The sequence below is a fragment of the Acidovorax sp. Root219 genome, from assembly GCF_001428665.1.
Taxonomy (GTDB): Bacteria; Pseudomonadota; Gammaproteobacteria; order Burkholderiales; family Burkholderiaceae_C; genus Acidovorax.
Genome location: NZ_LMIJ01000023.1, coordinates 166563 through 281905 on the forward strand (window position 1 = coordinate 166563; position 115343 = coordinate 281905).

Genomic DNA, 115343 nt, shown 5'->3' on the forward strand with positions numbered 1-115343 from the left:
CGCCCGCAGGGGGAACGCAGTGAGTTCTGCGGCACCACCCCAGGACCGAGCATCGCAGGTTGCCCGCAGCGAAGCGAAGGGACGCAGACTGCGGGGCGCTGTTTCTTTGCCTACTTTCTTTTTGCGCAAAAAGAAAGTAGGTGCGCCGCCGGGCGCACATCCCNGTTGGCACGCAGCAGAAGCAACCAAGAAGCCGAAACTTCAATACCGCGTATGGCTCAACTCAGCAAACAGATCCCCATAGATCCGGTACCGGTTCTCGCTGATCCCATCATCCGCAGGCCCGCGCTTGACCGCATCGATCACCCCACAGCCCGGCTCGTGCAGATGCGTGCAGTTGTAGAACTTGCAGTCCGTGGCGTGCGCCGCTATGTCGGGCATGCAGGCTGCCAGCTGCATGGGTGCGATGTGGTGCAGGCCGAACTCCTGGAAGCCCGGCGAGTCGATCAGCGCTGTGGTGCGCTCCTTGTCCATCCAGTACCAGTGCGTGCTGGTGGTGGTGTGCTTGCCGGAGTTCAGTGCCTGGGAGATCTCATTCGTGAGTACCGTGGCGCCGGGCACCAGGAGGTTGATCAGGGTGCTCTTGCCCGAGCCTGACGGGCCTAGCACCAGTGTGATCTTGCCCTTGAGGTGCTCCATCAGCAGGGCCCGGTCCACGTCGCTCGACAGGCGCAGCGACAGCGGCAGCACGCCGTAGTGCTTGCCTGAACCCATGTGGCGGTAGGGCAGCAGCCGCTCCCAGGCCCGTGCGAAGGGTTCGACCAGATCGCTCTTGTTGAGCGCGATGATGGGTTGGATGCGCGCCGCCTCAGCCGCGATCAGTGCGCGCGAGAGCTGGCTTTCGGAGAACACCGGTTCCGCTGCAATCAGGATCAGCACCTGGTCCAGATTGGCGGCAAACGACTTGGTGCGGATCTCGTCCTGGCGGTAGAACAGGTTGCGCCGCTCCTTGACCTTCTCGATGGTGCCTTCCTCGCCCTGGCCGGGTGGGGGCGCCTGCCAGAGCACATGGTCGCCCACCACGGCCTGGCTCTTCTTGCCGCGAGGATGGCAGATGCGGCGCTCGCCATCGGGGGTTTCGACCATGCAGTGGCGCCCGTGGCTGGCGACCACCGTGCCTTCCATGAGGGCGCTGCGCTCAGCCATGGTGTTGCGGCCTCATGAGGAAGTGACCAGTGCGTCGAAGCGCGTGGCGCATTCGAAGTCGGTGCTGGAGATGCCTTTCACGTCGTGCGTGTTCAGGCGCACCACGCAGCGGTTGTAGTGCACGGACAGGTCGGGGTGGTGGTCCTGTGCGTTGGCGATGAAGGCCACGGCATTCACGAACGAGATGGTCTCGTGGTAGTTGGCGAAGTGGTAGGTCTTCTCGATGGCCACGTTGGCGCCATCGCCGGTCAGGCTCCAGCCCTCCAGCTTGGCGAGCTGGGTGACCACTTCGGTCGCCGTCAGCGCGCGGCGCGTGATGGCCGACCAGTCTTTTTTCTTGAGCATCGAGGAGGGGGCTGTCATGGGGTCAGAGTCGGTGTGTGCATGCGTGCCAGCCGTTCGGTGGCAGGCGGGTGTGAATAGTAGAAACTCACGTAGAGCGGGTCGGGCGTCAGCGTGGAGGCGTTGTCCTCGTACAGCTTGAGCAGGGCCGAGGACAGATCCGCACCACTGGCCTGGGCGACGGCATAGGCGTCGGCCTGGAATTCATGGCGGCGCGATTGCCGTGCGAAGAGCGGGGAGATGAAGAAGGTGAACACCGGCACGGCCAGCATGAACAGCAGCAGTGCCAGGGCATCGTTCGGGGCGGACGCCACACCCGCGTCGAGCGAGATGCTGGGCCGCACGCCCAGGCCCGTGTAGAACCACACCTGGTTGGAGAGCCAGCCCAGCAGCGCGAAGCCCGCCAGGCTCATGGCGAACAGGCCCACAATGCGCTGGATGATGTGGCGGTGCTTGAAGTGCCCCAGTTCATGGGCCAGCACGGCTTCCACCTCGCCGGGCGCGAGCTGGCGCAGCAGCGTGTCGTAGAACACCACCCGCTTGGCCGCGCCAAAGCCCGTGAAGTACGCGTTGGCGTGCGCGCTGCGGCGGCTGCCGTCCATCACGAACAGGCCCTTGGCCGAGAAGCCGCAGCGCTGCATGAGGGCGGTGACGCGTGCCTTGAGCGACTCGTCTTCGAGCGGCTGGAATTTATTGAACAGCGGGGCGATGAAGGTCGGGTAGACCACCATCAGCAGCAGGTTGAAGCCCATCCAGAAGCCCCAGGCCCACAGCCACCACATCGGGCCGGCAGCCCCCATGAGCCACAGGATCAGCGCCGCGATGGGCAGCCCGATGAGGGCGCCCACCAGCAAACCCTTGAGCGCGTCGGCCAGCCACAGGCGCAGCGTCATCTTGTTGAAGCCAAAGCGCTCCTCCACCACGAAGGTCTGGTACAGCGAGAGCGGCAGGTCGATGAGCCCGCTGATGGCCGCGAACGCCGCCAGCAGGGCGAGCTGCTGCCACATGCCGCCGCCCAGCACGGCGAGCAGGGCCTGGTTCAGGGCATCCAGGCCGCCAAGCAAGGTCCAGCCCAGCAGCACGGCGGCACCGAGTGCCATTTCCAGCAGCCCCAAGCGTGCCTTGGTGATGGTGTAGTCGGCCGCCTTCTGGTGCGCGGCCAGGGGGATGCGTTCGGCAAACGCCGCAGGCACGCTGGCACGGTGGCCTGCCACGTGGCGGATCTGCCGGCTGGCCAGCCAGAACTTGAGCGCCAGGCCGATGACCAGGGCCGCGGCAAAGGCCAGCGTGAGCAGCATCGAGGGGGAGAAGTCTTCTGTGTTCGGCATGTACCGGGGAGTTTAGGGGATAGGAGACAATGCGCGCCATGTCAGAAACCAACAACCCCACCCCCGTAAAGCTCGCCAAATCGGACCAGAACCTGGTCTGGCTCGATTGCGAAATGACCGGCCTGGAGCCCGACACCGACCGCCTGCTGGAGATCGCCGTGGTCGTGACCGGCCCCACCCTGGAGCCCCGCGTCGAAGGCCCCGTGTTTGCGATCCACCAGTCGGACGAACTGCTCAATGGCATGGATGCCTGGAACAAGGGCACCCACGGCCGCAGCGGCCTGATCGACAAGGTCAAGGCGTCCACCGTGACCGAGGCCGAGGCCGAGCAGCAGATCATCGCCTTCCTGGCCCAGTACGTGCCCAAGGGCAAGGCGCCCATGTGCGGCAACAGCATCGGGCAGGACCGGCGCTTTCTGGTGCGCTACATGCCCAAGCTGGAACAGTTCTTCCACTACCGCAACGTCGATGTGAGCACCCTCAAGGAACTGGCCAAGCGCTGGAAGCCCGAGGCCTACACCAGCTTCAAGAAGGCGCAAAAGCACACGGCCCTGGCCGATGTGCACGAATCCATCGACGAGCTCGCGCACTACCGCCAGCACCTGCTGTCGGTGGAGGTGAAGTAGATCTCCTAGGCGCTCGGGTTCCCTTCCCGGTCATGGGAGGGGCCGTGCGGCTTGCAAGTTTTCGAAGTTGAGGGGTATTGCGGGGAAACCCTTAATCGTGCCATAATCGCTGGCTGCGCAGGAATACCTCGCAGATTGTGCATCTCCCCTCACACACCGGGCTTGCCAGCCGACTGTCCAAGACAGTGCAGGACTGGCGAATAACGCCCACCCGCCTTGACCTTCTGAGTCAGCGCAGGTTTCGTTTGATGGTTGATGTTTTTTAACCATTTAACGAAGCCAACCGTGGGCTCCGCCTGCGGCCGTCTTCGTGAGAGAAAAATCATGACCGACACCTCCTTGGTGCAGGGCGAATTCGCGCCTGCCGACACTTCCTTTGCTGCCGACATTTCCGTGCAGTCCTCCCCCCTCGACGCCGTGGTGGAATCCGCCGCTGAAGCCGATGCCGCCGTGACCGCCGAACCCAATGGTTTCGTGGAACTGGGCCTGGCCCCTGAACTCGTGCAGGCCGTGGCCGACCTGGGCTACACCCAGCCCACCAGCGTGCAGCTCAAGGCCATTCCCCTGGCCATGGGCAGCGATGCCTCGAAGTTCATCGACCTGATGGTCTCCAGCCAGACCGGCTCGGGCAAGACCGCCGCCTTCCTGCTGCCCGTGCTGCACACGCTGATCAACCAGCAAGCCGCTGCCGAAGCCGAAGAACGCGCTGCCTTTGATCGTTCCGTGGCCGAAGCCGCCGAGCGTGGCGAACCTGCTCCCAAGCGCGCCAAGCGCAAGGACCCCACCAGCTCGCGCAACTTCAAGGCCGCCACTCCTGGCGCCCTGATCCTGTGCCCCACGCGTGAACTGGCGCAACAGGTGGCACACGACGCCATCGACCTGGTCAAGCATTGCCGTGGCCTGCGCGTTGCCAACGTGGTGGGCGGCATGCCTTACCAGTTGCAGATCGCCAAGCTGCAGAACGCCGACCTCGTGGTCGCCACCCCCGGCCGCCTGCTGGACCTGCAGCGCTCGATGCAGATCAAGCTCGACAAGGTGCAATTCCTGGTCGTCGACGAAGCCGACCGCATGCTCGATCTGGGCTTCTCGGACGACCTGGCCGAACTGAACCAGCTGACCAGCCAGCGCAAGCAGACCATGATGTTCAGCGCCACGTTCGCGCCGCGCATCCAGCAACTGGCCATGCGCGTGATGCACGACGGCGGTTCGTCGGTGCAGAAGGTGACCATTGATTCTCCACAAGAGAAGCACGCCAACATCAAGCAGATGCTGTACTGGGCCGACAACGCCCAGCACAAGCGCAAGCTGCTGGACCACTGGCTGCGTGACACCACGATCAACCAGGCCATCGTTTTCGCCAGTACCCAGGTGGAGTGCGACGGCCTGGCCAACGACCTGCAACAAGAAGGCTTCTCGGCCGTGGCACTGCACGGTGCCCTGAGCCAGGGCCTGCGCAACCGCCGCCTGATGGCGCTGCGCGCCGGCCAGGTGCAGATCCTGGTGGCGACCGATGTGGCTGCCCGCGGCATCGACGTGCCCACGATCACCCACGTGTTCAACTTCGGCCTGCCCATGAAGGCAGAGGACTACACCCACCGCATCGGCCGTACCGGCCGTGCTGGCCGCGACGGCCTGGCTGTGACCTTCGCCGAGTTCCGCGATCGCCGCAAGATTTTCGACATCGAAAGCTACAGCCGCCAGCAGTTCAAATCGGAAGTGATCGCCGGCATGGAACCCACGCAGCGCTCGCCCCAGGCACCGCGCGGTGGCGACTTCGGCGGTGGCCGTGGTGCCCCAGGCCGTTCGTACGACAACCGTGAAAACCCATCGCGCGGCCGCTTCAATGGCCCCGCACGTGGTAATGACCGCGGTGGCAACGACCGTGGCGGTTTCGGTGGTGGCTTTGGCGGCGGCTTTGCCGGCCGTGGCAGCGACAACCGCGGCGCCCCCCAGGGTGGCGGCCGTGAAGGTGGCTACCAGGGTGGCAACGGTGGCGGCGGCTACGGCGCTCCCCGTGAAGACCGTGGCTTTGGTGGTGGCGCTCCCCGCCGCGATGCCGATGGCTATGGCCGCAAGCCAGGCTTTGGTGACGCGGGCCAGGGCCGCTTTGCCCCCCGTGCCGACGCCGGTGCACCGCGTGGTGACTTTGCTCCCCGCAAGCCCGCATTCTCCAAGCCAGCCGGCGCTGGCGGCGCCAAGCCGTTCGTGGCCCACGACGCACGCAAGCGTCCTGCCCGTCCTGCACGCTGATCACACAGACACCCTGGTCTGAAGGTCATGAAGGGCTGGCACCGCAAGGTGCCAGCCCTTTTTTGCGTCGGCAGATTGCACAGGCCCGGTTTTCCCTGGCCATGTCGTCAATAATTGCCCACGGAGGAAATTGTCGTGGTGTCATCTCTATCCTCGGGGGCCGACTACGAGCACATGTTCGAGTTGACGCCCGTGTCGTTGTGGCTTGAGGACTTCAGCGAACTCAAGCAGCTGTTCGACGGCTGGCGCGCGCAAGGGGTGACCGATATCCGCGCGCACCTGTCCGAGGACCGGGCCCGCCTGCGCCAGTGCAGCGCATCGCTGCGCGTCCTGCAGGTCAACCGCCGCACACTCGAGCTGTTCTCTGCCAACAGCCTGGAGCACCTGGTCGCCAACCTGGACAAGGTCTTTCGCGACGACCGGCACGACACCGCCGCGCACGAGCTGGCGCAGCTGTGGGACGGGCAGCTGGAGTTCTCCAACCAGACCGTGAACTACGCGCTCGATGGCCGGCGCCTGGACGTGCAGGTGCGTGCGCGCATCTTGCCCGGCCACGAGCACGACTGGAGCCGCGTGCTCGTTTCGCTCGAAGACAACACCGTGCAGTTCAACGATGCGCGCCGCATCCAGCGCAGCGAGCAGTACGCGCGCGACCTGTTCGAGCATTCGCCCGTGTCGCTGTGGGTCGAGGACTTCAGCGCGGTCAAGAACCTGCTCGATGGCGTGCGTGCCCAGGGCATCGGCGATTTCAAGACCTTCCTCAAGGTGCACCCGGACTTCGTGGCCCGCTGCATGCAGGAGATCCGCGTCATCGACGTGAACCAGCAGACCTTGCGCATGTTCGGTGCCTCCAGCAAGGAGATGCTGCTCAACAGCATCGGCCGCGTGTTCCGTGGCGAGATGCACGAATCCTTTGGCGAACAACTGCAGGACCTGTGGGAGGGCAAGACCTTCCAGCAGCGCGAGGTGGTGAACTATTCGCTCTCGGGCGATGCGGTGAACATCCACATGCAGTTCTCGGTGCCCGACAGCCACCGGCACGACTGGGGCCTGGTGCTGCTGTCGCTGGTGGACATCACCGCCCGCAAGAAGGCCGAAGCCTACCTCGAGTACCTGGGCAAGCACGACGTGCTGACCCAGTTGCGCAACCGCGCCTTCTATGCCGAAGAGCTCAACCGGCTCACGCGCAAGGGGCCCTGGCCGCTGTCCGTCATCGCCATCGACCTCAACGGCCTCAAGGTCGTCAACGATGAGCAGGGCCATGCGGCCGGTGACTCCATGCTGCGCCGCGTGGGCGAGGTGCTGGCCAAGGCCGTGGATGCCCCGGCCTGTGCGGCACGCATCGGTGGCGACGAGTTCACCGTGCTGCTGCCGGGCACCGACGAGCGCGGTGCCCTGGCATTGCAGGAGCGCATCATCTCCATGCTGGACCTGAACAACCAGTTCTACCCCGGCCAGCACCTGAGCCTGGCCATGGGTATTGCCAGCTGCCAGTCGGGCGATGCGGTGGAGGCGACCATCAACCGTGCCGACCAGGCCATGTACGCGGAAAAGAACCGCTACTACCAGCAAAAGAACATCGACCGCCGGCAACCGGGGTCGTGATGCCGGAGCCGGTGCCGGGGCGGGTCAGAGATTGACGGGCATGCGGCCGATGTCGGGCCAGCGGTGGTGCAGGTAGATCCAGGCCAGCATGCCGATGCCCATCATCAGCAAGGATGACAGGGCCAGCCAAATGGTCGAATGCATCACCAGCGGGGCGATCACGCCCGCCACCAGCCCGTTGGCCGTGGAACCCACGAAGGCCTGCATCGATGAGGCCATGCCCCGCCGCTCGGGGTACAGGTCCAGCACCAGCAGGGTCACCACCGGCACCATGAGGGCCCAGCCAAAGGCAAACACCGCAATCGGCAGCAGTGCCCACCAGGCATGCGGTGGGAACAGCAGGTTGGCCGCCAGGTTCAGCAGCGCCACCGTGAACATGATCAGAAAGCCGTGGCGGATCTGCCGCTTGGGTGGAATGCGCCCGGCCAGGCGCCCGCTGAGCCACGCTCCGCCCATGATGCCCGAGATGGTAAGGATGAAGAACCAGAAGAACTGCGTGGGTGCCAGCGACAGGTGATCCCCCAGGAAGGCGGGCGCCGACAGCACGTACAGGAACATGCCATTGAAGGGCACACCGCTGGCCAGCGCCAGCAGCACAAAACGCGCGCTCGAACCCAGCTGCACGTAGCCCTGCATCAGGTGGCGCACGTTGAAGGGCTGGCGCTGCTCGATGTGCAGCGTCTCGGGCAGCAGCCGGTAGTTGGCCGTCCACAGCACCACGCCCACCAGGGTCAGGAACCAGAAGATGCTGTGCCAGCCGGTGTGCACGAACAGCCAGCCACCGACGATGGGCGCGATGGCCGGGGCCACGCCGAAATAGATCGTGACCTGGCTCATCACCTTCTGCGCCTGGGCGGGCGGGAACATGTCGCGGATCACCGCCCGCGAGACCACGATGCCCGCGCCCGTGGACAGGCCTTGCAGCGCACGGAACACCACCAATTGCCCGATGGTCTGCGACAGCGCGCAGCCCGCCGATGCCAGCGTGAACACCGCAATGCCCCAGAGGATCACCGGCCGGCGGCCGAAGCTGTCGGCCAGCGCACCATGGAACAGGCTCATGAAGGCAAAGCCGAACAGGTAGGCCGACAGCGTCTGCTGCATCTCCACCGGCGTGGCACCCAGCGCCGCCGCGATACCCGAAAACGCCGGGATGTAGGTGTCGATGGAGAACGGCCCCAGCATGCCCAGAACCGCCAGCAGCACCGCCAGGGCCCAACGGGGTGCTTTCCAGAGCAGATGGGCTTGTGGATTCATGCGGGAGGAGCCGGGAGTTCGTGAGGGGTGCGCCGCAGGCGGGCAGGAAAGAGGCCCGACGCTTGGCGGGCTCTCCGACCGATTATGCGGGAAGCGGCGGCCTGCGGCACAGTGCCAGCGCAATCCCTGCACCAGATTGGGGCTGTCCGGCCGGCACCCAGGCGCAAAGCGCCCCAGGGCACCGATGTATCAGTAGGTATACGGAATCCACTCCCCGTTGCCCGACTTCATCATGTACTTGCCGGCGGCGTTGCGCATCACGATCACGTCCGCGTTCTCCGAGACGAAAGGCGTCGTCTCGGGCGCCTGCACGCGCTCGGCCAGGGGGCGGGCCGATGCGGCATAGGGGCTGTCGCTGAGCAGATCACCCAACAGCGTGAACAGGCCCAGGTAGCTCATGGGCTGGTTCACCACCACCGGCGCGGCGGGCGGCGCGTCCGCAGCCTTCTTCATGCCGACCAGCTTCACGGCGGCCGGCACGAGGGTGATGCGCGGGCCCGGGATCTCGCGCATGCCCGAGATCTGGATCTTGTCGCCGCGCAGCGAGGCGCCGTGCTCGGGCACCAGCACCACCACCACCGGGCGGCCAGCGGTCTCCAGCTCCGTGATGAACTTGTCGAAGTCGGCCATCAGCTGCACCAGGCGCGGCTTGTAGGTATCGAGGCTGCTGCGCGAGCTCATGCCCGGCACGCGGTTGCCATCGTGCAGCGAGATGGTGTTGTAGTACATCGCCACCGGCGCGCCGCCGCTCTGGGCGCTGCGCTTCTTCCACCACTGCGACAACAGGGCGTAGTCGTTGTAGATCGGCGAGCCATCGAAATTCTGCATGTGCACCGGCGCATCCTGGTTGCGCTGCAGCTTGCCGGCCAGGCCCCCGCGCTGCTCCAGGGTGTGGGCGAACTCTTCGTAGAGGCCATCATGGTTCAGCAGGCCCGCCGTCTGGTAGCCCAGTTTTTCCAGGTTGGGGAACACGTAGCACTGCGGATCGATGCCCTCGTAGAGCTTCTTGTGCGGCGTCTGCCCACAGGAGCCGTGCAGCACCCGCAGGGAGGCCGGGCCGCTGTAGCTGGCCGCGCTGTTGAAGTTGGTGAACAGCACATCGAAGCGCTGCAGCAGCGGGTGGTTGCGCTGGCCCACGAACTCCATGTCGTCCCAGGACAGCGAGCACACGTGCAGCAGGATGATGTCGAAGGGGGGCGTGCTGCCCGCGGCCGAGGTGAACTGCAGGCGTTTCTGGCCCTCGCTGGCGTAGAACTTCTGCAACAGGGCATCGGGGTCCGAGGCATCGGCCGGCTGCGTGCCATCGCCCTGGCTGGCCAGGGTGCCGCCGGCTTCATTTTCCTGGGCCTTGTGCTCCTGGATGGCCGCCACCAGCGGTACGCTGAGGATGCCGGCCAGGGCGAAGGTGGCAAAGCGCACGCGGCGCGCCAGCGCTGCGTACAGGCACAGTCCGGCAATGGCCAGCACCAGCGCCGCAGGATTCACCAGCCGTGTGGCCAGCTCCAGCCAGTAGTCTGCGCTGAAGCCGGCCAGCGCCTTGAGCTGCGAGAGCACGCGTGCCGGCGTGGGCAGGTAGGAGTCGTGGTAGAGCAGCGCCAGCGCCGCCGGCCAGGCCAGCACCGCGCGGGTGCGCCGCAGCAGCCGGTGGCCAATGGGTGGCAGCAGCGCCAGCCACAGCAGCAGGTTCAGCCACCAGTTGAAGCCGATGTAGCCGGTGAAGGTCAGGCCGACCTTGGCCAGGAAATACAGGTTCCAGTAGCTCATGCACGCAGCCTTTGTTGCCCGCGCTGGCCACCCAGCGGCCAGCGGGCCTTGGCGGCATCCACCAGCGATCCCCAGAACTTGCGGTAGCCCAGCACCCCCAGCTGCGCGATCTCCTGCAGGCCGTGCAGGGGGCGGTCGGTGTCATGGCTGTCGTTCCACTCGCGCCAGGTGTCGGGGCGCGCGAAGGTGCACTGCACCAGGTCAATCTGTTGTTCGCGGGTCATGGGGTCGAATTGCAGGCCCGTGGCGCTCTGGCCCCGGTGCAGCATGATGGTGGCAGGGAAAGTGCATTCGGTATCGCCGCGCCACAGGCCCACCTGGACCTGCTCGCCCACGGTGAGCTGCGTGCCTTGCGGCAGCTGCAGGCCCACGCCGGTCATCGAGAAATCGGTGCACACGGCCGTCAGCACGCTGCCGTCGTCCTGGTACAGGGTGGCCTGCAGCTGCGTGGACACGCGGTGCATGCGGCGCACCTGGCGTGCCTCGGAGGCCACGCCCAGCGCCGCGCCCAGCATCAGGATGCTGTAGGTGGTCCACAGCAGGTTCAGCAGCACCGTGGCGGTCTCCTCGGTGTTCCAGAAGAACAGGCGCATGAGCCCCATGCCGAAGGCGGCGAAGTTCAGCAGCACCAGCACCGTGTAGGGGCGCGAGATCACCCAGTCGAAATAAGGCTGGTCCACCAGCCCGCCCTTGGCGGTGACGTTGAACTTGCCCAGGCGCGGGTTGATCAGCGCCACCGTGGTCGGCAGGGCCACGTACCAGGCCAGCACCGTCTCGTAGACCTCGGCCCAGAAGGTGTGCCGGTGTTCGCCCTGCACGTGGGCGTTGGCGATATTCGATTGCAGGATGTAGGGCAGTACGTACAGCGCGATCATGATGGCGCCAGCGTTGATGATGTGCCACTCGAAGAACAGGAAGGCCATGGGCGCGGTGAGGAACACCAGCCGCGGCAGCCCGAAGAAGAAGTGCACCATGGCATTGGCATAGCAGATGCGCTGCCACAGCGTGAGCCCCTTGCCCGTGAAGGGGTTGTCCACGCGGAAGATCTGAGCCATGCCGCGCGCCCAGCGGATGCGCTGGCCCACGTGGGCCGACAGGCTCTCGGTGGCCAGGCCGGCGGCCTGCGTCTCGTTGATGTAGGCCGTGGTGTAGCCGCGCCGGTGCAGCTTCAAGGCCGTATGCGCGTCCTCGGTCACCGTCTCCACGGCGATGCCGCCCACTTCCATCAGCGGGCCGCGGCGTATCACCGCGCAGGAGCCGCAGAAGAACGTGGCGTTCCAGAAATCGTTGCCGTCCTGGATCAGGCCGTAGAACAGCGCGCCCTCGTTGGGCACGCGGCGGAAGGTGCCCAGGTTGCGCTCGAACGGGTCGGGCGAGAAGAAATGGTGCGGCGTCTGCAGCATGGCGCACTTGGGGTCGCGCTGGAACCAGCCCACGGCGGTGGTCAAGAAGGAGCGCGTGGGGATGTGGTCGCAGTCGAAGATGGCGACCAGCTCGCCGTCCGTCTTGGCCAGCGCGTGGTTCAGGTTGCCGGCCTTGGCATGGTTGTTGTCGGGGCGCACGATGTAGCCCACGCCCATGGACTCGGCGAACTCGCGGAATTCCTCGCGCCGGCCGTCGTCCAGGATGAAGACCTTGACCTTGTCCTTGGGCCAGTCCAGCGCCATGGAGGCCAGCACCGTGGTGCGCACCACGCTCAGCGGCTCGTTGTAGGTGGGGATGTACACATCCACCGTGGGCCACGATGCCGGCATGCCCTGCAGTTCGGCCGGGCGGCGGTGCAGCGGCCACGCGGTCTGGATGAAGCCAAGCACCACCACCAGCCAGGTGTAGGCCTCGGCGGCCAGCAGGCCATAGCCGAGGAAGGACTCGATGACCGAGTCGAACTCGATGGACGAGGTGATGCGCCACCAGGCATAGCGGCCCATGGCCAGCAGGCTGATGGCGGCAAGGGCCAGCGACGGGTAGCGCCCGGGCAGGCGGCGCAGCACCAGCGACAGGCTCCAGCACAGCAGCATGAACAGGGTTTGCCCGAACCAGTTGAAGGGCGTGGTCATCACGACCAGGCCGGCCACCATGCCCACGGCCAGCACGGCCCAGCGCAGTCCGGGGATCTCCAGGGCGGGGGACAGCACCTGGTCAGCCAGGCGCATGCCTTTTCCCACATTGACGTGGGCGGCCAGGCGGTCCATGGCGCGCAGGAACAGCCGGATCGGCCAGAACACGGCGGTCAGCAGCAGCGCCAGGCTCTTCCAGCCCCAGCGCAGCACGAAGCCGAGGCCGGCAAACAGCCAGTGCAGCGGCTGCAGCAGCCAGGGCAGCAGGGCGCGCTCCGGGGTGGCGGGCAGCACCACGCAGCGCCACAGCCACATCCACCAGGGGGCGCCGGGCGCCACTTCGAGCTGGCGCGCCAACCAGGCCCACGCCAGGCGCAGCCGTGCGCGGGCGTGCTGCACTCGCGGGGTTTCAGCGGGCAGGGCCGCGCTGGTATCGGGTTGCGCCATCATGGCCGGCTGGCTCCCGCCACCAGCATCGACGGGGGCGCCTGGCGCTGGCCGGTGAGCCAGTTGCACACGCCCTGCAGGTCATGGGCAGACTGGGCCTGGGGCGCGAAACTGTGGACGCACATCGCGCGTGCCAGCGCGCGCGGGATGTTCTCGTCTTCGTGCAGCGTGTAGGGAATCAGCTGTTCGCCCCATTGCTGGCGCAGCGTCTGCAGGGCTTCGCGGTGCGAAATGCGGCGCGGGTCGAAGCGCGTCACCAGCACGCCCTGGTCGGCCGGTGCCGCTGCTGCCTCGTGCAGCATGGCCTGCACCCCGGCGGGGTCGGCGCAGGCGCGGGCAGAGGCCTCCAGCGTCACCAGCACCACATCGGCACAGCGCAGCGCTGCCCGCGCCAGGGGCGATGGCCACGCGGGCGTGTCCAGCACCACCGTGCAATCGTCGGGCACGTCGAGCAGTTCCAGCTGGTCCAGCAGCCAGCGCGGTTGCGCCTGCAGTTGCCGGTGCAGGGCTTCGATGGCATCGGGCGGCGCCTTGCCGAAGGGCAGCACGCTGACGCCGTCCGTGTTGTCGAAGCCGCCATCGGCCCACCACTGGCCCGCCGCTGCCAGGGGCGCCCAGCCCAGGGCACTGGGCTCTTGCATGCCCAGGTGCCTGGCGAGCAGGTTCTGGGCACACAGTTCCACCGCCAGGCAGGGCTGGCCCTGGCGCGCCAGGAGCGTGGCCAGGTGGGCGGCCAGGGTGGTTCGCCCCGATCCACCGAGCGGCGATACGATGGCAATCACGCGCATGCAGGGTCTCTCTTCATTCGTTCGGTCATTCCGCGCGGGGCGGGGTCACTGCCCCGGGGGGCGGCAGCTCAGGGCGGTAGGGCTGCACGCAGCGCAGCGGCCGGCGCGCGTGCCGCAGGCGGCGCAGCACCAGCCAGCAGGGCCAGGCCAGCAGCGCGCCCAGCACGGTGTAGAGCAGCAGCTCCATCAGGATCTTCATGCCATGGACCTCGGTGAGGGGCGCGGCACGGCACGCCGCCCAATGGGCCGGTGCTGCACGCCAGGCCCGGCGGCCATGGGCAGCAGCGGGCGGGATTCGGTGCCGGGCGCATCGGGCGCCGGGATGGGCGCGGTCGGCAGCGCTGCAGAGACCGGTGCCACCGCCTGCGCCACCAGCGCTGGGGCCGGTGAAGCGCTGGGCCGGGGGCTGTCCGCCAGGGCGGCGCTGTAGTCGGGCAGGCCCTTGCGCAGCGATTCCTGCAAGGGCGTCACCATGGCGCGGATGCCGGTGTCCGAGCTGTCGGTGGCTTCGCTGGAGAACAGCTGGGTCAATGGCAGCGTGAACAGGCGGTTGAGGGCCAGCTCGACGTCGGGTTCGCGGCAGGCGAACAGAAAGACGTAGACGCTTTCGTGGTCGGCCGTGAACAGGTCACCGTCGCGCGAGGTGTGGCAGGCGCGCAGGGCGTCGAGGTGGGGGATCTGCGCCAGCACGTTCAGCCGCACCAGACTGTGCGACAGGCCGATGCCGTGCGTGCGGTCCAGCATGCCGCGCACCAGGGTGCAGAACTGCGCGGGCGGCTGGTAGCCGCGCTCGCGCGCGGGCATGAAGCTGCCGAGCGCCTCTTCGTAGTCGGGGTGCACCTTGCGCGTGTGGCTCTGGGCGTTGATGTCCTGCAGCAGCTGCAGCAGCCGGGAGAAGCCCACTTCCTTGTAGACCACGGCGCTCGCACCCAGTTGCAGCAGGGCCTGCTCGCTGTGCGTGCGCAGCTTGCCCAGGTTTTCACGCACCACGATCTTGAGCGTGAGCGGGCGTGACAGGCGCAGCTGGTGCACCAGGCGCGCGCGCGCCTCGAAGTCCGACGCCTGGCCGGCGTCGATCAGCACCGTGGCGGCCACGCTTGCGGCGGCGGCCACTTCCATGTCGGCCAGGCTGTCGACGATGCGCCAGTGGCCGGGCACGCCGCGCTGGCCATCGACCGAGGCGCGTGTGGCGATCACCTCCGACTGGTCCACGGCCTCGACCAGCTCGCGCACGGCGCCGCGGGTGCGCGTGCCATCGGCGGCCAGGCGGCCCGATGCGCCGTCGTGCAGCAGGCCGAAGGCGGTCTGGAAGAGGGCGCCGGCATCGGTATTCCAGCGCTCCAGGCCCAGGCTCCAGCGGTCGGCCTCGGTGTGCAGCGTGGCGATGTGCATGGACATCTGGCACAGGTTGCGCAGCGCAGGCAGCAGCACCTCGGGTTCCAGCGGGGGAAAGAAGCCCAGCACCACGGGGCGCAGCCGCTCGCGGCACAGCGCACTGAGCTGGCGGCTCACGCGCGCCAGCTCGGTCACGCTCAGGCCCGTCAGCAGGCCCTGCGCATCGCAGGTGTACAGGGCGTGTTCGTCCTTGAGTCCCGTGCGCCTGAGCTCTTCCAGCAAGGGTGGCAGGCCGTGGCGCCGCACCTCGGCCTGCAGGCCGGGCGAGAGCACCCACAGCATGAGCCGGCCCGTGCGGTAGGCTTCGCGCACAGGAGGGCGCAGCAGCAGTTCATCCGCCCATGCGGTGCCCGATGCCACCAGGGCCACCGGGCCTGCAGCGACGGCATCCTCGATGAGGGCCGGGAACCACAGCGCCGCGCTGCTGTCGTCGGCTGCCACCAGCGACACCGGCACATGCGGCGGCAACTGCCCCACGCCGTCGGGCAGGCCTTCAATGCCGATGCGCGTGGGTACGGCGGCGCCGACCATGTCCTGGCGCGATGGGGGCCGCACGAGCCGGGCAACGGAGCGCAGCCAACCCGCAGGCGGGGCGGCTTTTCGCTGGGAGGAAGAGGCGGAGGGCATCTCAGAAACTCGAGTAGGGCTGAACGGGGCGCGGCCGGTTCTCCAGCGGCGCGAGCACCGGATCGAAGCGGTAGCGGCCATAGACCATGAGGTTGGTGGGCGCGTAGTAGGCCGAGCGGTCCAGCTCCAGCTGGGCACCCAGCGCGAGGTTTTTGCTGACCTGGTACTCCAGCACGCCGCGGAACGATCGGCCGAAGCCCGAGCCGGAGCTGCCCGTGTACACCGGCACGCTGCCGCTTTCGGCCAGGCGCGCGCGCGCCAGCGACTGCAGCAGCGCGTTCTGCGGAAAGTAATCGGTGTCGGCGCTGCTGCTGCGCGAGACCGAGATCGCACCCCGCGCCAGCCAGGTGAACGCCCCCTTGCGGCCGCTCCACTCGATGGGCAGGGCCACGGAGGCATAGCTGCGCGGGCTGTAGTAGCCGCCATGGCCGAAGCTGTACTCCGACAGGTCTTTGCCGTAGTGCCAGGCCGAGAAGGTCACGCCCATGTTCACCACGCTGTGGCTGTTCTTCCAGACATCGCGGTCCACCGCCAAGCGCAACTGGGCGCGGGTGTTGCTCTCCACGTTCTTGCCCGTGAGGGCCGCCAGGCTCAGGCTCACCGAACTGCTGTAGGGGCCGAAGTCGGTCGACAGGCGCCCGGAAGCGCCCGTGGCCACCACGCCGCCCCACACCTGGCCGGTGATGGGGTCGCGCGCGCCGGCATACGACAGCAGGCTGCCCGTGATGGGGCGGCGAAACCCTTCGAGCTTGTAGCCGTAGCGGCCCAGGTCGCCGGTCCGGGCGATGCCGCCCACCAGGTTGGTCACCGGAAAGCCCACGCCCGTGGTGCCGATGTCCCACTGGAAATCGTCGCCCACAAAGCCGAAGCCCAGGTTGGTGCCCGAGCCGCGCTGGCGCCGGTAGGCCAATGGCGAATTGGGGGGCAGCGCCGCGATCTGGCCGAAGTCCGTGAAATCCGAGCCATCGGCGGGCAGTTCCCCGGCGTCGAGCTTGACCCGGTCCACGTGCAGGAAGTAGTGCCCGTCGTAGCCGCGCGGCATGAAGGCCACCAGGGGCCGCTCCCAGCCGCGCAGGCTGGAGATGCCGTCGGTGGAGTTCTTGCGCAGCCCTGTGTGGGCGGCCTCGATCCACACCTGGCGGCGCGCCTCGATGGAGTCGATCTCGCCCTGGATCTTGGCCACCACGGCTTGGTCGACCGGCAGTGAGAGGGCGTAGCTTTGCTGCAGCACCAGCGGGGGCTCGGCCACTGCGGATTCGCCTGGAGCGGGCTCCGTGGGCGCGCTGGCAGCGCCGCGCGTCTCCAGCGTGAGCGCGCTGCGGAAAAACACCAGCGCCTGCGCATAGTTGCGGTTGGCGCGCTCCAGCCGCGCGGCATGCAGCAGCACGTCGCTGTCCTGCGGGAAGGCCTGCAGCAGCCTGGCGGACAGGGCACGCGCCTCGTCCATGCGGCCTGCGCGCTGCCAGATGCGCAGCAGCGCCAGTTGCTGGCCGGCGTCGGTGGGCGGCAGGTGGTCCTGCAGCCACAGCGCCTGCTCGGTGGCACCCCGTGCATCGCCCAGGCGCGACAGGGCGTCCGCCAGGTTCATGCGGATTTCCAGGCTGTCGGGCTGGGCCTTGGCCAGCGGTGCCAGCAACCGGGCCACATCGGCGTACTCGCCGGCCGCCATGAGCAGGCGCGCCTGCGTCTGCGTGCGCTGCTGCGCCGTGGTCGGCGTGTCGGGCAGCTGCAGCGGCTGGCGCGCCAGGCGCAAGGCCTCGCCCAGGTTGCCGGCCTGGCGCTGCTGCTCGATGAGCCGCTCGCGGTGCGCGGTGTACAGGGCGATGAGCCGTGCCTCCTGCTCCTCGCTCCAGCCCGGCGACTGCAGCAGGGCGGGCAGGCGGGCGGCCAGGCCCGCGTCGTCCAGCGCGCGGTTGAGCAACTGGGCATGGTCGAGCTGCACCTCCGGTGGCAAACCGGGGCTGCGTGCGGCCAGGCGGTCGAACACGGCCACGCCACGGGCCGGTTGCGTGCGGCGGAACCAGGTGTTGGCCACGGCATACAGCAGTTCGGCATCGTTGCCGGCCGCTTGCTCGGCCTGGTCCAGCAAGGCCTGTGCTTCGGCGGTGTCGCGGCTGGCGCCGGCCCGGGCGACCAGCGATTTGACCGTGGAGCGCTGCACCAGCGCCCGCATGGCATCGGTCTGTTCTGCAGCGGGGATTTGTGCCAGGTCGGCAAGGGCACCCAAGTCGTTGTCCACTGCCGAGCGGATCAGGGCGCGCGCATAGTGCATGGCGCTGCGGTCCGCGGCGGCGGTGCTGGTCCGCGCGATGCCTTCGTCCATCACGCTCAGCGCCTCGCGCGGCAGGCTCAGCCGCAGGTACAGGCGGGCCAGGCGGTGGCGCAGCCAGGCATCGCCCGGCGTCAGCACGATGGCCGACTCCAGCGTGCGCATGGCGGCGCTCAGGCGCTGGGCCTGCATGTGCTCGTCGGCCTGTGCCACCAGGATGTCGGCCTGCGTGCCCACGAGCTTCTCGCCCAGGGCCGCGTCGCTGGCCGAGGCCTTTTCCAGCAGCACCAGGGCCTCGCCCGAGCGGCCCGTGCGCGCGTAGAGACCGGCCAGGCCCTTCAAGGCCGAGCTGCTGTTGGCTTCGGCCTTGAGCGCGCTCTGGTACAGGGCTTCGGCCTGGGTGCGGTCGCCCTGCAGGTCGCGGATGCTGGCCAGTGTGGTCAGTGCCTCGGCATTGTTCGGCTGCATGGCCAGGGCCCGGCCCGCGAGGTCGGCTGCCGTGGCCAGTTCGCTCTTCTCCAGCGCCACATCGGCCTGGCGCAGAAAGCCCCAGAACCGGGAGGTGGCCTGCAGGTCCTTCCACTTGCCCTGGCGCGTGAGTGCGAAGGCCTGGCCGAACAGGTCCTGCGCCTCTCCATGCTGGCCCTGGCGCAAGCGGATCATGCCCAGGTTGCCCAGGCTCTCGCCATCGCCGGGGCGCAGCGCGAGCACGGTTTGCAACTGCTCTTCGGCGCGTTCGGTGTTGCCCTGGTCCAGTGCCACGCGCGCGGCATTGCGCGCGATGTTGGCCGGGTCGCGGGCAGCGCGCTCCGCACGTTCCACCGCCTGCTGCATGGCGGCCAAGCGGTCGACCATGGCCTGGTCGGCCGGGTAGCGCTGCAGGAAGGCGCGCACGCGCGGCATGTTGGCGGCGGTGTTGGGCAGCCGGTCCACGGCACGGCGCCACAGGTCCTGCAGCTGCTGGGCATTCACGTCGGGTTGTTTGGCAAGCGCTTCGATCTCCTGCACCACGGTGCTGGGGTTCTCGCCCCCGTACATGCGCATTTCGAGCTGCGCCAGGCGGTAGCGCGACTCACCGGTTTCCTGGTAGAGCTTGCCCAACTGGCGCACGGATTCGCCGCCGCCCTTGGTGCCCGAGCCGCCCACGATCTGCAGGTACTCCAGCGCCAGGCCGCCGAGTTCGGGCGGGCCGCTGGGAAACAGTTCGCGCGCCACATCGGCGGCCTCGGCCTTGCGGCCGGCGCGCGCCATCAACCGCATCTGCGAGAGTTTTTCGCGGTCGGGGCCGTACACGCGCACCAGGGTTTCGAGCTCCTGCGTCACCTTGTGCCCTGGGTGGCGGGTGCGCAGCGTCTCCAGGATGCGCTTGGCCTCGTCGGTCTTCTTCTCGCGCAGCGCCAGGTCACCGAGGGCACCCAGGCCCTGGGGGGAGTAGGGGTCCACGGCCAGCAGCTTGTCGATCAGCTGGCGCGCCATGTCGGGGCGGTTCTTGGAGGCCCACAGGCGCGCACCGCTGAGCAGCTCGGCCTCGATGGCCGGCGGCGCACTGGCCAGCACGCCGTGGCTGGCGGGAAGGCAGGCGGCTGCCAGCAGGGTGAGCGAGGGCAGCCAGTGGCGGGGTCGGCGCGGCCGGCTGGGCATGGGGGTCACGGCTTCCACCGCGCGATGAGCTGGCCCGCCGCCGTGAAGCGGTACTGGCCATCGAATGCGCCCTGGCCGAAGAGGGCCAGCACCTGCTCGTAGTAGGCCGTAGGCCGCAGGGGCCGGGCCTCCAGGCGCATGCGCTGCGATTGCAGGGCCTTGTCGTCCCCTGCGGCGCGCAGAAAGGGCAGCATCGCGGCCGAGAAGCCCGAGGGCGCGGGGCCCGAGGCCTGCGCGCTCAGGATGTCGATGGATTCGGGCGGATAACCCTGGTCGCGCACGTAGCGGGCCATGGGCGCCAGGGTGTCGAGCAGCGCCCGGCGGCCCGGTGCGTCGGCATGCATCATGCCGGCCCACAGGTAGACGCGGATGGCGTTGTAGGTGCCCTGGCCCTTCTCCTTGCCCTCGGTGTCAACGAGGAAGCCCTGCTTGGCGTCGTACACCGTCCAGTCGGGCGTGAAACCCTTGGGCGAGGAGCCGCGAATGACCTTGAGCGAGCTGTCCACCATCAGCTTCCACTGCGGGTCGGCGTCACCCGCCGCCAGCCAGTGCATCAGGTGCATGGGCATGTAGCTCGGGTTCAGGCGCCAGCGGCCGTTGGGCTGCACGAAGCCTTTGGGTGCGGGCAGCAGGGTGGGGCCCAGGCCCGGGATGTCGGCGGTTTCTTCGCGCAGCACGCGCGCCGCCAGCAGGGCCGACAGGGCCCGGTAGCTGCGCTCGTTCCACAGGCGCCCGGCTTCGCCCAGGGCGTAGGCGATCCACAGGTCGGCGTCGGAGGCGGCGTTGGCGTCGATCACGCCCCAGGTGCCGTCGGGCCGCTTGCCCCACAGCCATGCAGGCAGGCGCGCCGTCATGTCGCCGGCGCACAGGTTGTTCTCGGTCCAGCGCAGCAGCTTGTCGAACATGGGGCGGTCGTTGGCCACCAGCGCGAAGAACAGTGCATAGCCCTGGCCTTCGGAGTAGGTCTGGCCGCCACCGTCATCGTCGGAGACCACGCGGCCGCCTTCGTTGATGAACTGGGCCTTGAAGGCATCCCAGGCGGGCCAGGTCGGGCGGCCGGCGCCCGCCTGCTGGGCCCGGGCTGCCGGTAGGCAGGACAGAAGCGCGGCACCGGCACCGGCCTGCAGCGCTGTGCGGCGTCGAAGGAAATCAGTCATTGCGTGCCGCCAGTCGGCGCCGAGCCATGCTGCGCAGCGCGGCGTAGACGATGAAGGTCAGGAGCAGGCCGGAGCCGATACCCACCAGGGCCAGCAGCAGCGGGTGGCTGTGCATGTGGAACCACAGTCGCTGCCACCACGGCAGGTCGCCCACGTAGTACACGGGCTTGATGCGGAAGCTCTCGATGGCATCGCCGCGCATCAGGCCCAGGTCACCGCGCAGGCTCTTGATCTTGCCTGCGTCGTTCAGGCCCAGGCTCAGGAGTGCCATGGCCTCCTTGTCGGTGGCCGTGAGGGCCACCACGCTGCGCCCGGCCGATAGAGGCGACTCGAAGCCAGTCACGGCCGCCAGCGGCCCATTGCCCTGCAGGATGGCCTGGCCGCCCGAGGCCGACAAGCGCTGGTTGGATTCGAGGTTGAACAGATCGATGAAGGAGCCCATGGCGCGCTCCAGCGGCTGCACGGAGCGCGCGCCTGCGGCCAGCAGAGCCGGCAGGTGGTTCTTCCACTTCTGCAGCAGGCCGTCGCTGTCGGCCTGGGAGATCACGAGGATGTCGGTGTCGGCAGCCTTGTCGGCCTCGTCCGCGCGCAGCAGCTTGAAACGCGTGCCGGGGTAGCCGGTGGAGGCGCTCATGCGGCCCACGGCGGTGAGAAACACTTCCACATCCGATGTCGTGGGTTGGTTGGGCAGGATGATGGAAGTCTGCGCCAGGTCCGGCACCCGCGTGAAGGGGAAGCCGCTGTTGGCATAGGCCGCCAGGTTGGGCATGGCCAGGTAATGGCGAAACGCCGTGAGGTCGATGGTCGACTGCGGGTCGATGGCGGCGAACAGCTCTGTGGGCGGAGCCGAGCGGCAGCGGCCCAGGTCGTTGGGGGGGATCTGGAATGCGAACTGCAGCTGGTTGTCGCCGCCGATCATGAAGGCCGGGATCTTCAGATCCGAACGCGTCTGCGCATTGCCGTCGTCGAACAGCGGCAGCATCACCGTGCTCTTGCTGCTGGTGCGGTCTTCGCGCGACTGCAGCGGGTAGGACTGGATGAACTGGTTGTTGATCGAGATGTTCAGCGCGCCGTGGTCCGACACGCTGTTGGGCGTGTAGCGGTAGGTCAGGTCCAGCGGCACGCCCTTGGCGTTCCAGGTGAACAGGTCGGGCGCCATGCGCGTGTAGACGTTCACCGTGTCGTTGAGCACCGAGCCGCGCAACTGCAGGTCGGCCGCGCTCTGCACCAGCTCGGCCAGGCGCACGGGGCGCTTGGTGGTGATCCAGCGGGGCGCATCGTAGGGCTTGGCCAGGTCGGGGTATTCAAGCGACTTGACGGCGATGCTCTGCCCCGAGAGCACGGCCTTGCCCAGGGCCAGCGCGTCAGCGGCCATCTGCACCTGCGCATCGTCCTTGCCCAGCACCAGCAGCAGCTTGGCGCCCGGGACGTCGGGGTGGGGCACCACGGAGAGGGTGGGCTCGGTGACCGGTGCCATCGCCTGCAGGAAGGCGGGGCGGTTGTCGTTGGTGGCCAGCACCACGGCGTGCTGGCGTGGCAGTTGGTTCTCGAACACCGGGAACTGGTTGCCCCGGTAGCCGGCGAGCATGCCGATCCAGCTGGCAATCGAGCCCGAGGCCTTGAGCGTGCCAGTGCTGGGCTTGGCGCCGTACACGAAAGGCAGGTTCACCGGCCGGTTGTCACGCGGGTCAAAGAACGGCGCGGGCAGCAGGGCCAGGTCGTCGCGCAGCGGGATCTGGCGCAGCGACAGATCCAGCTGGCTTTCATTGCTGATGGTGGCCCACAGGCTCGAATGGTTGGGCGCCTCGCATTCCATCGTGTAGTGGCCGATGAACTGGAAGCGAAAGCGGTTGTAGTCGGTGAAGTAGCGCGGGTCGATGTTCAGCTCGACCGTCTGCGGCGTTCCCAGGCGCTCCTTGTCGAGCACGATGGTCTGCAGCGTCTCGTCGTTCAGGATCACCTTGAGGTGCGACAGGTTCGGGATCAGCGCCGGCGAAAGCGTGAAGGTCAGGCGCAGCCGGGCGGCCTCCACGATTTCGTCGCGCCGCACACCCACGCCCACGCTGGCTTCGCTCTCCACGCCGCGCAGCGTGACCGGGCGCGCCAGGCCCAGGTCCTTGAGGCTGGTTTTCCACTGGCGCAGCGGCAGGGCGGGCGCTGCCGCCATGGCTGCAGAAGCCGCAGGCGCCGGGGCGGCGCTTTCGGATGCTGCCGTGGCGGCCGCTGCCGCGCGCGCCGCGCGTGCCTTGGCCCGCTCCTTGGCGCTCGATTCCTTGGCGGGCGCGGTCTGGGCATGGGCCGTGGGAAGAGGCGCAGAGACCAGCCCCAGGGCCATCAACGCAGCCAGCAGGGGAGCTGTTCGGGTGGTGTGTCGAGAATTCACGGTGCTTTAGGGGTGTTCTGGCGTGGTGGTGCAAAAGACGCCCGTGGCATATCTGCCGACGATGTCATTTGTATGACAAAGTGTATCGATACATTTTGACTATGGGATGATGGAAGACACTAGTTTGCAATTAAGCGCACATGCCTTTGCGGGCGTACGCAAGCTGTACGCCGGGAGATGCCAACTGGATTCAGATTTGTAAAAAGAGAATCCTGTCGCGCAAAATTCACTGGCAGTCTGGTCGGGTATGGGGGCAATTGCCCCCGGCCCTCAGCGCTGCGGTAGGGTGATGCGCACGTGGTGCTCACCCATGCGCAGAGGCAGGCGCAAAGGGCCTGCATCGCAGGGCAGAGCCGCCCCGTCCAGCTCGGCAGATGCAACACTGCTGCCCTGTCCCATGGCCGCAGTGACTTCCACCGTGTAGCGGGCGTCACCCAGCACGATCTGCACCTGGAACCCCGGCCACTCGGCAGGAATGCACGGGTCGATCACCAGCATCTGTCCTTCGCGCCGTATGCCCAGGATGCTCTCCACCCCGGCACGGTACATCCAGCCCGCAGCGCCGGTGTACCAGGTCCAGCCGCCGCGCCCGGTGTGCGGCGCCACGGAATAGACGTCGGCGGCCACTACGTAAGGCTCCACGCGGTAGCGCGCCACCTCATCGGGCGTGCGCGCGTGGTGGATCGGGTTGACCAGCGCGAACAGCGCGTGCGCCCGGGCGCCGGCCTGGGGGTCGTTGCGCAACTGGGCCCGGGCCATGATGGCCCACATGGCCGCATGGCTGTACTGCCCGCCGTTTTCGCGCAGGCCGGGCGGGTAGCCCTTGATGTAACCGGGGTCGTGCGGCGTGGTGTTGAACGGCGGGGTGAACAGCAGGGCCAGGCCCTCCTGCGGCAGCACCAGCTTGTCGCCCAGCGAGGCCATGGCGATCAGCGCGCGCGCTGGGTCGGCGGTGCCCGAGAGCACCGCCCACGATTGGGCGATGGAGTCGATGCGGCATTCCTGCGCATCGTGCGTGCCCAGCCAGGTGCCGTCGTCGAAGGTCGCACGCCGGTACCAAGCGCCGTCCCAGGCCTCGCGCTCCAGCGCCGCGCGCACCGCCTCGGCATGCGCGCGCCAGCGCGCTGCCCTTGCGGGGTCGCGGGCATCCGCCAGTGGCGCCATCAGCGCCACCGTGCGCACCAGCAGCCAGCCCAGCCACACGCTCTGGCCCCGGCCTTCCTGGCCCACGCGGTTCATGCCGTCGTTCCAGTCGCCCGTGCCCATGAGCGGCAGGCCCAGGTCACCGGTCAAGGCCATGGTCTGGTCCAGCGCCAGCGCGCAGTGCTCGAACAGGGTGGCCGATGCATCCGCCAGCATGGGCTGGAAGAACGCGTCGTGCTCGCCCGGCTGCAGTGCAGGCCCTTCCAGGAAGGCAATGGATTCGTCCAGCACCGCTGCGTCGCCCGACACCTGCACGTAGCTGGCGGTGGCAAATGCCAGCCACACCCGGTCGTCCGAGATGCGCGTGCGCACGCCCTGGCCCGAGTGCGGCAGCCACCAGTGCTGCACGTCGCCTTCGGCAAATTGCCGGCCCGCCGCACGCAGCAGGTGGGCGCGCGTCTCATCGGGGCGTGCAAAGGCCAGCGCCATGCCGTCCTGCAATTGGTCGCGAAAGCCGTAGGCCCCGCTGGCCTGGTAGAAGGCCGAGCGGGCCCAGATGCGGCAGGCCTGCGTCTGGTACAGCAGCCAGCCGTTGAGCATGATGTCCATGGCCCGATCGGGCGTGCGCACCTGCACGGCGCCCAGCAGGCTGCGCCAATGGCGCACCACCTCCTGCAGCAGCGCATCCACGCCGAGCATGCGGTAGCGGGCCACCAGGGCCAAGCTCTCCGCCGCCGATGCGCACTGCCCGATGAAGCCGGTCACCTCCCGGGTTTCCCCGGGCTGCAGCGTGAGCGTGCACTGCAGCGCCGCGCAGGGGTCGCGCCCCGCACCGCCGCCGCCAGACAGCGCTGCATGGCCGCGCAGCGCCGCAGGCGCCGCCAGGCTGCCATGCCGCCCCAGAAACTCCGTGCGGTCGGTGGTCCACGCGGTCTGCTGGCCGCCCAGGTCGGCAAAGGCCACGCGGCCCGCAAACGCCGTGCTCCAGGGGTTGCGTGCCAGCAGCACGCCGCTGTCCGCATCGCGCTCGGTCAGCACGAACGGGGCCGATGCCCCGCGCGAAGTGCCCAGCACCCACTCCGCATACAGCGTCACGGTGATCTGTCGCACCTGCGCCGTGCGGTTGTGCAAGGTCAGGTGCGAGACCTTGATCGGGTCGGCGATGGGTACGAACTGCAGCAGCTCCAGCGCGATGCCATGGGCCTCGTGCAGAAAGCGGCTGTAGCCGTGCCCATGGCGCGCCGTGTAGGTACCCTGGCCGCGCATAGGCTGCGCGGTGGGGCTCCACAGCTGGTCGCTGGCATCGTCGCGCACGAAGAAGGCCTCGCCCGCCGGGTCGCTCACCGGGTCGTTGGACCAGGGCGTGAGCTGGTTCTCGCGGCTGTTGCCGGCCCAGGTGTAGCCGCTGCCATCGGCCGACACGTGAAAGCCGAAGCCCGGGTTGGCGATGACGTTGATCCACGGCGCGGGCGTGGTGGCCCCGTCGCGCAGGATCGTCACGTACTCCGTGCCGTCCTTGTCGAAGCCGCCCAGGCCGTTGAAGAACTCGAGCCCGGCGGTGTCAGGCGCAGGGGCCGGTTCGTGCTGTGGCTGCGGTGCCGATGGCGCAGGCCTGCCCACCGCCTCGGGGGCCTCCGCGGGCATCAGTGCCAATTGCTGGGCGATGGGGCCGCGCCGCGCCACCAGGGCTACCCGGGCGATGGACTGCAGCAGTGCGCGCGAAGCCGCATCCATGAGGTCGGCACGCAGCGTGTGGACCACCCCCTGCGCCAGCGACTCACCCAGGCGCGGGCGCGACTGGCTGCTGCGCACGGCGGTCTCGATGGCGATCTGCAAGTCCTGCACGTAGGACGACGCACGCTCGTTGATGACCACCAGGTCCACGCCCAGGCGCTTCATGCGCCAGTACTCGTGCGCCTGCAGCAACTGGTGCAGCTGGGCGATGTCCTCGATGTCGTCGATGCGCAGCAGCACGATGGGCACATCGCCCGAAATGCCGTGCTGCCACAGGCCCGACTGCGGGCCCGCGCCGCGCGCAATGGCATCGGCTGGTGCGCGAAAGCGCGCGTCCGCATACAAAATGGGCGCGGCCAGGCGCTGAAAGTCCGCCGCCGCCTCGGCGCCGATGCCGATGTGGCGCAGCTGCACCTGGGCCTGGGTCCAGGCCAGGGTGCGCGCGCGCTCGAAGGCGCTGCGGTCGTGGTGCTGGTCCACCAGGTCGAGCAGCGCCTCGCGCGTGGGCGCCAGCAGGGTCCAGAAGGCCACGCGGGCCATCTGGCCGGGGGCGATGCGCACGCGCTGGCGCAGCGCGAACACCGGGTCCAGCACCGTGCCCACGGTGTTGGAGAGCGCACCGCCGCCGTGCACCGCCAGCGCATTGCGCGCCGTGCGACCCCGGCCGAGGAACAGGCCCCGGTCGGTCTCGTACTGCGCCGGTGCTGTCACCGTGCCCTCCACCACCGCGAAATGCGCGGCCCACACCCCCGGCTCGCCCGGGCTGCGCGCACGCCGCGTGGCCAGCAGCGCGCCAAACTCGGGCAGGTACTCGGTCTGCACGAACATTTTGGAAAACGCCGGGTGGGCGTTGTCGGCCGCAGGCGGGGCCAGCACCAGCTCGGCGTACGAGGTCAGGTCGATCTCGCGCGCCCGCGGGCCGGTGTTGACCAGGGTGACCTGGCGCACCTCGCCATCGGCCTCGGCCGATACGATCACCTCGGTGGTGGTGGTCATGCTGCCGTCGTGGCGGGTGAAGGCCGCATGGTCCTCGGCAAACGCCACCTCGTAGCGGTCAGCAGCGCGGCCCGAGGGCTCTGCCGCACCGGACCAGGTGCGGCCACTGTGCGCGTCGCGCAGGTAGACATGCGAGCCCCAGTCCTCGCTGGTCGCGTCCTCGCGCCAGCGGGTCACCGCCACGTCGCGCCAGCGGCTGTAGCCGGTGCCGGCCGCCGTCAGCATGACGGCATAGCGCCCGTTGGACAGCAGGTGTGTGGCCGGTGCCCCCGCGCCTGGCGCGCCCATGCGCCGCACGGCATGCAGGTCGTCGCGCACGTCGGCGGGGCCGGTCTGCGTCTCTTCGGCGCGCGGGTGGGCCACGGCCACCAGGCGCGGCATGCGCTCCTGCAGCAGCAGCTCGCAGGCCTGCACCATGGGCTCTCGGTGAAAGCGCTCGCGCATCTGCCCGCCGTGCAGGGTGTTGGCAATGGCCACGATGGTCATGCCCTGGTGGTGGGCCATGTAGTTGCGCACGATGGCCACGGCCTGCCCCTCGGGCAGGCGGCTGCGTGTGAAGTCGAGCGCTTCGTAAAAGCCGTGCTGCCCCAGGGCACCCAGCTGTGCCAGGCGCGCGAAGTTGTGCCCCGCCGCCGTGGCATCCACCATGCAGGCCAGGCCCGTGGCGTAGGGGGCGATCACCAGGTTCTCGGCCAGCCCGCGCTTGAGCCCCAGGCCCGGCACGCCGAAGTTGGAGTACTGGTAGGTGAACTCCAGGTCGCGCGCGTTGTAGGCCGATTCGGAGATGCCCCAGGGTATGCCCTGCAGCGCGCCATAGGCTATCTGCCGCTGCACCACCAGGGTATTGGTGTGCTCCAGCAGGCTGCCGGCAGGCGCGCGCATCACCAGCGAGGGCATCAGGTACTCGAACATCGAGCCCGACCAAGACACCAGGGCCGAGCCCTTGCCCACCGGGATCGCCGTGCGCCCCAGGCGGAACCAGTGGCGCGTCTCCACGTCGCCCTTGGCGATGGCGAACAGGCTGGCCAGCCGCGCTTCGGACGCCAGCAGGTCGTAGCAATTGGCATCGAGCCGGTTTTCCACCGCTGCGTAGCCGATGGACAGGAGCTTGCGCTCGGGGTCGAGCAGAAAGGCGAAGTCCATGCCCAGCGCCAGCGCGCGCGCCGTGTCGGCCAGCCCCTGCCAGCGCATGTCGAGCGTGGGCGCATCTGTCCCGGTGGCCTGCAGATCGCGCCCCTGCTCGGCGACCAGCGCGCGCACGGCGCCGCTCCAGAACAGCAATGCATCGCCATCGCCGCTGCCTGCCGGCACCACGATGTCCTGCGCCTCCTTCAGCGCCTTGTCGGCCAGGCGCTGCAGGGCGGGCAGGCCCATCTCCACGGCGCCTGCAGCCACTGCGGTGTCGATCTCGGCCAGCATGGCCAGCAGCCGCCGGCCCTGCGCGCCCTGGGCTGCGGGCACGCTGGCCACTGATTCACGCGCCAGTGCCACGGCATCGCGCAGCCCCTGTACCCAGGTGCCGGGCAGCGGCGCGCGCACCCAGCCCTCGCAGGCATTGGCCAGCGCGATCAGGTGGCCGGCCAGGTTGCCGCTGTCCACCGACGACACGTAGGCCGGTGCCAGCACCTGCGCCGTGCCCGTGTCGTACCAGTTGTAGAAATGGCCCCGGTGGCGCGCCAGCGCCCCCATGCTGGCCAGCGTGGCTTCCAGCCGGTCGGCGGTCTGCACGGCGCCGGCCCAGCCGAAGTCGCGCGCGGCCACGGCCGACAGCAGGTACAGCCCCATGTTGGTGGGCGAGGTGCGGCGTGCCACCACGGGCTTGGGGTCTTCCTGGAAGTTGTCGGGCGGCAGGTGGTGCTCGGCCGCCGTGACGAAGGTCTCGAAGAAGCGCCAGGTGCGGCGCGCGATGCGCCGCAGGGCCAGCGCGTTGTCCAGTGCTGGTGCGCTCTGTGGCGCGGGCACGGAACGGCGGCTCGAACGCCAGGCCAGTGCCGGCGCCGCGAGCCACAGGGCCAGCAGCGGCAGCACCAGCGGCCGCGATGCCGGTGCGAAAGCGGCAGTACAAGCGGCCAGCACCGTGGCCAGCAGCAGGCCGCCGGCCATCAGCCGGTAAAAGCCCGCAGGCCCCGGGCGCGGTTTGGTGGCCGACTGCGCGGCGGTTTTCCACTCCAACATCTGCCGATGCGTGGCATACAGCCGGACCAGCGCGCGCACGATGGCATCCACCGCGCGCCAGGCATGGTCGGGCAGCAGTGCAATGGCAGCCACGGTCTGCAGCACCGCTACGCGGAAGTCGGCCACCAGCAGGCGCAGGTGGCTGGCCACGCGGATGCCGGGGCGGCTGGCCCACAGCTCGGCCATCCCCGGCAGAAACGCCGGTACGCCCAGCGCCGCCAGCACCAGCAGCACGCCCCAGGGTGCCTGCGGCCAGGGCAGAGCGCAGCACAGCAGCAGGGTCAACAGGCCGGCCGGGGCCAGCAGCGAGCGGCGCAGGTTGTCCAGCATCTTCCAGCGGCCCAGCGCGGGCAAGGCGGCACCCTGGTGGCGCCGGCCCAGCACCCAGGGCAGCAGCTGCCAGTCGCCGCGCGTCCAGCGGTGCTGGCGCTGCACGGCCACGTCGTAGCGGGCCGGAAAGTCCTCCACCACCTCCACGTCCGACGCCAGGCCGGCGCGTGCCAGCACGCCCTCGAACAGGTCGTGGCTGAGCAGCGTGTTCTCGGGCACGCGCCCGGCCAGCGCGGCTTCGAAGGCGTCCACGTCGTAGATGCCCTTGCCGGTGTACGAGCCCTCGCCAAACAGGTCCTGGTACACGTCCGACACCGCGGCCGCATACGGGTCCATGCCGCCGGGGCCAGAGGTCAGCCGCTGGTACAGCGAGCCCTCCAGCCCCATGGGCAGCGCCGGCGTCACGCGTGGCTGCAGGATGGCATGGCCTCCCACCACGCGCTGCTCGGCCGGGCTGAAAGTGGGCTGGTTCAGCGGGTGGGCCATCTTGCCGATCAGGCGCAGCGCGGCGTCGCGCGGCAGGCGCGTGTCGGCGTCGAGCGTGATGACGTAGCGCACATCGGGCAGGATGTCGGGCTGTGTCCCACCGTCCAGCGCCATGAAGCTGGTGTCCGTGGCGCCGCGCAGCAGGCGGTTGAGCTCGTGCAGCTTGCCGCGCTTGCGTTCCCAGCCCATGAAGCAGTTCTCGCCGGCATTGAAGCGGCGGTGCCGGTGCAGCAGGTAAAAGCGCTGGCCGCCAGGCGCCGGGCCGTGCCGCAGGTTCAGCGCGGCAATCGCCTCCTGCGCCACGGCAATCAGGTGGGCGTCGCTGCCTGTGACCTCGGTGGCGGCGTCCAGTCCGTCGGACAGCAGTGCAAACGACAGGTCGCCCCCTGCGCCCGCCAGGTGGTGCACCTCCAGGCTTTCGATGTGGGCGCGCAGGTCGGCCTCGCTGGTCAGCAGCGTGGGCACTACCACCAGGGTGCGCAGATGGGTGGGCACGCCATCATCCAGCGCCAGGCCTGGCAGCCCCACCGGGCCAAAGCGCCGGGTGACGCGCCGGTTGACGAGCACGCTGGCCACCTCGGTGGCAGGCAGAAAGCCGGCCAGCGCCAGCGCCACCAGCCAGCCCGGGTGCGTGCCGTGCATGCCCGCCCACCACAGGGCCGCGCCCAGCAGCAACAGCGCCAGGCCCATGATGGCGGCAATGTAGCCGCGCACGCCCAGGCCCACCTGCCAGCGGTTGAAGCGAAAGCCCCAGGGCGGCTTGAAGCCGATGGCCTGCTCCAGCGCGGGCCGGCCTTCGGCCACCAGGTGGTACCCGGGGTCGGTGGCGCGCGCGGGGGTGGCCCCGGTGCCTTGGGCGGCTACGGCTGCCTGCGCACTGGCCAGGGCCTGCTCGGCAATGGCCAACTCGGTCAGGGCCGAGCCACGTGCCAGTTGCTCGATGGCATTGCGGTAAAGGTTGCGGGTGGCAAAGTCCATCGCTGCGAAGCCGCTGCTCTCGCGCAGGCGTGCGTCCACCAGGCCCATGCCCTCGACCAGGTCGGCCCAGTCGATGTCGGACATCAGCCGCATGCTGGTGATCACGTTGCGCACGCTGACGTTCGATGCGCCCTGGCGCTGCTGGGCGTGCTCGATCACCAGGCCCACGCTGGTGCCCTGCTGGGCCAGCCGCTCTTCCAGCCACTGCAGCGCCGGGGTGGTGCGCGGGTCCTGGTCGCGCAGGCGCTTGGCCAATTGCGCGGCAAACAGCTCCGACAGCGGGCCGCTGGCGCGTGTGCCGATGTCGCCCACCAGGGCCGAATGCGCGCTGCCCGAGGCCAGCAGGCGGTTGGCCAGTGCCTGCGCATCGGCGCGGTCCGCCCGGCCGGCGCTGATCTGGTCGGCCAGCCGGCGCAGGTTTTCCACCAGCACGATGCGCAAGGTGATGGCCACCGCCCACAGCTCGCTGATCATCAGCGGCTGCACCTCCTGGTAGGCCGCAATGAAGCGGCGCAGCGCCAGCGGATCGAAGTGGCTGTCGGTATGGGCGACAAAGGCCCAGGCAATGCCGAAGACGCGCGGGTAGCCGGCAAACGGCCCCTGTGCCAGCTTGGGCAACTGCCGGTAGTAGCCCGGGGGCAGGTCGACCCGGATCTCGCGGATCTGCTCTTCCACCACGTGGTAGTTGTCCAGCAGCCAGTCGGCGGCGGGCACCACGCTGGATCCCGACTCCAGCTCGGCGGCGCTGGCCCGGTACGCGGCCAGCAACTGGCTGGCGTTGGACCGCAGGCGCCGGTGCAGCGAAGGGACCTGGGGCGGACGCAGGCTCACCTGCTGGGCGGCGGCCAGGCTGCGCGCATGCTGCTCCAGCCGCTCCATACCGAAGAGTTCTTCGCGCACGGGCGCGGTGCCGTTCCACGGCGGCGCGTCAGCGCCCCTCAGAACATGGGAGAGGGAAGACAGGGCATCGACAACAAGCACGGGCGCCTTTCGGGGCACCCCGGGGCCGCGCTGTGCCCTGTGGTGTGCCCGCTGCAGGAGAAGGGGCGAACGGGCCACGCCGTCCGCGTCGAAGGGGGCCTGCGTGCGGCACGCGGGCGGGCCTGCGCTTGCGCGAGGCCGTGAATGCTGCGCGCTCCCTTCAAGCCCGGTGCTTGAAGGGGGCGAACAGCCAGGGCAGAAAAGGCCCTGTTGGGGGATCAGCCCTTCTTGGCTGCGCGCTGCGGCGCTGCGCCGCCGGCCTTTGCGGGGGCGGCGGGTTCCACCATCGCGACGGGCTTCTGCTTGGGCTTCTTCGATTCCTTGTTGCCGCGTTTCTGTTCTTTTCCTGCCATGAAAGGCTCCTTCGCTTGGAACACGCCCCGTGGGTTGGCGGGCGCAATGGTCTCAGCCACCCGCAGCGGTGCCGGGGTGGGGCGTTCGGGCCCCCCCAGCAACCCTCTGCAAAGGAGGGCGCAAGCAGGTACCCGGAGGAAGGGAAAAGGTCTGCAGAACGCAGGCGTCCAGCGGCGGGACGTGATTTGAGCGGCAGTTCTTCGACAGCAGCAGATGGTGGCGAATGCGGCGATTGCAAGGTGCCGGCGTGGGCCGGCCGTGGCGGGGCACGATGCAGGGCCGGTATCGCCTCGGGCAGAAACAAAAAAGCCGGCGCCATGTTGTTCATGGCGTCGGCTTCATGTGCCTTGCGGCTTAGATTTGGTGGGTCCTGAGTGACTCGAACACTCGACCTACGGATTAAGAGTCCGCTGCTCTACCAACTGAGCTAAGAACCCAAATCTTTTAGTGATCTGCCTGCATTGCTGCAGAGCCTCGAATTATGCACTAGTTTTTGGCCGGCTTGCAAGTGGGGCCCAAAAATTATTGCATCGCGTTGCGGCTGGCGAGTTCCACGAACAGCGCACTGTGGTCCAGTTCGCCCAGGCCGTGCTCCACGCCTTCGGAGTAGAGCGCTTCGAAAAGCGCGGTCACGGGCGCGTCGAACCCGATCTCGCCGGCCGTGGCCAGGGCGTTGCGCATGTCCTTGAGCTGCACCGTCATGCGGCCCTGGGGGGCAAAGTTGCGTTCCACCATGCGCTGGCCATGCAGTTGCAGGATGCGGCTGTCGGCAAACCCGCCGCTGATGGCCTCGCGCACCTTGGCCATGTCGGCCCCGCCCTTGGCAGCGAACAGCAGCGCCTCGGCCACGGCGCCGATGGTGATGCCCACGATCATCTGGTTGGCCAGCTTGGCAAGCTGGCCCGCGCCGTGCGGCCCCACGTGCGTGGCGCGCCCGAAGGCGGCAAAGATCGGCAGGGCACGGGCGTAGTCCTCGGGGCGCCCACCGGCCATGATGGCCAGGGTGCCGCTTTCGGCGCCCACCGTGCCGCCGGAGACCGGCGCGTCCAGGTGGGCGATACCCATCTCGCCCAGGCGGGCCGCATGGTCGCGCGCCTCGCGCGGCTGGATGGAGGCCATGTCGATGAACAGCGCGTCGCGGCGCAGGGCCTGCGCTGCGCCGCGCTCGAAGAGCACCTGGCCCACCACGGGCCCGTTGGCGAGCAGGCTGATCACCACGTCGGCGCCGGCCACGGCAGCGCGCACATCGGAGTGGACGGTGATGCCGAAGGCAGCGAGCGGATCGGCCGCCTCGCGCGTGCGGTTCCAGGCATGGACCTCATGGCCGGCAGCGCGCAGCCGGCGCGCCATGGGCGCGCCCATCATGCCGATGCCCAGGACGGTGGTGCGCAGGGGAGGGGTGTTGTTGTTCATGGTCTCTGTCTCCTGGTGCGGATGTCTCTGCCGCCATCATCGGCGGTTTTCGCGGTGCAGCCTGTCATCGGGCTTGCAGTCGGCGCCACTTGCCAGGATGATGTGGCGCCAGGACGAGGAGAACACACCCATGGCCCTGGACACCAAGACACCACACGACCCCGCCTGGCTGGAGTTGATGTACAACAACCGGGCGCTGGTGCCCGAGCACGTGAACTATTTCGCCCGCTGGGCGAAGGAGTCGGCCCAGGTACGGGCCGACCACCCCTGCGTGGCCGACCTGGCCTATGGCAAGGGCGCGCGCGAGACCCTGGATGTCTTTCCCACTACCCAGCTGCCGCCCGGCTCCGGCAAGGGGGCGCCGGTGCTGGTGTTCATCCACGGCGGCTACTGGCGCGCGCTCGACAAGTCGGACCACTCCTTCATCGCGCCGGCGTTCAACCGTGAAGGTGTCTGCGTGGTGGTGGTCAATTATTCGCTGTGCCCCGGCACCCCGGAGGCACCGGTCGGCATTCCCCAGATCATGCGGCAGATGGAAAAGGCCATCGCCTGGATCTGGCAGAACATTGGGCGCTATGGCGGCGACCCGCACCGCATCACGGTGGCGGGGCATTCGGCGGGTGGGCAACTGGCGGCCATGCTGCTCACCAGCGTCTGGCCCCTGATCGGCAACCTGCCCGACGGCGCGGTGCGCAGCGCCTTGTCGATTTCGGGGGTGCACGACCTCGATCCGCTGATGCACACACCCTTTCTGCAGGAGGCGCTCAAGCTCACCGAGCAGCAGGTGCTGCAGTACAGCCCGGCACGCCTGCAGGCGCCCGGCCAGGGCATGCTGTACTGCGCCGTCGGCGGCGATGAGAGCCCGGAGTTCATCCGCCAGGCGCGGCTGGTGCAGGACGCATGGGGCTCGCATGCCGTGCCGCGCTGCCAGGTGCTGGAAGGGCTGAACCACTTCAGCATCGTCGATGCGCTGGCCAAGCCCGGGCATGACCTGCACCACATGGCGCTGATCCTGCTCAGGGCCTGACCCGCGCCGGGCGGGGGCTCACATCAGCAGGTGCTCGCCCGCGTTGTCGCCGCCCAGGATCACGTAGTTCACCTTGCGGATGTCCATGAGCTTCTTGCCGCCGGCGTAGCTGATGGAGCTTTGCACGTCCTGCTCCATCTCGATCAGGGTGCCCGCCAGCTTGCCCTTGATGGGCTCGAGGATGCGCTTGCCCTCCACGTGCTTGTACTCGCCCTTGTTGAAGTCGCTGGCCGAGCCGTAGTACTCCTTGAACAGGGCACCATCGACCTCCACGGTGTTGCCGGGCGATTCTTCGTGCCCCGCGAACAGCGAGCCGATCATGACCATGCTGGCGCCAAAGCGGATGCTCTTGGCGATGTCGCCGTGGCTGCGAATGCCGCCGTCGGCAATGATGGGCTTGGTGGCCACGCGGGCGCACCACTTGAGCGCCGACAGCTGCCAGCCGCCCGTGCCGAAGCCGGTCTTGAGCTTGGTGATGCAGACCTTGCCCGGCCCTACGCCCACCTTGGTGGCGTCGGCGCCCCAGTTCTCCAGATCGATCACCGCTTCGGGCGTGGCCACGTTGCCGGCGATCACGAAGGCCGCAGGCAGTTTGGACTTGAGGTAGCCGATCATGTTCTTCACGCTGTCGGCATGGCCGTGCGCGATGTCGATGGTCACGTACTCGGGCGTGATGCCCGCAGCCGCCAACTGGTCCACGGTGTCGTAGTCAGGCTGCTTCACGCCCAGCGAGATCGAGGCATAGCAGCCCTTGGCATGCATATCCTTGACGAACTGCAGGTTGTCCAGGTCGAAGCGGTGCATGACGTAGAAATAACCGTTCTGCGCCATCCAGGTGCAGATGGTTTCGTCCACCACCGTCTTCATGTTGGCCGGTACGACCGGCAGGCGGAATGTGCGCCCGCCCAGCTCCACGCCGGCATCGCATTCCGAGCGGCTTTCCACCTGGCACTTGCGCGGCAGCAAGAGAACGTTGTCGTAATCGAAGATTTCCATGAGATTTCCAAGCTCCATAAGAGGCTGCAGCAAAACGATTTCTGCTGCAGTGGGCGCTTGGCTTGAAGACCGGTCATGCGATTGGAGCTGTGATGGCTGCAACGAACCCTGCTGTGCGCAGGCACAAAAAAACCGGGCAGCAAGAAACTTGGGCCCGGTGATTGATTCTACCCGCGCCAACCGGTGCGGGTATATCCCTACTGTTATCTCTCCAATAGGGAACGGGTTCTAGGGGGCGCAGCGCGACTGTGCTGCATCGATGATCCGCCCGTCCTTGTCCTGCACCCAGCCCACCAGGCGCAGGCGGTCGGTCTTGGCGCCTTCGGGGATGTAGATGGGGCGCGAATCGCGCCAGCCCGAGCGCTCGCCTTTGGACAGGGTGTGCGGGTTGTCCAGCGAACGCTGGTACACGTTGCGCACCAGATGCCGGGCCACGGGCGAGCCCTCGGTGCCCGCCGGGATGGATTCCACCAGCAGCAGGTAGAAGGCCCCTGCATCAGGCCCTGCAGCGGGCGCAGCGCCCCGGGTGGGCACGGGGGAGAAGGCGATCGACGCCCCCAGGTAGTCGTTGATGGCCGGCCCGTGCGACACCCGCAGCCGGCTGCCCTGCACACCCTGCACCGGGGCGGTGTTCACATCCGTGGCCGTGGGCGCCGTGCGGCCCAGGGCGGCCAGCCGCGCCAGGGCATCGCGCGTGGCGGCTGCCGACAGCGGGGCATCGTCGCCCTGCGTGCCGGGCACGATCCAGTCGAGCACCACGGTGCCGGGCGCCTTGGGGGCCGGGGTGGCCTTGTCGGCCCAGCAGCTTTCGCAGTCGGCGCTCACGAAGCGTTCGAACAGCGCGACCGGGCGGGGCACGCCGTCGCTGCTGCAGCTGGACTGGGCTGCGAGGTGGGGGGCATGCAAGGCGAGCAGCATGGCGGCGGCAAGGGCAATGTTTTTCATGGCGGGCGTTGGCGCTTTCTACAATGCCCCCATGTTCCCACAAGACCTGTTCCCGGGTGCACCGGATCCCCTGGTGCCCCCCACGCCCGCTGCACCATCGGCTGTACCGCCCCTGCTGGCCAATCTCAACCCCGAGCAGCTTGCAGCCGTCACCCTGCCGGCGGGGCATGCGCTCATCCTGGCGGGCGCCGGCTCGGGCAAGACCCGGGTGCTCACCACCCGCATCGCCTGGCTGCTGCAGAACGGCTATGCTACGCCCGGTGGCATCCTGGCCGTGACCTTCACCAACAAGGCCGCCAAGGAAATGGTGGCCCGCCTGTCGGCCATGCTGCCCGTGAATGTGCGCGGCATGTGGATAGGCACCTTCCACGGCCTGTGCAACCGGCTGCTGCGCGCGCACCACAAGCCCGCCGGCCTGCCGCAGTCGTTCCAGATCCTGGACACGCAGGACCAGCTCTCGGCCGTCAAGCGCCTGTGCAAGCAGCACAACGTGGACGACGAGCGCTTTCCGCCCAAGCAACTGGCCTACTTCATCTCCGGCTGCAAGGAGGAGGGCTTGCGCCCGGGCGACGTGCAGGCCAACGACAGCGACACGCGCAAGAAGATCGAGGTCTACCAGCTCTACGAGGAGCAGTGCCAGCGCGAGGGCGTGGTGGATTTTGGCGAGCTCATGCTGCGCAGCTACGAGCTGCTGCGCGACAACGACCCCATTCGCGAGCACTACCAGCGCCGCTTCGCGCACATCCTGGTCGATGAGTTCCAGGACACCAACAAGCTGCAGTACGCCTGGCTCAAGCAACTGGCCGGCAACGACAGCGGCGGGCGCTTCGAGGCGCGCGGCAGCGTGATCGCCGTGGGCGACGACGACCAGAGCATCTACGCCTTTCGCGGTGCGCGCGTGGGCAACATGGCCGACTTCGTGCGCGAGTTCGATGTGCAGCAACAGATCAAGCTCGAGCAGAACTACCGCAGCTACAGCAACATCCTCGACTCGGCCAACGCCCTGATCAGCCACAACAGCCGCCGCCTGGGCAAGAACCTGCGCACCACGCAGGGCCCCGGCGAGCCGGTGCGCGTGTACGAGGCCACCACCGACCTGGCCGAAGCGCAGTGGATGGTGGACGAGATCCGGCAGTTGGTGAAGAGCGACAGCTTCGAGCGCAAGGAGATCGCCGTGCTCTACCGCAGCAATGCGCAGAGCCGGGTGATCGAATCGGCGCTGTTCAACGCCAGCGTGCCCTACCGGGTGTATGGCGGCCTGCGCTTTTTCGAGCGCGCGGAAATCAAGCACGCGCTGGCCTACCTGCGCCTGTTGGAGAACCCGCACGACGACACCAGCTTTCTGCGCGTGGTCAACTTTCCGCCGCGCGGCATCGGCGCGCGCAGCATCGAGGTGCTGCAGGACGCCGCGCGCGCCGCCGGCTGCTCGCTGCACGACGGCGTGAGCGCCGTGCCCGGCAAGGCCGGGGCCAACCTGTCGGCCTTCGTCGCCATGGTCGACGTGCTGCGCGAGCAGACCGAGGGCATGAACCTGCGCAAGATCATCGAGCAGATGCTGCAGTCCTCGGGCCTGGTGGAGCATTTCCGTACCGAGAAGGAAGGCGCCGACCGCATCGAGAACCTGGAGGAACTGGTCAACGCGGCCGAGAGCTTCGTCACGCAGGAGGGCTTTGGCCGCGACGCCGTGGCACTGCCGGTGGACGAACTGCGCAACGACCGCCTGGGCCAGAGCCCGGCCAGCCAGGGCCTGGATCCCGATGCGCCGGTGGTGGACGAGCCCCTGCCCGCCGTGGCGGGCATCGTGGACTTCGACACCGGCGAAACGCTGTCGCCCCTGGCCGCGTTCCTGACCCATGCGGCCCTCGAAGCCGGTGACAACCAGGCCCAGGCCGGGCAGGACGCCGTGCAGCTGATGACCGTGCATGCCAGCAAGGGCCTGGAGTTCGATGGCGTGTTCATCGGTGGCATGGAAGAGGGCCTGTTCCCGCACGAGAACTCGGCCAACGAACGCGAGGGCCTGGAAGAAGAGCGCCGCCTGATGTATGTGGCCATCACCCGCGCGCGCAAGCGCCTGTACCTGAGCCATTCGCAGACACGCATGCTGCACGGCCAGACACGCTACAACATCAAGAGCCGCTTCTTCGACGAGCTGCCCGAGGCGGCGCTCAAATGGATCACGCCCAAGCAGCAGGGCTTTGGCACCTATGCGCCCAATGCAGGCAGCAACCCGTTCGGCCAGCGCGACCGCAGCCCCTTCGGCTCCGGCCGCACGGAGCAGTTCGCCAGCCCGCCGGTGCCCGTGCAGAAGGCCGCGCCATCGCATGGCCTGCGCGTGGGGCTGGCCGTGTTCCACACCAAGTTCGGCGAGGGCAAGGTGCTGGCGCTGGAGGGCACGGGCGACGATGCGCGGGCCCAGGTGAGCTTTCCGCGCCACGGCACCAAATGGCTGGCGCTGTCGGTGGCCAAGCTCACGGTGGTGGACTGACCCGGCCACAGGCCGCCGTGCTCCTACACCCGTTCGGCGCAGGCTGTGGTAGCCGGGTGCGCAAAATGTAACTTTTCAGGGGAGGCCGTAGGGCCGTTCCAGCCGCGCCGGGCGGGGATGCGGCCTGTGCCGCTGCGCCGGCCCGGTTCCCCGGCGATGGCCGGAGTTCGAAACCCTTTCTTACAGGCATGGCCGATGGGCATCCAAGAATGGACGCCGATCCATCTGCACCAAGGGAAGTACCTGCCATGAACCCCGGAACATCCGATTCCCTGTCCCGCGCTGCCCTGGCCGCTGCCTGCGTGCTCGCGCTGGCACTGGCCGGTTGCGACCGCGCGCCCAAACCCAAGGCCGATGAAGCGCCTGCCGCGGCGCCCGCCGCCCCTGCTGCGCCGGCCGGTCCGGCCCCTGTGTCGGCCGCTCCTGCGGTCGTTCCTGCCGCCACCACCGCACCCGCCGTGGCGGCCGCGGCCACCAGGAAGGTGCCGGTGGCACTACAAGGGGTTGCTTCGGCAGGGCTCACCGTGCGTGTCAAAGGCGTCGAGATCGGCGGCGATGCCACCGTGGTCGACGTCAGCATCTCCTTTGCCAACCGCATCACCAACACCACCATGCTGGCGCTGGCGGACACCTTCCTCGAGGACGAATCCGGGGCACGCCTGCACATCAAGCGGCCGGAAAACAACCGCAACATCTCGGTGCGCGAAGGCGAAACCCTGGACGGGCAACTGGTCTTCATGGGCAGCGTACCCGTCAGTGCGCGCACCCTCAAGGTGGTGTTCAACGACGGCAACCAGGGCGACAACATAGTCGCTCCGGGCCTGACCATCAACCTGCCGTTGCAGGACGGCTGATGGGACGCCGGCCTTCCGTGCGCGCCGTCCGGCAACGGCCCTTGCGCGTGGCCGTGCTCGCCGCGGCGGCGTTGCTGTGCGCGTCCCAGGCGCAGGCGCTGTCCGTCCAGCGCAGTCACCGCTCGCTCAAGGACGTTCCGACGCAGCTGGTCACCAATGCCGCGGCGCCTGCCACGGTGTTGCGACCGCAGGCGGTGGGCGGCACGCTGGCTGCCGGCGGGCCCGAGACCCGCCTGGGCAGCAGCGCCCAGCCCGCCACGGCGCTGCGCCAGGCCGAGATCCCGCCGCAGCGGCTGGAGCTCACGCGCAGGCTGCTGTCCGAACTCCAGGCCCGCGAGACCCCCGAGCGTGCCATCTCCATCGACTTGCCCGCCGACGTGCTGTTCGATTTCGACAAGGCCGAACTGAGGCCCGACTCCAAAGGCCCTCTGGACAAGGCCGCCGAACTCATCCGGGGCTATCCGTCCGCACCGCTGCTCGTGGTGGGCCACACCGACGCCAAGGGCACGGATGCGTACAACGACCCGCTGTCCCAGCGCCGGGCCCAGGCCGTGGCCGACGCGCTGCGCGAGCGCACCCACCGCCAGGCGCAGACGCAGGGACTGGGCAAGCGCCAGCCCGTGGCGTCCAACACCACGCCCGAAGGGGGCGACGACCCGCAAGGCCGCCAGCGCAACCGGCGTGTGCAGATCCTGCTGCAGCCACCCTCGGCGGCGGACGTGGCGGCTGCGCGTTAGCGCTCAGAACCTGTTCAAAGTCTTTTTGCAGCCGCGTTGGAGTGCAATCGGGATGAGTGGATGCTTCGGATGCGCCGCATGGGCTCATGCCCATACAAGCAGCCGGGGCGCCAGGCACTTCAAGTTCATCGGCCGATTTCACTCCAACCCTCCGGGCAAGTGCCTTGTCGGGCGGTCTGCGGCGTTGCGGCGCTTGCCAATAGCCGAGCTATTGGCTGCACCCCGCGCCTTGCATCCCATCCCGACAAGGCATTTGCGCGGCTCCAAAAAGACTTTGAACAGGTTCTCAGCGCAATGGGTGGTAGACCACATTCTCCAGCGCGGCATCGGCGTAGCTGTCGGCGTTGCTGAGGTGGCCATCGAACATGCCGACCTTGGTCACGCGCTCGCCATTTTTCAGCACGATCTGCAGGCCATGCTCCGGCTCCCAGTCGCAGCTGCATTCGATCGACACGTAGATGCCCTGGTCGCCGTGAGGCCGGCGCGTCACGTAGAGCTCGTCGCCAAACTCGATGCAGTCCCACACAGCCTCCGGGCTGTCGATGGCAAGATAGTCTTCGTCCGAAGGATCTCGCTGTGAATTCACGTCCTCGCAGTACCTGAACAGCTCCTGCTGCACTGCCTCCAGGACGGAGACGTCCGCGGCCAGCAGCTTCCTGACGGCCGCGAGAAATTCCTCGGGCTTGTCATCGTCGTCGTAGCCTTCGAGGAAGATGGTGCATTCCTGGTTGCCGAGCATGGGTACTTCAATGGGCTCGCTGGCATAGCCGCCCACGTCTTCGTCCGGGGTGAATTCGCCGATTCCTGGAATGTTCATGGGATGCACAGCCGTTGGTGGTGAGGCTGTGATTTTCCCGGCACCCAGGCAGGTGTCAATGGTGCGGCGATCGTTCTTCCCGTTCCCCCTGGCATGGCGGCGCGGCGCGAGGCTGCGGTGCAGCCCGCCGCAGGGACATCAATCCACCTTGATGTTGCGTGCCTTCACCACGCGGCTGTAGATGTCCGCGTCGCGGCGCACCATGGCAGCCATCTCGGTGCGCGTGACGCCCAGGGGCTCGCTGTGCAGCTCCTTGATGCGGCGCGAGAGATCGGGGTCCTTGCTCGCCTCGACCAGCAGTGCGTTGAAGCGGGTGAGGATGGGCTGCGGCGTGGCCGCAGGCGCCCAGATGCCGTGCCAGGACATCATCGAGAAGCCGGGCATCACCTCCGACAGCGTGGGCACATCGGGCAGGGCGGGATGGCGTGTGGGGCCCGAGTAGGCGAGCGCCTGTACCTTGCCGCTGCTGATCAGCTGGTAGCCGGTGGCGATTGGCTCCATCAGCGTGTCCACCTGGCCGCCCATGAGGTCGGCGATGGGGCTGGCGCGGTAGGGCACGTGCAGCATGTCAATGCCGACCTCGTCCTTGAGCGACTCCACGATCAGCTGCGAGGGGCTGCCCGCGCCGTACGAGGCGTGCGAGTAGACACCCGGCTTGGCCTTGGCGGCGGCCACCAGGTCCTTGACGGTCTTGGCCGGGAACTTGTTGGTGGCGATCAGCACCAGGCCCTGGCGCATAGTGGTGGCCACGGGCACCAGGTCCTTGTCGGGGTCAAACGGCAGCTTGCTGTAGATGAAGGGGTTGATCGTGAACGCCGTGGACAGGTTGTACACGAAGGTGTAGCCGTCCGCAGGCGACTTGGCCACTGCGTCCGAAGCCAGGTTGCCGGCCGTGCCAGGCCGGTTGTCGATCACCACCGGCACGCCGAGCTTCTTGCCCGCGTAGTCTCCGTACATGCGGGCGAAGATGTCGGGCGGCGTGCCGGGCGCAAAGCCCACCACGATCTTGATGGGCTTGTTCGGCCATTCCGCCCCCTGGGCCAGGGCCTTGCCGGCCAGCAAGGTACCGGCGGCCAGCACCAGCATCGTCTTCATCACCATTGTTCTGCGCATTCTTGTCTCCTGTTGCGGGTTCATGCCCGCTTGTGTGGTCTGTTCGCTTCGCTCGTCTGCAGCGCAACGCCGCCATGGCGTGCATCGCACCGTGTGGGTCTGTCCGTCAATCGATGGCATCACTCCTTTCGTGCCGGGCATGGCTGCGCCAGAGCCGCCGACTCCGGTGGGCGGGCTGTGGGAGGGGCATGCGTGGCTTGTCGGTCGCTATCAGTCCACCTGGGCGCCGGAGCGTTTCACTGCTTCGCCCCACTTGGCGACCTCGGCCGTGCCGAAGGTGGCCATCTCCGCTGCGTTCATGGCCGCGGATTCAATGCCCTGCGCGGCGAGCTTCTCGCGCACCTCGGCCTGGGCCAGCACGGCCTGCGTGGCATCGCGCAAGGTGTCGCGCTGCGCGGCCGGCATCGAGGCGGGCGCATACAGCATGAACCACGCGACCAGGTCGAAATCCGCCACGCCCTGCTCGGCCAGCGTGGGCACGTCGGGCGCTGCCGCACTGCGTTTGGCGCTCGACGCGCCCAGGGCGCGCAGCTTGCCCGCACGGATGTGCGGCAGCACGGCGGCCGGGTGGTAGAACATGAACTGCACGTTGCCGCCCATCAGCTCGGTGAGCGCCTGCGCGCCGTCGCGGTAGGGCACGTGCACGAAGTCTTTCCCCAGGCGGATGTTCAGCGTCTCGCCCGCCAGGTGGCCCGAGGTGCCGTTGCCCGCCGAGGCGAAGCTCACGGATTTGCCACTGGCCTGGCGCAGGTCGGCCACGCCCTTCCACGGCGCGCTGGCCGGCACCACGAGCAGGGTGGGTGTGGCGCCTGCAAAGCCCAGCGGCACGAAGTCGCGCAGCGGCTGGTAGGGCAGCTTCTTGTACAGCGTGGGGTTGATGGCATGTGTGCCCACGGTGCCCATTAGCAGGGTGTTGGCATCGGCACCCGCGCGCGCCACCATCTCGCTGCCGATGGTGCCTCCCGCACCGGGTTTGTTCTCTACGATCACCGTCTGCCCGAGTTGGCGGCCCAGGGCCTCGGCCAGCACCCGGCCCACGATGTCGGTCGAGGTACCGGCGGCAAAGGGCACGACCAGCTTGAGGGGGCGGCCGGTGCCCTGCGCGCTGGCAGCGCTGGCCAGCAGCGCCAGTGCTGTGGCGGCGATGAGCTGGCGGCGCTGCGTCATGCTGCTTCTCCAAAGCCATCGGGCAGGCTGCCCTCGTACTGCAGTTCGCGCGTGGCCTGGTAGGACAAGGCAAAGCCGCTCGGCGTCTCGGCCTCTTCGGCCAGGTGAGCTATGAGCCCCGCTGTGCGCGCCAGGATGGGCACGCCGCGCAGCGACGCCACCGGGAAGCCCACGCCCATCAGCACCGCCGGGATCGCGGCCGAGACGTTCAGCCGCAGCTCCTTGCCGACGATACCGGGGATCACCTTCTCCAGTGCCAGCGCGATCTGCACGTAGCGCAGGTCGGCGCCGGCTTCGGTGGCCACGGCGATGAGCCGGCCCACGCGCGGGTCCACCTCCTTGTGCAGCGGGTGGCCATAGCCCGGGATGGAACGGCGCGCGGCCTTGAGCTCGGTGACCACGGCCGTGGCCGCATCGTCGAGCGTGGCGCCGGCATCCACCCGCGCCGCCACGTCGGCGAACATGCGGCCTGCGGTTTCCGATGCGCCGAGGATCACCGAGCCGCAGCCCAGGATGCCGGCGGCCACCGCACCCTGCAAGGCATCGGGCGCGGCGGCAAAGGTCATGCGGCTGGCTTGCACGCTGGGCACCAGGCCGTGCTCGGCGATCGCCACCAGGGTGGCGTTGAGCACCGCGCTGCAGGCCGCGTCGGGCCGGCGGCCGGTGAGCAGCAGGAAGAAGTAGTCGGCGAACGGGATGTGGCCGATCAGGTCCTGGCACAGGTCCTCGCCGCGCACGACGATGGTGTGCTCGTTGGAGGTGCAGATGGCGGTGCGCGGGACGGTGGATTTTCCGATTTTCATGGAGCGGCTTTCAGGCGTTTTGCGGTTCGAGGCGGAAGTCGTAGTGCGCCGACCACCAGGGCGCGGCCTGTGCCGTGCCGTCCGGCGCCTGGCCGGCGGGGTGCTGCTCGAAGTCCACGATCAGGCTGGGGCGCACGCCGAACACCGCATCCGACTCGATGTAGGGGCTGCCTGCCACGAAGAGGTGGGTGGTGACCGGGGCATGCCCAGTTGCGGAGACCATCATGTGGATGTGGCCGGGCCGGTTCGGGTGGCGGCCCATGCCGTCGAGCATGCGGCCCACGGGGCCGTCTACCGGCACGGGGTAGAAGCTCGGGCGGATGGACCAGAACCAGTAGCGGCCCTGGTCATCGGTGCGGACGCGTGCGCGCGCGGCCATGCCCGAGCCTTCCACCTGCATGTCGTACACGCCCTCGCCATCGCCCGACCAGATGTCGAGCAGCGCGCCCGCCAGCGGCTGGCCGTGCGTGTCGGTCACGCGGCCACTGTAGAAGGTGGGTTCGCCCTTGACGCCTGCGGACAGGTTGGCGCCCAGCGGCAGCTCGGGCGCGCCCTCCCAGTAGTAGGGGCCCTGCACCGTGGCCTCGGTGGCCTCGGTCATGCGCTGGCTGCCCTTGGCATGGGCGGTGGCACGCAGCTGGTCGAGCATCACCACCATCATCGAGGCGCCCAGCGTGTCCGACAGCAGGATGAACTCCTGGCGTTGGCCGGTGCAGGCCTTGCCCACGGCGGTGAGGAACTCGATGCCCTGCATCCATTCCTCGGGCTTCAGGTCCACCTCGCGGATGAAGGCATGCAGGTGCGTGACCAGCGATTCCATGATCTGCGCGAAGCGCGGGTCGCTGGCGCCGTCCAGGCGCTGCAGCACGGCCTGGGTCAGCTCGTTTTCATTCGATGGGGTCATGGGTTCTTGTCTCCTTGTCTTTTCTTGGGGTCGGCTGGCGGGTCAGAGCGCTTGCCCGAGCCGCTGGCGTATGGGTCCGACGATGGCCGCGTTGTCGGCCCCCAGCATGGGCGGCGCGGTGACTTCCAATGCGCGCTCGCCGTCGAAGCTCACCGGCGAGCGGATGGTGCGCCACTGGCCGCCCTCGGGGTGGGGGGCGCTCACTTCCAGCTGCAGGTGGCGGGCCTGGGGGTCTTCCATGGCTTCTCGGGTGTCGTACATGGGTGCGTGCGGCACGTCCTGGGCTTCGAGCCGGGCACACCAGGTGGCGCGCGTCTGTTCGCGGAACAGGCCGCCGAGCAGCGTGATCAGGTCCTCCTGGTGGGTGATGCGCGCCTCGCGCGTCGCGAAGCGCGGGTCGTCGAACAGGCGCGGGCGCTCGATGGCGTTGGCCAGGCCCTGCCAGAATTTTTCGGGCGAGGACATGTGCAGCGCGATCCACAGGCCGTCGGCGCATTCGAGCACGTAGGACTGCGAGACGCTGGGCCGGCTGTAGGGGCCCATGACCTCGTCTTCCGAGAAGTAGTGCGTGAACGCATCGAGATTGAAGTGGCACATGGCTTCGAGCATGGACACCTCGACCTTGCGGCCCACGCCCGTGCGGCCGCGCTCGACGATGGCACCCAGCACGCCGTAGGCGGCGTAGAAGCCGGTCATCGCATCGGCCAGCGCCGGGCCCACCACGCGGGGGTTGGCAGGGTTCACCAGCAGCTTGAGGAAGGCGCTGGCGGCCTGGGCCACGGTGTCGTAGGCCGGGCGGCCTGCGGCCGGGCCGGTCTGGCCGAAGCCGCTGATCGCGCAGTACACCAGGCGCGGGTTCAGTCCGCGCAGCCGGGCCTCGCCCGCGCCCAGCCGGTCGGCAGCGCCGGGGCGAAAGTTCTGGATGTAGACGTCCGCATCCTTGACCAGCTCGTCGAACACGGCTGCGTCCTCGGGCAGCTTGGGGTTGAGCGTGATGCTGCGCTTGTTGCGGTTGTAGGTCTGGAAGTGCGGGCTGTAGAGGCCGCCGCGGAACGCGCGGAACGGGTCGCCCGCGCCGGGCTGCTCGATCTTGATGACCTCGGCCCCCAGGTCGGCCAGGAACATGCCTGCCGCCGGGCCCGTGATGAACGTGCCTTGCTCCAGCACCTTGATACCGCTGAGGACTTTGTGCACCTCGTTGTCTCCTTGTGGGTCTCTGGCCGCCTGGACTTCAGGGCGGTCTTGTGGGTTGCAGGCGACTGTAGGGGGCGTACCGACTTCCTGGAAATGATTGTTTTTCATGGTTACCATCGATAGCATCGATCAACCACCGGTGGCATGCCATGGAACTGAGGCACCTGCGCTACTTCATCGCCCTGGCCGGCTCGCTCAACTTCACGCGTGCGGCCGAGCGGCTGCATGTGACGCAGTCCACGCTGTCGCACCAGATCAAGCAGCTCGAGGAGGAGATCGGTGCGGCGCTGTTCGACCGCGCAGGCAAGCGCGTGGCGCTGACCGGTGCGGGCGACGAGTTTCTGCACTACTGCACCAAGGCCCTGCACGAGATCGACCTGGGCCTGGGCGCCCTGCGCCAGAACGGCTCGGAGGTGGCGGGCGAGCTGCACATCGGCTCCACGCACACCTTCAACCTGGGCTTCATCCCGGGCTGCATCGCCGCCTTCCACGAGCGCCATTCGCGCGTGAAGGTGGTGGTCGAAGAACTGTCGGCAGACCACATCGCCGCGCGCCTGCAGCAGGGCACGCTGGACCTGGGCATCGCCTACCGGCCGGCAGTGCCGGGGCCGCTGCAGTTCGAGCCGCTCTACAACGAAGAGATGGTGCTGGTGGTGGCCAAGGGCCACCCGCTGGCGCGGCGCAAGCGTGTGCGCATGGTCGAGTTGCACCGCATGCCCATGGCCCTGTTGCCGGCCAGCTTTGCCACGCGGCAGATGCTGGACGAGTGCTTTCGCTCCTGCGGCGCCGAGCCGCAGGTGGTGGCCGAGATCAACACGCTTGCGCCGATGATGGACTTGGTGGGCAAGACGCAACTGGCGTCCATCGTGGCGGCCAATGTGGTGTCTCCGCATTCGGGGTTGGTGGTGGTGCGGCTGGAAAGCCCCACGCCCGTGCGCACCCCGGGCATGCTGTGGTCGCCCGTGGCGCGCGAGTCGGCGCCCACCCGCGCGTTCTCGGCCATCGTGCGCAAGCTGGCGCTGCGCAGCAGCCTCAAGGACGTGGCCCAGCGCGCAGGCCGGGCGGCCTGAAATGCCAGCCCCTGGGAGGGGTCAGGCCAACCTTACCCAGTGGTTGTCCATGCGCGCGCCCGTGAGCTCCTTGGCGTGCGCGTGCGTGAGTGGATGGGTGGAGCGCGCGTCTTCGAGCGAGTGTGAAACCCCGGCTGCCCACAGGCGGCCGCTGCCCACCGCCAGTGCGCAGACCTCTTCCAGCCCCACCAGGCCGCGCCACTGCCCATCGGGCGTGAAGGTGGCCACGCCCTGGCTGCGCGGGCAGCTCACGGCCCAGCCCTCGGCGGTGCTGGCGATGCTGCCGCCATAGCCGGCCATCGACTGGCCGGCGGGGCACAGGCGCAGCGCCTTGCCATCGAACAGCGCAAGGATGGGCGCGGCCGCCTTGTCCGCCGCCTCGGCGTGCTCGGCCTGCAGTGCGATGCCCAGCACCGTGCGCTCGGCGTTCCAGGCCAGGTGGCGCAGGCTCAGGCGCGCATCGGGCAGGCGCCACTGGCCCTGCAGTTCGCCGCTGTCGCCGTGCAGCCGCACGATGCTCGAATCCATGGTGTGCAGGTCGCGCTTGGTGCGCCCCGTTTCGGGCGCAGTGGGCACGCCGCCGTTGGCCACGATCAGCGCCGGTGGGCTACCCTTGGCGGCGGGTGCCCAGATCAGCTCGTGCGCATCGATGCCCTGCGTCGCCCACTCGTCCACGGTCTCAAGGCTGCGCGCATCGCGCCGTGCGACCAGGCTGGCGCCCGTGTCCACGTCGGTCTCGGTGGTGTAGAGGAAGCGGCCGTCAGCGCTGGCGATCACATGGCCGTTGAAGGAGCGCGTCGCATCCACCCAGTGCCATTGCGCCTTGCCAGCGGGCTGGCCCGGATGCCAGCGCACCAGCCAGTCACCGGGGCGGCGCGCGGTGGCAACCATGCTGCCATCGTGCAACTGGGCCAGGCCGTGGGCGCGCGTGGGCACTTCCAGTGCCTGGCGCACCTGCAGGGGCGAAGGCCCGCCGGCCTGCGCGGCCAGCACGCCGATGCGGTAGCTGCCATTGGCCTGCTGCCAGGCAGCCAGCAGTTGCATGGCTGCCGCAGCGGCGGGGGTTGCGTGGGTTGCCAGCGGCATCGCCGCCAGACCGCCCATCAGCCACAGGGCCTGGCGGCGGCTCAGCGTGGCGTTCACCTCAATCCCCATCCGCGTCCGAAAAGCCGATGCTCACCTGCAGTGCAGGCGCGATCTCGGCCTCGGCCAGGCGCTTGAGCGCCGCCAGTTCCCTGGACGCCTGCAGCACCCGCTCGCCGCCGGCCTTGCCGGTGGCGCCGGACTGGTCGATGGCCTGCAGGGCCTTGTCCACGCGCTGCGTGGTGGCCAGCAACTGGTCGGCCAGCGGGTTCAGGCCGCGGCCGCGCAAATAGGTCTCCAGCGGCACCAGGGCCTCGCCGGGCGTGGGGGTCGGGGCGCTTTCGGGCAGCACGGCCAGGGTGCGCAGGGCGTTCCACTCGGCCTTCCAGGCGGCAGAAGCCTGGCCGCTGGCGGCGCGGGGGTACTCGGGCGGGCGCGTGCCTTGCGCGGCGCGCAGCGGCTTTTCCATGTGCGCCCAGCGCAGGCGCTCGATGCCGCCCACCCACTGGTTGATGAACTCGCCCATGGCCGCGGTGGAGCGCTCCTGTTCGTCCTCGGCTGCCCAGTCGGTGCCGGCTGCGGTGTCGAAGGCGCTGGCCACGGCCATGGCTTCGCGCTCGATGTCCAGGGCCACTTCCACCGCATAGCCGCAGGCCGGTGTGCCGGGCGCCACGGGTTGCGTCCACAGCAGCCATTCCAGCGCTGGCAGGCCCTTGGCGGGCGTGCCGATGCGCTCGAAGGCCTTGGCGCCCTGCGGCTGGGTCTTGATGGCCCGTTCGATCAGGGCCGGGCGCGTGGGGGCAAAGTCCATCTGTCGCTGTGTCCGGCGTGTGATCACCGGGCCCACGGCCACGGCGCCCAGCGTCTCCCAGGCCATCATGCTGCGCTGCCAGGCGTTGCGGGCGCCGGTGAGGGCTGCGGCCGATTGGCCTGCAGGCGCCTCGCACAGCGCCCGCACGGCAGGGGCCAGCGCCTGCGCGGCCGTGGCCAACTCCTGCGCGCGCGGCTTGCCCCAGTGGCCGTACAGGCTTTGCAGCGCGTGCGTGGTGTCGTAGAAGGGCACGGCGTTGAGTTTCCAGCCGGTCTGGGCCTGTGCCGGCAGCAGCAGTGCGCCCAGGGCCAGGGCGGCAGCTGCTGTGCGAAGGAATGGGTGTTTCATAGCGACTCCACGAACTTGACCAGCGCATCGCGCTCGGCCTTGTTCATCTTCAGTACCTTGTCCTTGGCGGCTTCGGCCTCGCCACCGTGCCACAGAACGGCCTCGAGCACGCCGCGGGCGCGACCGTCGTGCAGCAGCCGGGTATGGCCGTTCACGTCCTTGATCAGGCCCGTGCCCCACAGCGGCGGCGTCTTCCACTGCCGGCCATTGGCGGCGAAGTCGGGCCGGTTGTCGGCCAGGCGTTCACCCATGTCGTGCAGCAGCATGTCGGTGTAGGGCCAGATGCGCTGGCCCGACAGGGCCTTGCTCGTCAGGTGCGGGAAGGGGCCTTCCTTGGTGACGTAGCTCGGCCGGTGGCAGGTGGCGCACTGGGCATTGGCGAACAGCGCCTGGCCACGCACGACCTGCGCGTCCTTGGGGTTGCGGCGTGCGGGCGGTGCCAGCGTGGCCTGGTAGAACACCACTTCGTCGAAGGTCTTGTCGTCGATCTCCACGCCCGGCTGGCCCTGCGCCGCGGCGCTCTTGCCGCTCGGTGCGGCCAGGCAGTCCTTCTGAGTGGGAGTGCAGGTCTCGTTGGCAAAGTGCTTCGAGGTGATGCCCATGTCGCCCTGGAAGGCGCCACCGGTCTGGTGCGCGATGGTCGCAACGTTGCCCTTCCAGCCGAAGCGGCCCAGCATCATCTGGCCCGAGGGGGCGTCCCACACGCGGTTGGGCACGCCCTTGATCGGGCCGTCTGCCGCTGCCTGGTCGGCCGCGTTGGCCAGGATGTCGGCCTCGGCAATGGCTTCGAGCAGGCCCACGCCGATGATCTGCGGCGCAATGCGCGGGCTCGCCATGATCTGTGGGTGCATTGGGCCATAGCCCAGGTCGGCAAAGCCGTAGTGGGGATCGAGCAGTTCGTAGGGTGTGCCGTCGGCGAACTTTCCTTTGACGGTCTTGTAGCGCAGGGTCACGCGGCCCTCGGGCTTGACGCCCTGGACAGCGGCGTTGTTGAACTGGTCGCCGTACACCGGGTCGTGCTTCGGGCCGCCATGGGCATCGGCGCCAGGGATGGACAGGCGTATCAGCAGGGCCACCGTCGGGTCCTTGGTTTCGCCCAGGCGGTTGAAGATGGCTGGCGGCTCACCCCGGCCGTCCTGAACGTGGCAGCCGCCGCACGAGCGCGCGATGAAGTGCGGGCCCAGGCCGTCGCGCGCCTTGGTGGAGGCCGGTGCCTCGACCCAGTTGCGGCGGAAGAACGAATTGCCGATCACGAAGCGCGTGCGCTCAGCGTCATCGAGGTTGGCGGCCGGGAAGGAAAAGGCATTGCGGCCCGTGGCGTACACCGTGGTGTTGCCGCCGACCTTCTCGCCGAGTGGGTCGGCGGGGGTGTCGGCCATGAGGCCGCCCAGGGCCGCAAGGCCGATGCTGGCAATCGCCAGGCGCGTGGCGCGCCGGCGGTCAGGGGCTTGCAAAAGCGACATGGAACGAAAGGAAAGCGCAGGCGGGGAGCCTCAGGGTTGGACCAGCGTGAGCTTGGTGATGCCGATGGCGTTGGCGGCTTCCACAAGATCCTTGCTTTGCTGGGTCAGGCTGTCGATGGTCTTCTGGATGCGCTGGCGGCCCGGTGCATCCTTGCCGCCGATGATCTCACGGTCGAATGGTGCCTGGATGGCCTCGGCCGCCGCCACCGAGGTGGCGATCTGCTGGGTGGTCTTGTCGGCCAGGGCCGGGTTCTTGGCGGCGACCAGGTCGCGCAGCGATGCGCCCTTGACCTTGCTTCCGTCGGCGCGCTGGTATTCGCCCAGCCACACGTTCTGGATGCCCTTGGCATTGGTCACGGCGTCGCGGTGCGTGTTGTCCGAGAAGCACGAGTGCTCGTCTTCCTGGTCCTGGCTGTTAAGCGCCACTTCCAGGCGCTCGCCCGCGAGTTCGCCGCGCGAGAGCGAGCCCAGGCCCACCAGCATCTTGCGCACCGACTCCATGTTGCCCTTGGCGAACTTTGCGCGGTAGTTGGCCTTGGCATCAGGTGCCCACGACTTCACGAGGAAGCCCAGGTCATCGACCAGCAGTTCGGTCACCACCGTGAGGTACTGGCGGCGGCGGTCGGCATTGGGCTTCTTGCCGTCCACGAAGTCCTCGAAATTGCGGTTGCCCGGGCCGGTTTCGGACAAGTCCTGGCCCCACAGCAGGAACTCGATGGCGTGCCAGCCGGTGGCGATGTTCTCCTCGCCGCCGCGCTCGTTCTGCGCCGCCAGCGCCTTCTTGGTGATGGCGATCTTGCGGTTGTTGATCAGGCCGGCCTTGGGCTTGCCTTCGACGCTGTCCACATACGATTCGTCCATGGGCCAGGCGTTCATCTGGCCTTCGGGGCCCTTGTCGTCGTCGATGGGGCCGCCGTAGAAGCGAAAGGCCTCCGTCTGGCCGTAGAACTCGCGTGCGGCCAGCCAGGTCTTGCGGGCCTCGGCCAGGGTTTCGGCCGACGGCTGGGCGGTGAAGGCCTTGATCGCCGCCTGCATGGCTTTGGCGCTGGTCAGGGTGTCTTCGTAGTTGGCATGCACCAGCGTGGCGTACTGCGCCGCAACTGCGGCGGCCGTCACCGCCTGTTGTGCCTGAGCGGACGTGCCCTGTGCCTGCGCCACACCCAGGAAGCCCAGGGGGCTGGCGGCGATCAGGGCCGCAGCCAGGGTGGTGGTGTGCAGTAGCGTGGTTTTCATGCGTTTCTCCTCAAGAACGAAGACGGGTGACAAGGCAGACCTGCCTGGAGCCGCCCGGGCTGGCCGGGGCCAGGCCGGGAATCCGGTGGGCGTGATGGGGCGAAAAGGCCCGAAGTTCAAGGATGCATCGCGGTGCCGCACCCCTGGATCGCAGTGATTATAAGAATGGGATGTATTTGCATTGGTGCAAAAGGGCATTGTGCCTGCGTGTGCCATGCGGCTCCCCTGTGGGGGTGCCGTCCACGAAAAAAGGGGTCCCGCATGGCTGCGGGACCCCCTTGGTGGCTGCGCCCGGCGCAGCCGTTGCAGAACCGGAAGATCAGCCCAGGCGTGGCTGCTTGGGCGTTGCCGTGAGGTAACCCACGGCGGCGCCGGCCTTGTTCTTGTAGTTGGCGATGATCAGCGGGTCCAGCGTGGGCTTGACCACGCTGTGGATGGCGCCCCAGTCACCGGCGTGCTGGAAGTTGCTCATGATGTAGGTCCAGCCGTTGATTTCGTCCACGGCATGCAGGCCGGTGGATTCGCCGCCGGCGGGAATGGACATCAGGCGCGACAGCTGCTTGGTGTCGATGTTGTAGGCCCACAGGAAGTTGTTCACGTGCTGGCTGCTGTCTTCGCCGATGAACAGGGTGCGCATCTTCTCCGAGAACTTGAGGTTGTCGGGGTTGCCGATGGTGTTCGGGTTGGCGGTGTTGCCCAGGGCGTCGGAGGCGATGTCTTCGCCAACCAGCAGCGCCTTGGTGTCCACAGGCATCCACTCGCTGTTGATGTTGGCGCCAGCAGTGTCCTTCTGGCCGCCGCGCAGGTTCAGGGCCATCACGGCACCGGCGTTGATGGCCTTGGGCACGGACACGCCGTTGCCCGCCACGTTCAGGGCATTGCCGGCCACCATCGAGGTCTGCACGTTCTGCAGGGCCGAGTAGGCGATCTTGTCCTTGGCGTTGACCGTGGTGCCTTCCATCTTGGTAAAGCCCATGCTGGCGCCCACGAAGGCGGCGTAGCGGTGGGTTTCCAGGAAGGCGGCGGCCTTTTCCATGCCGGGCTTGAGCTTGATCCACTCTTCCTTGCCGTTGGACACGATGCGGGTGTAGCTGGCATCGCTCGGGTTGGCGGTGGCCACGGTCATGATGTCGGTGGGCTTGAGCGTGTTCGCCAAGGCTTCGATCTCGGCGCTGTTGGCCGAGCCGAGCTTGATCCAGGTCAGCGGTGCGCCGGCAGTGGCCTTGGCATCGACGGTGAAGCCGGCGCCGACCTTGGCGGCATACAGCGTACCCGAGGACAGGTCCTTTTCCTTGTCGGCCACGAACACGAAGTAGGCGCTGTTGGTAGCGTCGTCACCCATCAGCGCGGTGCGCTGGTCGGGCATGACCTGCACCAGCTCGTGCGAGATGCGGCCCATGCAGAAATGCTTCTTGATGCTGGCGGTGCCGTCGGGGTTGACCGTCACTTCGGGCATGTGGCCGTAGTGGTAGGGGTTGGCGCGGCTCGCGTCGCCGTACAGGTTCTTGGCGTAGGCCTGGAACTGGGTGTTGCTTGCGACGGTGAACGCGTCGGGTTCGTACTCTTCGCTCGACAGGTGGGTGCCCCAGGGCGACAGGCTGGCGCCGCAGGTGATCCACAGGCCGTGCACCTTGGAGGTGTCGACGTTGTGGTACTTCACCAGGCTCAATTTGCCGGTGTTGGGATCCTGGTCCAGCGTGAGCACGGCGATGGGCGAGGGCAGCTTGCCGTACATGTCGGTCTTGCCGTCCTGGGCCCAGGTGGTGTATTCGAACTGCACCACGGCGAACACGTGGTTGCCCTTGACGCCGTCGACCTTGGCGTTGGGCACGGTCAGCAGCGAGGTGCCGTCCGGGGCATCGGAGAAGAACTGGCGGTCCTTGCCGGCCACCGTGGTGTCGATGATGGGCTGGTTGTTGATGTCGAAGTAGCTGCCCGCCAGGATCTGGCCGCCCTTGACGTTGGGCACCGAGTCGCCGGTGATGAAGAAGGGCTGGTAGGCCAGCGCGTAGCTCTGCACCGAGCCGTCGCTCAGCGTGACCTGCATGGTCGAGCCCACGGTGTTCGTGGCCATGGCCGCCGGGTTGGCCAGCGTGGGCGCGGCCATCGAGGTGAACGCGGTGGACACATAGGACGCGCCGTCATCGCCACCGCCGCAGGCGGTCAGCAGCGAGGCAGCGATGCCGCCTGTGCCCAGCGGAAGCAGGGGGATGCCGGCCAGGAATTGGAGGGCCTGGCGGCGCGAAGGGGTGGACGCAGAGGTCATTGGATTGCAGCTTCCGTGGTTTGTTATATGGGTTTTATGAAGAGAGGCCGCTGCTCGCCATGCAGGCATGGCAGGGCAACGGGCCGCTCTCTTGGTGCTGGATGCTAAGAACACTGTGTGACAGGCATTTGACGGTGCCGTGGCGGGCTGCCGGCCACACCCTCGAATCGCCCTGCGCGCCGAGTGCTCTTGCGTCACGGATCGGTCATATGCGATTTCTAGACTGCCGACTCCCATGACTTATCAATACCTAGAGGAGTGCGGTTTTCATGAGCAAGACTATTTCTGACAAGGTCGTTCGCAACGACGCTGGCAACACCCCTTTCAGTGCCATCCTGGACGTCCACCTGTCGCGCCGCACGGTCACGCGCGGTGGTCTGAGCGCAGCGCTGGCCCTGCTGACCGGCACCAGCCTGTCCGCCTGCGGCGGCAGCGACGACGAGCCGCTGAAGCTGGGCTTCAGCTCGCTGGCCAATTCCATGACCGACGCCTGCGTGGTGCCTGCGGGCTATGTGGCCCAGGTGCTGGGTGCCTGGGGCACGCCGCTCAACGACAGCGCCGCCGAGTGGGACAAGGACGGCAAGAACAGCTCCAAGGACCTGCTCAACTCCACCGGCATGCACCATGACGGCATGCATTACTTCCCGCTGGACGGCAGCTCCAGCGAAGGCCTGCTGGTGGTCAACCATGAGTACATCGACGAGAAGGCGCTGCACCCCGCAGGCCCCACCACGGTGAACAGCAAGCGCCCCGCCGAAGAAGTGCGCAAGGAAGTCAACGCCCATGGCGTGGCCGTGATGCACATCCGCAAGACGGGCAGCGCCTGGGCCATCGTCAAGAACTCGCGCTACAACCGCCGCTTCACCTCGGCCACGCCCATGGCCATCAACGGGCCGGTCGGGGGCACCGACTGGGTCAAGACGCCGTACTCGCCCACGGGCACCACGGTGCGCGGCACCAACAACAACTGCGGCAACGGCACCACGCCCTGGGGCACCTACATCACCGCCGAGGAAAACTGGGCGGCCTGCTTCGTCAACACCAATGCATCGACCCAGCCCGCCCACCAGGTGCGCGTGGGTGTGCCCACGGCCGCCGGCCGTTACAAGTGGGAAACCGCCGCCGGCGATGCCACCGAAGTGCAAGGTGAATTTGCCCGTTTCAACGTCACGCCCAGCGGCACCAGTGCCCTGAACGACTGGCGCAACGAGGTCAACGGCTTTGGCTACCTGGTCGAGATCGACCCCTACGACCCCGCCAGCGTGGCCACCAAGCGCACGGCCATGGGCCGCTTCGCCCATGAAGGCGCAGCCTACGGCAAGCCCGAAGCGGGCAAGCCGCTGGCCTTCTACAGCGGTGACGACTCGCGCTTCGAGTACATCTACCGCTTCGTGTCGGACGCCAATTGGGATGCGGCCGATGCCCGCCGCAGCGACCGCCTGGCCGTGGGTGCCAAGTACCTGGACAAGGGCACGCTCTACGTCGCGCGCTTTGGCGACGACGGCAGCGGCACCTGGCTGCCGCTGACGCTGGCCAGCGTGGGCAAGGACGGCACCCGCCTGGGCGACAAGTACAAGACGATCGACGAGATCCTGATCAACACCCGCGCCGCAGCCGACTTCGTGGGCGCCACGCCCATGGACCGCCCCGAGTGGACAGCCGTGCACCCCTCCAACGGCGATGTGTACGTGACGCTGACCAACAACACCAGCCGCAACGCCACCACGGGCACGAATGCGCCCAATCCACGCCTGAACAATGCCAACGGCCACATCGTGCGCTGGCACGACACCCCGGGTGCGAATACCTTCAAGTGGGAGATCTTCGTGTTCGGCTCCGAGGCCGGCGCTGCCGCCGACACCAACCGCTCGGGCCTCACGGCGCTGAACCAACTGGCCAGCCCGGACGGCCTGGCCTTCGACGACCGCGGCATCCTGTGGATCCAGACCGACAACGGCATCGACGGCGGCCGCAACAATGCCGTGGCGCGCTCCACCAACGACCAGATGCTGGCCGTGATCCCCGGCGCCATGACCACCGACAGCAAGGGCACGGGCCCGGTCATCAATGCCCAGAACCAGGGCGACCTGCGCCGCTTCTTTGTGGGCCCGAACGAAGCCGAGATCACCGGCTTCGCGTTCACGCCGGACTACAAGACCATCTTCCTGAACATCCAGCACCCGGTGAACTGGCCGGCCTACGGCACGAGCGACGCCACGGTGGCCGCCTCGGGCACCGTGCGTCCCCGCTCTTCCACCGTGGTCATACAGAAAGCAGACGGCGGGCCCATCGGCGTCTGACAGGGCGTTTTAGGCGCTTTTTTCGCAGCAAGCCTTTGCAGGCTGTCACGCGCAGGCGTGGCAGCCTTTTTTCATGCGCGTCTGCCTGGCGGCAGGCTTGCCAATGGGTCGGGGGTGCTTCAGTAGTCGGAGCCATACGGCGACGGCGGCCGTGCGCGCGAAGAGGGTCCGGGGGCCGGTGCTGGTGGCGTGGTGCCGCCGCTGCCGCCAGGTGCTGCAGGGTAGGTGATCTGCCCGCTGCCATCCTTGCTGCCCTTGCGCCCGGCGATCTGCCAGGCAGTGCGCTGGTCCACCAGGCGGGCCAGGAACTCCAGTTCCTCGTCCGTGTGGTTGATGGCGCCGGCCGGCGTCAGCATGCGGCCGTTGCGCGGCGCGACCTCGGCCCAGAAGGCCTGGTGGTAGGAGGCCTGGCTGACGACGGATTCGCCCCCGGCCGCAATGTCCACCGTACCGTAGCAGTTGCAGAAATAGCTGCGAAAGTCCTGTTCAGGGAACACCTCGGCATACACCCCCGTGCCGCGGATGCCCGCCGTGGCCGTGGGCATGACCACCTGGCGCTCGCTGCCCCGGCCCCACACGCTGGCCACCGCACCGGTCAGCAGGCGCAGCACTTTCACGGCCATGGGGGTGTCGCCTTCCAGCGAGATGCGGGTGTTCTGGCGCACCATGAAGGCGTCCTTGCCGACGGTGAAGACCACGGTGGAGCCCGGCCCCGTCTCGATCCGGTCACCAGGAGCGATGGCTTCGCCCGCCGCCAGGGCCTGGCCGTTGCGGCGCACATCGCCGCGCATCTCCACCACGTTGCGGCCTTGCTGCGCATGCGCCGCAGTGAACCCTCCAGCCGCCGTCCAGGCGGCAGCCGCCTGCAGCAGGCTGCGCCTCTGGTACCAGACGGCTTCGTCCTCAGTGCGGCCCTGGAGTTGGTGTGGGTGCTGGCTGTTCGTCATGGGATTCCTCCGGCGAGGGTTTGGCGGGCGGTTCGAAGCAGTCGCGGAACGTGAACACGATGGAGGTGAAGAACATCGCCGCCAGCATCATGGCCGTGCCGACCATGATGCCACTGGCGGCTGTGCCCAGCCCGGCCAGGGCAATGAGGCCCGACGCAAGGGCCACTACCACGCCAGCCACGAGGAAGATGCCCATCCAGCCCAGACCGAACACGAAGAAGGCGCCGAAGTTGCGCACACAGGCCACCAGGCTGAAGAACAGGGCCTTCACGGGCGGCACCCCATGCCAATGCACCAGCCCGGGTGCATGCCAGAAGGTCAGCGACAAAGGCAGGTACAGCAGCATCGACAGCCACATGGCGCCCTGGAACGATGCGCTTTCGGCCACCTCGCGCGTGAGTGGCGCGCCCCCCAGGTAGACGCTGGCGAACTGGCCGCCGTCGATCAGTGCCGACAACCCCATGATGGACAGGAAGCCCACGGCATACAGCGCGCCCAGCACCAGCATGTCGCGCAGGCGCTGCTGGCCGGTGCGAAAGGCCACCAGCAGCACGGCGGGCGTCGGAAAGCGCCCCATGGTGGTTTCGGCCGCTGCCACCATCATGGCCAGCGTAGCCGAGGGCAGCAGGGCCAGCGCAATCGCCGGGCCCACCAGCGGGACCAAGCTGGCCAGCGACATGGCGGCCATGGTCATGAAGAACAACGCCGCCAGTGCCATGGGTTGGCGCCAGAACGACCGGATGCCGAGCTTGACCCAGGCGATGCCGGTGCGGGCGGGAACGATGTGGAGTTTCATGGATGCAGGGGCGGATCAGGAGGGGACCCGCGCCATCGGGCCTGGCTTCTGGGTGGGGGAGATGGCGCCTAATTTACCCCAGCGGACCATGGCGGGGGCCATGTGGGGGCATGCGAAAGGCCCCGGGGCGTGATATTCCTCGCGGAATGCGCGTGCAGATGCCCTGTTTCTGCGCAGAACCGTTCAGTCCACGTGCACCGGCAGCGCGATGCGCCCGCGCAGCACGCGCTCGAAGTGGGTCGGGTCGTGCGGGGTCAGCATGGAGGCCTCGCGCGGCAGGTAAAAATCCCACAGCCGCGAGATCCAGAAGCGCAAGGCGCCGGCACGCAGCAGGGCCGGCAGCAGTTCGCGCTCGGCAGCCGTGAGGGGGCGCACGGCCTGGTAGGCGTCCAGCATGCGCCGGGCGCGCGCGGCGTCGTGCGTACCGGTGGGCAGGTCGATGCACCAGTCGTTCAGGCACACGGCCAGGTCGAACAGCCAGGTATCGACGCCGGCAAAGTAGAAGTCGAAAAACCCCGTGAGCTCCTCGCCGTCGAACATCACGTTGTCGCGGAACAGGTCGGCATGCACCGGCCCGGTGGGCAGCGCCGTGTAGGCCGAAGAGGCCGCCACATGGTTCTGGTAGGCAAGCTCCGAGCGCAGCAGGGCTGCCTGGCTGGCATCGAGGTGCGGAAGCACCACGGGCACGGTCTCGTTCCACCACGGCAGGCCGCGCAGGTTGGGCTGGTGGCGGTCGTAGCCGCGCCCCGCCAGGTGCATGCGCGCCAGCATGGTGCCCATGGCGGCGCAGTGCACCGGGCCGGGGGCCAACTGGCTCTTGCCGCGCAGCTTGCTGACCACGGCGGCCGGCTTGCCGCACATGCTGTGCAGGATGTCGCCGTTGGCGTCAGCGCGCGGGTCGGGCACGGGCACGCCGCCGTGTGCCAGGTGCTTCATCAGGTGCAGGTAGAACGGCAACTGCTCGGCCGTCAGGCGCTCGAACAGCGTCAGTACGAACTCGCCCTGGTCGCTGGTGAGGAAGTAGTTGGTGTTCTCGATGCCGCCTTCGATGCCGCGCAGCGCGACCAGCTCACCCAGGTGCAAACGGCGCAGCAACTCGCGCGCCTCATCATTGGAGACTTCGGTAAAAACGGCCATCGCTCAGCAGGGGAAATGCGGAAAAAATCCGGAGGAAAAAGCGGGAGCAGGGGGCGCAGCACCCCCGGCCAGGCATCAGAACTTCAGGACGTTCCAGACCCGGGGGCCGGTGTTGGTCTCGGCGCCGTTGAGGGCCCCGGTGCGGCCGCGCGCGCCGTCGGGGGACTGTACTTCGTAGCTGGGCATGTTGCCGGTCTTGGGTTGCACGTTGATGCTCTGCGTCTGGCCGCCCACACGCACCTCGTCGACGCGGCTGCCCGCGTCCTCGATCTGGATGCGTTCGGTGCGCTGGTTGTTGCGCCCTGACAGGGACTCGGGCGTGGTAAGTGCCTCGCCTTGCCGGGGGGCGCCCGCAGGGGCATTCTGGCCGCCGGTCTGGGCCAGTACGGGGCCGCAGGCCAGAGCCAGCAGCAGGGAGAGATGAACAGCGCGCATGCATCCATTGTAGAGCGCGCCGGGCGGCGGTGGTGCGCGGCCTTTGGCCGTGCACAATTGCCCCCATGAGCAATAAAAAGACCCTGGTGCTGGTGGACGGCTCCAGCTACCTGTACCGTGCCTACCATGCCATGCCCGACCTGCGTGCCGTACCGGGCGACTCCACGAGCGCGGCCACGGGCGCCATCCGCGGCATGATCAACATGATGCAGGCCCTGCGCAAGGAGGTGCATGCCGACTACGCCGCCTGTATCTTCGACGCCAGCGGCCCCACCTTTCGCGACGAGATCTACCCCGAGTACAAGGCGCAGCGCGCGCCCATGCCCGACGACCTGCGCTCGCAGATCGATCCCATCCACGACGTAGTGCGCATGCTGGGCTGGACGGTGCTGGCCATTCCGGGCGTGGAGGCCGACGATGTGATCGGCACCCTGGCCGTGACCGCTGCCAGCCAGGGCATCGACGTGGTGGTCTCCAGCGGCGACAAGGACCTGTCGCAGCTGGTGGACGAGCACATCACCATCATCGACACCATGAACGGCAAGCGCCGCGACGTGGCCGGCGTGACCGCCGAGTTCGGCGTGCCCCCGCACCTGATGGTGGATTTCCAGACCCTGGTGGGCGATACCGTGGACAACGTGCCCGGCGTGCCCAAGGTGGGCCCCAAGACCGCCGCCAAGTGGCTGATGGAATACGGCTCGCTGGCCGAACTGGTGGCCCGTGCCCACGAGATCAAGGGCGTGGCCGGCGAGAACCTGCGCAACACGCTCGACTGGCTGCCCACCGGCCGCAAGCTGGTGACCATCCGCACCGACTGCGACCTGGTCGAGCACATCGTGGGCCTGCCCGCGCTCGACGCCATCGTGATCGGCGAGCAGCAGGTCGATGGGCTGCGCGACTTCTATGAAAAGTACGGATTCAAGGGCCTGGCGCGCGCGCTGGGCTCACCGGCCGAGCCGCCTGCTGCACAAGCCGCTCCCGCCGCGCGCAAGAAGGCCGGCGATACCGACACCGCCGACCTGTTCGCCGAGCCTGCAGAGGGTGGGGTAGATGGTGCACAGGTCGCTGCCGAAAAGCCGCCCCGCAATGAGCGCTACGAGACCATTCTGACCTGGGACCAGTTCGACCGCTGGCTGGCCACCCTGCACGTGGCACCCCTGACGGCGCTGGACACCGAAACCACCTCGCTCGACGAGATGCGCGCCGAGATCGTGGGCATCAGCTTCAGCGTGGAGCCTGGGGCTGCGGCCTACATTCCGCTGCGCCACGAGGGCCCCGATGCGCCGGTGCAACTGCCCTTCGACGAGGTGCTGGCACGTCTCAAGCCCTGGCTGCAGGACCCGCGCCACCTGAAGCTGGGCCAGCACATCAAGTACGACCGCCATGTGTTTGCCAACCACGGCATCGAGGTGCAGGGCTACGCGCACGACACCATGCTGCAAAGCTACGTGCTCGAAGTGCACAAGCCCCATGGCCTGGCCAGCCTGGCCGACCGGCACCTGGGGCGCAGCGGCATCGGCTACGAAGACCTGTGCGGCAAGGGCGCGCACCAGATCCCCTTTGCGCAGGTCGATGTGGCCAAGGCCGCCGAATACTCGTGCGAGGACTCCGACCAGACCCTGGACGTGCACAAGGCCCTGTGGCCGCTGCTCGAAGCCAATGACAAGCTGCGCTTCATCTACGAACTGGAGATGGCCAGCAGCGAGGCCCTGTACCGCATCGAGCGCAACGGCGTGCTGATCGACGCGCCCACGCTGGCCAACCAGAGCCATGAGCTGGGCCAGCGCATCGTGCAGCTCGAAACCGAGGCCTACGAGATCGCGGGCCAGCCCTTCAACCTGAGCAGCCCCAAGCAACTCGGCGAGATCTTCTTCGACAAGCTCGGCATGCCCGTGGTCAAGAAGACCGCCACCGGCGCGCGCAGCACCGACGAAGAGGTGCTCGAAAAGCTGGCCGAGGACTACCCCCTGCCCGCCAAGCTGCTGGAGCACCGGGGCCTGGTCAAGCTCAAGGGCACCTACACCGACAAGCTGGCCCAGCTGGCGCTGCCGCGCACGGGGCGGGTGCACACGCACTATGCGCAGGCCGTGGCCGTCACCGGGCGGCTGTCGAGCAACGACCCGAATCTGCAGAACATCCCCATCCGCACGCCGGAAGGCCGGCGCGTGCGCGAGGCCTTCGTGGCGCCCGCAGGCAGCGTGATCGCCAGCGCCGACTACTCGCAGATCGAGCTGCGCATCATGGCCCACATCAGCGGCGACCACTCGCTGCTGCATGCCTTCCATGCCGGGATGGACGTGCACCGCGCCACCGCCGCCGAGGTGTTCGGCGTGGAGGTGGACCAGGTCACCAGCGAGCAGCGCCGCTACGCCAAGGTCATCAACTTCGGGCTCATCTACGGCATGAGCAGCTTCGGCCTGGCCAAGAACCTGGGTATCGAGACCAAGGCCGCGGCCGCCTATATCGACAAGTACTTCCAGCGCTACCCTGGCGTCAAGCAGTACATGGACGAGACCAAGGCTGCTGCCAAGTCCATGGGCTATGTGGAGACGGTGTTCGGCCGGCGCCTGTACCTGCCCGAGATCAATTCCCCCAACGGCCCGCGCCGCAGCGGTGCCGAGCGCGCCGCCATCAACGCCCCCATGCAGGGCACGGCGGCCGACCTGATCAAGCTGGCCATGGTGGCCGTGCAGAAGGAACTCGACGCGCACAAGCCCGGCATCAAGATGATCATGCAGGTGCACGATGAACTGGTGTTCGAGCTGCCCGAGGGCGAGGTGGACTGGGTGCGCAGCCACATCCCGCGCCTGATGGCCGAGGTGGCGGCGCTCAAGGTGCCGCTGCTGGCCGAGGTGGGTGTCGGCCCCAACTGGGACAAGGCACATTGAAAAGCCGCGGCGCTGGCGCGTTCATTGCAAGGTAAAAAGGCATGCGCCTTCGCCACATTGAAGTCTTCAACGCCGTGATGCTCACCGGCAGCGTGAGCGCTGCCGCACGGCTCATCAACGTCACCCAGCCGGCGGTGAGCCGCATCCTCGCGCATGCAGAGCTGCAGCTCGGGTTCGCGCTGTTCCACCGGCTCAAGGGCCGCTTGGTGCCCACCACCGAGGCACAGACCCTGTACCCGCACATCGAGCGCCTGTTCACCCAGCTTGACGACGTGCAGCGCCTGGCCGCCAGCCTCAAGGGCGACGGGCGCGAGGGCGAGCTGCACATCCTGAGCGTGCTGGCACTGAGCTACGAGGTGCTGCCGCGCGCGCTGCGCAGCTTTCGCGCGCTGCACCCGGACGTGGGCATCACCATCGAGGCACTGCACTCGCCGCAGATCGTCTCGGCCCTGGTGCTGCAGGAGGCCGACGTGGGCTTCGTGTTCAGCTCCATCGCCCACCCCTCGCTGAGCCAGGAGCACATTGCCGACGGCTACATGGTCTGCGTGGCGCCCAAGGGCATGCTGGCCCCCGCGCTGGTGCGCTCGGGCACCGTGCACCTCACCGACCTGGCCGACACCCCGGTGGTGCGCCTGGACGTGCGCGACCCCATCGGCACCGTGGTCAGCCATGCCTGCCGCGAAGCGGGAGTAGGGTTGCGCACGGCCATCACGGTGCAGACCTACCATGCCGCGCTGGCGCTGGCACGCCATGGGCACGCCGTGGCATTGGTGGATGCCTGCACCGCTGCGTCCGCCGACCGCAGCCAGGTGGATGTGCTGGCATTGGCGCCGCACATCCCCGTGCCCATCCAGTCGCTGCGCACCGTCAACCGCCCGGCCTCGCTGCTGGCCAGCGCCATGACCGCCTGCATGCGCCAGGCCGTGGCCGAGACCATGGCGTCTGCCCCGCAAAGCCCCGCGCCCTGAAGGGGGTCAGCCCGCGAGCAGTTCGGCCACCCGTGCCGCCGTGCCGAAAGCCAGGGTGAAGCCCAGCGCCCCATGCCCGGTGTTGAGCACCAGGTTGGCCGGTGCGCCCGCGTGGCGCCCCACCACCGGCAGGCCGGTGGGGGTGGCGGGGCGCATGCCGGTCCAGGGCCGGGTCGCTTCAAAATCGCTGCAGTGCGGGAACAGCGCGCGTGCGGCAGCGCACAGGCTTTCTATGCGCTCGGGCGGTATGCGTGTGTCGTGCCCTACCAGCTCGGCCATGCCCGCCACGCGCAGGCGCTGGCCGATGCGCGCAAACACCACCTTGCGCGCCGCGTCGGTCACGCTCACCTGCGGTGCCGCCCCCGGGGCATCGCTGGCATCGAGCGTGATGCTGTAGCCCTTGAGCGGGTACACCGGCAGGTGCACGCCCAGCGTGCGCGCCATGCCATGGCTCGCGCTGCCCAGGGCTAGAACGAAGTGGTCGGCCTCCACATTCCCCAGGCGGGTGCGCACCGCCTGGATGCGGCCCTGCCCGGTGGCAAAGCCCTGGATATCGGTACCCAGCAAAAAGCGCACACCGCGCGCGGCCAGCAGGGTGTGCAGCCCCTGGCATACCTGCAGGCAGTCGGCCGCGCACTCGCTCTGGGTGTAGATGGCGCCCGCGATGCGGCCCTGGTAGTGGGCCAGCGCCGGCTCCAGTGCCACACAGCGTGCGGCATCCACGGCTTCCTGCAGGCTGCCGAAGGCGCGCTGCAGTTCCATCTGCCGCCGGGCTGCGCCCAACGCATCGGCAGTGCCGTAGAGCACCAGCTTGCCGGTGGCCGAGAAGTCGCATGCCAGTTGCTCGGCCTGCAGCATGGCGTCGAAGCGCTCCCGGCTCAGCGCGGCCAGGGCCAGCAGCTTGGCCGTGCTGCGCGCCGAGGTGGTGCGGTTGCAGGCGGCCAGGAACTGCAGGCCCCAGCGCCACTGGTGCAGGTCCCACTGCGGGCGCAGGGACAGGGGCGAGTCGGCCGAGAAGAGCAGGCTGGGCAATTGCCGCCAGATGCCTGCGTCGGCCAGGGGTTGCACATAGCTGTAGCTCAGCTGCGCGCCATTGCCGCCACTGGCCCCTTCGCCGGGTGCGCCCCGGTCGATCACGGTGACCTCCATGCCGCGCTGGCGCAGCGCGTATGCGGTGGCCAGCCCCACGATGCCCGCGCCCAATACACATACCTGCATGCTCTTTGCTTTGGTTGGTTGCTCTGGCGGCCACTGTAGAAGCCGGCGCCGGGTTTGAACAATGCCGTTGCGCATGGGGGCCATGACGGGAGGTTATGGGGCGGGTATGCCCCAGGCATAACTTTCCGGCATGGCCTCCCCGGTGAAATGAATTGTTCAAAGCGCGGGCAAGTTCCTACAGTGCGTTCACGCCTTGCCTTTTTCTTTCTCCTCATCCACCACCTCACGAAGGGAATTCCATGCGACTGTCCGCCGTCACCCGTGCCGCCCTGCTGGCCACCGGCCTCCTGGCCTGTTCCATCGCCAGTGCCGACACGCTCAAGAAGATCGCCGACACCGGCAAGATCACGCTGGCCTACCGCGAGTCGTCCGTGCCCTTTAGCTACCTGGCAGGCCCGGGCCAACCTGTGGGCTTTGCGGTGGATATCTCCAACGCCGTGGCCGATGCCGTGAAGAAGCGCCTGAACAACCCGGCCATCAAGGTCGAGCTGCAGCCCGTCACCTCGCTCAACCGCATCCCCCTGGTGCAGAACGGCACGGTGGACCTGGAATGCGGCTCCACCACCAACAACAGCGTGCGCGGCAAGGACGTGCAGTTCGCCACCAACTATTTCTATACCGGCACGCGCCTGCTGACCAAGAAGAGCTCGGGCATCAGGGGCTTCGGCGACCTGGCCAAGCGCAAGATCTCCACCACCTCGGGCACCACCAATGCCCAGGTGGTGCGCAAGTACGACCGCGACAACAAGCTCGACATGGAAGTGCTGATGGGCAAGGACCACGAGGATTCGCTGCTGCTGGTGGACACCGGCCGCGCCGAAGCCTTTGCCATGGACGACATCCTGCTCTACGGCCTGATGGCGAATGCGCGCAACCCGGCCGAGTGGGACGTGGTGGGCGACGCGCTGCAGGTCGAGCCCTATGCCTGCATGCTGCGCAAGGACGACCCGCAGTTCCAGGCCCTGGTCAACGGCGTCATCGGCGGCTTGATGAAGTCCGGCGAGTTCGAGAAGCTCTACACCAAGTGGTTCATGTCGCCGATCGCGCCGCGCGGCCAGAACCTCAAGCTGCCCATGGGCAAGGAGCTGCGCGACAACCTCACGGCCCAGAGCGACAAGCCGGCCATCTGACGGGAGCCACCGAGCATGTTGGCAAGCCATCGCCCCGCCACGCAGACGGTGGGCATCCTGGGCGGCATGGGGCCGGCCGCAGGCGCGGACTTCGCGCGCCTGTTCGTGCAGGCCTGCGGCGAGCGCATGGCGCAGCTGGGCATTCCCGTGCACGACCAGGCCTACCCGGAGCACTGGCTGGCGCAGGTGCCCATCCCCGATCGCACGAATGCCCTGGGGGATACGCGCCAGGGCGCGCACCAGCCCGCCGAGCCCATGCTGCAGGCCACCGGCCGGCTGGCTGCGCTGGGCGCGCGCGCGGTGGCCATTGCCTGCAACACCGCCCATGCCTGGCATGGTTTGCTGCAGCAGCGCTTTCCGCAGCTGGTGGTGCTGCATGGCGTGCAGGAGGTGGTGGCCGGCCTGGCGGCGCGCCAGGTGCGCAGCGTGGGCCTGCTGGCCACGCGCGGCGCCTATGACGCCGGGCTGTACCAGGGCGAGCTGGAGCGGGCGGGCATCGCCTGCTGCCTGCCCACCCTGGCCGAACGCGAAGAGCTCATGCAGGGCATCTACGACGGGGTGAAGGCGGGCGACTATGCCCTGGCGCGTGGGCGCTTCGGGTCGGTGGCCCTGGCGCTGCAGCAGCGCCATGGCATCGGCACCCTGGTCATGGGTTGCACGGAGATACCCCTGGCACTGGAGGAAAGCCCGGCGCTGCCAGGCTTGTCGCTGGTCAATCCCTCGGCCGTGCTGGCGGCTGCGCTGGCGCGCCAGGCCTACCTGGTGGACACGGTGCCGGCAGCCGCCTGATTCCGGGCCTTCCCCCCTCGGCAGTGCGGCTGCCGTTGCTCCCGCAAGCCCGCGCTGCACAGGCCGGCTGCCCCTTTTCAAGGTGATCTCGACATGACTTTGGCATCCCATGCGTTGTGGAGCCGCCGGTGCGCCCGCATGCCTGCGCAATGGGCCCTGTGCCTGCTGGCCGCAGCGGCAGGCAGCGCGCCAGCGCAGATACCGCCCCCTGCCACCGCCAAGCCGCCCGGCGGTGCGCTGCACCGCATCCAGGCACGCGGCAGCGTAGTCATCGGGCACCGCGAATCGTCAATGCCCCTGTCCTATGTGGCCGATGGCGTGCCCATGGGCTACAGCGTCGATGTCTGCCGGAGCATTGCGCAGGCACTGGGCCGGCATCTCCAGTTGCGCGAGACCCGGGTGGACTACCGCCAGGTCACGTCCAGCACCCGGTTCGACGCCATCGAAAAGGGCGAGGTCGATCTCGAATGCGGCTCCACCACCAACACTGCGGCACGCCGCCAGCGCGTGGCCTTCACCATCCCGCACTTTGTCGCGTCCTCGCGCATGGTGGTGCTCAGCAGCCAACCCTACGAGCGCATCGAGGACCTGGATGGCAAGGTTGTGGCGTCGACCACTGGCACCACCAATATCGACTCGCTGGCGAAGGAGGCGGTGGCCAAGTCCGTGCGTATCCGCGTCGAGCCCGCGCCGGACCACGCGCAGGGCTTTGCCTGGGTGGTGCAAGGCAAGGTGCAAGCCTTTGCCATGGACGATGTGCTGCTGTTCGGCCTGCGCGCCAGCCACGGCCGGCCCGAGGACCTCAAGGTGATCGGCAAGCCCATGACCATCGAGCCCTACGCGATTGCCTTCGAGAAGAACAACCCCGAGCTCAAGGCGGTGGTGGATGCGGAGCTGCGCCGCCTCATCCAGACGCGGGAGCTGCACCGCCTCTACGGCAAATGGTTCACCGCGCCCATCCCGCCGCGCGGCATCAACCTGGGCATGCGCATGCCGCACCTGCTCGTGGATTCGCTCAAGTACCCGACCGACTACGTCCCCCAGTAGGCAAGGGGGCAAAAGGCCGTCCAGAAGGTGCGGCGTTGGCAGCTGCCGCGCAAACCGCCTAGACTGCGCGCTCGCCCTGTCCCATTTACCCATTGGAGATCAACGATGCTGAGCGACGACCACCGACAGGATACCGAGGCCCTGCTGCCCGGCCGTACCACCGAAGCCGGTGCCACGCGCCGCCTGGCCCTGCAGACGGCCATCGGCCTGGGCTATGCCGCCGCCGCCGCGCCGCTGATGGCGCAGACAGCCATCGCCACCCCTGCCGATGGCCTGACGGCGGGCGAGATCAGCTTCACCGTGGGCGGCTTCAAGGTGCCCGCCTACCGCGCGGCGCCCGCAGGCAAGACCGGCCTGCCCGTGGTGCTGGTGATCCAGGAGATCTTCGGCGTGCACGAGTACATCGCCGACACCTGCCGCCGCTTCGCCAAGGCCGGCTACCTGGCCATCGCCCCGGATCTGTATGCGCGCCAGGGCGATGCCTCCAAGTACACCGAGGCCGCCAAGCTCATGGCCGAGATCGTCTCCAAGGTGCCCGATGCGCAGGTGATGGCCGACCTCGACGGCGCCGTGGCCTGGGCCACCGCCAACGGTGGCGACGCTGCGCGCATCGGCATCACCGGCTTTTGCTGGGGTGGCCGCATCACCTGGCTGTATGCAGCGCACGGCCCGGTCAAGGCCGGCGTGGCCTGGTATGGCCGCCTCGTGGGCCAGGCCAGCGACCTCACGCCCAAGCACCCCGTGGACATCGCGCCCATCCTCAAGGCGCCGGTGCTCGGCCTGTACGGTGAAAAAGACACCGGCATCCCTCTTGACACGATTGATAAGATGAAGGCTGCCCTGGCCGGTGGCACTGCCGCCGCCAAGGCTTCGGAATTCGTGGTGTACCCTGACGCGCCGCATGCCTTCCATGCCGACTACCGCCCCAGCTACCGCAAGGAAGCGGCCGACGATGGCTGGAAGCGTGCACTGGCCTGGTTCAAGGCGAACGGCGTCGTCTGACCGACCGCTCTCCTACAATCAGCCGCCCCTGCATTCAAGGGGCGGCTTTTTTTGAGCCTGTGGTGCCACCCGATTGACATACAAATCAATCCCTCTCGCTCAATGGACGGGCACGTAAAGCTATGACTCTGATAGCAATCATTTTGGCCACCCTGGCTGCCGGTATCGGCAGCGTGTGGCTGGCTGCGCTGCTCATGCGCATGGGCCTCGGCGGCCGCACGGACAGCGTGGGGCCCCAGCACCTGTTGAGTCTGGCGGCCGGCGCGCTGCTGGCCACGGCTTTCATGCACCTCTTGCCCGAGGCCTTCGAGAGCCAGGCCGGAGCACACGACCTGTTCGCCACGCTGCTGATCGGCGTGGTCTTCTTCTTCCTGCTGGACAAGGCGGAGCTCTGGCACCACGGGCATGAGCACAGCCACGCGGCGCCGGAACCGACCCCGCACGCGGAACACGACCATGCCCATGGGCATGAGCACCACCATCATCACCACGGTGCCCCGCGCACGGGCGGCTGGGCCGTGCTCACGGGTGACAGCGTGCACTGTTTTGGTGACGGTATCCTGATCGCATCGGCCTTCATGGCCGACATCCGTCTGGGCATGATCGCCGCCGTCTCGGTGCTCGCGCACGAGGTGCCGCACCACATGGGCGACCTGGTGGTGCTGCGCCAGACCAGCCCCAACCGCCGCATGGCGCTGGTCAAGGTGTCGCTGGCGGGCGCCGTCACGGCACTGGGCGGCCTTGTGGGCTACTACCTCGTGGGGCAGTTGCAGGACCTGCTGCCCTACTTCCTGGCCGTGGCATCGAGCAGTTTCATCTACGTGGCCCTGGCCGACCTGATTCCCCAGCTGCAAAAGCGCCTGTCCGCGCGCGAGACCGTGGCCCAGATTGCCTGGCTGATCGCGGGCATGGTGATCGTCACCCTTGTGAGTGGAGCGGCCCATGCCCATTGAAGGCGCGGAAAAGAACATGGTCACGATCTACCACAACCCCCGTTGCGGCACCTCGCGCAACACCCTGGCCCTGCTGCGGGAGCGCGGGGTGGAGCCCGAAGTCATCGAGTACCTCAAGACCCCGCTGAACCGCGCCGCGCTGCAGTCACTGGTCGCGGCCTTGGATGTGCCCGTTATCGACGTGGTGCGGGCCAAGGAAGCGGCTTTTGCCGAATTGAAGCTGGGCGAGCCGGGTGTGACGGACGCGCAGCTCATTGATGCCATGGTGGCCCACCCCATCCTCATGAACCGGCCCATCGTCGCCACGCCGCTGGGCACACGCTTGTGCCGGCCGGCAGAGACGTTGCTGGAGATCCTCTAACCGCAGGTCAGCGCGCCAGTTCCTCGCGCACGGCCGCCACCTGCCGGCGCGAGACGGTGAGCACCTCCGTCATGCCCTGCAGGCGCACGGCCCAGCCGTCGCCTTCCTCTGGGTCGTAGTGCTTTTCGAGCGCGCGCACGGCGCGCCGCGCCACCAGCGCATTGCGGTGGATGCGCAGGAAGCGCGTGGGGTAGCGCGCCTCCAGCTCGCTCAGCGCGCCGTCCATGATGTAGCTGCGCGTGGCGGTGCGCACCGTCACGTACTTCTGCTCGGCCTTGAAATACAGCACCTCGGCCAGCGGCAGGCGTTCGGTGCGGCCCCGGTCCTGGATCACCAGCGCCTCGCCATCGGCCGCCGAAGCGGCTGCCGGGATGTGTGCCGGCCGGGTGGTGCGCTGCACCTTGGCCAGGGCCTGCTGCAGGCGCTCGCGCCGCACCGGCTTGGTCAGGTAGTCCACTGCATCGAGCTCGAAGGCACTCACCGCATGGTCGGCATGCGCGGTCACGAAAACCACGGCCGGTGGGCGCGCCAGCGCCTGCAGGGCGTGCGCCAGGCCGAGGCCGTCCTGGCCCGGCATGTGGATGTCCAGCAGCACCAGGTCGAAGGCGCTGCCCCCGGTGGGCCCCAGCAACGCCATGGCCTCGCCGGCGTTGCCGGCTTCGGACACGGTGGTGTGCAGTGTCTCGGCGCAGTCGCCCAGCAGGGTGCGCAGGCGGCTGCGGGCCAGGGCTTCGTCGTCAACGATGAGGATGTTCATGGCGCGGCATTGCGGGTAGGAGCGGAAGGAGGCGGGGTGGAGGAGGGCGGCGTCGCGGGCCGGCCATGCCGCCTCGGGCGCCGGGATACGCGGGCCGGTGCGCCCTGCACGGGCAGGGAGATGCGCACCTGGTAGAGGCCATCGAGCACCCCGGCGGTGAATTCGCCCTGCACATCATGCAGCAGGGCCAGGCGCGCACGCACATTGGCCAGGGCGATGCCATGGCCGCGCGGTACGTCGTGGTAGCGGATGTCGCTGGCGGGCAGCGTGTTGGTGATGCGCACCACCACGCGGTTGCCGCGCAGCTCGGTCATCACCTTGAGCTTGCCACCGCGCGGGCTGGGTTCCACGCCGTGCTTGACGGCATTTTCCACCAGCGGCTGCAGCAGCAGGGGCGGCAGGCGGGCGCTGTCGGTGCGCGGGTCCAGGCTCCACTGCACCTGCAGGCGCTTGCCAAAGCGCACCTCTTCGATGCCCAGGTAGCGGCGCGCCAGGGTGATCTCCTCGGCCAGCGTGGTCGATTCGCCCTGCTCGACGAGCGCCACGCGGAACAGGTCGCTCAGGTCTTCCAGCAGCGATTCGGCCTTGGCGGGCTCCTTGCGCACCAGCGCGATCGCGCTGTTGAGCGTGTTGAACAGAAAGTGCGGGCGAATGCGCGACTGCAGCTCGGTCAGGCGCGCCGTGGTGGCCGCCGGGGTGCGCCCGCGCGCACGCAGGACCAGGGCCGCGACCAGCAGGGCCGCGAGCAGCGCCCCCGTGGCGGCACTGGCCACCCAGGGCGAGCGCTCGGCCACACCGGCCAGCGTGAGCATGGCGCAGGCGTACAGGCCCGCCAGTGCCCCCAGGGCCACGCCGGCCGCATACTGCGGGCCGGTGCGCAGGTTCTGCAGCACCGTCTTCAAGCTGCAGGCCGTGATCAGCCAGGCCAGCGTGGCCGGCAGGGCGCCGCCCGTGACCAGGGCCATGCTGGCCAGCCACTGGGCCGGGGTCTGGGCGCCGAACAGGGTGCCCACGCCCACCACGACCTCGACGAACAGCACGGCCCGCAGCACCACGCCGACTTGGCAGGCGTCGAACACCAGCGCCCTTCCGGCAGGGGGCTGGCCACTGCGCGAAGGGCCTCTGGGCGGGTCCGATTCGGCGTCGGGAGGCGGGGTCGATAAAATTTGCGTGTTTTGCATTGCGGCATCCGGGTGTTCCGGGTGTCAGAACTACCGGATTATTGCCCTCCCATGTCCAACAGCCAAGCCAACAGCGCGCCGTCCGCGCCCTCCCACAACCAGCTCGACACCAAGGCACAGGCCTGGTCGGCGCTGTTTTCCGAGCCCATGAGCGACCTGGTCAAGCGCTACACCTCCAGCGTCTTCTTCGACAAGCGCCTGTGGCAGGCCGACATTGCCGGCAGCCTGGCGCATGCCGACATGCTGGCCGTGCAGGGCATCATCAGCGCCGAGGACCATGCCTCCATCCAGCGCGGCATGGCGCAGATCAGCGCGGAAATCGAATCCGGCGGCTTCGAATGGAAGCTTGACCTCGAAGACGTGCACCTGAACATCGAGGCACGCCTGACCCAGCTCGTGGGCGATGCCGGCAAGCGCCTGCACACCGGCCGCAGCCGCAACGACCAGGTGGCCACCGACGTGCGCCTGTGGCTGCGCGGCGAGATCGACCTGATCGCCGACCTGCTCAAGGAGCTGCAAGTGTCCCTGGTGGACGTGGCCGAGCAGAACGTGGAAGTCATCCTGCCGGGCTTCACCCACCTGCAGGTGGCCCAGCCCGTGAGCTTTGGCCACCACATGCTGGCCTATGTGGAGATGTTCGCGCGCGATGCCGAGCGCATGGCCGACGTGCGCCGCCGCGTCAACGTGCTGCCGCTGGGCGCTGCCGCCCTGGCCGGCACCACCTACCCGCTGGACCGCGAGCGCGTGGCGCGCACCCTGGGCATGGAGGGCGTGTGCCAGAACAGCCTGGACGCCGTGAGCGACCGCGACTTCGCCATCGAATTCACCGCCGCCGCCAGCCTGTGCATGGTGCATGTGAGCCGCCTGAGCGAAGAGCTCATCATCTGGATGAGCCAGAACTTCGGCTTCATCAAGATCGCCGACCGTTTCACGACCGGCAGCTCCATCATGCCGCAGAAGAAGAACCCCGACGTGCCCGAACTGGCGCGCGGCAAGACCGGCCGCGTGGTGGGCCACCTGATGGGCCTGATCACCCTTATGAAGGGCCAGCCCCTGGCCTACAACAAGGACAACCAGGAAGACAAGGAACCGCTGTTCGACACGGTGGACACGCTCAAGGACACGCTGCGCATCTTCGCCGAGATGGTCGGCGGCCAGTTGAACCCCGCCTCGGGCAAGAAGGAGGGCGGCATCACCGTCAACGCGCCCGCAATGGAGCAGGCCGCGCTCAAGGGCTATGCCACCGCTACCGACCTGGCCGACTACCTGGTCAAGAAGGGCCTGCCGTTTCGCGACGCGCACGAAACCGTGGCCCATGCCGTGAAGGCCGCTGTCTCGCACCAGGTGGACTTGTCCGAGCTGCCCCTGGCCGTGCTGCAGGGCTTTCACCCGCAGATCGAGAAGGACGTGTTCGACGCGCTGAGCCTGCGCGGCTCGCTCAATGCGCGCAACACCCTGGGCGGCACCGCGCCTGCCCAGGTGCGCGCCCAGTTGGCGCGCCACCGCGCACGGCTGGCGTAACTCCTGGCTGGGTGTATTTCTTGCATGGTGAGGTAGCCGCCCACCGGCGGTGCATGACAGCGCAGCAGCGTGCGGCTACGATCCTCGCCTGTTGCATCTGATTACCTATCCGCTGGAGCCCCCGCATGACCTCGCCTCGCCGCCGTCTTCTCGTCAACACCCTGCGCACCGGTGCGCTGCTGCTGGGCCTTGCGGCCGCAGGCCTGGCATCGGCCCAGCCCAAGCCGATCCGGTTGCTGGTGGGTTTCCCCGCTGGCGGTGGTACCGATGCCATCGCGCGCACCCTGGCCGAAAAGCTCAAGGACGAGCTCGGTACCTCGGTGGTGGTCGAGAACAAGCCCGGCGCAGGCGGGCAGATCGCCGCCCAGACCCTCAAGGCCGGCCCGGCGGACGGCACGGTGTTGTTTCTCACCCACGACCACACCATCTCCATCCTGCCCCAGGTCGTGAAGAACGCCGGCTTCGACCCCGCGCGTGATTTCGTGCCCGTGGTCGGCATCGCCACCTTCGTGAATGCCTTCGCCGTCTCGGGCGGTACGCCCGCCAAGTCGTTTGCCGAGTACGTCAGCTGGGTCAAGAGCGCCGGCGGCGGCAAGGGCGCCGTGGGTATCCCCGCCCCGGCATCCACCCCGGAATTCCTGGTGAAGCTGGTGGGCGGCAAGTTCGGCATCGATCTGGTGTCGGCACCCTACCGGGGCAGTGCGCCCATGATGGCTGACATGCTGGGCAACCAGATCGGTGCCGGCGTGGCCTCCATCCCCGATTTCATCGAGAACCACAAGGCTGGCAAGGTGCGCGTGGTGGCCGTGCTGGGCAAGGCCCGCCAGGCCGCCATGCCCGACGTGCCCACCTTCGACGAGCTGGGCCTCAAGGGCTTCGAAGACCTGCCCTACTACGGCATCTATGCCCCCACCGGCACGCCGCAGAAGTTCGTCACGGACTTCTCGAACGCCGTGGCCAAGGTGATCGCCATGCCCGAGGTTCGCGACCACCTCACCGCCATGGGCCTGACCGTGGGCCACATGTCGCCCACGCAGTTCGCCGCGCGCGAAAAGGCCTACACCGCCGCCTGGACCAAGATCATCAAGGACACCGGCTTCGTGGCCCAGTAATCCCGTCTGCGCAGGCCGGCTCCCATCCCCTTTATGCCCACCGCTCGCCTGCCAGCGCACTGGCTGCGGTCCCGCTTCCTGCCCTTGCTGGTGGGACTGGCCAGTTGCGCGCTGGCCATGCTGCTGGCCTGGCTGGTGATCGACATCTCGAACACCAAGGCGCGCACCGAGATCGCGGCGCGGGCACAAACCCATCTTCTCGAAATTCGCGACCGGCTGGACCGGCAGTTGCAGAGCACATTGTCGGTGCCAGAGACCGTGGCCGCCTTCGTGGCAGCGCAGGGCCAGATGGAGCCAGAGATCTTCGCCTCGGTGGTCGGGCGGCTGCTGGAGAGCCAGCGCAACATCCGCAACCTGGCGCTGGCGCCGGACAATGTCATCAGCGACATCTACCCGCGCTTGGGGAACGAAAAGGCCCTGGGCCTGCGCTACCTGGACAACCCCCAGCAGCGCGGCGCGGTAGAGCGCGCCATCCAGACCCGGCGTACCGTGGTTGCCGGCCCGATCCCGCTGGTGCAGGGCGGGCTGGGGATCGTCAGCCGTACGCCGGTATTCCTCACCAGCCTGCCGGGGGCCCGCCCCGGGGCGGAGCCACGCTATTGGGGCATCGTCTCGCTTGCGGTGAATGCCGATACGCTGTTTGCCGATGTGGGGCTCAACACGGACCAGATGGGCTTCCAGGTGGCAGCCCGCGGGCTTGATGCGACCGGAGCCCAAGGGGCCGTGTTCATTGGTCGCGCAGCCCTGTTTGACGACAAGCCGGCCACGCTCGACGTGCCCTTGCCCGGGGGTGGCAACTGGACCCTGGGCGCCGTGCCCGTGGGTGGCTGGAAGGCCGCCGGCAGCGCGCCCGCGCTGGTCGTGACCATGTCGTACGTGTTTGCCGTGTTGCTGGGCCTGCTCAGTGCCTGGCTGGTGCGTGCCCACCAGCAGGTGCTGGCGCTGGCCAGCCACGACCGCCTCACCGGGCTGCCCAACCGTCGCCTGTTCGAAGACCGCCTGTCCCAGGCCGTGCTGGCCGCCTACCGCGACCACCGTGCCGGCGCGCTGCTGCTGGTGGACCTTGATGGCTTCAAGGCCATCAACGACAGCATGGGCCACGGCTGCGGCGACCAGGTGCTGGTGCGGGTAGGCCAGCGCCTGGCGGGGCTCGCCCGTGCCAATGACACGGCTGCACGGCTGGGGGGCGACGAGTTCGCCCTGGTGTTGAATGCGGTGACTTCGCCGCAGGCCGCGATGGAAATCGCCCAGCGGGTCATCCAGGACATGCTGGCACCCATCGGCCTGGACAACGGCGAGCATGTGCGCATCGGTGTCAGCATCGGTGTGGCCGTGTTCCAGGGCGACGCGGCCGAAGCACTGCCGGCGCTGATCGACCGGGCCGACCAGGCGCTGTATGCCAGCAAGCGCACCGGCAAGGGCAAGGCCACGCTGGCCGACTCGGCCGAGTTGCACACCTATGCGACGCAGCCGCTGAACAGCTCCACCATGCCGTGAACCATCCACTCAGATGGCTGTGGCAGTGCCCATGGCTGGATTGGCCTGACGGGCCAGCCGAAGTTGTAAAACATGGGGTGGATGCGGTGAAATTGCCGAAAATGGCCCCATCTGATAATGATGTGCCACTTCCTGGAACCCATGCCATGAAGCGATTTCCCCGCCTTTCCAAACTCGCCCGGCGCCTTGCGCTGTCGGGTGTGCTGGTGTCGAGCACGGCTGCGGTGCATCCGGCCCCCGTGGGCGCTGCGGGTTCGGCGCCCGGGTCCAAGACGACACAGTCATCGTCCGCCTCCCACTATGCGCGTTGGCAAGCCAGCATGGACGCGTTTGCCTCCGCCGACAAGGCCCAGGCGCCTGCCGAGGATGGCGTGCTCTTCGTGGGCAGCTCCACCATCCGCTTCTGGACGCAGTTGCCGCAGGATTTTCGCGACGTGCCGGTGGTCATCAACCGCGGCTTTGGCGGTTCCACCATGGCCGACTGCCAGTACTTCGTGAAGCAGTTGGTACTGCAGTACCGCCCGCGCCAGGTGTTCGTTTATGCCGGGGACAACGACCTGGCCGAAGGCCGCTCGCCCCAGCAGGTGCTCGAGAGTTTTGAGGGCTTTGTGGCCGCCGTGCGTGCCGAACTGCCCGACACGCGCATTGCCTATATCTCCATCAAACCGAGCCCCTTGCGCGCCGAGCTGATGCCCAAGGCCCGCGAGGCCAATGCCCTGCTCGCAGGCTATGTGCGCAGCTTGCCCAACAGCGATTACATCGACATCTTCACGCCCATGCTCGACCTGCAGGGCGCGCCCCGGGCCGAGCTCTTCGGGCCGGACCGCCTGCACATGAGCGATGCCGGCTACCGGCTGTGGCGCTCGGTCATTGCCGACTATGTGGGCCGTGGCCAGCCCGCGCTGCAAACTGCACCGGGCAAGGCGGGCAACGAAACCGCTGCGGCTGCGGTGGTCGCGGTACCTGCCCTGGCGGCCGCCCAGGTCAGCACCGGCCGCTGAGCTTCCCGCAGTTGCCTCAACCCGGCGCGACCTTGGCCTTCGGCGGGTCGCGCGGCTTGGGCTGCACCCCCTGGCGGGCGGACGCAGGGGGGTACATGGGTGGGCGTTTCTGTCCGGGTGCCAGGACCGCCGGCGGGGTGGTGTCCTCCCCGGGTTTCTTTTCCAGCCACAAGGTGGCGCGTGCCACCGCATAGAGCACTGCGAAGGCTGCGGCCAGCAGGGCCAGGTCCATTCCCCAGGGACGGTCGTACTTCGCCCCCAGCCCCGCCAGCACCACGAGCACCAGTACCAGGTGCGCGCAGAACACCGGCAGGGACGCCGACCCCAGCGTCTCCAGCCAACGCTGGCGCGGCATGCGGGTGGCCAGCCGAGGACCGTAGTGGATGGCAAGCACCACCAGCGCAAACAGGTTGATCATGCGCATCGGCCCCAGGGCCCATTTGTCGAACCAGGGGTTGAACCCGGCGTACGGACCCTCGGGATGGAACGGTATTTGCCCGACCAGGTGGCGCCAGCACATCAGGAAAATGGCCAGGGCCAGGGCCAGCAGCACCGACCAGCGCGGAAAGGTGAACGACGGCGCATTCGGGTCATTGCGCGTGGCGCCCATCCACAGCCCCAGCATCCACAGGAACTGCCAGCTCCACATCACGAAGGCCCCCGTTTCGTTGAAGGGCACGGGTAGCGGCACGATGGCGTTGATGCCGTCGTACACCCAGTGCGAGAGCCCGAACTGCGCGGCCAACCAGACCAGCCCGCTCACCACCATCACCGGCCGCCAGCCCCAGACAAAGGCCAGCACCATCACCCAGGGGCTGGCCAGCATGAACAGCACGTACAGCGGCAGGATGTCCAGGAGCGGCGGCTCATAAAGCAGCAGCAGCCCACCCACCAGCGCGGTGAACGGCTGCTTGACGTAGAAGTTCAGCAGGTCCACCACGGCAGGCTGCTCGATGCGGATGCCGATGAAGGCAATCACGGTGAACAGGAACAGCAGCAGCGCTGCGTGGCAGGCGTAGATCTTGAGGGCCCGGCGCCAGAAGGCGTGGTGCATCTCGGCCACGCTCTTGCGCCAGGCCACACGGCCGTAGACCATGCCGGCCATGTAGGCCGACAGCAGCACGAAGCCCTCCGCCGCCGAAACGAAGCCGAAGGGCTGGCCCAACGGCGAGGTGAACCGCGTGGGCAGATGCGTCACTGTCATCAGCAGCAGCATCAGCCCCCGGGCTGCATCGATTTCCCAACTGCGTGGGGACGGAGCGGTTGCGGGGGCCATGGAGGCTCTTCAGGCGAGGGTGCGCACCTTCGGCTCGCGGTCCCACTGCCGTGTCTGCGCGGCGGCGATGAAGGCCTTGCTGTCCTTGGGGTCCATCACGCCGGCATCGGGCTCTATGCCGGCGGCCTGCACGATGGCCTGCGACCCTGGGCAGGCGCCGATCGCCTTGAGGTGGCCGAAGGCATCGCGGAACCAGTCCACCGCGGCGGCTTCCCGCGAGAGCTTGTTGCCCATCTCCGTCGAGAGGATGGAGGCCACGGCATCGAACACCGTGGAAGGCGTGCCGGCAAGTTGGCCATCGGCGGGCAGCCGGCTGCCGTCGTCCATCTTGGCACCGCCCACCTTGGGGGCCACGATCTTCACGGTGGCACCGGCCTTTTCCACGGCCTTCTTGAAAGTCGCAACCGACTTCGCGTTGGAGCCATCGTCCACCAGCAGGCCCACGCAGCGGCCCTCCAGCGTGGGCTTCATGCGGTCGATGATGCGCAGGGCAGGCGAAAGCGGCATGTCCTGTGGCTGCACCGCGGCGGCGGGAGCGGGTGGCAGGGCGTCCATGCCCAGGCCATCGGCCACGCGCTGGGCGAGGGCTGCGTCCACATGCTGCAGGTGGCCCACCACCGCTTCGCGCACATGCACCGTGGCCACCTTGGAGAGCTCGAACACGATGGCCGAGGCCATGTGCGCCTGCTCCACCTCGCTCTGGCTGCGAAAGAACATGCGCGCCTGGCTGTAGTGGTCGGCGAAGCTCTCGGCGCGCACCCGGCCCTTGGCGCCGTCGTCGGCGGGACGTTCAGCAAAGTGTTTGAAGCCCTGCGCCAGCGAGGCGCGCGGCGTATCGCCCTGCAGGCTGCTGGGCTCGTAGTTCACGCGGCCCTTGGGCACCTGCATCTGCATGTGGCCATCGCGCTGCATGTTGTGGAATGGGCACTTGGGAGCGTTGACCGGGATCTGCGCGAAGTTCGGGCCGCCCAGGCGCGACAGCTGCGTGTCCAGGTACGAGAACAGCCGGCCCTGCAGCAACGGGTCGTTGGAGAAGTCCACGCCCGGCGGCACGTTGGCGGGGCAGTAGGCCACCTGCTCGGTCTCGGCAAAGAAGTTGTCGGGCCAGCGGTTGAGCACCATGCGGCCGATGGTGCGCAGGGGCACCAGCTCCTCGGGGATCAGCTTGGTCGCGTCCAGGTGGTCGAACGGGAACTTCGCCGCGTCTTCCTCGGTGAACAGCTGCACGGCAAAGTCCCACTCGGGGTAGTTGCCGGCCTCGATGGCTTCGAACAGGTCGCGGCGGTGGTAATCGTTGTCTGCCGCCTGCAGCTTCACGGCCTCGTCCCACACGGTGGACTGGATGCCGAGCTTGGGTCGCCAGTGGAACTTCACGAAGGTGCTTTTGCCCTCGGCGTTGACCAGCCGGAAGGAGTGCACGCCAAAGCCCTCGATCATGCGCAGGCTGCGCGGGATGGTCCGGTCGCTCATGGCCCACATCACCATGTGCAGGGTTTCGGGCATCAGCGAGACGAAGTCCCAGAAGGTGTCGTGCGCACTGCCCGCCTGCGGGTAGCCGCGGTCGGGCTCCATCTTCACGGCGTGCACAAGGTCGGGGAACTTCATCGCGTCCTGGATGAAGAACACCGGGATGTTGTTGCCCACGATGTCCCAGTTGCCCTCCTGGGTGTAGAGCTTGACAGCAAAGCCGCGCACGTCGCGCGGTGTGTCCACCGATCCGGCGCCGCCGGCCACGGTGGAAAAGCGGGTGAAAACGGGCGTCTGCACGCCGACTTCGGTCAGCACGCGGGCGGTGGTGAATTCGGCCAACGACTCGGTCAGCTCGAAGTAGCCGTGCGCGGCTGTGCCGCGGGCGTGCACGATGCGCTCGGGAATGCGCTCGTGGTCGAAATGCGTGATCTTCTCGCGCAGGATGAAGTCTTCGAGCAGCGTCGGCCCGCGGGGGGTGTCGCGCAGCGAATTCTGGTTGTCGGCGATCGGAATGCCCAGCTGCGTGGTCATGACGGGGTGATCGCCGCCGGCTTGCTGTTGCAATTCGTCACCATTGCCACGCTGGGTGTCTGGGGACGGGGTGGTGGAAGGGGTCGAACGTGGCTTATCCGCAGTTTTGCGGATGGCTGGGGACTTGGCCATGGATGCTCCAGAGAAGGTGTCGTGGGACGGATCAACAAGCATCTTTCGCCAGGGAAGGTCACGACGGGGTAGGACCATGGGCCGTCCTCCTGTCGGCCGTGTAAAAATGGCCTCTGCGTGAAGTGGTGCACGCTCTGGATACGTAAGTGCTTGCAACGCAGGCCTGCATGCCATGCGGTTTTGTTACGCTTGCCAGTTCCTTTGGAGGGGATCGCGTGAAAGCCAAGAACTGGATGTTTGCCGCCGGCCTGCTGCTGGCCACCGTGGCCGCAATGGGGTCGGCCCATGCCCTGCAGATCACGAGCCTGTCCCCCCAGGGTGAAGTCGCCCGTGTGCGCCAGATGGTGGCCAAGTTCGACGCGGCCGCCGTCAATTTCGGCGACCCCAAGGCCCCGGCCCCGCTGACCCTCAGCTGCAGCGACGCTGCCGCCACCAAGGGCAACGGCCGCTGGACAGGCGAGAAGGAGTGGGTTTTCGACTTCGAGAACGACCTGCCCCCCGGCGTGCGCTGCACCGCTGCGGTCAAGGCGGGCTTCAAGTCGGCCTCAGGCGCGGCGCTGACCGGGCCCACCAGCTTCCAGTTCAACACCGGTGGGCCGTTCGTGCAGAACATGCGCCCCGGTACCTACCAAGAGATCGACGAAGAGCAGGCCTTCGTGTTGCAGCTCAATGGCCCGGCCACCCTCGAAAGCATCAGGGCCAACACCTGGTGCTCGCTCGAAGGCGTGGGCGAGAAGGTGCCCGTGCGCCTCATCGAAGGCAGCCAGCGCGACGAGATCCTCAAGTCCCTGGGCCTGGACAAGCGTGCCGCGCAGCAGCCGCTGCAGTACGTGAGCCTGGCCTGCAACCGGCGCCTGAGCTCCGGTTCGCGCGTGCAGTTCGTCTTTGGCAAGGGCGTGGCCACGCCGAGCGGCGTGGCCAACGCGGTGGAAAAGCGCTTCGACTACAAGGTGCGCGAGCCCTTCTCGGCCGAATTCAACTGCGAGCGCGAGAACGCGCAGGCCGCCTGCCTGCCGATCCGCCCGTTGTCCCTGACGTTCAACGCCCCGTTGCCACGCAAGCTGGCGGCCGCGATCCGTCTGAAATCGGCCAAGGAGACCATCAAGCCCCAGCTGGAAGCCGGCGCCGACGAGGACAAGAACCCCGATGCCCTGGTCAACAGCGTGCAGTTCGCCGCCCCGCTGGCCGAGAACACCGGCTTCACCATCGAGTTGCCCAAGGACCTCAAGGATGCCTCGGGCCGCACGCTGCGCAATGCCGACAGCTTCCCGCTCAAGGTGGCCACGGGCGGCATGCCGCCACTGGCCAAGTTTGCGGCCGCACCCTTCGGCATCGTCGAGCGCTTCGCCGAAGGCCCCGAGGGCCCGGCACTGCTGCCCGTGACCCTGCGCAACGTGGAGGCCGCCCTCAAGGTGCAGGGCCTGCAGGCGGGCACCGGCACACCGGCTGCTCCTGCCGGCAAGGTCAGCACCCTGCGCCCCACGAGCGATTCGGACATCATTGCCTGGTTCCGCAAGGTCAAGCGCTACGACAACTACAACATCGACCGCAAGGAAGCGCGCCGCGACACCAAGGGCCCGCTGCCCAAGGTGATCGACAACGAGCGCGACTACGTGCAGTCGCGCATGGTCTCGCTGCTGGGCGGCCAGGGCGGTGTGAAGACGCTGGACCTGCCCAAGCCCGCGAGCAACGACCCGCGCCCCTTCGAGGTGGTGGGCATTCCGCTCACGCCCGGCTTCCACGTGGTGGAGATCGCCTCGCAAAAGCTCGGCACTTCGCTGCTGGACGAGCGCCATGGCGACGCCCGCACCATGTACGTGCGCACCTCGGCACTGGTGACCAACCTGGGCGTGCACTTCAAGCTCGGCCGCGAGAACGCGCTGGCCTGGGTGACCAGCCTGGACAAGGGCCAGCCCGTGGCCGGCGCCACAGTGCGCGTGTCCGACTGCACCGGCAAGGAACTGGCCACCGGCACCACCAACGCCCAGGGCGTGGCCAGCATCGAAGGCCTGTCGCCCGAACCCGAGCAGTGCGGCGAGGACGGTGAGCGCTCCTACTTCGTCAGCGCGCGCAGCAAGGGCACCGACAACGTGGAGGACATGGCCTTCACCTGGACCGACTGGCAGCGCGGCATCGAGCCCTGGCGCTTCAACGTGCCCACCAGCAGCGAAGCCAACCCCAACGAGCGCGCCCACACCATCTTCGACCGCACGCTGTTGCGCGCCGGCGAGACGGTGTCGATGAAGCACCTGCTGCGCAGTGAAACGCGCAAGGGCTTCGCGGTGTCCGACACCCGGCCCGAGACGCTGGTGATCACTCACATCGGCAGTGGCCAGCAGTACACGCAACCCCTGGTCTGGCGCACCACGGCCACGGGCGGCCTGAGCGCGCAGAACACCTTTGCCGTGCCACCGGCCGCCAAGCTCGGCGTGTACTCGGTGGAGTTGCGCTCCGACGCCGGCAATGAACGCAGCCTTTCCACCGGCCAGTTCCGGGTGGAGGAATTCCGCCTGCCGGTGCTCGAAGGCCGCATTGCCCCCGCCGACAAGAAGGCCCTGGTGCGCGTGCGCTCCGTGCCCACCGACGTGCAGATCAACTACGTGGCCGGCGGCGGCGCGGCCAACCTGCCGGTGCGCGTGTCGGCCATGGTGCGCGGCAAGTCCCTGCAGTACAACGATTACGACGCCTTCAGCTTCAACCCGCCGCGCAAGCGCGGCCAGTCGAGCAACGGCAACAGCGACGATGAAGAGGCTGCGGCCAGCCAGGACAGCCGCGTGATCGCCGACAAGCTGCCCGTGACGCTGGACCGCAGTGGCGCCGGCAAGGTCACCATCGACAACGTGCCCCAGGGGCGCCAGCCCCAGGACCTGGTGATGGAGGCCACCTACGCCGACCCCAATGGCGAAGTGCAGACCCTGCGCAGCACGCAGACCGTGTGGCCTGCGGGCGTGGTGGCCGGCATCAAGACCGAAGGCTGGGTCTCTGCCCAGCAGAAGATCCGCTTCCAGGCGCTGGCACTGCAGCACAACGGGTCGGCCGCGGCCGACGTGCCCCTGCAGGTCAAGGCCACGGCGCGCATCACCACCACCACGCGCAAGCGCATGGTGGGCGGCTTCTACAGCTACGACAACCAGACCGAGACCAAGGACCTGGGCACGGTGTGCAGCGGCAAGAGCGACAGCCGCGGCCTGCTGCTGTGCGAGTCCAAGCTCGACGAGGCCGGCGAGGTGGAACTGGTGGCGATCGCCAGCGACCGCGAGGGCAACACCAGCGAGGCCGCGTCCTCGGTCTGGGTCACGCGCCAGGGCGAACTGTGGTTCGGCGGTGAGGACCACGACCGCATCGACCTGCTGCCCGAGAAGAAGAGCTACCAGCCGGGCGACACCGCCAAGTTCCAGGTGCGCATGCCGTTCCGCTTTGCCACGGCCCTGGTGGCCGTGGAGCGCGAGGGCATCATCGACACCCGCGTGGTGCAGCTCAACGGGCAGGATCCGACCATCGAGCTCAAGATCGAAGAGGGCTGGGGCCCCAATGTCTACGTGAGCGTGCTGGCCCTGCGCGGGCGCCTGCGCGAGGTGCCCTGGTACAGCTTCTTCACTTGGGGCTTCAAGTCGCCACGCGAGTGGTGGAACTCGTTCTGGTACGAGGGCAAGGAATACCAGGCCCCCACGGCCATGGTGGACCTGTCCAAGCCCGCCTTCCGCCTGGGCCTGGCCGAGATCCGTGTGGGCACCAAGGCCCACCAGATCGACGTGAAGGTTGTGGCCGACAAGGAGAGCTACCCGGTGCGCGGCAAGGCGCAGGTCACCATCACCGCCACCTTGCCCAATGGCAAGCCCGCCGCCAACGCCGAGGTGGCCCTGGCCGCCGTGGACCAGGCGCTGCTGGAGCTGATGCCCAACACCAGTTGGAACCTGCTCGAATCCATGCTGCAGCGGCGCAGCTGGGGCGTGCAGACCTCCACGGCGCAGATGGAGATCATCGGCCGGCGCCACTACGGCAAGAAGGCCGTGCCCGCCGGCGGCGGCGGCGGCCGTGCGCAGACGCGCGAGCTGCTGGAGACCCTGCTGCTGTGGGAGCCCGCGCTCAAGCTCGACGCCAATGGCCAGGCCAAGGTGACGGTGCCCCTGAACGACGCGCTCACCACCTTCAAGATCGTGGCCGTGGCCGATGCCTCGGTGGGCCTGTTCGGCACCGGCAGCACCAGCATCCGCGCCACGCAGGACCTGCAGATCATCAGCGGCCTGCCGCCGCTGGTGCGTGAGGACGACCAGTTCCGCGCCCAGCTCACGCTGCGCAACACCACCAAGGCGGCCATGAAGGTCGAGGTGTCGCCGCGCGCCACGCTGCTGGACCTGAAGCCCCAGACCATCGACATCCCCGCGGGCGAGTCGCGCGAGGTGGCCTGGAACGTGACCGCCCCGGCGCAGCTGGCGCAGACCCGCTCGGAAGCCATCCTCTGGGAGATCGATGCCAAGGATACGGTGAGTGGCGCGCGCGATGCGCTCAAGGCGCGCCAGCGCATCATCCCGGCCATTCCGCTCACGGTGCAGCAGGCCACGCTGGTGCAGGTGGACGGCAGCTTCAACCTGGACGTGAACCCGCCGGCCGACGCACTGCCCGGCCGTGGCGGCCTGAAGATGTCGCTGCAGCCCAAGCTGGCCGAAGGCCTGCCCGGCGTGCGCGACTGGTGGGCCAACTACCCCTTCATCTGCCTGGAGCAAAAGACCAGCAAGGCCGTGGGCATGCGCGACGGCAAGCTGTGGCAGACCGTGGTGGCCCAGTTGCCCACCTACCTGGACAGCGACGGCCTGGCCAACTACTTCCCGCCGCGCGACGGCGATGCCAACCGCGGCAGCGACACCCTGACGGCCTATCTGCTGGCGGCCACGCACGAGGCCAGCAGCATCGACCCGGCCTTCGCGCTGCCCGATGAAGCGCGTGCACCCATGGAGCGCGGCCTGATCGCCTTCGTCGAGGGCCGCATCCAGCGCGAGTTCTGGAGCCCGCGCAAGGACCTGGACATGCGCAAGCTGGCCGCCATCGAGGCCTTGTCGCGCTACGGCAAGGCCCAGGGCCGCATGGTCAGCAGCATCACCGTGGCGCCCAACCAGTGGCCCACGCACTCGGTGATCGACTGGGTCAACGTGCTGCGCCGCGTGGCCGACGTGCCCGAGCGCGACAAGCGCCTGGCCGAAGCCATGCAGGTCCTGCGCAGCCGCCTGTCCTTCCAGGGAACCAAGCTGATCTTCAGCACCGAGCAGGACGACTACTGGTGGTGGCTGATGCAGAACGGCGACGTGAATACTGCCCGCCTGATGCTGGCCGTGATGGACGATCCGACCTGGAAGGACGACATGGGCCGCCTGGCCAACGGCTTCATCAGCCGCCAGCAGGGCGGTGCCTGGCACACCACCACGGCCAACCTCTGGGGCGGCCTGGCCCTCGAGAAGTTCTCGGCCAAGTTCGAGGCCACGCCGGTCGCGGGCAACACCAAGGCCAGCCTGGGGGCCAACAGCGCCAGTGTGGACTGGAGCAAGGTCGAGCGCATCAAGACCAGCGACGCCAGCGGCGCCGCGCACCAGACCACCTGGTTCGGCGCGCCGGCGGCGCCCGGCAACCTGCGCAACAACAGCATGTTCCTGCCCTGGGCGGCAGCGGGTGGCAAGGAGAGCCTGGCGGTGGCCCACCAGGGCACGGGCAAGCCCTGGCTCACGCTGCAATCGGTGGCGGCCATCCAGCTCAAGGCCCCATTTGCTGCCGGCTACGCCATCAAGAAGACCATCACCCCGGTGGAGCAGGCCAACAAGTCGCTGCCTGCCGGCCAGTACACGCGCGGCGACGTGCTGCGCGTGACGCTGGAGGTCAACGCCAGCGCCGACATGACCTGGGTCGCCATCACCGACCCGGTACCCGGTGGCGCCACCATCCTGGGCAGCGGCCTGGGCCGCGACTCTGAGATCGCCACCCAGGGCGAAAAGCGCAGCGGCAGTGGCTGGCCGGCGTTCGAGGAACGCAGCTTCGAGTCCTTCCGCAGCTACTACCAGTACCTGCCCAAGGGCACGGTCAAGATGGAGTACACGGTGCGCCTGAACAACGTGGGCGACTTCGCGCTGCCCCCGAGCCGCGTGGAGGCCATGTACGCGCCCGAAATGTTCGGCGAGTTCCCCAACGCCCGCGTGAAGGTGGAGGCCGCCAAGTGACACTTCGTACTGCAGCGCCACCACGCAGGCCCGGGCCATGAACGCCAGCGTCTTCGTGGAGCTGCGGTTCTGGGTGCTGGTGGTCTTCTCGCTGGTGCTGCCTGCGGGCATCTATGCGGCGCTGCTGCGTACCCGCGCCATCTCGCGCCTGGCGGTGCTGGGCTTTGGCATTGCACTGGTGCTGATTGCCGGGGTCGACGTCTACCTGCTGCAAAGCCTTGCGGCGTTGGCCCGGCATACACCCTCGATGGCCGACGATGCGGTGTTTCTCTCCGAACTGTCGATTGCCCTGTATGTGCTCCCCGTGGTGTTCGGGGGGATCGGCGTGAACCTGATCTCGCACGTGCTGCTGCACCACCTGACCGAAGCGGAAAAGCGTTTTGAACGGGAGCATCCCGGTGCGTGAAGCATGCCTGTGGTGGCGCCGTCTGGCGCTGGCCTTGGCGGCCGCAGTGGCGCTGCCTGCCCACGCCATCCCCACCTTCGCCGAGGTGCGCCAGGACTTCAAACCCTCGGACACCCTGGTCCTCTCGCAGGAGGGTGAGGTCGTCCAGCGCCTGCGCACCGATGCCACCGTGCGCCGGGGCCAGTGGGTGCCGCTGGCCGATGTATCGCCCGCGTTGCGCGCGGCCCTGGTGCTCAGCGAGGACAAGCGCTTTTACGAGCACAGCGGGGTGGACTGGCGCGCGGCATCGGCGGCGGCCTGGGGCAACCTGTGGAACCAGCGCACACGCGGTGCCAGCACCATCACCATGCAGCTGGCCGGCCTGCTCGACGGCGACTGGCGCCAGGGGCCGGGCGGGCGCAGCGTGGTGCAAAAGCTCGGCCAGACGGTGGCCGCCCAGGTGCTGGACCGCCGCTGGCGCAAGGACCAGGTGCTGGAGGCCTACCTCAACCTGGTGCCGTTTCGCAGCGAGCTGGTGGGCATCGATGCGCTGAGCCGCACCCTGTTCGACAAGGCCGCCCACGGGCTCGATGACCGCGAGGCGGCCGTGGCCGCTGCGCTGGTGCGCGCCCCCAATGCCCGGCCTGCACTCGTGTCGCAGCGGGCCTGCGGCGTGCTGCGCGACCTGCAGCAGCGCCCCGGTCAGCCCGCGGTGCGCGTGGACTGCGATGCGCTGGACCTGTTCGTCACCGCGGCCCTGCAGCGCCGGGCCTTCGACGCCAGCGAGGGCATTGCGCCCCATTTCGCCCGCTACCTGCTGCGCCAGCAGCAGGCCGTGCCGGGCGCGGCCCCCGTGCCTGAACGGGTGGCCAGCACCCTGCGGGCGCCCCTGCAGCGTTTTGCCGTGCAGACGCTGGCCCAGCACCTGCGCGAGCTACAGGGCCGCAGCGTCGAGGACGGTGCGGTGCTGGTGCTCGACAACGCCACGGGCGCCGTGCTCGCCTGGGTGGGCTCGTCGGGGCAACTGAGCCAGGCCGGCGAGGTCGATGGCGTGCAGGCCCTGCGCCAGCCGGGCTCCACGCTCAAGCCTTTCCTGTACGCCCAGGCCATTGCAGAGCGGCGGCTCACCGCGGCCTCGCTGGTGGACGACTCGCCCGCGCACATCGCCACCGCCAGCGGCCTGTACATCCCGCAGAACTACGACCGTCAGTTCAAGGGCTGGGTCTCGGCGCGCACGGCGCTGGCCGCCTCGCTCAACGTGCCGGCCGTACGCACGCTGGTCATGGTCACGCCCGATGCCTTCCACCGCCAGCTCGGCGCCCTGGGCCTGCCGTTGCGCGAGAGCGGTGACTACTTCGGCTACAGCCTTGCCCTGGGCAGCCCCGAGGTGCCGCTGCTGCACCTGACCAACGCCTTTCGCACCCTGGCCAATGGCGGAAGTCGGGGCTCCGTGCGCGTGTGGCCCGCACAGCCCGGCGCTGCGCCGGTGCGGGCCATCGATGCCGGCGCCGCCTTCATCGTGGGCGACATCCTGGCCGACGGCAATGCGCGCTCGCGCACCTTCGGCACCGACAGCGTGCTCGCCACGCGCTTCTGGTCGGCCGTGAAGACCGGCACCAGCAAGGACATGCGCGACAACTGGGCCGTGGGCTGGTCCGAGCGCTACACCGTGGGCGTGTGGGTCGGCAACGCCAGCGGCGCCGCCATGCATGACGTGAGTGGCACCAGCGGCGCGGCACCCATCTGGGCCGCAGTGATGGGCTTCTTGCATGCGCGCGAACCCAGCCACGCGCCAGCGGCTCCCAAGGGCCTGGTGCGCCAGGCCGTGCAGTTCGGCGCCTTGCAGGCTGCGCAGGGGAGTGCGGCGGGGGCTGCGGCATCGCTGCCGCTGGAGGCCGCGCGCCAGGAATGGTTCGTCCCCGGTACCCAGCAGGCGCGCTTCGCCATCGACCTGGGGCCCACCGACGAACCAGTGGTCGCCAGACGCGGCGCCAAACCTTCCCGGGCCTTGCCTGCAGCAGCGGTGGAGGCCGCCGACGATCCCTCGGCGCGGATCCTGGCGCCGGTGCCGGGCACGATCATTGCGCTCGATCCCGACATCCCCCCCGACCGCCAGCGCCTGCAGTTCGTGGCCAGTGGTGGGCGCGACCTGCGCTGGCGCATCGACGGGCGCGAGCAGGGGCGTGGTGCACGCTGGGCCTGGCCGCCCTGGCCTGGGCGGCACCAGCTGGAATTGGTGGATGCACATGGCAAGGTGCATGACACGCTGCAGTTCGAAGTGCGGGGGGCGGGCGTGCTGTCTCGCAAATAAGTGCCTGGAAAGCCCTGCCTTTCTGGCCATGGGCGGGCTATCGCCAACGTTACACTGTGTTGCAACTAACCGGGAGGTGTGCGTAATGCCTCCCTTGCCATGCCAGTTTGTCCATGCATTTTTCCCGCCAGTTTTTCTCCCATAGGCTGATCTGGCTGGCGCTGCTGGTGTCCCTGGGCATCGGCCTGCTGTTTGCCCGAACGATCTGGACAATGCGGGAAGACAGTTGGGACTACGCCAGCCGCACCAACGCCAATCTGGCAAGCACACTGGAGCGCAGTATTGGCGGCACTCTCCGCTCGCTCGACGAGTCGCTCAAAGGTGTAGTGGCAGGGCTCGAGCGCCCCGAGGTCATGGCGCTTCCCGCCGATATCCGCAACGGTGTGCTGTTCGACAACTCCCTGCAGGTGCCGGGCTCGGGATCGGTATTGGTGGTCGATGACCGGGGCGACGTGGTACTGGACTCTTCCACCCTGAAGCCACGCCAGGCCAATTTTGCCGACCGGGACTATTTCCTTGTGTTTGCCAAAGGCAGCCACCAGGGGTTGCACGTGGGCCGCCCCGTGCCCTCGCGCCTCACCGGCTTGTACATTCTTCCGGTGACGAGGGCCTACCACCGCGCAGACGGTTCCTTCGCGGGGGTGGTGGTCGGAGCCATTCGCCTGAGCTACTTCGACGGGCTGTTCGGTTCGCTCGATCTGGGGACCGGCAGCCGGGTGGACCTGTACCGAACCGATGGGCTGCTGATCTCGCGTTTTCCGCCGCACCAGGCTGATGTGAACACCTCCATTGCCGGCACGGCCGCCCTGGCACGGCTGCAGGCTGACGCGGTGGGTATTGACGCGGTCGATGCGGCTGGCACCGACGGCACGCGCCAGCTGCAGGCCTGGGAGCATGTGGGGGCGTACCCGCTGATCGTGAACGTGGCGCAGTCGAGCGACACCGTCCTGGCCAAATGGCACCGCAGCGCCTGGGTGCTCGGGGTGTTCTCGGTACTGCTGATGGCCGGCTGCGTAGGGCTGGCCATGCTCTTCGTGCGTGAACTTCTGCGGCGCCAGGCCGTGAGCGCCGAGTGCGCCTGGCCGAACGCGACCGCCAGACCATCCTGGACAACCTGCCTTCGCTGGTGAGCTATTGGGATGCAGACCTGAACAACCGCTTTGCCAACAGTGCATATGACACCTGGTTCGGCATACCCGCCGAACAGTTGCGCGGCAGGCACTGCCGCGAGCTGCTGGGCCCTTCTCTGTACGCCATGTGCGAGCCCTTCCTGCGCAGCGCGCTGCGCGGTGAGCGCCAGCTCTTCGAGTGCACGGTGGCCGACAAGACCGGCGTGCTGCGCCATGCCATCGTCTCCTACGTGCCCGACGTGGACGGCGGCGTCGTGCGCGGCGTGTTCTTGCAGACCACCGACATCACTGACCGTAAGCGCATGGAGGAGCAACTGTTCGAGGAGAAGGAGCGCATCCGCCTGACGCTGCAGTCCATCGGTGACGCAGTGATCTGCACCGACGCGCAGGGCTCCATCACCTACCTGAACCCCGTGGCCGAACGGCTCACCGGCTGGCAGGCCTTTGACGCCGCCGGCAGCCAGGTCGACGCCGTGGTCTGCCTGCACGATCCCGCCACCGGCATGCCCATGCCCAGTCCGCTGCGCCAGGCCATCCAGGGCGTGGCCCAGGAGGTGTCGGTGCGCGGCGTGGTGCACCACCGGACTTCGGGCCAGCGTTTCGACGTGCAGGAAACCGCCAGCCCCATCACCGACCGCCACGGCGCGGTGACCGGTGCGGTGGCCGTGTTGCGCGACGTGACCGAGGCGGTGGCCATGCAGGCGCGCATGGCCCATCTGGCGCAGTACGATGCACTGACCGACCTGCCCAACCGCCTGCTGTTGCAGGACCGGGCCCAGTTGGCGATTGCGCACGCGCGGCGCGGCGGCCGCAGCCTGGCCGTGATGTACATCGACCTCGACGGCTTCAAGGGCGTCAACGACCGCCTGGGGCATGACATGGGCGATCGGCTGCTGGTCCAGTTCGCCCAGCGCCTCAAAGGCGCCGTGCGCGAGTCGGACACGGTGTGCCGCCAGGGCGGCGATGAGTTCGTGGTGCTGCTGCCGGGCCTGGAGGATGTGGAGGGCGCCTGCAGTGTGGCGCGCAAGATCCTGGCCACGGCGGCCACCCCATTCGACCTCGCAGGCGAGCCCCTGTCCATCGGACTGAGTGGCGGCATCGCCGTGTTTCCAGCGCATGGCAACACCTTCGAAGAGCTCACGCAGCACGCCGACGCCGCCATGTACGCCGCCAAGCGCAGCGGGCGACTGCAGTTCATGCTGTACGCGGGCCCCGGGGCCGAGCCGCGGGTGATCAAGCCACTGGTGCCCGAGCCGGGTTGACGCGCCCGCGCGTCGCCGGGGCCTGCGCAGCGCAGCGGGCGCCCTGCGTCTATGCTCGGCAGTTCTGTCCGCTTTTTCCTCGCCTCCCATGCATGCGCTCGCCCCGGTGTTGTTCGTCCTGATCTGGTCCACGGGCTTTCTTGCAGGGCGCGGCGTGGCCAGCCATGCCGACCCCTTCTGGTTCCTGGCATTGCGCTTTGCCTGTGTGGCCGTTGCCTTCATCGGTGCGGCACTCTGGGTGCGGGCCGCCTGGCCCAAGGGGGTGCGGCGCATCGCCATGCACCTGCTGGCCGGCGCACTCATGAGCGGGCTGTACCTGGGGCCCAGCTGGTGGGCCATGTCGCAAGGCATGGCGGCCGGCATCATGTCGCTCATCGGTGCGCTGCAGCCGCTGTTCACTGCGCTGCTGGCCGTGGCGGTGCTCGGCAAGCGCCTGTCGCACACCACCTGGGCCGGGTTGGCGCTGGGCTTTGGCGGTGTGGGCATGGTCCTGCTGCCACGCCTGCAGGCGGCCGATTCCAGCGCCCTTTCGTTGCCTGTGGTGCTGGTCGCGGCGGGCAGCATCTTCTCGCTCACCGTGGGCTCCATGGTGCAGAAATCACCCCTGGCTGCGGGCGACGACCTGCGCAGTGCCAGTGCCGTGCAGAACATCGGTGCCGTGGCGGTGCTGCTGGCCATGGCTTTCAGCGTGGGCCAGCCGCACTGGGACAACTCGGCCGCGCTTTGGGGCTACCTGGCGTTCTCGGTGCTGGTGCTGTCCATCGGCGGGGCCACGCTGCTCATCTGGCTCATGCGCCGGGGCGAGGCCACGCGCACTACAGCGCTGCTGCTGGCCGTGCCGCCGCTGTCGGCGCTGCAGGCCTGGTTCATCTTCGGAGAGACACTCTCGGCCATCCAGCTCGTGGGCTTTGTGGTGGCCATCGCTGGAGTGGCACTCGCCCGGCGGTGAGCCGCCATGCAAAAATTTCAATGCACGCGCAAAAGCCTTCATGCCGCCCCGGCTGCGGCGGGGCTACGATGCGCTGCATCCATAACAAGGGGACCCCGTGCCTGACCTGTCCAAAATCACCTGCATCGAAGACCTGCGCGTGGTCGCCCAGCGCCGCGTGCCGCGCATGTTCTATGACTATGCCGATTCAGGCTCGTACACCGAAGGCACCTACCGCGCCAACACGGCCGACTTCCAGGGCATCAAGCTGCGCCAGCGCGTGGCCGTCAACATGGAAGGGCGCAGCACCCGCACCACCATGCTCGGCCAGGACGTGGCCATGCCCGTGGCCATCGCGCCCACGGGCCTCACGGGCATGCAGCATGCCGATGGCGAGATCCTGGGTGCGCGCGCGGCCAAGGCCTTCGGCATCCCGTTCACGCTGTCCACAATGAGCATCTGCTCGCTCGAAGATATTGCCGAGAACACCGGCCGCCACCCCTTCTGGTTCCAGGTCTACGTGATGCGCGACCGCGACTTCATCGAGCGCCTGATCGACCGCGCCAAGGCCGCCAACTGCTCGGCGCTGCAGCTCACGCTCGATCTGCAGATCCTGGGCCAGCGCCACAAGGACATCAAGAACGGCCTGTCCACCCCGCCCAAGCCCACCCTGCGCAACCTCATCAACCTGGCCACCAAGCCGCAGTGGTGCATGGGCATGCTGGGCACTAAGCGCCGCAGCTTCGGCAACATCGTCGGCCACGCCAAGGGCGTGGGCGACCTGTCCTCGCTGTCATCGTGGACGGCCGAGCAGTTCGACCCCCAGCTCAACTGGGGCGACGTGGAGTGGATCAAGAAGCGCTGGGGCGGCAAGCTGGTGCTCAAGGGCATCATGGACGCCGAGGACGCGCGCCTGGCCGTGGACAGCGGGGCCGATGCGCTCATCGTCAGCAACCACGGCGGGCGCCAGCTCGACGGTGCGCCTTCATCCATCGCCGCGCTGCCGGCCATCGCCCAGGCGGTGGGCAAGGAAATCGAGGTCTGGATGGACGGCGGCATCCGCAGCGGGCAGGACGTGCTCAAGGCCCGCGCCCTGGGCGCGCAAGGCACGCTGATCGGCCGCAGCTTCCTCTACGGCCTGGGCGCCTTCGGCGAGGCCGGCGTGACCCGCGCGCTGCAGATCATCCAGAAGGAACTCGATATCACCATGGCCTTCTGCGGCCATACCAACATCAACACGGTGGACCGCTCGATCCTGCTGCCGGGCACGTACCCGGTGTAGGCGCCCGGCAAGCTCGCGGGCCTTCTCCAGCCTGCATGGCCGCCGTGTCCTTTGGAGTGGGCTGGGCGCCTCGGCAGCGCGCTATAACCTACACATGACGCTTTCATGGATGGCCTGGGCCTGGATTCCCCTCACCCTCTGGGCTGCGCTCGCGCAGACGGCGCGCAACGCGGCCCAGCGCTCGGTCACTGCCGAGCTGGGCACGCTGGCCGCCACGCTGGTGCGCTTTCTCTACGGGCTGCCGCTGGCCACGGCCTGGGTGGCGGGGCTCACCTGGGTGGGCGCGGGCTACCCGGTTCCCCACTTTTCACTGCCCTATGCAAGTTGGCTGGTCATGGGCGCGCTGACGCAGGTGGGTGCCACGGCCTTCCTGCTGCTGGCGATGAAGGAGCGCAACTTCGTGCTTGCGGTGGCCTATTCCAAGACCGAGGTGCTGCAGGTCGCGCTGTTCTCGGCCGTGCTGCTGCAGGAGCTGCCGGGCCCGCTGGCCTTTGGCGCCATGGCCGTCGCCACGCTGGGCGTGGTGCTGCTGTCGCTGCCTGCGGGCGGCTGGCGCACGCTGCGGGCCGGTGAGGGCGGCGGCAGCAAGCTGGTCGCCTATGGCCTGGCCTCGGGTGCGTGCTTTGCCCTTGCCAGCGTGGGGTTCCGCGGGGCGTCGCTGGCGTTGGGCGATGGCGTGGCGCCCTGGGTGGCCGGCGCCTGGGGCGTGTTCTGGGCGCAGTTGCTGCAAAGCATCGTGCTGGGCGGCTGGCTGCTGGCGCGCCAGCCCGGCGTGGCCGGAGCGATTGCGCGTGCCTGGCGGTTGTCGGTGGTGGCGGGCTCCATGGGGGCGCTGGCGTCCATTGCCTGGTTCACGGCCTACGCCATGCGCCCGGCGTCGGACGTGCGCACGCTGGGCCTGGTCGAGGTGCTGTTCAGCTACCTGGTGTCGCGCCGCATGTTCAGCGAAAGCCTGTCGCGCACCGAAGGCATCGGCCTGGCCCTGGTGCTGGCGGGGCTGGTGGGCATCTGCGCCCAGTGGTAGCGGGGTTCCATGTCAGGGGGCAGGCACGGCCGTCAGCCGCCTCAGCGTGGCCAGGTAGGCCACCACATCTTCGCGCTCCTGCGCGTTGTCCAGGCTGTAGTCCATGGCCTGGCCCGGGATCAGGGCCTCGGGGTCGGTCAGCCAGGCCTTGAGTGTAGCCCGCGTCCACAGCAGCTTGCTGCTCTGCAGCGCGGGTGAATACTCGTAGTCCTTGAGGGCACCCGCACGGCGGCCCACTACGCCCCGGTGGGCCGGGCCCTCGCGGTGCGCGTCCACACTGTGGCAGCCCGCGCAGTGCTCTTTGTACACGGCGCGCCCGCGCTCCACCGATTGGGCGGATGCGCTGGCGCTGGCCATCCACAGCACGCTGGCGGCCAAAGCCGCGATCACCCCTTTCGCATCACGCCGCATGGCTGCGTCCCTGCCAGATGCCGGGGCGTGGCGTGAAGGGGGCGTGGGAGTTCGGTGGGATGCTGTTGTTCATGAGGCCAGGCGGGTCGATGGGGAGAAGGGGCGGCGGCTGCAAGGCGCCGCCCTTTGCCGTGCCAGCTCTATACGCAACAGGCCTCCCATTGGATGCAGCCAGGGCGCGCTGTTCGCATGGTGGGGCTTTTCCGGGGGCACAAAGACCCGCCAGTGCATCCAGACGCCGGTTTGTGGCGTATCCACAGCAGACCACCTGGAACTTCCTACGTGACTTCCGGCCTTTCCCACACAATCGGCGCATGAGCACCCTCACCCCAGACAGTGAACTGATGTACCTCCTTGACCGCATCGCCGCACAGGACGACTCCGCGCTGAAAGCCTTGTACGAGAGCACCTCGTCCAAGCTGTTCGGCCTGGCGCTGCGCATCGTGCGCCACCGCGACGTGGCGGAAGATGTGCTGCAGGAAGCATTTTTGAGCATCTGGCGCGGGGCGGGCAACTACCGTGCCTCGCTGAGCCCGCCCATGGCCTGGATGGGGCTGATCGTGCGCAGCCGCGCCCTGGACGCGCTGCGCAAGCGCAGCTCCGAGCGCAGCGACCTCACCAATGAGTTCGACGACGAGATGGCGCAGACCCTGGAGGGCGATTCGCCCAACCCCATGGACGTGACCCAGGCCAGCGAGCAAGCCTTTGCACTGCACCAGTGCCTGGGCAAGCTCGAACACAAGCAGCGCGAGGTGGTGAGCCTGGCCTACCTGCGCGACCAGAGCCACAGCGAACTGGCCGAGCAGCTGCAACTGCCCCTGGGCACTGTGAAGAGCTGGATCCGACGTGGCCTGGAGCAGTTGCGCCAGTGCATGGCCCGTTACATCTGAGGGGGCACCATGAACATTACCCAACACCCCGAACTGCTCGACCGCCTGGCGGCGAGCTACGCGCTGGGCACCCTGCGCGGCGGCGCACGCCGCCGCTTCGAAACCCTGGCCCGCGAGCACGCGGCGGTGCGTGCTGCCGCCCTGGTGTGGCAGACCCATTGGTCGGGCCTGGCTGAATTGCAGGAGCTGGCCCAGCCCGATGCGGCCGTCTGGAAACGCATCGACAACCTGGTGCAGGCCGACCGGCAGGCCCAGGCCATGCAGGCCGCGCGCCTGGCGAGCCAGGAGCCGGCCTTGCCAGGAGCTGTCGGGCCCGGCGGCTGGCTGCGCAGCCTGCTGCTGTGGCGTGGCGTCGCGGCAGCGGGGGCCCTTGCCACGCTGGTGGCCGTGGTGGTCGGCGTGCAGGTCAATGGCGGGCTGCGTGCCAGCAGCGGTGCCCAGATTGCCGAGCTGCGCCAGCAACTGCAGGCCGCGCCGCAGATCCAGTACGTGGCCGTGCTGGCCGATGACAAGGCCGCCGCCTCCATGCTGGTGACCTTCGACCCCAAGAACAACCAGCTGGTGCTGCAACGCGTGGGCGGCTTCCAGGAGGGGGCGGACAAGTCGCTGCAGCTGTGGGCGTTGCCGCCAGCGGGCGGCCCGCGCTCGCTGGGCGTGCTGGGCCAGGAAAAGCTGCTCAACCTGACGGCCGGCGAAGCCGACGTGCGCCAGGTGCCGGCCCTGGCCGTCAGCCTGGAGCCGCGCGGAGGCGTGCCCAGCGCGGGCGGCCCCACGGGGCCTGTGCTGTTCAAGGGCGAGCTGATCCAGCGCATGCTGTAGGCGGCGCAACGGCCCAACCGACTGGGCGGCTGGCGCTGCAGCGTGGTTTTTCCGCAAAAATTGAGGGCAGATGCTTTTTGTTGCATCCAGCCGTGAACACGGTGCGTAATGGAAGGTGCAACATCTGCTGACAGCACCGACATCCCCGGAGACGCCCCGATGAAAACACTGCCTCCTTCCTCCCTTTCGCCCATGGCCCGGGCGCTTGCCCTGGGCCTGGGCATCGGCCTTGTCGCGGTGGCCGGCGCCGCCCGCGCCGACACCGGCAAGCTGCTTTTGACCGGCGGCGTCAGCACCATTGCCGGCTCGGCCGGTGGCGGCCTCACACCCTGGGCCGTGATCGGCAGCAATGCCACCCAGGGCGAAGTCGGCTTCAGCGGCTACGCCACGCGTGCCGGCACCCAGGACTACAGCCTGACCGGCTACGGCGTGGCGGTAGGCTTGTACGACCGGGTCGAACTGTCACTGGCACGGCAGGATTTCGATGCCTCGCCAGCACTCGCGCTCAATGGGGTCGCCGCCTTCGGCGTCACGCCGGGCCAGCACATCAAGATGGACGTGGTGGGCCTCAAGGTAAAGGTCGCAGGCGACGCCGTGCTCGACGCCGACACCTGGATGCCGCAGATCGCGGTGGGCATCGAGCACAAGCGGGCCAGCCCCGGCTCCATCCAGTCGGTCTACAACTTCCTGGGCGTGAAAGACAGCGGCACCGATCTGTACGTGAGTGCCACCAAGCTGTTCCTGGCCCAGAGCCTGCTGGTCAATGCCACGCTGCGCTCCACCAATGCCAACCAGAACGGGCTTTTGGGCTTCGGCTCTGCCGCGCCCGGCAAGAACGGCCGCAGCCTGCAGCCCGAGTTTTCGGTAGCGTACCTGGTGAGCAAGAACGTTGCCGTAGGGGTTGAATACCGCTTCAAGCCCAACAACCTGCAGGCGCTGGGCGCTTCAGCGGGTCTGGGCGCCGGGCTGCGCGAGGACGACTGGAAGGACCTCTTCGTGGCCTGGGCCCCGAGCAAGCACCTGTCGCTCACACTGGCCTACGTGGACCTGGGCCGCATCGTGCCCGGCGTTACCCAGGGCCGGCGCCAGACGGGCTATTACCTGTCGGCCCAGGCCGCGTTTTGAAATGAAACACCCCCTGAGTCGCTTCGCGCCTTCCCCCTCTCTCGACTCGCTGCGCGAGTCGGGAGGGGGACGCCCCCAGCGCGGCGGGGCGGCCCTGGCGCGGGGGCACTGGCCTTGGCCGCGCCAGTTTCGTGCGTCGCGGGTGGCGTGCAGCACATTTAACAACGGATACCTGGTAGTTTTGGAGACAGCCATGAAAAAGACCCTGATGGCCTTTGGCCTTGCCTTCGCCAGCCTGCTGGCAGCCCCCGCCCTGGCCCAGTCCGCAGCCCCCGCTGGCCTGTACCAGGCGCTGGGCGAAAAGCCCGGCATCATCCGGCTGGTGGATGACTTCGTGGACCGCGTAGTGAAAGACCCGCGCATCGGTGCCCATTTCAAGGACGTCAAGCCCGCAGCCCTCAAGGAGAGCCTGACCGACCAGTTCTGCCAGCTCAGCGGGGGGCCTTGCAAATATGAAGGCGCCGATATGAAATCGGCGCATGCGGACATGGACATCAACAAGGGCCATTTCCACGCACTGGTCGAGGTGCTGCAAGGCTCCATGGACGCGCAGGGTATTCCCTTCGCGCAGCAGAACCGCTTGCTGGCCTTGCTGGCACCCATGCACCGCGACGTGATCACCGTTCGCTGAGGAGGATGCCCATGATGACGAAAAGTGCGCTTCTCGCCTTTGCCGCCTTTGCTGCGGCCACTGGCGCCCTTGCCGGCAATGTGCAGATCCAGGTCCTGGACAGGGACGGCAAACCTGTGCCCGATGCCGTGGTGGTGGTCTACCCCCCGGTCGGTGCAGGTACCGCACCGACCCTCATGGCGCCCAGCCCGGTGATCGAGCAGGAAAAGATGCGCTTCGTGCCCGCCGTGACGGTGGTGGTGCCTGGCACCACGGTGCGTTTTACCAACCAGGACCGCTGGGACCACCATGTGCGCGGCAACTCCGCCACGCCCGTGGCCAGCGCGGCGCCAGGCGCCAGCGGCTTCGAATTGCGGCTGGCGGGCAAGGCCGATGGCAAGCCCGCCAACTTTGCCGACGCAAAGCTCGACGCTGCCGGCGTGGTGCTGTTGGGTTGCCACCTGCATGGTTCCATGCGCGGGCACATCTTCGTGACCGATTCGGCCTGGACGCTCAAGACCGACGACAACGGCATCGCCCGCTTTGCCAGCGTGCCGGAGGGCGCGGCCCAGGTGCGTGTGTGGCATGCCGAGCAACTGGTGGACCTGCCGCGCAAGGCCGTGCAGGTGCTGGCCACGCCGGTGCTCGACACGGTGCAACTGAGCGTGGTACCTCGCGTGCGCCGTGCGCCGCCTCCGTCCAGCGCACCGGGTGGCCCGATGGGCTCGTACAGCCAGGCGCAGCCGCCGGGGCAGCACACGCACTGACTGGATCCATTCACCGGTTCAATGCCACCTCGGCTGCGGGAGGTGGGGGCATGCTGCCATCGGCGGGCAGGGCCTGCAGGTAGGCATACAGGGCGCGCGCATCCACATCGCTGAGCTGGCCCAGCGATTCGAAGGGCATGACCTGGATCGGCGTGCCATCGGGCCGCTTGCCGTTGCGCAGCATGGCCACGAAGCTTTCCACCGTGGGGTAGCGGGCCATCGCGCTGTCCTTGCCGGGGCGGATGTCGGCGGCGGCCGGCCAGTCCGGCGGGCCGCCGGGGATCTTGCCGCCCGCCAGGCTGGCGCCGTGGCAGCCGATGCACATGTTCGCCACGTACTGTCCGTTGGCCACCGTCACGCCTGCGGGCACGGGGCGCGAGGGCGCTTGGTGGTGGTCGATGCGCGAGGCCGCGTCGGGAATCACGCCCAGGCCGTACAGCACCCAGGCGGGGCGCGGCAGCTCGATGGCAGCGGGCGTGCCCTCCTTGCCCGGCAACTGGCGCACATAGGACACCAGGGCGTTCAGGTCGTCGTTGGTCAGGCGGTTGTAGTCTTCGCTGGGCATCACCAGCAGCGGGCGGCCATTGGGCTTGACGCCGTGGCGGATGGCGCTGTTCCAGTCCTCGGGCTGGTAGCGCGCCACTACGCCGGCCGGCGTGATGTTGGGGCCGGCCAGCCGGGTGCCCTTGCCATCGTTGACGAACTCGCGGCCCGTGCCCTGCGCGCCATGGCAGTCGGTGCAGCCGCGTGAGGTGAACAGGTAGCGCCCGCGCTCGATGGTCTGCGCCTCGGTGGTGTAAGCCACGGGGCGCGGCTTGATGTCGATGTAGCGGTTGCGCTTTTGCTCGGCGAGGTACAGGCCGGTGGCGGCCGTGGCGGCAACCAGCACGCCCAGTGCCAGGGCGCTGCCAGCCGTCCATTTCATCCAGCGTTTCATGGTGGGGAAGCCTTGTGGGAATGAGCTCAGAAACTCGATGGAGCGGATTCTGAATTCCTGCAGGCTGTTTGGCACATCGCGCGCCAGAGGTGTGGGCAGGCTGGGTGACTTTTGTCACGGATGCCCGGATCGCGTGGCCCCACCAGGTTGCCGCGCGACCAGGATCCCCTGCCGCAGTCGCCGATCAGCGCTCGATGTTCTTGTTCCAGCGCGCGTTCCAGGCGGGCCGGTTGGCGTTCACGCTGTCCCAGTCCAGCGTCACGGCATTCTTCATCCACTGGCTGATCTGGACCACCTGCGCTGCCCCTTCGCCCACGGCCGGGGCCTTGGGGTTGGTGGGGATCTGCGCGCCGAACTGCAGCACGTTGGCCTGGGCCAGCGGGCTCAGCAGGAACTCGGCAAGCTTTTGCGCCAGCTCGGGTTCGCTGTTGTTGGCGATCACGCACTGGCCCACCATCAGCACCACCGAGCCTTCCTTGGGCTGCGCGTACTCCACCGGGATGCCCTTGGACTTGAGCGCGGCCACGGCCGTGGGGGTCAGCGGGAACATCGCGGCCTCGCCGGTCTGCACCATCTCGGAGATCTTGGCCGAGCTCGGGATGTACTCGAGCACGTTCGGGCCGATGGTCTTGGCCCAGTTGTTGAAGCCGGGCTCCACGTTCTTGTCGTTGCCGCCCTGGATGCGGTTGAACATCAGAAAGCCATGCAGCCCGAAGGAAGAGGAGGGCATGGACTGGAACACCACCTTGCCCTTGTACTTGGGATCGGCGAAGTCCATCCACGAGGTCGGTGGCGCCCAGCCCTTCTCGGTGAACATCTTGGTGTTGTAGGCGATGCCCGTCATGCCCAGGCTCACACCGCTGGCCAGGTCGTCCTTGAAGCGGGCGGCGGGGTAGATCTCATTGAGGTGGGGGTTGGGCCGCTGCTTCTGGCACAGGCCCATGCCCATGGCGCGCACCATGATGCCGTCGTCAAGAAACATCACGTGCATCTGCGGCCTGTCCTTGTTGGCCTGCGCCTTGGCCAGGATGTCCGACGAGGTGCCCGGCACCACCACCACCTTGGCGCCATGCAGCTTCTCGAACGCGGGAAAGACGTACTGCGTGTACGCCTTCTCCATGGTGCCGCCGTTCATGCCGATGTAGATCGTTTTCGTCTGGGCACCGGCCATGCCGCTGGCGGCCAGCGCAGCCGCCGCGGCTGTTGTCAGCAGCGCACGGCGCACAAAAGAGGTCTGGCGAGAAGAGGTCATGGGGTCTTTCCTTTCAGGGTGTTGGAAGGGTAGCGGTCAGGGGATCGAAACTCAATGGGCAGCAGCGGCTGCCGGGGCGCTGGCAGGGAAAAAGCGCCCGATGGAAAAGGCGTCGGTGGGTGTGCTGCTGCGGCCGTCGCGGGCCAGGTCGGCCAGCACTTCACCGGCAGCCGGGCCGATCTGAAAGCCCGCCCCCGCAAAGCCGAAGCCGTGCAGCAGGCCGGGCGTGGTGTGGCTCTTGCCGAGCACGGGCTGGCGGTCGGGCAGGTAGCCCTCGGTGCCGCTCCAGGTGCGGATGAAATGTGCGTGCTTGAGCACCGGCAGCAGCTCGATGGCCTGCACCGCCAGCGCCGCGATGGCGCTGCGCTCCGAGCGTGCACGGTCCGCATCCAGGCCAACGCCCGAACCGCCGCCCAGCACCAGGTTGCCGCGTGCCACCTGCCGGCAGTAGATGCTGCCGCCCTCCACACCCAGGCTCCAGTGCATGAAGAAGGGCAGGGGCTCGGTCACGGCCATGGCCGGGTGGCCCGACTGCAGTGGCACGGCCTCGCCGAACTGGGTGGCCAGCGGGCCCGACCAGGCGCCTGCACAGTTGATGAGCACGGGCGCACGCACCGTGAGCGCGGAGCCCGAGCGCAGCACGAACTGCCGGCCGTCGTGCTCCACCTCGGTCAAGGGCGTGCGCTCGAAGATATGGGCGCCCGCGCGCCGGGCGGCCAGTGCGAACGCGGGGGACACCAGGCGCGGGTTGGCCTGCCCGTCCTCACGGCAGAGCGATCCACCCACGGCCTTGCCGCCCAGCCAGGGGCAGCGCTCGCGCAGCCCCTGGCCCGAGAGCAGCTCGATACCAAGGCCGTAGTCGCGGCTCATGGCCTCGTAGCGCTCCAGCGCAGCCAGGTCCTCCTCGCTGCGCGCGATCTTGAAATGGCCGGTGCGCTGGTACTCGCCATCGGTGCCCAGCAGTTCGGGCAGGCGGCCCCAGATTTCGTGGGCACGCTGTGCCAGCGGCAGTTGGCTCAGGGGGCGGCCCTGGCGGCGCACGCCGCCGTAGTTCACGCCGCTCGAGCGCGAGCCGCACAGGTCGCGTTCGAGCAGCACCACGTCCACGCCCCGGCGGCGCAGTGCGAGTGCCGCCGAGGCGCCCACGATGCCGCCGCCGACGATGGCCACGTCGGTGTCCATCAGGCGCGGGTTGCTGGTCAGGTGGGGTGCGGCGGCGCTCATGCAGCGGCTCCGGTGTGCTGGCTGGCGGCCTGCAGGTGGATGGGAATCGGCTTGATCGGTGCCTGGCCACGCAGCCGGCCCACCAGTTCCACCGGCTTGCCGGTGGCGTGGGCCAGGATCTCCGCCGCTGCCACGCCGCAGCTGCGGCCCTGGCAGCGGCCCATGCCTACGCGGGTCAGCGCCTTCAGCCGGTTCATCTCGTCGGCGCCGGTCTCGCGCACGGTGTCGCGCAACTGGCCGGCCGTGACGTTCTCGCAGCGGCACACCACCAGCTCGTCGGGTGCCTGAGCGGCCCAGTCGGTGGGGAAGGGAAAGGCCCGCTCCAGCCCCTCGCGAAAGCGCGCCAAACGGGTGAGCTTGTCCTCGAGTTCCTGGGCGCGGGCGGTGTCCACGGACCCCCCCTGGTCGGCCAGCAAGGCCAGGGCGGCACGCTCGCCGGCCCACTCGGCCGCATCGGCACCCATGATGCCCGCGCCGTCGCCTGCCAGGTAGACCCCCGCCACGCTGGTGCGGCCGGCGCCATCGCGCTCGGGCAAATGGGCTCGCTGCAGGGGCGCCCAGGCAAAGCGGCAGCCCAGCAGGTCGGCCAGTTGGGTCTCGGAACGCAGGGCGTAGCCCAGGCCCACGGCGTCGCAGGCCAGTGTGTGTTCGCGCGTACCGTCGCTCCACACCACGCCATCCACGCGTTCGTCACCCAGCACGCGCACGGGGCGCACGCCAGTATGGATGGGCACGCCATGCGCGCGCAGCCAGCCCACGTAGTACACGCCCTTGGCGAACACGGCGGGCTGGGTCAGCATGGCCGGCACGGCGGCCACCTGGTCGGCCAGGCGCGCAGTGTCGAGCACGGCTGCCACGGTGGTGCCGGCGCGTGCGTACTGGTAGGCCACCAGGTACAGCAGCGGCCCGGTGCCCATCAGCACCACCCGGCTGCCGATGGTGCAGCCCTGGAACTTGAGCGCCACCTGCGCCCCGCCCAGGCTGTAGACACCGGGCAGCGTCCAGCCCGGCACGGGCAGCACCCGGTCGGCCGCGCCGCTGGCCACGATGAGCTGGCGGTAGGGCACGCTGCGCGTGGTCTGCGTGGTGCCGTGCAGCACGTCGAGGAAACCGCCCTGGGCGTTCCAGACCAGGCTGTCGGGGTGGTAGTCGATCTGGTCCGCAATGCCGTCGAGCGCGGCATGCACGGCGGTGGCGCGCGCGGCTTCGGTGCCGTACAGGGCCGACGCCGGACGCTGGAAGTGCGCGGGTGGGCGCCGGTAGATCTGGCCGCCCCCACGCGCCGCTTCGTCGAGCAGCACGGGGCGCACGCCATGCGCGGCCAGGGTCTGCGCGGCGCGTATGCCGGCGGGGCCTGCGCCCACGATCACGGCCTGCAGGGTGGGGTTGCTCATGCCGCGCCTTCCCCGGTGCGCAGGGCCATGCCCGGCGCGATGAAGGTGGCGCAGGCGCGCAGGCGCTCGCCGCTGTCGGTCTGCACCCAGCAGTCCTGGCAGGCGCCCATCATGCAAAAGCCGGCGCGCGGCTCGTGGCTGAACTCGTTGTGGCGCAGACGCGCCTGCAAGGTGAGGATGGCGGTTAGCACGGTGTCGCCTTCGAGGGCGCTGGCCGGCTGGCCATCGAGCATGAAAGGCACGGCCTTGCGCGCGGTTTCGGCCACGCGGCGCAGCAGTGGCAATGCAGGGGAGGTCGTCGTGGCCATGGGCTTACTTGCGCCCCACCAGCACGCGGTCCAGGCCGTAGACGCGGTCCAGCAGCACCATGGCGAAGGCCGTCACGGCCACCATCAGGGCCGACACGGCAGCCATCAGCGGGTCGATGGATTCGGTGGCGTACATGTACATGCGCACCGGCAGCGTCACCGTGCTCGGCGAGGTGACGAAGATCGACATGGTCACCTCGTCGAAGCTGTTGATGAAGGCCAGCAGCCACCCGCCGGTGACTCCCGGCAGGATCATCGGCAGCGTGATGCGCGTGAACACCGTGGCCTGGCTGGCACCGAGCGAGAGTGCCGCGTGCTCGGCGCTGCGGTCGAACCCGACCAGCGCCGCCACCACCAGGCGCAGCGTGTAGGGCGTGACGATCAGCGCATGCGCCAGCACCAGCCAGCCGAAGCTGCCCGTGCCGCCCACCAGCGCGAACAGGCGCAGCAGGGCCACGCCCAGTACCAGGTGCGGAATGATCAGCGGCGAGAGGAACAGCCCGTTGAGAAAGCCGCGCCCAGGAAAATCGTAGCGCGTGATGGCAATGCCCGCAGGCACGGCCAGCACCGTGGCCAGCGTGGCCGATGCGAGCGCCAGCCACAGGCTGTTCCAGAACGACTGCACGAAGTCGGGGTGCTCGAACACCGCCCTGAACCAGCGCAGCGAGAACTCGGTGGTCGGCAGGGTCAGCGTGTTTTCGGGCGTGAAGGCCACCACGCACACGACCACCAGGGGCGCGAGCATGAAGGCGATGACGAGGGCGTTGAACGCCAGGGCGAGAGGGCCGTTCTTGTGCATGGTCAGATTTCCTGCGGGATCGTCATGGTTATCCCAACGCCTTCTTGTAGCGGCCTTCGACGAGGCGGTTGTAGCTCAGCATCACCACGAGGTTGGCCACCAGCAGGGTCAGGGCCACGGCCGCGCCCAGCGGCCAGTTGAGTTCGTGCAGGTACTCGTCGTAGACCACGGTGGCCACCATCTTCAGGCGCCGCCCGCCCAGCAGGCCGGGGATGGCGAACGAGCTGGCCGCCAGCCCGAACACGATCAGGCTGCCCGAGAGGATGCCCGGCAGCACCTGCGGCAGCACGATGCGGCGCAGTGTGGTGAAGGGCGATGCCTTGAGCGACAGCGCCGCGTTCTGCACCCCCGGGTCGAGCTTTTGCAGCGAGGTCCACACGGGGATCACCATGAAGGGCAGCATCACATGCACCAGCGCCACGATGACGGCGATCTCGGTGTAGAGCATCTTCACCGGGCCGATGCCGACGAGCTTGAGCGTGCCGTTGACCAGGCCCTCGGGCCCGAGCAGCATGCTCCAGCCGAAGGCCCGCACCACCACCGAGACCAGCAGCGGCGCCAGCACCACCAGCAGCAGCACCGAGCGCCAGGGGTTGCCCATGCGGCTCAGGATGTAGGCTTCGGGCGCGCCGATGGCGACGCAGATCACGGTGACCAGCGCCGAGATCCAGAAGGTGCGCCAGAAGATGGCGTGGTAGTACGAGTCGGTGAACACGTGGGCGTAGTGCTCCAGCGTGAACTCGCCGGCCTTCACGCCCGTCATCGGGTCGAAGGCATTGAACGACAGCACGGCCGTGAGCGCCAGCGGCACCAGCAGCAGGCAGGTGAACAGCACCAGCGCCGGGGCCGACAGCCACCAGGGCACGGCCTTGCGGGTGGCGCTGCTCATGGGGCCACCTCGGCCTCGGGTTCGGCCACGGCGACCTCGTCGGCGGGCAGCAGGCGCATGCAGTGGTCAGGCCAGTCCACACCTGTGCGATCGCCCTCGTTGAGCGCATTGCGGCCGTCATTGGGCACCAGCACCATCAGGTTGCCCACGGGCGTGGCCACGCGGTACAGCCACTGGCTGCCCAGGAAGAAGCGTTCGCCCACCTCGCCGTCGAGCCGGCCCTGCACGGCGGGCACCAACTGCAGCTTCTCGGGCCGCACGCTGAGCAGCACGGCGGCGCCGGGTCGAAACTCCGGGCCCTCGACCTGCACCGCCAGCGAACCCACCGCCACATGGGTGCGTGCCGCGCCGCTGGCCGTGACCTTGCCTGGCAGCAGGTTGGCCTTGCCCACGAAGGTGGAAATGAAGCGCGTGCGCGGGTGCTCGTATACGCGGTGCGGGTGGTCGATCTGCGTGGCGCGGCCGGCCTCCATCACCACCACGCGGTCGCTGATGGACATGGCCTCGCTCTGGTCGTGCGTGACCATCACGGTGGTCGTGCCCACCTTGCGCTGGATCTGGCGCAGCTCGAACTGCATTTCCTCGCGCAGCTTGGCATCAAGGTTGGACAGGGGCTCGTCGAGCATCAGCACCGGCGGCTCGATCACCAGCGCGCGCGCCAGCGCCACGCGCTGGCGCTGGCCGCCCGAGAGCTCGCGCGGGTAGCGCGTGGCATGGGCTTCCAGGTGCACCAGGCCCAGCGCCTGGGCCACGCGCTCCTTGCGCTCGGCCTTGGGCATCTTGCGCATCTCCAGGCCAAAGCTCACGTTGTCGGCCACCGTCATGTGCGGAAACAGGGCATAGCTCTGGAACACGATACCGAGGCCGCGCGTGTTGGCCTTGGCGTGCGTGATGTCGCGGCCGTCGAGTTCGATGCGGCCGTTGGTCACCGCCTCGAAGCCCGCCACCATCTGCAAGGTGGTGGTCTTGCCGCACCCCGAGGGGCCCAGCAGCGAGACGAACTCGCCTTTTTCCACCGAAAGGTTCATGGCCTGCACCGCGCAGGTGCTGCCATAGAACTTGGTCACGTCAGTGAGTTGAAGGAAGGACATGCACGGGCCTTTCTGGTCGCTGTTTCATCGCTGCGCGGCGGCGGTCCACCCGTGCCTGCCCCGTGTATGCACCGGTGCGGTGCGGGTTTCAGCGTTCTGTGGACTGTCTTGCGCTTTCGATTCAATGTATTGCAGTAATCAGGCCAGCTTGCATCGGGTATTCCATTAAACAGAATTTTTATTGAATTTATTCCGTTTAATGGAATATGATGCACTTCGAAAATGCCATCTATTCCACAGGAGCAGTGCATGGAACCAGCTTCGACCTCCACGGGCGGCGTGCCCCGCATGTTTGCCGTCATCCGCGCCCTGGCCGAGGTGCAGGCCGAGGGCGGGCGGGTCACCCAATTGGCGCGTGCCGTGGGCCTGACCCAGGGCACGACGCACCGTTTGCTGCAATCGCTGGTGGCCGAGGGCATGGCCGAGCAGGACGAGCGCAGCAAGCTCTACCGGCTGTCCACCGAGTTCTTCGCGCTGGCCGCCAAGGCCGGCAACCCGGGCGACCTGCGCAGCCTGTGCCGGCCTGCGCTGCTGCGCCTGAGCGCGAGCCTGGGCGACAGCATCTTCCTCTTGGTGCGCAGCGGGTTCGATGCGATCTGCCTGGACCGCAGCGAGGGGCCATTTCCCATCCGGTCATTCACGGGTGACATCGGCGGGCGCGTGGCACTGGGGGTGGGGCAGGGTGCCTTGTCCATCCTGGCCTTCCTGCCCGAGGCCGAGCGCGAGGAGGTGATCCGCTTCAATCTCTCGCGGGTGCGCGAGTACGGCGTGTACGACGAGGTCTACCTGCGCACCGAGATCGAGCGCGTGCGCCAGACGGGCTATGCCGCCCGCAACACCGGCCTGCTCGAAGGCATGGCCGGCGTGGGTGTGCCCGTGCTCGACCGCGAGGGCCGCGCCGTGGCCGCGCTCAGCGTGGGCACCATCTCGGCTCGCCTCAATGAGGACCGCCTGCCCACCGTGGTGGAGCTGCTCAAGCGCGAGGCGGCGGCCATAGGGCCGCGCATCCATCCCTTCGATGCCACCTTGCGCCGCCCCGCGCAAAGCCTGGCGGGGCAGCAGCCCGAGCAGCGCCTGGTGCCCGGCGGCGTGCCGGCCTCGCCGAACTGAGTCCGGCAGCGGCGGGGGCGTATGCTGCGGGCTCCTGCCCTGTCCAGGTGCGATGGATGCGGCGCTTTCCACCACCCTTGTCCCAGGCTGCCATGAACCCCATCCTCACCCTCGTCGTGTACTTTGCCATCATCACCTGGCTGCTGGTGGTCGTGGCCAGCCTGATCCGAGCCCGCGCCTGGACGCCCTCGGGCCTGCTGCTGGCCTTCGGCAACCGCGATCATCTGGCCGATCCGGGGGCCTTTGCCGGCCGCGCCGAGCGCACTGCGCGCAACAGCTTCGACAACCTCGTGTTCTTTGCCATCCTGGGCCTGGCGGCCACTGCCAGCAACCGCACCGGCAGCCAGGTGGTGCTGGGCGCCCAGGTGTTCTTCTGGGCGCGCATGGCCTACATCCCGGTGTACTACATCGGCATTCCGGGCGACCTGGGCCGTGAGCATTGCCGGGCTGGCGATGATGGCGGCGGCCTTGCTGTAGCTCGCCCGCAACGTGCGCGTTGCGAATGGTGGGCGGCGGTGACGCCCGGCACAGCGGGTGGCATGGATCTGCCACCGCAGCACGGTGCACGGCCTACATTCGGTGCTCATTCCTCTACGGCCAAGTGCCGCACCCATGACCACACTGCACGACGCCAGCCCCGAATACCTCCAGCAATGCCGCAACGCGCAAGCCGCTGAACAAGCTGCCTCGCTGGCCGCCACCAACCAGTGGGCCCATGTCGACAAGGCCCGGGCGCACCAGGATTTCCAGCGTTTCTATGAGGAACTGGCGCCGCTGATCGACAGCGCCGAGCCTTTTGCGCCGGCCATCCAGGCCCTCATGGCGCGGCACCATGCCATTGCGTCACGCTTCTATGCGCCGTCGCGCGAGGCCTATATCGGCACGGCACTGTTCTATGCCGACAACCCCGACATGAAGGCTTTTCACAATGCCTACCACCCGCGCATGGTGGCGTTTCTCGGCGAGGCCATCCACGCCTACGCGCACAGCCATCTATAGGGTGGGGCGGGCGGCAGTGGCAATGCCTGCACACTGCGCCAGCAGCCAGTCCCTGAAGGCCTTGACCAGCGGCGTCTGCGCGCGCGCCTCGGGGTAGACGAGGTAGTAGGCCTCACTGCTGGTGAGCACGTCGGTGGACAGGGCCACAAGTGCCCCCGAAGCAAGCTCGCCTTCGATCAGAAAGCGCGGCAGCAGCGCCGCGCCCAGGCCCGACACCGCCGCCTGCGCGATCATCGAGAACTGCTCGTAGCGCGGGCCACGCAGCGCCTGCGGGGTGGGGGCGCCCAGGCGCTCGAACCATTCCGTCCATTGCGTGGGCCGGGTGTTCTGCTGCAGCAGCACGGCGCCTGCCAGGTCGGCCGGCGTGCGCAGGCCTTGCTGGGCGCGGTAGTGGGGGCTGCACACGGGCAGCACCTCCTCGTGCATCAGGTACTCGCACACGGCGCCGGCCCAATGCGGTGCGCCGAAGTGGATGGCCGCGTCCATCGGCTCCTGCGCGAAGTCGAAGGGCTCGGAGCGCGCCGAGAAGTTCACCGTGGCATCGGGGTACAGCGCCATGAAGCCCGACAGCCGCGGAATCAGCCAGCGTGTGCCCAGCGTGGGCAGCACCGCCAGGTTGAGCAGGCCGCCCGCGCTCGAAAACGCCATGGCCTTCTGCGTGGCGGCCGACAGCTGCTGCAGCAGGGCGCGCACGTCGGCGGCGTACACCCGCCCGGCATCGGTCAGCACCACGCGCTGGCGCACGCGGTGGAACAGGGCCATGCCCAATTGCTCCTCCAGCTGGCGTATTTGGCGCGATACCGCGCTCTGCGTGAGGTGCAGTTCCTCGGCCGCGCGCGAGACGCTGGTATGGCGCGCTGCCGCCTCGAAGGCCAGCAGGTCTGCCACGGGCGGCAAAAAGGTCTTGCGAAACATGGCTGTTCATGCTCCTGGAGAATGAATATCAGGGTTTACACCGCTGGCGCACCGTCATGGTGCTCTGTTTATCCCGGAAATGGGCATGTATTGAAGAGACTTGATTCTATTTGCGAATCAAGTTGTTCCAATTTTTTGCTATCCGCCACCCGGCGATTGGGCGATATTGGGCGCATTGATTTTTGGAATGCTGCCATGTCCGCACCCTCTGCTGTCTCCCACTCCCTCGTGACCGATGTCGATGCACTGCTGCAGCGCCTGGGCGTGCCGCGTGCCGCCTACACCGGCGGCGACCTGCCGGTGCGCTCGCCGATCACCGGCGAGGCCATCGGTGCCGTGTACGAGGTCTCGGCGATCGCCGCCACCGCCGCCATCGCCCGCGCGCAGACGGCCTTCCTGGCCTGGCGCAACGTGCCGGCCCCGCGCCGCGGCGAACTCGTGCGCCTGCTGGGCGAGGAACTGCGCGCCGCCAAGGACGACCTGGGCCTGCTCGTCACGCTGGAGGCTGGCAAGATCCCCTCCGAAGGCCTGGGCGAGGTGCAGGAGATGATCGACATCTGCGACTTCGCCGTCGGCCTGTCGCGCCAGCTCTACGGCCTGACCATCGCCACCGAGCGCCCGGGACACCGCATGATGGAAACCTGGCACCCGCTGGGCGTGTGCGGCGTGATCTCGGCCTTCAACTTCCCCGTGGCCGTGTGGTCGTGGAACGCCGCCCTGGCCCTGGTCTGCGGCGACTCGGTGGTGTGGAAGCCGTCCGAGAAGACGCCCCTCACCGCCCTGGCCACGCATGCCATCGCCCAGCGCGCGCTGGCCCGCTTCGGCGATGCGCCCGAGGGCCTGCTGGAGCTGCTGATCGGCCAACGCGCCATCGGCGAGGTGCTGGTGGACGATGCCCGCGTGGCCGTGCTCTCGGCCACCGGCTCCACCGCCATGGGGCGCGCCGTCGGCCCGCGCCTGGCAGCGCGCTTTGCCCGCGCCATCCTGGAGCTCGGTGGCAACAACGCCGCCATCGTCGCCCCTTCCGCCGACCTGGACCTGGCGCTGCGCGGCATCGCCTTCGCCGCCATGGGCACGGCCGGCCAGCGCTGCACCACGCTGCGCCGCCTGTTCGTGCACGACAGCATCTACGACACCCTGGTGCCTCAGCTCGCCAAGGTGTATGGCAACGTGCAGGTGGGGGACCCTCGCGCCACCGGCACCCTGGTCGGCCCGCTGATCGACCGCGGCGCCTACGACGGCATGCAGAAGGCGCTGGACGAAGCCCGCGAGCTGGGCGCCACGGTGCATGGCGGCGACCGTGTGCAGGGCGTGGCTGGCAGCGATGCGTACTATGTGCGCCCCGCGCTGGTGGAACTGTCAAAGCACGAGGGCCCGGCGTTGCACGAAACCTTCGCGCCCATCCTCTACGTAGTGCGCTACAGCACGTTCGACGAGGCCATTGCCTGGAACAACGCCGTGGGTGCCGGGCTGTCGTCCTCGATCTTCACGCTCAACGTGCGCGAGGCCGAGCAGTTCATGTCGGCTGCGGGCTCGGACTGCGGCATCGCCAACGTCAACATCGGCCCGAGCGGCGCCGAGATCGGCGGCGCCTTCGGCGGCGAGAAGGAAACCGGTGGTGGCCGCGAGGCCGGCTCCGACAGCTGGAAGGCCTACATGCGCCGCGCCACCAACACCGTCAACTACTCCACCGCACTGCCGCTGGCGCAGGGCGTGAAGTTCGACGTCTGAGCACAGCGCTAACGTTCGGGAGCACCACGGGCATGCCCATCGTGATCATCGGCGGCGGCGTCATCGGCAGCGCCATCGCCTACGAACTGACGCGCCAGCAGCCGGGCTGTGAGGTCGTGGTGGTGGAACGCGACCCGACCTACGCGCGGGCTTCCTCGGCCCTGTCGGCCAGCTCCATCCGCCAGCAGTTCTCCACCGACATCAACGTACAGATCTCGGCCTACGGCATCGGTTTTCTGCGCGACGTCGGCACGCTGCTGGCATGCAATGGCGACGTGCCCGGCATCGGCCTGCACGAGGGCGGCTACCTCTATCTGGCCACAGCGGCTGGCGAGGCCACGCTGCGCGACAACCATGGGCTGCAATTGCGCCATGGCGCCGACGTGGCGCTGCTCGACACGGCACAGTTGTCCGAGCGCTTTCCCTGGCTGGCACTGCAGGACGTGGCTCTGGGCTCGCTCGGCCTGTCGGGCGAGGGCTGGTTCGACGGCTACCTGCTGCTGACCGCGCTGCGCAAGAAGGCCCAGAGCCAGGGCGTGCGCTACATCGCCGACGAGGCCGTGGGCTTTGCCATGGCCGCCAGCGACGGCGTGCAGCACGTGACCGCCGTCCAGCTGCAAAGCGGTGCCTCACTGCCCTGCAGCCATGCCGTCAATGCGGGCGGTCCCTGGGCTGCCGCCATCGCAGGCTGGGCCGGCATTGCCTTGCCCGTGGTGGGCAAGCGCCGCACCGTGTTCCATCTTTCCAGCCCGGCCCGGTTGCCACGCTGCCCGCTGCTCATCGACACCAGCGGCATCTGGCTGCGGCCCGAGGGCCAGGGCTTCATCGCCGGCTTTGCACCGCCCGCCGACCAGGATGAAGACTTCGCCCCGCTGGAGCCCGAATACCACGCCTTCGAGGAGCATGTCTGGCCCCTGCTGGCCGAACGTATCCCGGGCTTCGAAGCACTGCGCATGCAGGGCGCCTGGGCGGGATACTACGAGATGAACACCTTCGACCACAACGCCATCGTGGGCCTCTCCCCTGCCTGCGACAACCTGGTGTTCGCCAACGGCTTTTCGGGCCACGGCCTGCAGCAGTGCCCTGCCGTGGGGCGGGGCGTGGCCGAGCTGTTGCTCACAGGCGGCTACCAGATTCTGGACCTGTCGCCCCTGTCCATCACGCGCATCGCCGAGAACCGGCCGCTGCTGGAGAAGAACGTCATCTGAATCGGAGCAACGCCGCATTCGTGTGGCACGCCCCCACCGCTTTCCCAACGCCATCCACAACAACCACCGGAGACAACGACATGGCTTTTTCCCCCAACCGCAAAATGATGGCCGTGGCCCTGGCCGCACTGCTGTGCGCCGCAGGTGCCAGCGCCCAGACCACGCTCGAGAAGATCAAGGCCAGCGGCAAGGTCGTGCTCGGGGTGCGCGAAACCTCGCCTCCCATGGCCTACGCGCTGGGCGCCAACGAAAAATACGTGGGCTACCACGTCGAGCTGTGCGAGCGCGTGCTCAAGGAGATCGTGCCCGACGCCAAGCTCGAGTACATGGCCGTGACGGCTCAGAACACGCTGCCGCTGGTGCAGAACGGCACGCTCGACATCGGCTGCGGCCCGACCACCAACAACACCGCGCGCCAGCAGCAGGTGGCCTTTGCGGTGACCACCTATGTGAGCGAAGTGCGCATGGCGGTGCGCAAGGACTCGGACCTCAAGTCCGTCAGCCAGCTCGCGGGCCGCACCATTGCCGCGTCCACCGGCACCACGGCCGTGCAGTTGCTGCGCAAGCAGGAACGCGCCCTGGGCGGTGCGTCCGTCAAGACCGTGCTGGGCAAGGACCACCACGAAAGCTTTTTGCTGCTCGAATCCGGCCGCGCCGATGCCTTCGTGCTCGACGACAACCTGCTGGCCGGGATGATCGCCAACGCCAAGGACCCATCGGCCTACCGCATCGTGGGCGAACCGCTGGGCGCCGAGCCGATTGCGCTGCTGTTCCGCAAGGACGACCCCAGCTTCAAGGCCGCGGTGGACGGCGTGCTCACCAAACTCATGCAGAGCGGTGAGATGGAAAAGATCTACACCAGGTGGTTCATGAACCCCATCCCGCCCAAGAACGTGGCCCTG

The 115343-nt window shown here is 68.3% G+C and carries 87 protein-coding genes and 1 tRNA gene (1 of these 88 only partly in view); 40 read left to right on the plus strand and 48 right to left on the minus strand.

What is annotated here, in order from left to right; translation table 11 throughout:
- Positions 1-201 precede the first annotated feature (201 nt).
- The 3 genes from rsgA to ASE28_RS21250 are packed head-to-tail and all read right to left on the minus strand — an operon-like array spanning position 202 to position 2816.
- Positions 202-1146, minus strand: coding sequence for a ribosome small subunit-dependent GTPase A (gene rsgA, locus ASE28_RS21240; protein ID WP_057268378.1), 945 nt, complete (start codon positions 1144-1146; stop codon positions 202-204).
- A 12-nt stretch (positions 1147-1158) separates the two neighbouring features.
- Positions 1159-1509 carry a 4a-hydroxytetrahydrobiopterin dehydratase gene (locus ASE28_RS21245; protein ID WP_057202008.1) on the minus strand — a complete coding sequence of 117 codons (351 nt, stop codon included), beginning with the start codon at positions 1507-1509 and terminating at the stop codon, positions 1159-1161.
- Positions 1506-2816: a M48 family metallopeptidase gene (locus ASE28_RS21250; protein WP_057268379.1), complete on the minus strand. Its 1311-nt coding sequence runs from the start codon at positions 2814-2816 to the stop codon at positions 1506-1508. Before ASE28_RS21250 ends, ASE28_RS21245 begins: the two co-directional genes overlap by 4 nt.
- Positions 2817-2854: 38 nt before the next feature.
- Here ASE28_RS21250 and orn point away from each other — a divergent pair, with 38 nt between their 5' ends.
- The 3 genes from orn to ASE28_RS21265 all read left to right on the plus strand — a co-directional run bounded on the left by orn (position 2855) and on the right by ASE28_RS21265 (position 7297).
- Positions 2855-3442, plus strand: coding sequence for an oligoribonuclease (gene orn, locus ASE28_RS21255; protein WP_057268490.1), 588 nt, complete (start codon positions 2855-2857; stop codon positions 3440-3442).
- Positions 3443-3766: 324 nt separating this feature from the next.
- Complete coding sequence (locus tag ASE28_RS21260) at positions 3767-5692, plus strand: DEAD/DEAH box helicase (RefSeq protein ID WP_057268380.1); 1926 nt, start codon at positions 3767-3769, stop codon at positions 5690-5692.
- Positions 5693-5827: 135 nt separating this feature from the next.
- A complete protein-coding gene (locus ASE28_RS21265) occupies positions 5828-7297 on the plus strand; it encodes a GGDEF domain-containing protein (RefSeq protein ID WP_200961107.1) in 1470 nt (489 codons plus the stop codon).
- Positions 7298-7321: 24 nt separating this feature from the next.
- On the opposite strand, the gene ASE28_RS21270 is transcribed toward ASE28_RS21265, so the two are convergent.
- From ASE28_RS21270 to ASE28_RS21325, 13 genes are all read right to left on the minus strand, one after another.
- On the minus strand, positions 7322-8554 hold the full coding sequence (locus ASE28_RS21270) for a multidrug effflux MFS transporter (RefSeq protein ID WP_057268381.1): 1233 nt from the start codon (positions 8552-8554) through the stop codon (positions 7322-7324).
- A gap of 189 nt (positions 8555-8743) precedes the next feature.
- Positions 8744-10318, minus strand: coding sequence for a cellulose biosynthesis protein BcsG (gene bcsG, locus ASE28_RS21275; protein WP_057268382.1), 1575 nt, complete (start codon positions 10316-10318; stop codon positions 8744-8746).
- A complete protein-coding gene (gene bcsA, locus ASE28_RS21280; RefSeq protein ID WP_082608189.1) occupies positions 10315-12825 on the minus strand; it encodes a UDP-forming cellulose synthase catalytic subunit in 2511 nt (836 codons plus the stop codon). Before bcsA ends, bcsG begins: the two co-directional genes overlap by 4 nt.
- Positions 12822-13610, minus strand: a complete 789-nt coding sequence (gene bcsQ, locus ASE28_RS21285) for a cellulose biosynthesis protein BcsQ (protein WP_057268383.1) — start codon at positions 13608-13610, stop codon at positions 12822-12824. The genes bcsA and bcsQ overlap by 4 nt, the downstream gene beginning before the upstream one ends.
- A gap of 25 nt (positions 13611-13635) precedes the next feature.
- Entirely contained in the window at positions 13636-13809 is a 174-nt protein-coding gene (locus ASE28_RS32275; RefSeq protein ID WP_157412458.1) for a hypothetical protein, read from the minus strand.
- The gene (bcsE, locus tag ASE28_RS21290) at positions 13806-15632 is read right to left on the minus strand and encodes a cellulose biosynthesis protein BcsE (RefSeq protein WP_157422081.1); all 1827 of its coding nucleotides are present in this window, start codon (positions 15630-15632) and stop codon (positions 13806-13808) included. Before bcsE ends, ASE28_RS32275 begins: the two co-directional genes overlap by 4 nt.
- A 1-nt stretch (position 15633) precedes the next feature.
- Positions 15634-19542 (minus strand): cellulose synthase subunit BcsC-related outer membrane protein, encoded by a 3909-nt coding sequence (locus ASE28_RS21295; protein WP_057268385.1) that lies wholly within the window; start codon positions 19540-19542, stop codon positions 15634-15636.
- 5 nt (positions 19543-19547) lie between these two features.
- Positions 19548-20699, minus strand: coding sequence for a cellulose synthase complex periplasmic endoglucanase BcsZ (bcsZ, locus tag ASE28_RS21300; protein ID WP_057268386.1), 1152 nt, complete (start codon positions 20697-20699; stop codon positions 19548-19550).
- On the minus strand, positions 20692-23082 hold the full coding sequence (gene bcsB / locus ASE28_RS21305) for a cellulose biosynthesis cyclic di-GMP-binding regulatory protein BcsB (RefSeq protein WP_235516187.1): 2391 nt from the start codon (positions 23080-23082) through the stop codon (positions 20692-20694). Before bcsB ends, bcsZ begins: the two co-directional genes overlap by 8 nt.
- A 270-nt stretch (positions 23083-23352) precedes the next feature.
- Positions 23353-31803: a GH36-type glycosyl hydrolase domain-containing protein gene (locus ASE28_RS21310; RefSeq protein ID WP_082608191.1), complete on the minus strand. Its 8451-nt coding sequence runs from the start codon at positions 31801-31803 to the stop codon at positions 23353-23355.
- 320 nt (positions 31804-32123) lie between these two features.
- Positions 32124-32258 carry a hypothetical protein gene (locus tag ASE28_RS33380; protein WP_255357675.1) on the minus strand — a complete coding sequence of 45 codons (135 nt, stop codon included), beginning with the start codon at positions 32256-32258 and terminating at the stop codon, positions 32124-32126.
- A gap of 362 nt (positions 32259-32620) precedes the next feature.
- Positions 32621-32696, minus strand: a tRNA-Lys gene (locus ASE28_RS21320).
- 85 nt (positions 32697-32781) lie between these two features.
- On the minus strand, positions 32782-33672 hold the full coding sequence (locus ASE28_RS21325) for an NAD(P)-dependent oxidoreductase (RefSeq protein ID WP_057268388.1): 891 nt from the start codon (positions 33670-33672) through the stop codon (positions 32782-32784).
- Positions 33673-33802: 130 nt separating this feature from the next.
- Between ASE28_RS21325 and ASE28_RS21330 the strand changes: the two genes are divergently transcribed.
- Positions 33803-34699, plus strand: coding sequence for an alpha/beta hydrolase (locus tag ASE28_RS21330; protein ID WP_057202546.1), 897 nt, complete (start codon positions 33803-33805; stop codon positions 34697-34699).
- 18 nt (positions 34700-34717) lie between these two features.
- Here the strand turns inward: ASE28_RS21330 and ASE28_RS21335 are convergent, their stop codons facing one another.
- Together ASE28_RS21335 and ASE28_RS21340 are read right to left on the minus strand one after the other, a co-directional pair.
- Positions 34718-35695 (minus strand): GMP reductase, encoded by a 978-nt coding sequence (locus ASE28_RS21335; protein ID WP_057202022.1) that lies wholly within the window; start codon positions 35693-35695, stop codon positions 34718-34720.
- Between the two features lie 228 nt (positions 35696-35923).
- Positions 35924-36640 carry a hypothetical protein gene (locus tag ASE28_RS21340; RefSeq protein ID WP_057268389.1) on the minus strand — a complete coding sequence of 239 codons (717 nt, stop codon included), beginning with the start codon at positions 36638-36640 and terminating at the stop codon, positions 35924-35926.
- 31 nt (positions 36641-36671) lie between these two features.
- Here ASE28_RS21340 and ASE28_RS21345 point away from each other — a divergent pair, with 31 nt between their 5' ends.
- The 3 genes from ASE28_RS21345 (at position 36672) to ASE28_RS21355 (ending at position 40716) form a co-directional block, all read left to right on the plus strand.
- Positions 36672-39125: a UvrD-helicase domain-containing protein gene (locus tag ASE28_RS21345; protein ID WP_057268493.1), complete on the plus strand. Its 2454-nt coding sequence runs from the start codon at positions 36672-36674 to the stop codon at positions 39123-39125.
- 248 nt (positions 39126-39373) lie between these two features.
- Positions 39374-39979: a hypothetical protein gene (locus ASE28_RS33175; protein ID WP_057268390.1), complete on the plus strand. Its 606-nt coding sequence runs from the start codon at positions 39374-39376 to the stop codon at positions 39977-39979.
- Positions 39979-40716 (plus strand): OmpA family protein, encoded by a 738-nt coding sequence (locus ASE28_RS21355; protein ID WP_057268391.1) that lies wholly within the window; start codon positions 39979-39981, stop codon positions 40714-40716. Before ASE28_RS33175 ends, ASE28_RS21355 begins: the two co-directional genes overlap by 1 nt.
- Before the next feature lie 286 nt (positions 40717-41002).
- On the opposite strand, the gene ASE28_RS21360 is transcribed toward ASE28_RS21355, so the two are convergent.
- The 6 genes from ASE28_RS21360 to ASE28_RS21385 form a co-directional block, all read right to left on the minus strand.
- The gene (locus ASE28_RS21360; RefSeq protein WP_057268392.1) at positions 41003-41533 is read right to left on the minus strand and encodes a hypothetical protein; all 531 of its coding nucleotides are present in this window, start codon (positions 41531-41533) and stop codon (positions 41003-41005) included.
- A 138-nt stretch (positions 41534-41671) separates the two neighbouring features.
- A complete protein-coding gene (locus ASE28_RS21365; protein ID WP_057268393.1) occupies positions 41672-42646 on the minus strand; it encodes a tripartite tricarboxylate transporter substrate binding protein in 975 nt (324 codons plus the stop codon).
- A 210-nt stretch (positions 42647-42856) separates the two neighbouring features.
- The gene (locus ASE28_RS21370) at positions 42857-43813 is read right to left on the minus strand and encodes a tripartite tricarboxylate transporter substrate binding protein (RefSeq protein WP_057268394.1); all 957 of its coding nucleotides are present in this window, start codon (positions 43811-43813) and stop codon (positions 42857-42859) included.
- The gene (locus tag ASE28_RS21375) at positions 43810-44616 is read right to left on the minus strand and encodes a citryl-CoA lyase (RefSeq protein ID WP_057268395.1); all 807 of its coding nucleotides are present in this window, start codon (positions 44614-44616) and stop codon (positions 43810-43812) included. Before ASE28_RS21375 ends, ASE28_RS21370 begins: the two co-directional genes overlap by 4 nt.
- Positions 44617-44626: 10 nt before the next feature.
- Positions 44627-45520, minus strand: a complete 894-nt coding sequence (locus ASE28_RS21380) for a dioxygenase (RefSeq protein WP_057202027.1) — start codon at positions 45518-45520, stop codon at positions 44627-44629.
- A 42-nt stretch (positions 45521-45562) separates the two neighbouring features.
- A complete protein-coding gene (locus ASE28_RS21385) occupies positions 45563-46714 on the minus strand; it encodes a CaiB/BaiF CoA-transferase family protein (protein ID WP_057268396.1) in 1152 nt (383 codons plus the stop codon).
- Positions 46715-46863: 149 nt separating this feature from the next.
- On the opposite strand from ASE28_RS21385, the gene ASE28_RS21390 reads away from it, so the two are divergent.
- The gene (locus tag ASE28_RS21390; RefSeq protein WP_057268397.1) at positions 46864-47784 is read left to right on the plus strand and encodes a LysR substrate-binding domain-containing protein; all 921 of its coding nucleotides are present in this window, start codon (positions 46864-46866) and stop codon (positions 47782-47784) included.
- A 21-nt stretch (positions 47785-47805) separates the two neighbouring features.
- Here ASE28_RS21390 and ASE28_RS21395 read toward each other — a convergent pair whose 3' ends face one another.
- The 5 genes from ASE28_RS21395 to ASE28_RS21415 all read right to left on the minus strand — a co-directional run bounded on the left by ASE28_RS21395 (position 47806) and on the right by ASE28_RS21415 (position 54988).
- Positions 47806-48927 carry a DUF1513 domain-containing protein gene (locus tag ASE28_RS21395; protein ID WP_082608200.1) on the minus strand — a complete coding sequence of 374 codons (1122 nt, stop codon included), beginning with the start codon at positions 48925-48927 and terminating at the stop codon, positions 47806-47808.
- Between the two features lies 1 nt (position 48928).
- On the minus strand, positions 48929-50026 hold the full coding sequence (locus tag ASE28_RS21400; RefSeq protein WP_057268399.1) for an imelysin family protein: 1098 nt from the start codon (positions 50024-50026) through the stop codon (positions 48929-48931).
- Positions 50023-51489: a di-heme oxidoredictase family protein gene (locus ASE28_RS21405; RefSeq protein ID WP_057268400.1), complete on the minus strand. Its 1467-nt coding sequence runs from the start codon at positions 51487-51489 to the stop codon at positions 50023-50025. Before ASE28_RS21405 ends, ASE28_RS21400 begins: the two co-directional genes overlap by 4 nt.
- A gap of 30 nt (positions 51490-51519) precedes the next feature.
- A complete protein-coding gene (locus ASE28_RS21410) occupies positions 51520-52722 on the minus strand; it encodes an imelysin family protein (RefSeq protein WP_057202033.1) in 1203 nt (400 codons plus the stop codon).
- A 319-nt stretch (positions 52723-53041) separates the two neighbouring features.
- Entirely contained in the window at positions 53042-54988 is a 1947-nt protein-coding gene (locus ASE28_RS21415; protein ID WP_057202034.1) for a PhoX family phosphatase, read from the minus strand.
- A 269-nt stretch (positions 54989-55257) separates the two neighbouring features.
- On the opposite strand from ASE28_RS21415, the gene ASE28_RS21420 reads away from it, so the two are divergent.
- Positions 55258-57288 (plus strand): PhoX family phosphatase, encoded by a 2031-nt coding sequence (locus ASE28_RS21420; protein WP_057268401.1) that lies wholly within the window; start codon positions 55258-55260, stop codon positions 57286-57288.
- 119 nt (positions 57289-57407) lie between these two features.
- Here the strand turns inward: ASE28_RS21420 and ASE28_RS21425 are convergent, their stop codons facing one another.
- The 4 genes from ASE28_RS21425 to ASE28_RS21440 all read right to left on the minus strand — a co-directional run bounded on the left by ASE28_RS21425 (position 57408) and on the right by ASE28_RS21440 (position 60603).
- Positions 57408-58235 (minus strand): hypothetical protein, encoded by an 828-nt coding sequence (locus tag ASE28_RS21425; protein WP_057268402.1) that lies wholly within the window; start codon positions 58233-58235, stop codon positions 57408-57410.
- Positions 58192-59031 (minus strand): BPSS1780 family membrane protein, encoded by an 840-nt coding sequence (locus ASE28_RS21430; RefSeq protein WP_057202037.1) that lies wholly within the window; start codon positions 59029-59031, stop codon positions 58192-58194. The genes ASE28_RS21425 and ASE28_RS21430 overlap by 44 nt, the downstream gene beginning before the upstream one ends.
- A gap of 183 nt (positions 59032-59214) precedes the next feature.
- On the minus strand, positions 59215-60168 hold the full coding sequence (locus ASE28_RS21435; RefSeq protein ID WP_057268403.1) for a homoserine kinase: 954 nt from the start codon (positions 60166-60168) through the stop codon (positions 59215-59217).
- A gap of 75 nt (positions 60169-60243) precedes the next feature.
- Positions 60244-60603: a hypothetical protein gene (locus tag ASE28_RS21440; protein ID WP_057202039.1), complete on the minus strand. Its 360-nt coding sequence runs from the start codon at positions 60601-60603 to the stop codon at positions 60244-60246.
- Between the two features lie 65 nt (positions 60604-60668).
- Between ASE28_RS21440 and polA the strand changes: the two genes are divergently transcribed.
- Both polA and ASE28_RS21450 read left to right on the plus strand, forming a co-directional pair.
- On the plus strand, positions 60669-63491 hold the full coding sequence (gene polA / locus ASE28_RS21445) for a DNA polymerase I (protein ID WP_057268404.1): 2823 nt from the start codon (positions 60669-60671) through the stop codon (positions 63489-63491).
- 41 nt (positions 63492-63532) lie between these two features.
- Positions 63533-64459 carry a LysR substrate-binding domain-containing protein gene (locus ASE28_RS21450; protein WP_057202041.1) on the plus strand — a complete coding sequence of 309 codons (927 nt, stop codon included), beginning with the start codon at positions 63533-63535 and terminating at the stop codon, positions 64457-64459.
- A gap of 6 nt (positions 64460-64465) precedes the next feature.
- On the opposite strand, the gene ASE28_RS21455 is transcribed toward ASE28_RS21450, so the two are convergent.
- On the minus strand, positions 64466-65677 hold the full coding sequence (locus ASE28_RS21455; protein WP_057268405.1) for a D-amino acid dehydrogenase: 1212 nt from the start codon (positions 65675-65677) through the stop codon (positions 64466-64468).
- A gap of 239 nt (positions 65678-65916) precedes the next feature.
- On the opposite strand from ASE28_RS21455, the gene ASE28_RS21460 reads away from it, so the two are divergent.
- From ASE28_RS21460 to arsC, 6 genes are all read left to right on the plus strand, one after another.
- A complete protein-coding gene (locus ASE28_RS21460) occupies positions 65917-66807 on the plus strand; it encodes an amino acid ABC transporter substrate-binding protein (RefSeq protein ID WP_057268406.1) in 891 nt (296 codons plus the stop codon).
- 15 nt (positions 66808-66822) lie between these two features.
- The gene (locus ASE28_RS21465) at positions 66823-67596 is read left to right on the plus strand and encodes an aspartate/glutamate racemase family protein (RefSeq protein ID WP_057268407.1); all 774 of its coding nucleotides are present in this window, start codon (positions 66823-66825) and stop codon (positions 67594-67596) included.
- A gap of 93 nt (positions 67597-67689) precedes the next feature.
- Positions 67690-68643: an amino acid ABC transporter substrate-binding protein gene (locus ASE28_RS21470; protein WP_082608193.1), complete on the plus strand. Its 954-nt coding sequence runs from the start codon at positions 67690-67692 to the stop codon at positions 68641-68643.
- Positions 68644-68748: 105 nt separating this feature from the next.
- Positions 68749-69645, plus strand: a complete 897-nt coding sequence (locus ASE28_RS21475) for a dienelactone hydrolase family protein (protein WP_057268409.1) — start codon at positions 68749-68751, stop codon at positions 69643-69645.
- Between the two features lie 122 nt (positions 69646-69767).
- Positions 69768-70598 (plus strand): ZIP family metal transporter, encoded by an 831-nt coding sequence (locus ASE28_RS21480; protein ID WP_057202047.1) that lies wholly within the window; start codon positions 69768-69770, stop codon positions 70596-70598.
- The gene (gene arsC, locus ASE28_RS21485; protein WP_057268410.1) at positions 70588-70959 is read left to right on the plus strand and encodes an arsenate reductase (glutaredoxin); all 372 of its coding nucleotides are present in this window, start codon (positions 70588-70590) and stop codon (positions 70957-70959) included. Before ASE28_RS21480 ends, arsC begins: the two co-directional genes overlap by 11 nt.
- A gap of 7 nt (positions 70960-70966) precedes the next feature.
- Here arsC and ASE28_RS21490 read toward each other — a convergent pair whose 3' ends face one another.
- On the minus strand, positions 70967-71716 hold the full coding sequence (locus tag ASE28_RS21490) for a LytTR family DNA-binding domain-containing protein (protein WP_057202049.1): 750 nt from the start codon (positions 71714-71716) through the stop codon (positions 70967-70969).
- Positions 71713-72897, minus strand: coding sequence for a sensor histidine kinase (locus ASE28_RS21495; protein WP_057268411.1), 1185 nt, complete (start codon positions 72895-72897; stop codon positions 71713-71715). Before ASE28_RS21495 ends, ASE28_RS21490 begins: the two co-directional genes overlap by 4 nt.
- Positions 72898-72948: 51 nt before the next feature.
- Between ASE28_RS21495 and argH the strand changes: the two genes are divergently transcribed.
- The 4 genes from argH to ASE28_RS21515 all read left to right on the plus strand — a co-directional run bounded on the left by argH (position 72949) and on the right by ASE28_RS21515 (position 78028).
- Complete coding sequence (gene argH / locus ASE28_RS21500; RefSeq protein ID WP_057268412.1) at positions 72949-74418, plus strand: argininosuccinate lyase; 1470 nt, start codon at positions 72949-72951, stop codon at positions 74416-74418.
- A gap of 125 nt (positions 74419-74543) precedes the next feature.
- Positions 74544-75530: a Bug family tripartite tricarboxylate transporter substrate binding protein gene (locus ASE28_RS21505; RefSeq protein WP_057268413.1), complete on the plus strand. Its 987-nt coding sequence runs from the start codon at positions 74544-74546 to the stop codon at positions 75528-75530.
- A 33-nt stretch (positions 75531-75563) separates the two neighbouring features.
- The gene (locus ASE28_RS21510; RefSeq protein ID WP_057202053.1) at positions 75564-77027 is read left to right on the plus strand and encodes a diguanylate cyclase domain-containing protein; all 1464 of its coding nucleotides are present in this window, start codon (positions 75564-75566) and stop codon (positions 77025-77027) included.
- A gap of 146 nt (positions 77028-77173) precedes the next feature.
- The gene (locus tag ASE28_RS21515) at positions 77174-78028 is read left to right on the plus strand and encodes an SGNH/GDSL hydrolase family protein (RefSeq protein WP_057202054.1); all 855 of its coding nucleotides are present in this window, start codon (positions 77174-77176) and stop codon (positions 78026-78028) included.
- Positions 78029-78044: 16 nt separating this feature from the next.
- Here the strand turns inward: ASE28_RS21515 and opgC are convergent, their stop codons facing one another.
- Together opgC and ASE28_RS21525 are read right to left on the minus strand one after the other, a co-directional pair.
- Positions 78045-79304 (minus strand): OpgC domain-containing protein, encoded by a 1260-nt coding sequence (opgC, locus tag ASE28_RS21520; protein ID WP_057268414.1) that lies wholly within the window; start codon positions 79302-79304, stop codon positions 78045-78047.
- A 9-nt stretch (positions 79305-79313) separates the two neighbouring features.
- Complete coding sequence (locus ASE28_RS21525; protein WP_057202056.1) at positions 79314-81437, minus strand: catalase; 2124 nt, start codon at positions 81435-81437, stop codon at positions 79314-79316.
- A gap of 233 nt (positions 81438-81670) precedes the next feature.
- Between ASE28_RS21525 and ASE28_RS21530 the strand changes: the two genes are divergently transcribed.
- The 8 genes from ASE28_RS21530 to ASE28_RS21560 all read left to right on the plus strand — a co-directional run bounded on the left by ASE28_RS21530 (position 81671) and on the right by ASE28_RS21560 (position 95962).
- Entirely contained in the window at positions 81671-87640 is a 5970-nt protein-coding gene (locus ASE28_RS21530; RefSeq protein WP_057268494.1) for an MG2 domain-containing protein, read from the plus strand.
- Between the two features lie 37 nt (positions 87641-87677).
- Complete coding sequence (locus ASE28_RS21535) at positions 87678-88046, plus strand: hypothetical protein (protein WP_057268415.1); 369 nt, start codon at positions 87678-87680, stop codon at positions 88044-88046.
- Positions 88033-90336, plus strand: a complete 2304-nt coding sequence (gene pbpC / locus ASE28_RS21540; protein WP_369818254.1) for a penicillin-binding protein 1C — start codon at positions 88033-88035, stop codon at positions 90334-90336. The genes ASE28_RS21535 and pbpC overlap by 14 nt, the downstream gene beginning before the upstream one ends.
- A gap of 113 nt (positions 90337-90449) precedes the next feature.
- Entirely contained in the window at positions 90450-91466 is a 1017-nt protein-coding gene (locus ASE28_RS33625) for a cache domain-containing protein (protein ID WP_369818244.1), read from the plus strand.
- Positions 91409-92728, plus strand: a complete 1320-nt coding sequence (locus tag ASE28_RS33630; RefSeq protein WP_369818246.1) for a diguanylate cyclase domain-containing protein — start codon at positions 91409-91411, stop codon at positions 92726-92728. The genes ASE28_RS33625 and ASE28_RS33630 overlap by 58 nt, the downstream gene beginning before the upstream one ends.
- Before the next feature lie 88 nt (positions 92729-92816).
- Positions 92817-93677: a DMT family transporter gene (locus ASE28_RS21550; RefSeq protein WP_057268416.1), complete on the plus strand. Its 861-nt coding sequence runs from the start codon at positions 92817-92819 to the stop codon at positions 93675-93677.
- Between the two features lie 97 nt (positions 93678-93774).
- Positions 93775-94938: an alpha-hydroxy acid oxidase gene (locus ASE28_RS21555; protein WP_057268417.1), complete on the plus strand. Its 1164-nt coding sequence runs from the start codon at positions 93775-93777 to the stop codon at positions 94936-94938.
- Positions 94939-95032: 94 nt separating this feature from the next.
- On the plus strand, positions 95033-95962 hold the full coding sequence (locus tag ASE28_RS21560; protein ID WP_057268418.1) for a DMT family transporter: 930 nt from the start codon (positions 95033-95035) through the stop codon (positions 95960-95962).
- Positions 95963-95974: 12 nt separating this feature from the next.
- Here the strand turns inward: ASE28_RS21560 and ASE28_RS21565 are convergent, their stop codons facing one another.
- Positions 95975-96373, minus strand: coding sequence for a cytochrome c family protein (locus tag ASE28_RS21565; protein WP_057268419.1), 399 nt, complete (start codon positions 96371-96373; stop codon positions 95975-95977).
- 314 nt (positions 96374-96687) lie between these two features.
- On the opposite strand from ASE28_RS21565, the gene ASE28_RS21570 reads away from it, so the two are divergent.
- The 5 genes from ASE28_RS21570 (at position 96688) to ASE28_RS21590 (ending at position 100584) form a co-directional block, all read left to right on the plus strand.
- Positions 96688-97263: an RNA polymerase sigma factor gene (locus ASE28_RS21570; RefSeq protein WP_057202064.1), complete on the plus strand. Its 576-nt coding sequence runs from the start codon at positions 96688-96690 to the stop codon at positions 97261-97263.
- A gap of 9 nt (positions 97264-97272) precedes the next feature.
- Positions 97273-98082 (plus strand): anti-sigma factor domain-containing protein, encoded by an 810-nt coding sequence (locus ASE28_RS21575; protein WP_057268420.1) that lies wholly within the window; start codon positions 97273-97275, stop codon positions 98080-98082.
- 192 nt (positions 98083-98274) lie between these two features.
- Entirely contained in the window at positions 98275-99207 is a 933-nt protein-coding gene (locus ASE28_RS21580) for a DUF3034 family protein (protein WP_082608194.1), read from the plus strand.
- A 193-nt stretch (positions 99208-99400) separates the two neighbouring features.
- Positions 99401-99838, plus strand: a complete 438-nt coding sequence (locus tag ASE28_RS21585; RefSeq protein WP_057268422.1) for a group 1 truncated hemoglobin — start codon at positions 99401-99403, stop codon at positions 99836-99838.
- A gap of 11 nt (positions 99839-99849) precedes the next feature.
- The gene (locus ASE28_RS21590; RefSeq protein WP_235514439.1) at positions 99850-100584 is read left to right on the plus strand and encodes a plastocyanin; all 735 of its coding nucleotides are present in this window, start codon (positions 99850-99852) and stop codon (positions 100582-100584) included.
- Positions 100585-100594: 10 nt separating this feature from the next.
- Here ASE28_RS21590 and ASE28_RS21595 read toward each other — a convergent pair whose 3' ends face one another.
- The 8 genes from ASE28_RS21595 to ASE28_RS21630 form a co-directional block, all read right to left on the minus strand.
- Positions 100595-101521 carry a c-type cytochrome gene (locus tag ASE28_RS21595; protein WP_057268496.1) on the minus strand — a complete coding sequence of 309 codons (927 nt, stop codon included), beginning with the start codon at positions 101519-101521 and terminating at the stop codon, positions 100595-100597.
- A 184-nt stretch (positions 101522-101705) separates the two neighbouring features.
- The gene (locus ASE28_RS21600; RefSeq protein WP_057268423.1) at positions 101706-102773 is read right to left on the minus strand and encodes an ABC transporter substrate-binding protein; all 1068 of its coding nucleotides are present in this window, start codon (positions 102771-102773) and stop codon (positions 101706-101708) included.
- Positions 102774-102824: 51 nt separating this feature from the next.
- On the minus strand, positions 102825-103997 hold the full coding sequence (locus ASE28_RS21605) for an FAD-binding oxidoreductase (protein WP_057268424.1): 1173 nt from the start codon (positions 103995-103997) through the stop codon (positions 102825-102827).
- Positions 103994-105391: an NAD(P)/FAD-dependent oxidoreductase gene (locus ASE28_RS21610; RefSeq protein ID WP_057268425.1), complete on the minus strand. Its 1398-nt coding sequence runs from the start codon at positions 105389-105391 to the stop codon at positions 103994-103996. The genes ASE28_RS21605 and ASE28_RS21610 overlap by 4 nt, the downstream gene beginning before the upstream one ends.
- On the minus strand, positions 105388-105699 hold the full coding sequence (locus ASE28_RS21615) for a (2Fe-2S)-binding protein (protein ID WP_057202072.1): 312 nt from the start codon (positions 105697-105699) through the stop codon (positions 105388-105390). Before ASE28_RS21615 ends, ASE28_RS21610 begins: the two co-directional genes overlap by 4 nt.
- A gap of 4 nt (positions 105700-105703) precedes the next feature.
- Positions 105704-106498, minus strand: coding sequence for an ABC transporter permease (locus ASE28_RS21620; protein WP_057202073.1), 795 nt, complete (start codon positions 106496-106498; stop codon positions 105704-105706).
- Positions 106499-106526: 28 nt separating this feature from the next.
- Positions 106527-107387 (minus strand): ABC transporter permease, encoded by an 861-nt coding sequence (locus ASE28_RS21625; RefSeq protein WP_057202074.1) that lies wholly within the window; start codon positions 107385-107387, stop codon positions 106527-106529.
- A complete protein-coding gene (locus ASE28_RS21630) occupies positions 107384-108478 on the minus strand; it encodes an ABC transporter ATP-binding protein (protein WP_057268426.1) in 1095 nt (364 codons plus the stop codon). Before ASE28_RS21630 ends, ASE28_RS21625 begins: the two co-directional genes overlap by 4 nt.
- Before the next feature lie 249 nt (positions 108479-108727).
- Here ASE28_RS21630 and ASE28_RS21635 point away from each other — a divergent pair, with 249 nt between their 5' ends.
- The 3 genes from ASE28_RS21635 to ASE28_RS21645 all read left to right on the plus strand — a co-directional run bounded on the left by ASE28_RS21635 (position 108728) and on the right by ASE28_RS21645 (position 110587).
- The gene (locus ASE28_RS21635) at positions 108728-109588 is read left to right on the plus strand and encodes an IclR family transcriptional regulator (protein WP_057202076.1); all 861 of its coding nucleotides are present in this window, start codon (positions 108728-108730) and stop codon (positions 109586-109588) included.
- Between the two features lie 92 nt (positions 109589-109680).
- Positions 109681-110265 (plus strand): MAPEG family protein, encoded by a 585-nt coding sequence (locus ASE28_RS21640; protein WP_235516188.1) that lies wholly within the window; start codon positions 109681-109683, stop codon positions 110263-110265.
- Positions 110201-110587 carry a TipAS antibiotic-recognition domain-containing protein gene (locus ASE28_RS21645; RefSeq protein ID WP_057202078.1) on the plus strand — a complete coding sequence of 129 codons (387 nt, stop codon included), beginning with the start codon at positions 110201-110203 and terminating at the stop codon, positions 110585-110587. The genes ASE28_RS21640 and ASE28_RS21645 overlap by 65 nt, the downstream gene beginning before the upstream one ends.
- On the opposite strand, the gene ASE28_RS21650 is transcribed toward ASE28_RS21645, so the two are convergent.
- Positions 110582-111502: a LysR family transcriptional regulator gene (locus ASE28_RS21650; RefSeq protein ID WP_057202079.1), complete on the minus strand. Its 921-nt coding sequence runs from the start codon at positions 111500-111502 to the stop codon at positions 110582-110584. The genes ASE28_RS21645 and ASE28_RS21650 overlap by 6 nt on opposite strands.
- Positions 111503-111697: 195 nt before the next feature.
- Between ASE28_RS21650 and ASE28_RS21655 the strand changes: the two genes are divergently transcribed.
- The 3 genes from ASE28_RS21655 to ASE28_RS21665 form a co-directional block, all read left to right on the plus strand.
- Positions 111698-113233, plus strand: a complete 1536-nt coding sequence (locus tag ASE28_RS21655) for an aldehyde dehydrogenase family protein (protein WP_057268427.1) — start codon at positions 111698-111700, stop codon at positions 113231-113233.
- 32 nt (positions 113234-113265) lie between these two features.
- Positions 113266-114441, plus strand: coding sequence for an FAD-binding oxidoreductase (locus ASE28_RS21660; RefSeq protein ID WP_057268428.1), 1176 nt, complete (start codon positions 113266-113268; stop codon positions 114439-114441).
- 80 nt (positions 114442-114521) lie between these two features.
- Positions 114522-115343 carry the 5' portion of an amino acid ABC transporter substrate-binding protein gene (locus tag ASE28_RS21665; RefSeq protein ID WP_157422083.1) on the plus strand. The gene runs 78 nt beyond the window's last position, so the window shows 822 of its 900 coding nt (coding positions 1-822); the start codon lies at positions 114522-114524; the stop codon falls past the right edge of the window.

Bases quoted from the DNA above. Each gene is read 5' to 3' on its own strand.
- ASE28_RS21515 (WP_057202054.1), top strand. From the start codon at position 77,174: ATGAAGCGATTTCCCCGCCTTTCCAAACTCGCCCGGCGCCTTGCGCTG.
- ASE28_RS21420 (WP_057268401.1), top strand. From the start codon at position 55,258: ATGAGCAAGACTATTTCTGACAAGGTCGTTCGCAACGACGCTGGCAAC.
- ASE28_RS21250 (WP_057268379.1), bottom strand. From the start codon at position 2,816: ATGCCGAACACAGAAGACTTCTCCCCCTCGATGCTGCTCACGCTGGCC.
- ASE28_RS21310 (WP_082608191.1), bottom strand. From the start codon at position 31,803: ATGGAGCGGCTGGAGCAGCATGCGCGCAGCCTGGCCGCCGCCCAGCAG.
- ASE28_RS21430 (WP_057202037.1), bottom strand. From the start codon at position 59,031: ATGAAACTCCACATCGTTCCCGCCCGCACCGGCATCGCCTGGGTCAAG.
- ASE28_RS21490 (WP_057202049.1), bottom strand. From the start codon at position 71,716: ATGAACATCCTCATCGTTGACGACGAAGCCCTGGCCCGCAGCCGCCTG.
- ASE28_RS21390 (WP_057268397.1), top strand. From the start codon at position 46,864: ATGGAACTGAGGCACCTGCGCTACTTCATCGCCCTGGCCGGCTCGCTC.
- ASE28_RS21435 (WP_057268403.1), bottom strand. From the start codon at position 60,168: ATGGCCGTTTTTACCGAAGTCTCCAATGATGAGGCGCGCGAGTTGCTG.
- ASE28_RS21505 (WP_057268413.1), top strand. From the start codon at position 74,544: ATGACCTCGCCTCGCCGCCGTCTTCTCGTCAACACCCTGCGCACCGGT.
- ASE28_RS21660 (WP_057268428.1), top strand. From the start codon at position 113,266: ATGCCCATCGTGATCATCGGCGGCGGCGTCATCGGCAGCGCCATCGCC.
- ASE28_RS33380 (WP_255357675.1), bottom strand. From the start codon at position 32,258: ATGGCAGGAAAAGAACAGAAACGCGGCAACAAGGAATCGAAGAAGCCC.
- ASE28_RS21590 (WP_235514439.1), top strand. From the start codon at position 99,850: ATGATGACGAAAAGTGCGCTTCTCGCCTTTGCCGCCTTTGCTGCGGCC.
- bcsG (WP_057268382.1), bottom strand. From the start codon at position 10,318: ATGAGCTACTGGAACCTGTATTTCCTGGCCAAGGTCGGCCTGACCTTC.
- ASE28_RS21360 (WP_057268392.1), bottom strand. From the start codon at position 41,533: ATGAACATTCCAGGAATCGGCGAATTCACCCCGGACGAAGACGTGGGC.
- bcsE (WP_157422081.1), bottom strand. From the start codon at position 15,632: ATGCCCTCCGCCTCTTCCTCCCAGCGAAAAGCCGCCCCGCCTGCGGGT.
- ASE28_RS21605 (WP_057268424.1), bottom strand. From the start codon at position 103,997: ATGAGCGCCGCCGCACCCCACCTGACCAGCAACCCGCGCCTGATGGAC.
- ASE28_RS21630 (WP_057268426.1), bottom strand. From the start codon at position 108,478: ATGTCCTTCCTTCAACTCACTGACGTGACCAAGTTCTATGGCAGCACC.
- ASE28_RS21530 (WP_057268494.1), top strand. From the start codon at position 81,671: ATGTTTGCCGCCGGCCTGCTGCTGGCCACCGTGGCCGCAATGGGGTCG.
- ASE28_RS21340 (WP_057268389.1), bottom strand. From the start codon at position 36,640: ATGAAAAACATTGCCCTTGCCGCCGCCATGCTGCTCGCCTTGCATGCC.
- ASE28_RS32275 (WP_157412458.1), bottom strand. From the start codon at position 13,809: ATGAAGATCCTGATGGAGCTGCTGCTCTACACCGTGCTGGGCGCGCTG.
- ASE28_RS21380 (WP_057202027.1), bottom strand. From the start codon at position 45,520: ATGACCCCATCGAATGAAAACGAGCTGACCCAGGCCGTGCTGCAGCGC.
- ASE28_RS21335 (WP_057202022.1), bottom strand. From the start codon at position 35,695: ATGGAAATCTTCGATTACGACAACGTTCTCTTGCTGCCGCGCAAGTGC.
- ASE28_RS21525 (WP_057202056.1), bottom strand. From the start codon at position 81,437: ATGGCCAAGTCCCCAGCCATCCGCAAAACTGCGGATAAGCCACGTTCG.
- ASE28_RS21440 (WP_057202039.1), bottom strand. From the start codon at position 60,603: ATGCGCGCTGTTCATCTCTCCCTGCTGCTGGCTCTGGCCTGCGGCCCC.
- ASE28_RS21470 (WP_082608193.1), top strand. From the start codon at position 67,690: ATGACTTTGGCATCCCATGCGTTGTGGAGCCGCCGGTGCGCCCGCATG.
- ASE28_RS21655 (WP_057268427.1), top strand. From the start codon at position 111,698: ATGTCCGCACCCTCTGCTGTCTCCCACTCCCTCGTGACCGATGTCGAT.
- bcsZ (WP_057268386.1), bottom strand. From the start codon at position 20,699: ATGACTGATTTCCTTCGACGCCGCACAGCGCTGCAGGCCGGTGCCGGT.
- ASE28_RS21640 (WP_235516188.1), top strand. From the start codon at position 109,681: ATGAACCCCATCCTCACCCTCGTCGTGTACTTTGCCATCATCACCTGG.
- ASE28_RS21610 (WP_057268425.1), bottom strand. From the start codon at position 105,391: ATGAGCAACCCCACCCTGCAGGCCGTGATCGTGGGCGCAGGCCCCGCC.
- ASE28_RS21370 (WP_057268394.1), bottom strand. From the start codon at position 43,813: ATGACGCAGCGCCGCCAGCTCATCGCCGCCACAGCACTGGCGCTGCTG.
- ASE28_RS21270 (WP_057268381.1), bottom strand. From the start codon at position 8,554: ATGAATCCACAAGCCCATCTGCTCTGGAAAGCACCCCGTTGGGCCCTG.
- ASE28_RS21450 (WP_057202041.1), top strand. From the start codon at position 63,533: ATGCGCCTTCGCCACATTGAAGTCTTCAACGCCGTGATGCTCACCGGC.
- ASE28_RS21400 (WP_057268399.1), bottom strand. From the start codon at position 50,026: ATGAAACACCCATTCCTTCGCACAGCAGCTGCCGCCCTGGCCCTGGGC.
- ASE28_RS21460 (WP_057268406.1), top strand. From the start codon at position 65,917: ATGCGACTGTCCGCCGTCACCCGTGCCGCCCTGCTGGCCACCGGCCTC.
- ASE28_RS21260 (WP_057268380.1), top strand. From the start codon at position 3,767: ATGACCGACACCTCCTTGGTGCAGGGCGAATTCGCGCCTGCCGACACT.
- ASE28_RS21645 (WP_057202078.1), top strand. From the start codon at position 110,201: ATGACCACACTGCACGACGCCAGCCCCGAATACCTCCAGCAATGCCGC.
- ASE28_RS21650 (WP_057202079.1), bottom strand. From the start codon at position 111,502: ATGTTTCGCAAGACCTTTTTGCCGCCCGTGGCAGACCTGCTGGCCTTC.
- orn (WP_057268490.1), top strand. From the start codon at position 2,855: ATGTCAGAAACCAACAACCCCACCCCCGTAAAGCTCGCCAAATCGGAC.
- arsC (WP_057268410.1), top strand. From the start codon at position 70,588: ATGCCCATTGAAGGCGCGGAAAAGAACATGGTCACGATCTACCACAAC.
- ASE28_RS21365 (WP_057268393.1), bottom strand. From the start codon at position 42,646: ATGCGCAGAACAATGGTGATGAAGACGATGCTGGTGCTGGCCGCCGGT.
- ASE28_RS21325 (WP_057268388.1), bottom strand. From the start codon at position 33,672: ATGAACAACAACACCCCTCCCCTGCGCACCACCGTCCTGGGCATCGGC.
- ASE28_RS21245 (WP_057202008.1), bottom strand. From the start codon at position 1,509: ATGACAGCCCCCTCCTCGATGCTCAAGAAAAAAGACTGGTCGGCCATC.
- ASE28_RS21585 (WP_057268422.1), top strand. From the start codon at position 99,401: ATGAAAAAGACCCTGATGGCCTTTGGCCTTGCCTTCGCCAGCCTGCTG.
- ASE28_RS21405 (WP_057268400.1), bottom strand. From the start codon at position 51,489: ATGTCGCTTTTGCAAGCCCCTGACCGCCGGCGCGCCACGCGCCTGGCG.
- bcsA (WP_082608189.1), bottom strand. From the start codon at position 12,825: ATGATGGCGCAACCCGATACCAGCGCGGCCCTGCCCGCTGAAACCCCG.
- ASE28_RS21495 (WP_057268411.1), bottom strand. From the start codon at position 72,897: ATGCAAAACACGCAAATTTTATCGACCCCGCCTCCCGACGCCGAATCG.
- ASE28_RS21475 (WP_057268409.1), top strand. From the start codon at position 68,749: ATGCTGAGCGACGACCACCGACAGGATACCGAGGCCCTGCTGCCCGGC.
- ASE28_RS21535 (WP_057268415.1), top strand. From the start codon at position 87,678: ATGAACGCCAGCGTCTTCGTGGAGCTGCGGTTCTGGGTGCTGGTGGTC.
- ASE28_RS21560 (WP_057268418.1), top strand. From the start codon at position 95,033: ATGACGCTTTCATGGATGGCCTGGGCCTGGATTCCCCTCACCCTCTGG.
- ASE28_RS21550 (WP_057268416.1), top strand. From the start codon at position 92,817: ATGCATGCGCTCGCCCCGGTGTTGTTCGTCCTGATCTGGTCCACGGGC.
- ASE28_RS21345 (WP_057268493.1), top strand. From the start codon at position 36,672: ATGTTCCCACAAGACCTGTTCCCGGGTGCACCGGATCCCCTGGTGCCC.
- ASE28_RS21480 (WP_057202047.1), top strand. From the start codon at position 69,768: ATGACTCTGATAGCAATCATTTTGGCCACCCTGGCTGCCGGTATCGGC.
- ASE28_RS21355 (WP_057268391.1), top strand. From the start codon at position 39,979: ATGGGACGCCGGCCTTCCGTGCGCGCCGTCCGGCAACGGCCCTTGCGC.
- rsgA (WP_057268378.1), bottom strand. From the start codon at position 1,146: ATGGCTGAGCGCAGCGCCCTCATGGAAGGCACGGTGGTCGCCAGCCAC.
- ASE28_RS21575 (WP_057268420.1), top strand. From the start codon at position 97,273: ATGAACATTACCCAACACCCCGAACTGCTCGACCGCCTGGCGGCGAGC.
- ASE28_RS21510 (WP_057202053.1), top strand. From the start codon at position 75,564: ATGCCCACCGCTCGCCTGCCAGCGCACTGGCTGCGGTCCCGCTTCCTG.
- ASE28_RS21425 (WP_057268402.1), bottom strand. From the start codon at position 58,235: ATGACGAACAGCCAGCACCCACACCAACTCCAGGGCCGCACTGAGGAC.
- bcsQ (WP_057268383.1), bottom strand. From the start codon at position 13,610: ATGCGCGTGATTGCCATCGTATCGCCGCTCGGTGGATCGGGGCGAACC.
- ASE28_RS21410 (WP_057202033.1), bottom strand. From the start codon at position 52,722: ATGAAAACCACGCTACTGCACACCACCACCCTGGCTGCGGCCCTGATC.
- ASE28_RS33175 (WP_057268390.1), top strand. From the start codon at position 39,374: ATGAACCCCGGAACATCCGATTCCCTGTCCCGCGCTGCCCTGGCCGCT.
- ASE28_RS21465 (WP_057268407.1), top strand. From the start codon at position 66,823: ATGTTGGCAAGCCATCGCCCCGCCACGCAGACGGTGGGCATCCTGGGC.
- ASE28_RS21415 (WP_057202034.1), bottom strand. From the start codon at position 54,988: ATGACCTCTGCGTCCACCCCTTCGCGCCGCCAGGCCCTCCAATTCCTG.
- ASE28_RS21565 (WP_057268419.1), bottom strand. From the start codon at position 96,373: ATGCGGCGTGATGCGAAAGGGGTGATCGCGGCTTTGGCCGCCAGCGTG.
- ASE28_RS21295 (WP_057268385.1), bottom strand. From the start codon at position 19,542: ATGCCCAGCCGGCCGCGCCGACCCCGCCACTGGCTGCCCTCGCTCACC.
- ASE28_RS21600 (WP_057268423.1), bottom strand. From the start codon at position 102,773: ATGACCTCTTCTCGCCAGACCTCTTTTGTGCGCCGTGCGCTGCTGACA.
- ASE28_RS21455 (WP_057268405.1), bottom strand. From the start codon at position 65,677: ATGCAGGTATGTGTATTGGGCGCGGGCATCGTGGGGCTGGCCACCGCA.
- ASE28_RS33625 (WP_369818244.1), top strand. From the start codon at position 90,450: ATGCATTTTTCCCGCCAGTTTTTCTCCCATAGGCTGATCTGGCTGGCG.
- ASE28_RS21570 (WP_057202064.1), top strand. From the start codon at position 96,688: ATGAGCACCCTCACCCCAGACAGTGAACTGATGTACCTCCTTGACCGC.
- ASE28_RS21375 (WP_057268395.1), bottom strand. From the start codon at position 44,616: ATGAAAATCGGAAAATCCACCGTCCCGCGCACCGCCATCTGCACCTCC.
- ASE28_RS21615 (WP_057202072.1), bottom strand. From the start codon at position 105,699: ATGGCCACGACGACCTCCCCTGCATTGCCACTGCTGCGCCGCGTGGCC.
- ASE28_RS21625 (WP_057202074.1), bottom strand. From the start codon at position 107,387: ATGAGCAGCGCCACCCGCAAGGCCGTGCCCTGGTGGCTGTCGGCCCCG.
- opgC (WP_057268414.1), bottom strand. From the start codon at position 79,304: ATGGCCCCCGCAACCGCTCCGTCCCCACGCAGTTGGGAAATCGATGCA.
- ASE28_RS21595 (WP_057268496.1), bottom strand. From the start codon at position 101,521: ATGAAACGCTGGATGAAATGGACGGCTGGCAGCGCCCTGGCACTGGGC.
- polA (WP_057268404.1), top strand. From the start codon at position 60,669: ATGAGCAATAAAAAGACCCTGGTGCTGGTGGACGGCTCCAGCTACCTG.
- argH (WP_057268412.1), top strand. From the start codon at position 72,949: ATGTCCAACAGCCAAGCCAACAGCGCGCCGTCCGCGCCCTCCCACAAC.
- ASE28_RS21620 (WP_057202073.1), bottom strand. From the start codon at position 106,498: ATGCACAAGAACGGCCCTCTCGCCCTGGCGTTCAACGCCCTCGTCATC.
- ASE28_RS21330 (WP_057202546.1), top strand. From the start codon at position 33,803: ATGGCCCTGGACACCAAGACACCACACGACCCCGCCTGGCTGGAGTTG.
- ASE28_RS21580 (WP_082608194.1), top strand. From the start codon at position 98,275: ATGGCCCGGGCGCTTGCCCTGGGCCTGGGCATCGGCCTTGTCGCGGTG.
- ASE28_RS21635 (WP_057202076.1), top strand. From the start codon at position 108,728: ATGGAACCAGCTTCGACCTCCACGGGCGGCGTGCCCCGCATGTTTGCC.